This window comes from Pandoraea sp. NPDC087047 (assembly GCF_044745225.1).
GTDB lineage: Bacteria > Pseudomonadota > Gammaproteobacteria > Burkholderiales > Burkholderiaceae > Pandoraea.
Genome location: NZ_JBIUZU010000007.1, coordinates 1 through 113,129, shown reverse-complemented (window position 1 = coordinate 113,129; position 113,129 = coordinate 1). Strand labels below are relative to the sequence as shown.

The window sequence follows — 113,129 nt, the reverse complement described above, 5'->3', positions numbered from 1 at the left end:
GCCAGGCTGTACACGACCAGATCGACCTGACCGAGATCGTTCTTGATCGTCTCGATGGTCTTGGCCTTGATGTCCCTGGAAAAGGCGTCGCCGTTGATGCTCTTCGCGTAGAGTCCTTTTTCGGTCGCGAACTTGTCGAAGGCGGCGGTGTTGTACCAGCCCGGCGTCGCCGGTTTGGTCTCGGTGCCCGCGCGCTCGAAGAACACGCCAAGCGTTGCCGCGTCGCTACCGAAAGCGGCGGTGATACGTGCGGCCAGGCCGTAGCCCGTTGACGCGCCGAGCACCAGCACCTTCTTCGGGCCGTTGGCGATCGGGCCTTGTGCCTTCACGTAATCGATCTGCTGCCTGACGTTGGCTTCGCAACCGGCAGGATGGGTGGTGACGCAGATGAAGCCGCGCACGCGTGGCTTGATGATCATGGAAACCTCGTTCACAAAATTCGGTGACGCCGGCTCACCCGGCAAACACCGCGCATTGTAAACGAGGTCGGGCCCGGCCCGGCATTTTGGGGCGCTTTCGCGCGTCTTCAGGCAGCCCTGTGCTTCGGTTTTCAGCCGTCCGGCAATGCCTTTTCAGACAACGCCGGCCCGCACTCGGATCATTCCGGCGCCGCGACGGCCGAACGGTCGAGCCGCTTGGGAAACTGAATCTGACGGATGCGGCGCACCAGCAACGCCGCGATGATCGCGGCCACGCCCGTGAGCAGCACCCCGGCGTGCACGGCACTCACCAGTGTCTGGCGCGCGGTTTCGACCAGCGGCATGCCGTCGATTCCCATCGCGCGCAAATCGGTCAACAGATCGGCGCGCAGCGCCGGATCGATCAGAATGCGTGGATCCAGTGCGCGGGCGACGGCGTGTGCCGCGGGCGTACCGTCATAGCTCGACACCGCACCGGCCACACCGTTGGCGTACCAATGATTGACGAGCGTGCCCACGATGGTCGTGCCCAGCATGCCGCCGACCATCCGCGTGGATTGCAACAACGCGGTCGTGATGCCGAAACGCTCGCGTCCGGCGATTTCCTGCCCGAACACGTTCATATTGTTCAGAATGAACCCGATGCCGATCCCGGCGCAGGCCATGGCGAGTGCAAGCAGACCATGCGGCGTATCGATATGGGCCAGTCCCACGCCCGCCGACGCCACGGCCAGCAGGCAGAAGCCTAGGATCAGCATGTTCGTCGGCCGCGCCAGACGCACGACGATCGGCGTATTGATGAAGCTGCCCAGGGCAATGCAAGCCGCAATCGGCGTAGCGATAAGCCCCGCCGCCTGCGGACTCAGGCCGAAGCCGCCCTGCAACAGCAGCGGCGCGAAGAAGATCAGCGAATACATCACGAAGCCGATCAGCACTGACAGCGTAAACAGCACCACAAGTTGCGGGTGCCGGAACATGTCGAGCGGCACGATCGGGTGCGTGGCGCGTCGCTCGGTGCGCAGCAGCACCCAGAATCCGACCACGACCGCCACGATCAGCAGCAGATTGCCGAGCGACGCCCCATGCGCAGGCACGTTCTCGATGAACACCTGGAAACCGCCCAGCACCACCGCGATCCACACGGCGCCCCGCCAGTCGACACGAACGTCGCCCTTATGGGCCGGCGGGAATTTCGGCAGATATCGCCAAACGAAATACAGCGCCGCCAGACCGACCGGCAGATTCACGAAGAAGGTCGAGCGCCAGCCGAAATGCTCGGAGAGCAGGCCACCCAGCGACGGGCCCGCGGCCGTGCCGATACCGTATGCCGTTGTGATCACGACCTGCCAACGCACGCGCGAACGGGCGTCGGGGAAAAGGTCCGGCACCGATGCGAAAGCCGTGCCGACCATCATGCCGCCGCCGATCCCCTGCAAACCCCGTGCGAACACGAGGAATGGCATGTTGGGCGCGAGGCCGCACAGCAGCGAGGCAAAGGTGAAGGTCAGCACCGACGCGATCACGAACTGGCGACGGCCGAAGTAATCGCCCAGTCGTCCGAACACCGGCACGGTCACGACGGAGGCCAGCAGATAAATGCTCGCGATCCAGGCGTAATACTCGAAACCCTTGAGTTCGGCGACGATGGAGGGAAGTGCTGTACTGACGACTGTCTGGTCGAGGGCGACCAGCATGTTGACGAGCGCAATGCCAATCATGGCCATCAACGCATCGCGGAAAGGCAGGGGGCGCACGGCGGACTACCTGAAGACTTCATGGAGGGAAGCCGCCATTTTATGCGAAAAATAATGAATATATGAACGTTCATGTGTGGCGCGGGTTTCGGGACAGAAGCGTCGGCAACGCGTTCATCCGTCGATGCTCACTCGCAGATCCCGAAACGACGGTGCATGCAAGACAATCTCAATGGCATCGTGATAGAAATTCAACTCACATCTCGCCAGCTCCCCCCTTTCTCACCTCCCCGCCCAAAACGAGGTGTTGTCCGATACCCCTTTCGGACGCGCCTTGTACCCGCAACTGCCTCTACCGGGCATCATCGAGATGTCGTGGCCGATGCGGATCGAGGCAAATGCGTCAATCCCGAGGCCATTCGCCAAAACCGCGCCATAGCAACGGCCGCACCATCGCTCGACGCTGCGCAAAGCGTCGTCGTGACTTATCCGGAGACACGCCATGAAAAACCGTCCTGTACGCGAAGACTATCAACGCTGGCTGAACACGCAAGCCGTGAAGGCATCGGGCGATGCACGCGGTGATACATGCGATACGGGGCGGGCGGCGCCGGCCGGCGACGTCTTGCCCGACGTGCCCACGGCCTTGCCGTTTGCCGGGTATGTCGTGTGGTTTCACGCGAGCATGACGTATCTGGATATCCGCTTCGATCACAACCGTTTCGAGATCGTCACGCAGCAGGTGCCGAGCGCAGCAGAAGCGTTCTATTTCGATCGGCTCGACGACGCCTACGGACACGCGACAAACGTTAGCGAACCTTGTCTGATCCTGTTTTCCGAAGGCGCTGACGCGCCCGTTCGTGTGGTGGGCTGAGTGGCCGGGCCAATCGCGGGCTGCGGCCCGATAGCCGCGTGCACCACTTTCGGCACGTTCACCCGTACGACCTTCTTCGTTGTCACAGCCATTGTCGCCGTCCCACTCACTAGTGCCCCCCTCACCGCCGCCCTTACCGTCAGGAAGCACCGACCATGCCGTTCCTCGCTTTAATAGCACCCTTTGTGCAATCGAATCCCCTCTCGTATCCCCAGGCAACCGGTACAAGCCGGGACGAAATGGTCATCGACATACAGGAGATCAAGAACCAACTGCACTCGCCGCTCACCACGTCGACCGATGTGAAGCGGCCCAGCGAGCCTTTCCGAAATACCGCGTTCGAATGTCGCCCGGTTCCGGTGAGCACCTATTTCGACAACGTGCTTGCCGAACTGATTACGCCACAGTCCGACTGCGCGGCCCGGCAATACGCCAGCAATGCAGAGCTTCGTGATGCCCTGCGCGAAATGCTGACGCTTCATCCCCAAGGCCGCGAATTCTCTTTGAAATCGCACATCGAGTCGCTGAGCCTGCCGTCGCTGCTGCACGACGAACCAGACTATCTGCCCGGCACCCTCGCCGCCTTGAGCCTGGACATCGGGGCACACGCCGTGAAGATCGGACGAATCCGGTTCCCCGAATTCGAAATACTGGGTGAAGCGGAATTTCTGTTTGCAGGCGAAAGCGAGCTGGCGTTCCTGCATGAGAACAATCTGCACGCACCACGCATTCGTGAAGACCACGCTTCGATACTCGCCTTCCATTACCGGGCGGCCGGCATGAAGGGGCATACGACGCTGCCGCCGGCGGGATATGTCAACGCCGCCCAGGACGAGACGCACCTCTCGGACTTTACCGCCCAACTGGCACGTTGCCGCCATCGAGACAATTCGGGCCGGGTCGAACGCGACAGCAAGATTCTTATGCCACGCCTCTCGGGCGCGAACCGCAACGGCGCCAACAGGCGGGGGACTTCCTGCACGCTGCTATGACGCGGGGCGTCGTGGGTCACGCTGGGTCGCGCCCGAGTGGCCTCGCTCGAAGCCTCGCGCTTCACGACATGGGGGCGCGGTTGCATGGCGCCCGTTCACCGATTGCCGCACCGATCGACAGGCATGCCATTGAACAGAAGGCGTCCGGACGAGTTCGCCGCGCATCTCGAACGGTGCCAGGCATTTTGGCCAATCCGCCCAGAGCGCGACGCAAGGCCTTGGGTCGCGTGCCGGTGTATCCGATGTCGCAACCCCACGACCCGACCTTCAGTTGCTCGATACTTTGAACGACACCCGGACGGTATCGCGCCAGTATCGGGCGGGACCGCCGAGCGCCGCCGACGGGCTAGGCCGATGAACCAGGCCGATGAACTGAGCCATCAACCCAGACCGCCGAATTACGCCGCCGACTTAAGCCGTCGGGCGAACTTCTCGCGGAACTTCTTGAGCTTCGGCGCCACGACATAGGCGCAGTAGCCTTGATCGGGATGCTGGCGGAAGTAGTTCTGGTGGTAGGCCTCGGCGGGCCAGAACGTCTGCGTCGGCACCACCTGCGTGACGATCGGATGCGCATAGGTCATCTCGGCCATGAGTTCGGCGATGAGATGTTCGGCAGCGGTCTTTTGCTGTTCGTTCTGATAGAAGATGGCCGAGCGATATTGCGTGCCGACGTCGTTGCCCTGACGGTTGAGTGTGGTCGGATCGTGGATCTGGAAAAACACGATCAGGATTTCTTCGAAGGTGACGACGTTCGGATCGTAGGTCAACCGCACGACTTCCGCGTGGCCGGTGTCGCCTTCGCAAACCTGCTCGTACGTCGGATTGTCGACGTGTCCGCCTTCATAGCCCGAGACGACGGATTTCACGCCGTCCAGTTGCTGATAGCAGGCTTCGAGACACCAGAAGCAGCCACCGGCCAACGTGGCCACTTCGTTATGGGAATCGCTCGGGGAGTTCGTCTGCTCTGTCATGTTGACCTCGCTTGTCGACTGCGTTTGTGCGGCAGCGCACCAAACAAATAGGGCGGGCGATCGTGTTCCGATCGCCCGCCCTATTGTCGCGCAGAAGTTCGGTAAGCGGCGCAAATACCCCTATGTACAACGCATGCCGCACACAGGTTCGCGACCGTGTGCGTCTTGCCGGGGCGTGCCCTTCAGCCATGCAACTGCGTAATCAACGGATGCAGCAAACGCGCGCCGACACGCGCCGTCAGGCCATCGCGGTCGTACGTCGGGTTGTACTCGGCGATGTCCGCCACGCGCAGTTTGCCCGAGCGGCGTACCACCCCGATCAGCGCTTCGATAACTTCGAGCGCCACACCATGCGCCGCCGGTGCCGACACGCCCGGCGCTTTCTCGCCAGGCAACACGTCCATATCGATGGTCAGATAGACGTGACTCACTTTCGCGAGCATCTTCTCCAACTGTTCGCACATTTCCGGCAGACGGTGCGCAAGCATCGTTTCGTCGAGCCAGTAGTCGACGTTCAGCGCCTCGGCACGCTCGAACAGCGCGTCAGTATTGCTGTAACGGCTCACACCGAGGCAGGCGTAATGGAACGGCGCCTGACGGCCCGCGAGCAACTGCGAGATCTGCCAGAACGGCGTACCGGAGCTTGCGGTCGGCTGCGCACGCAGATCGAAGTGCGCGTCGAAATTGAGGATCAGGATCGGCTCGTCGCGCAGGCGGTCGCCGAAATACTCGGCCACGCCCAGGAATGTGCCGTAAGCGATTTCATGCCCGCCGCCCAGCACCACCGGACGCGCGCCCGCGGCCAGCACTTCGGCCACGCGATGCCCCAGCGCGGCTTGCGCCGCTTCGAGCCGTTCGTCGGCGCACAGGATGTTGCCGCCGTCGAACACGGCGGGCGTGCCCTGCACCGGCAGACTCGCCAATGCGCGACGCAGCATGTCCGGACCCGCGACAGCGCCCTGGCGTCCATGATTGCGACGCACACCCTCGTCGCTGCAAAAACCCAGCACCACGGCCCCGCCCGCGACTTCCGACGCTTCGCAAGCGTCGTAATCACGCAGCACCTGATGCAGACGCAGCGTATGGCCGGTCTCACCGGTATCCACACGGCCTTGCCAGACTGCTCGATCGATTGTCATCCGTTTTCCTGCCTTGCCTTACCTGATTCTTGCCGTATTACCGTGCTTGTCGCGCTTGTCGGCTTATCGCGCAATGACCGCTTGCAGGAATTCACGCGTACGCGCTTCGCGCGGCGCGGTGAAAATCTGCTCCGGCGCACCGGCTTCGATGATCCGGCCCTGATCCATCACGACCACGACGTCCGCCACTTCACGGGCAAAGCCCATTTCGTGCGTGACGACGAGCATCGTCATGCCATCGTTCGCGAGCGCCTTCATCACTTGCAGCACTTCGCCCACCAGTTCCGGGTCGAGTGCCGACGTCGGTTCGTCGAACAGCATGACCTGCGGCTGCATGGCTAGCGCGCGGGCAATCGCCACACGCTGCTTCTGACCGCCCGAGAGCGTGCCTGGGAAGACGTCGGCCTTCGCGGCAAGACCCACCTTGGCGAGCAGTTCGCGAGCGAGCTTCTCAGCGTCGGCGCGCTTCATGCCGCGCAGCTTGCGCGGCGCGAGCGTGACGTTATCGAGCACCGTCAGATGCGGGAACAAGTTGAACGACTGAAACACCATGCCCACTTCCGTGCGCAGGTGATTGAGCGGGTTCTCGCCCATCATCTTGCCGTGATCGACGAGCCTCTTGCCGACGATCTCGATGGTGCCCTGCTCGGCCGTTTCCAGCCCGTTGCAGCAACGCAGGAACGTGCTCTTGCCCGAACCGCTCGGGCCGATGACCACGACGACCTGACGGGCTTGCACTTCGAAATCGATGCCCTTGAGCACCTGATGGCTGCCGTAGGCCTTGCCCAGCCCTTCGATCTTCAGGATCGGGGCGCCGTTGACTTTCTTCACTTCGCTCATTGCACGGCACCTCCGGCACGCAGGGACTTCTCGGCACGCTGCAGCAGCAGCGTGGTGACGCCAGTCAGGATCAGATAGACAAAGGCAATCGCCAGATACACTTCCAGCGACCGATACGACACGCTGATGATCTTCTGGCCTTCGTGCATCACGTCGTGAATCGTGAGCAGCGACACAAGGGCGGAGTTCTTGATCAGCGCGATGAATTCATTGCCCAGCGGCGGGATCATGCGCACCACTGCCTGCGGCAGAATCACCGAGCGCATGGCCTGACCGTAAGGCATGCCGAGCGAGCGGGCGGCTTCCATCTGGCCGCGCTCGATCGACTGGATGGCGCCACGCACGATTTCCGAGACGTAGGCACCGCTATAGATACCCAGACCCAGCACGCCGCACATGAATGCCGGCAGCAGAATGTTGAACTGAGGCAGGCCGAAGAACAGGATGAAGAGTTGCACCAGCAGCGGCGTGCCACGAATGAACGTGACATAAGCGGTGCAGATGCCGTAGCGAATCCGGTGTGCCGGGTTCAGGCGGCCCATGCCGACCAGCAAGCCCAACACGCAGCCCAACGCCAGGGCGCAGGCCGTTACCTCGACGGTAACGAGCGCGCCACGCGCGAGGTCCTGCCAGTTTGCCCACACCGGCGAAAAATCGAGTTCCATGCGTACTCCGTCAGTTGCTCTACTGCGCTAATGCTTTATTGCCTGGGCGGGCAACGTCTCCCCACAAAAGGAGACGGCCAGCCCGCCCGGTATTGCTCAGATAAAACGTTGGTACGACCGTCGCGAAAGACTTACTTCGCGGTACCGAAGTACTTCGTGACCAGCGCGGCGTAGGTGCCATCGGCACGCACCTTTTCCAGCGCCTTGTTCATTTCTTCGGTCAGCGCCTTGTCGTCCTTGCGCAGCGCGAAGCCATAGCGTTCGATGGTCAGGGTTTTGTCGAGCACCTTCACGCTGGGGTTGGCCTTGGCGTACAGCAGCGCGGCCGGCTTGCCGGTCACGGCGGCGTCCGCACGGCCGATCTTCACGAGTTCGAACATCTGATCGTTCTTCTCGACTTCCACGCGGGCAACCTTCGGATAGTTTTCCGTTAGGAACTGCACCGACTTCGTACCCACCTGCACCGACACCTTCTTGCCGTTCAGATCGGCCGGTTCCTTGATGGTGTTGTTGTCCGCCTTGACCATGATGGCCAGGCCGCCGGTGTAGTACGGGTGCGTGAAGTTCACTGCCTTCAGACGCTCGTCGGTGATGTAGATGGCAGATGCCGCCACGTCGACGCGCTTGGACAACACGGCCGGGATCAGGCCCTTGAAGTCGATATCCGTCCACTCGACCTTCTTGCCCATGGCCTTGCCCAGGGCCTCGATCATTTCGACGTCGAAGCCGGTACGCTTACCGTTTTCCACGTATTCGAACGGCGGGAAGGTCGCATCGGTGGCAACGCGCAGCACGTCGTCGGCAGCGAAAACCTTGCTCGAGCAGGTGACGGCCAGCGCCATCGTGAACAGGATGTGACGCAATTTCATCTGGTACTCCTTCGTGTAGTCTCGGTTCGGAAAAACCGGTTAAAAGTACTGCAATCGATTCGAAATACGCTCGGCTGCCGCCACCGTCAGGCGGATCAGCTCTTCGTGGCGCTGCGCCACACGCACGGCCGGCGCCATCAGGGTGATGGTGCCCTCCAGACGTTCCTTCGCGGCAAAGACCGGGGCCGACACGCCCCAGACGCCGAAATCCACTTCGCTTTCGGACACGGCATACCGTTGCTTGCGGATCTCCTCGACCTGCGCGACCAACCGTTCCTGCGCGACCGGCTGGCCAGCCAGTTGACGCCCGATCAGGTTGTCGCGGGTGGTTTGCGGCAAGAAGGAGAGCAAGGCTTTGGCCGATGCGCCATGCACCAGCGGGTGCGCGCGTCCCTTGGCGAACGAGCAGCGCAGCGATTGCTCGCTCTCGTGCATGTCGAGGCAGACGACCTGGCCGTTCGCGGCGACGAGCAGACCGACGGTCTCCCCGGTGCGCTGAACGAGGGCATCGATCTCTTCACGTGCCTGGGTAACAAGATGCGAGTTGTGGTCGAAACCCCACGCCAATTGCACGCCGACCGGACCAGGTTCGTAGAGCGCCTCATGGGCATGCTCCTGCACCAGGCCCCACTTCTTGAGTGGCACGAGGTGGCGGTAAACCGTGGAGAGCGGCAGGCTCGTTTGCGCGGCGATCTCGCGTGCCGCGATCGGTCGTCCATAGCGGGCCACGGTCACAAGAACCTGTAGTACGCGCTCGGAGACCGACTGAGCTTCGGTGGTGTTCATCGTCTTCAAAAACTGTAAAAAGCAAAAAAATCGGCGGGTTGTGCCGCCAATGACGACATGGGCGCTATCTTGCGATGCAAATTCCCAAAGTGAAAAATTCAATTCTCACGTGATGGTAACAAATTGGGAGATTACTCATAGGTATTTTCCCTTACGCATCGCGCAAGCTCACCCAAAAAAAACGCCGAACCCCTTGTTCGACAAGGGATTCGGCGCTTTCAGACCAAAACCGAATAAAGATTCCGATTACCGACTGTCGGTAGATTTTTGTGCCTCCGGAGGATTCGATAGCCAGCGGATGAGAATCGTTTTTTGTACTTTCCCAAGCGCGCTCTTGGGCAAGGTGTCGAGCACGACGACGCGTCGCGGCAATTTGAAGCGCGCGATGCGCGTGCCGAGATAGTCGAGCACAGACGCCTGCGTCGCGGGCGAGTCGAGGGCCGTGACGACCACGGCCACCGGCACTTCGCCCCAGCGCTCGTCGGGCACGCCGACCACCGAAGCCTCCAGCACCCCGGGACAGTCGGCCAGCGCGTTCTCGATTTCCGCAGGATAGATGTTCTCGCCGCCCGAGATGATCATGTCCTTGCTGCGGCCAACGACTTCGAAACAGCCGTCCTCCCGCCACCGTGCCAGATCGCCGGAGTGAAACCAGCCGTCTGCGAACGAGAGGTGACCGGGGGCGCGCCAGTACTCCCGCATGACGTTCGGCGCGCGCACGAGAATCTCCCCGACCTCGCCCATTGCAACGTCCTGCCCGGCGGCATCGGTCAGACGCACCTCCACGCCCGGACACGCGCGGCCCACCGCGCCGGGATGCGCCTTCGCCTCCCCGAAACGCAACGCGATCGACACCGGGCCGGTCTCCGTCGCACCGTAGACCTGCCCCAGCGGAATGCCACGGGCATGGAACGCGTCGATGGCGGACATCGGCACGACGCTGGAGCCAGCCATCACGCCGCGAAGCGACGACAGGTCGGTCGTGGGCCACGCGGGGTGCATCTGCACGGCGCGCATCGTGGCAGGCACCATCAGCGAGAGCGTCGGACGATGCCGGGCGACGTCGGAAAGCCAGGCGGCAGGATCGAAGCGCGGATGCAGCGTGACGCTGGCGCCGCGCAGCAACGCGGGCAGCGTCTGAATGCATAAGCCGCCCACGTGGAACATCGGCAGTGTCGACAGCACGTGATCGTCGGCGCGCATATCGTGCGACCACCAACTGGCTTCGGCATTAGCCAGCAACCCCGCCTGCGTATGCAACGCGCCCTTGGGCTCGCCTGTCGTGCCCGACGTGTAGGCGAGCAGCACTGGGGCATTGGCCGGCACCTCGGGATACACCACCGGCTTGACCGACGGCACGGCGATGAGCCCTTCGATAGGCGCGATGGCGGGTGGCGGGAGGTCAGTGATAGCGTCCTGTTCGAGCGAGTCGCGAATCTGACGCGCCGCGTCGCGATGCATCGCGTCGAACCACAGCACGCGCACGCCCGCGTGGCGCACGATGGCCGCCAGTTCAGGCACGGCGAGGCGGAAGTTCAGCGGCAAGAAGATGGCACCGGCCCGCGCGCAAGCGAAGAGCAGCGCCAGTTGCAGTTCGTCGTTCAGGCCGAGACAGGCGACGCGATCGCCCGGGGCGATGCGCCACGTCTCACGCAGATGACCGCCCACGCGCTCGATACGTCGCCACAAGGCCGCGTAGTCGGTCGTCAGCGCTTCATCGCCAACGCCGCAGCGCAGCGCCAGCCGCTCGGGCGTGGTGCGCGCGTGACGGGCAAGCGCTTCTACAAAAGGCGTCAACTTGTTCTCCGTGACAAGAAAGACGGCACCGCGCGACAGGTTCGATGCCTGTCGGGGCGACGCATCGTGCCGGCCTCGCCCACGCGCGGCTTCGCGCTGGCAATGCGGCGCATGTTCAATTACTCGTCGCGCTCGCCCGGCTCATACAGCGCCTCGCGCCCGATACGATCGAGGCACAGCTCGGCCGTCCACGGCAGCATCAGTGCGCCGCAACGCGAATCGCGATACATGCGCTCGAGCGGCAACGTCTTGAGCATCGACTGCCCGCCGCAGGTGCGAATCGCCAGACGGCACAACTCGTTGGCATTCTCCATGATCGTGTATTGCGCCGCGTAGGCTCGCAGACGCGCCTCCTTGCCCGGATCGGCCCGGCCGTCCTGCAACGCGCGCAAGAACAGCGCACGCGTCTGCTCCAGCATGATGTGCATTTGCGCCACCGCGATCTGCTTGGTCGGATACATGCGGCGCTTGACCGGGGCGCCCATACCCTCGGCTTCGCCACGCAGATAACGCACGGTGAAGTCGTACGCCGCCTGCGCAATCCCCATATATGTCGGGGCCAGCGTCATGAACATGTGCGGCCAGCGGCTTGCGGCCTGATAGTAGACGCCGCGCGGCATCAGTTGCAGCGCGTCGGGCACGAACACGTCCTTGAAGAGCAGCGTGCGCGAGACGGTGCCGCGCATGCCCAGCGGGTCCCAGTCGCCGGTGACGGTCACGCCCGGGGCGTCGCCCGGCACGGCGATGTAGAACGTGTCCTTCATCGACAGCTCGGGTTTGTCTTCCGTACACAGCACGCCGTAATAGTTGGCCGCCCCCGAGAGCGACGCGAAGATCTTGCGGCCGTTGATCCGCCAGCCGCCCTCGACCTTCGTGGCCGTGGTGCCGAACGGCGCCTTGCCCGCGGCGGCCGCGCTGCCTTCGGAGAACGGTTGGGCGTAGATCGCGCCGTCCTGAATCACGCGCGCGAAGTGATGCTTGCGATAGCCCGCGTGCTCGGCGCGCTGCTCGGGCGTCATGTCGAGATCGTCCGCGAGAATGCCGGTCCACATCATCGAGCACGTGTGCATGTTGAACGTGAGCGCCGTCGCGCCGCAGTGGCGGCCGAGTTCGGCGGAGACCATCATGTACGTGGCGAAGTCCGCGCCCAGTCCACCGTCGTCTTCCGGAATGCACAACTTGAGCAGCCCTGCGGCGCGCATGTCGTCGTAGTTCTCGAACGGGAACGCCGCTTCGCGATCCCAGCGGGCGGCGCGCGGCGCGAGCGACTCGCGTCCTACCTGCTCTGCCAGCGTCAGCAGGCGCTGTTGCTTGTCCGTGAGCGGGTAATGCTCGCCGACGATCGAGGGGGGCTGATAGGCCACGGTAGTCTCCTGGTGTGTTCTAGCGTGTTGCGAGGAAGGCGCGCACCTCGGCGTTGAACGCCACCGGGTGCGTCAGATTCATGAGATGCCCGGCACCGGGCAGGCAAACGTAACGGGCATCGGGAATGGATTCGGCCATGCGTGCCATGACCTTCGGCGGCGCGTTGGCGTCGTGCTCGCCGGCGATCAGCAGCACGGGCACGACCAGACGCGCCAGCGCGGCACGCTGCTCGAAGCCGACGAGCGCCTGCAACGCGCTGCGGTAGGCGTTGGGCGTGAGCGCCCCCATCGCCTCGACGGCCAGCGCGCGGGCCCGCTCCCGGGTGGCGGCGTCCGGCTCGCCGAGCATGCCCGGCACAATCGCCTCAGCCATCTCTCGCAGCGTCTTGCCGGCGTCGAGCGGCGCCGTGCGCTGACGCACGAACTCGCGCTGAAAGTCGCCGTCCGGCTTGCCGAAAGCGGGCGACGTACCGCACAACACGAGGCCGGCAATATCGCGCGTGAACGGCTCGCCGCGCGCCATCAGCTCCTGCGCGACCATGCCGCCCATGCTGTGGCCGACCAGCACGAAGCGCTGCGGACTCAAAGGGGAAGAACCCAACGTATCGAGCAAGGCCCGCAGGCTATCGGCAAGCGCCGCCATGGTCGGCGCGGCCGGCATGGCGCTCTCGCCGTAACCGGGCATGTCCCACGCGACGACGCGATGGCCGGCCGCGACGAACGTCTCGAACTGCGCCGGCCAGACGTGACGATTGCCGCCAATGCCGTGCAGCAGCACGAGCGTGAGCGGGCCATCGCCGGCCATGCGATAGCTCGGGCAGACAGGCACCTGTTGCGTCATGAGGCGAACTCGCCTTGCAGTGCGCCGTCGCGCACGACGACATCGCCGTCGAGTGCAATCGTGCATTTGCGCAGCGGCAGATCGAAGTGCCCCAGCGTGTGGCGTCCGGCCACTTCGTTGGCGCCCGTCGAATAGAGGAAGTTGCCCGCGAAGGCGCGCTGCTCCGTGCCGTTGCAATCGCGCTTGTCGTAGCAGGCGAGTGCATCCCAGCGGGCGCGCTGATTCAGGCCGAAGCCGACGTGCGAGACGGCGTACGCCTCGCGATCGCCCCACGCGGCGAAATAATCGCGCATGAGATCGACGTCCACGCCCTCGCCGTCGATGGCGACGACATAATCGTCTTCGACGGTGAGCGCGATACGGTCGCGCAGATATTGTTTGAACGTGAGATTGATGTCGCCGGGTGCGAGCACGAGCTGACCGTTCACGCTGTGTGCGGCGGGAAACGCCAGCGCCAGTCCGCCGGGCCAGTGCGCTACCTGACCGGGCTTGGCGCACCAGCCCCAAACGCCTCCGACGCGCGCGTCGCGAAGTCCGATGCGCAGATCGGTCCCGGCAGCGGACGTGACATGCATTTCTGCTGCACTGCGCAAACGCTTGATCGCGGCGCGCACCTTGGGCTCGAGCGCCGGGTCGGTCGCGCAGCGTTCCAGAATTTCGGGATGTTCGTTGGAGACCATCAGCACGCGGGCGCCGCCGCCCAGAATGTCGGGCAATTCGGGGGCATGCAGCAGGCCTTCGACGGTGCAGTCGACGACGAGCGTCGCAGTCTTGAGCGCGGCGACGACGGGAGCGAGTTGGCCCAGCGCGTCGCTCGCGCCCGTGGAGCGCACGGGCACCGGCGCACCCACGCGCGGACTCGGCACGATCAGCCGGAATGGCCTTGCGCCGAGCGACTCGGCGGCCAATTGCGCCAATTCCACGTTCACAGGCCGGGATTGCGTTTCAGCTACAATCGCCACCACGTCACCGGGTCGTATGTCGCAGCGCCGCAAAGTCTGCGCAAATACATCGATCCACTTATGCTCGATTCGCTCGATCAGCATATCGTCTCCTGAGCGTCTGACCCATTTGCCCCACCGGGGCTTCTCCGGCCATCACGCGTCTTGTCGATCTGTTGTTCGTGCCATAGTATATGAATATTCATACAAATCAACCCGATCAAATTAGCCGGACGGGAGTGCAGGGAAAGTGAACGCCAAACGCGCCGCAGCGCCAGATTTCGACAGCGCAGCTTTTCGCAACGCGCTCGGTCAATTTGCGACCGGAGTCACCGTGATCACCACGCGCGCCGACGACGGCTCGCTCATCGGTATTACTGCCAGCTCGTTCAACTCGGTGTCGCTCACGCCGCCGCTTATTCTGTGGAGTCTCGCCACGCGCGCGGGCAGCATGCCTGTTTTCCGTGAAAACTCCCACTACGCGGTGAATGTACTCGCCGCGGATCAGCTCGACATCTGCAAGCGCTTCGCCACGATGAAGGGCGACCGTTTTGCGGGCGTGCCGTACACGTTGTCGGCCTCGGGCACGCCGGTGCTCGACGGCGCGCTGGCCTGGTTCGAATGCCACAACCGCAGCCGTTACGACGAAGGCGATCACGTCATCTTCGTTGGCGAAGTCGAGCGTTGCGGTGTGCACACGCAAGTGTCGGACCGTATGCCGCTGATCTTCCACGCTGGCGGCTTTCACAAGCCGCAGTCGCTGGGCTGAGGCGCGTCATGAGCGCTGACGGTGCGCCGTTCGTCGACGACTATCTGGCGTACCTGCTCGCCCGCGCGAGCACGCTCGTGTCGGACGAATTCCACCGTGAAGTCGCGGCTGCCGGTCTCGGTGTGCTGGAATGGCGCGTGCTCGCCACCCTGTCAGACGCTCAGGCACGCACCATCAATCAGTTGACGGACATCGTGCTGGCCAAGCAACCGACCGTCACCAAAGTCGTCGACCGGCTCGAAGCGGCGGGCGATGTCGTTCGCGGTGAGAGCGCGACCGACCGGCGGCAGTCGCTTGTACGCCTGACCGACGCGGGCGTCGCTCGCGTCACGCCCTTGCTGGCGAGTGCACGACGTCATGAAGCGCGCGTGCTGGCGCGTTTCGGTCAGACGCAGTCTGCACAGCTCAAGGACTCGTTGCGCGAGCTCATCGAACAGATGACGCATCACCGCTAGGCGTCTCAGGCGTCTCAGGCGTCTCAGGCGTCTCAGGCGTCTCAGGCGTCTCAGGCGTCTCAGGCGTCTCAGGCGTCTCAAGCATGACGAGCATCCTCGGCCCCGTTACCAAGGCGTCATCGAATTGCGTTGAACTCGCATCGAATTCGATCAATTTCGCAAAAATTAAAATAATCCACCGAGAAAACGGCAGAAAGGCCCGTCGGATTGCAATCTGACGTCGTCGGCTGTTCGAATACGCAAGCACCTGCGGCGAGGAATTTCCTACACTATCTGGGATTTCTCCCTTCACAGAACGCCCTCACCTGGCGCTTGCGAATGAACGCTTTGAACGCTGCTGCGTCGCCCTCTTCGAATGACACCGCTGGGACTGCCAACGCGCACGAGCGTCGCGTGTGGGACATCAGCGCGCCACTGAGCGCCGACACTCCCGTATGGCCGGGCGACACGCCGTTCGCCGAAGAAGCCGTCTGGCAGATTGGCCCCGGCTGCCCAGTCAACGTCGGACGCATCACGCTCTCGCCGCACACCGGCGCGCATGCCGATGCGCCGCGGCACTACGACGACGCGGGTGTTTGCATCGGCGAGGTCGATCTTCAAACGTATCTGGGGCCGTGCCGGGTCATCCATTGCATTGGCGCGTCGCCTGTCGTCACGCCGGCAATGGTCGAGCCGCACCTCAAGCGCATTCCGCCGCGCGTGCTCCTGCGCACCTACACGCAGGCCCCCGTCTCCCGTTGGGACAGCGAGTTTTGTGCGGTTGCGCCCGAGACCATCGACCTGTTGGCGTCGCATGGCGTGAAGCTGGTCGGCATCGACACGCCCTCGCTCGACCCGCAGCAGAGCAAGACCATGGACGCTCACCACCGTATTCGCGCGCATCGCATGGCGATTCTCGAAGGGCTCGTGCTCGATGCCATTGCGCCGAACGATTACGAACTCATCGCGTTGCCGCTCAAATTCATGCGGCTCGATGCGAGTCCGGTGCGTGCCGTGCTGCGTTCGCTTTGAGACGCTGACGTCACGACGCTTCACACGAATTCCTTTCTCGATTTTTTACGCTTTTTCCGATTGCCTTCACGCATATATCGCAAACCATGACGTCTTCTCGCAACGATTGTCTGGCCCTCGACTCGGCCGATCCCCTTGCCCCGCTGCGCGCACAGTTCGACCTGCCGCCGGGCGTGATCTATCTCGACGGCAACTCGCTGGGCGCCCGTCCGATTGCCGCGGCCAAGCGCGCACAGGACGTGATTACCCGGGAATGGGGCGAGGGTCTCATTCGCAGTTGGAACGAAGCCGACTGGTTCGCGTTGCCGCGCACGCTGGGCGACGCGCTGGCCCCGATCATTGGTGCGGGCAAAGGCGAAGTCGTGGTCACTGACACCACGTCGAGCAACCTGTTCAAAGTCATGGCCGCCGCGCTCGACGCGCAGCGTACGCGCGCGCCGCAACGCAAAGTCGTCGTCTCCGAGCGCAGCAACTTCCCGACCGATCTGTACATCGTGCAGGGTCTGACCCGTCTGCTCGACGACGGTTACTCGCTGCGTCTGATCGACTCGCCCGACGATCTGCCGGGCGCACTGGGTGACGACGTCGCCGTGGTGTTGCTCACCCACGTGAACTACCGCACGGGCGCCATGTACGACATGGCCGCACGCACGGCCGAGATCCACGCCGCCGGCGCGTTGGCCGTATGGGATCTGTGCCACTCCGCCGGTGCGGTGCCCGTCGACCTGAATGGCGCCCATGCGGACTACGCCGTGGGTTGCACGTACAAATACCTGAACGGCGGCCCGGGCTCGCCCGCTTTCGTGTGGGTCAACAAAAAGCACCAGGACATCTTCTGGCAGCCGCTCTCGGGCTGGTGGGGACACCGCACGCCGTTCGCGATGACGCCGGAATACACGCCGGACGATGGCATCGGACGCTACTTGTGCGGCACCCAGCCGATTGTTTCGCTGTCGCTCGTGCAGTGCGGTCTGGACATCTTTGCGCAGACGTCGATGGACGCCCTGCGCCGCAAGTCGCTCGCGCTGACCGATCTGTTTATCAAGTTGGTGGAAACGCGTTGCGCCGAATTCCCGCTCACGCTGGTGACACCGCGCGATCATGCGTCGCGCGGATCGCAGGTGAGCTTCGAGCATCCGGAAGGGTTTGCGGTCATTCAGGCATTGATTGCGCGCAATGTCATCGGTGACTATCGCGAGCCGCGCATCATGCGCTTCGGCATGACGCCGCTGTACACGAGCTTTGCCGACGTGTGGGATTCCGTCGAAATTCTGCGCGACGTGCTGGCCACGGGATCGTGGGACAAGCCCGAATTCCATCGCCGCGGCGCAGTGACCTGAGCGAGGAACCGTCACCGTATGAACAAGACGCCCCCCACCCCCGCTAACGATCAACACGCATCGTCCGAAGCCACGCCCGCGCAGGGCGGGTGCCCGTTCGGGCATCGGAGCGCCGACGCCCCGGCACAGCAGAGCTCACCGGCCGGCGCAGCGACGCCACCGGCCAATGCGTCAGGCAACGCCACGCAATGGCACGACGCGCAACTCGACTTCTCCAAGAGCATGAGCTACGGCGACTACCTGTCGCTCGATCCCATTCTCAATGCGCAGCATCCGCGCTCGACCGACCATAACGAGATGCTGTTCATCATTCAGCATCAGACGAGCGAGTTGTGGATGAAACTCGCGCTGTACGAACTGCAAGCGGCGCGCACGGCCGTTCACAACGACCAACTACCGCCCGCGTTCAAGATGCTCGCGCGCGTGTCGCGCATTCTCGAGCAACTCGTGCAGGCGTGGAGCGTGCTCGCGACGATGACGCCGTCGGAGTATTCGTCGATGCGTCCGTCGCTGGGCAGTTCGTCCGGCTTTCAGTCCTACCAGTACCGCATTCTGGAGTTCATGCTGGGCAACAAGAATGCGGCAATGCTGGCGCCGCATTCGCATCGTCCCGATCTGTTCCAGCAGGTGGAAGCTGCGCTCAATGCGCCGTCGTTCTACGACGAAGTGGTGCGGCTGCTCGCGCGTCGCGGCTTCGAGATTGCGCCGGGGCGACTGGCGCGTGACTGGACCCAACCGACGCCGCACGACACGACCGTCGAGGCTGCCTGGCTAGAGGTGTATCGCAACCCGTCGCAGCATTGGGAGCTCTACGAGATGGCCGAAGAACTGGTCGATCTCGAAGACGCTTTCCGGCAATGGCGCTTCCGTCACGTGACGACCGTCGAGCGCATCATCGGCTTCAAACAAGGCACCGGCGGAACCAACGGCGCGCCGTACTTGCGCAAGATGCTCGACGTCGTGCTGTTCCCCGAGTTGTGGCACGTGCGGACGTTGCTGTGATGTTTTTGGTTTTTGGCTAAAACCGTCGCATAGATGGCGCTCTCGCCCTTGACCTTTGCCCGGGGCAGCGGCGCTTGCCCGTCCCCTGACTCCGCTCCAATGCTTGTTAAGTCGCTACGCCAGGGGACGGACAATCACCGCCATCGAATGTCCTGTTACCCCAGCGCTTGCGCTGCGATGGGTGCGTCGCATCGGCAACGGTTGCGAATCGGGTTGGGTGTCGCCCGCGGTGCGACTTAAAAGGTAGTGGAGCGCCGCGGGCGACACCCAACCCGATTGACCACGGACCGCTTAAGCTTGTCCGCTGAGCCGCGCGGCCAACTGTTTCAACCGGGGCCCGATGTCGTCGCGAAACACTGAATCCGGAATCGAAGACGACGGCCCGCTGCAACTGATCGCCAGCCACCGATTCTGCCGGACGTCTCGCAGCGGCACGGCGACCGCGTGCACGCCTTCGTGCCACTCGCGAAACGAGTAGCAGCACCCTTCTCGCTTGAAAGACTCGACCCCTTTGTCGACGCTCGACTGCAACGCCTCCCATCCGACATGGCGATAGGCCGCCGGATTCGCGTCGTACACATCGTGCAGATCGGACATCAAGGTCTCGCGCTCGGTCGGCGTCATGGCCGCGAGATAGACGCGCCCCATCGAGCTCGTCAGCATCGACAGACGTGAGCCCGCCGTTAATCCGAGCGTGAGATGTGCAGAGTCGCTCCGAATCGTCTCGAGGTACATCATGTCGAGGCCCTCGCGGCAACCGAGCGAGATCGAGCATCCCATCTCCCTGGCCAGCGCCCGCATGTGCGGACGCGCCAGCGTCAACATGTCGGTGCCGTTCAGGAAGGCGTAACCGAGGGCCAACACGCCCGCATCCAACGCATATTTGCCCAGCTCGGCGTCGTAACGCAGATAGCCGAGTTCGGTGAGCGTGTACGCCAGACGGCTGACGGTCGCCTTCGGCAATCCCGTGCGCGCCGCGAAATCGCGGTTGCCGAGCAGGGTGTCGTCGGGCCCGAAGGCGCGCAACAACTCCAGACCACGCGCGAGCGCCGTGACGAACTTGCGCTCGTCGTGCGACGGCGGCACGCCATGCGCCGGTGCACCGGCGGGGGCAGACAGGGACGTTTTGACCACGACCATCGCACACTCCGAAAAACTTTAGTGTTAAACTAACTTCGATTTCAGAACATTGTTCCGCATTGCGGAACTTTCGTCAAGTTGATCGGAGGAGATGAGTCATGGCAGCCAATGCACAGTTTCACTGGGAAGATCCGCTGTTGCTCGACGCGCAGCTCACCACGGACGAGCGCATGATCCGCGACGCCGCCGCCGCGTATGCGAACGACAAGCTCGCACCGCGCGTGCTGGAAGCGTTCCGTCATGAGCGCACGGACGCCTCGATCTTTCGCGAGATGGGCGAGATCGGCCTGCTCGGCCCGACGATTCCGGAGCAGTACGGCGGCCCCGGCCTGAACTACGTGGCTTATGGTCTGATCGCCCGCGAAGTCGAGCGCGTGGATTCGGGCTATCGCTCGATGATGTCGGTGCAGTCCTCGCTGGTGATGGTGCCGATCTACGAATTCGGTAGCGAAGCGCAGAAGCAGAAGTATTTGCCGAAGCTCGCGAGCGGCGAGTGGATCGGTTGCTTCGGCCTGACCGAACCGAACCACGGGTCGGACCCGGCCGGCATGACCACGCGCGCCAGGAAGGTCGCCGGCGGCTATGAGCTGAGCGGCGGCAAGATGTGGATCACCAACTCGCCGATCGCCGACGTTTTCGTCGTCTGGGGCAAACTTGCCGACGAGAATGGCGACGAGAAGATTCGCGGCTTCATCCTAGAAAAGGGCTGGAAGGGTCTTTCCGCACCCGCGATTCACGGCAAGGTCGGTCTGCGGGCGTCGATCACCGGCGAGATCGTGATGGATCAGGTGTTTGTGCCGGAAGAGAATTTGATGCCGGGCGTTTCCGGTCTGAAGGGTCCGTTCACGTGCCTGAACTCGGCGCGCTACGGCATCGCATGGGGCGCGCTGGGCGCCGCGGAATTCTGCTGGCACATGGCACGTCAGTATGTGCTCGACCGTCAGCAGTTTGGCCGTCCGCTCGCTGCCAACCAGCTGATTCAGAAGAAGCTCGCCGACATGCAGACGGAAATCACGCTGGGCCTGCAAGGCTGCCTGCGTCTGGGCCGCATGAAGGACGAAGGCACGGCCGCGGTCGAGATCACGTCGATCATGAAGCGCAACTCGTGCGGCAAGGCGCTCGACGTTGCGCGACTCGCGCGTGACATGCTCGGCGGCAACGGCATCTCGGACGAGTTCGGTATCGCCCGTCATCTCGTGAACCTCGAAGTGGTCAACACTTACGAAGGCACGCATGACATTCACGCCCTGATCCTCGGCCGCGCACAGACGGGCATTCAGGCGTTCTTCTGATCGCGCGACGCGATGCGCTGAATCGGGCCGCGTCGATACGCGGCGCAGGCATCACACCGATGGGTATCAGTGACGCCTGCGGCACTTGAAACGTCCTCGGCTCGGCGCATCGGGACATTTGTCTGGTACGCGTCGTTTCTCAAGCCGCATGTCGCGGAAACGTCAATCCCCCGGGCAACGGCGCGTACCAAACAAAAATGCCAGCTCATTCGAGCTGGCATTTTTTATCTTCGGCCTTCGCAATGCCTCACGGCATCCACCGAATTACTTGTTCGGTTGCGGCGTCAGACGCAGGTACGGGCGCACCGCCTTGTAGCCCTTCGGGAATTTCTCCTTCAGGACGGCTTCGTCCTTGAGCGACGGCACGATCACGACGTCTTCGCCATCTTTCCAGTTACCCGGCGTGGCGACCGAGTAGTTGTCGGTCAGTTGCAGCGAGTCGATGACACGCAGGATTTCGTCGAAGTTGCGGCCCGTGCTCGCCGGGTACGTGATGATCAGGCGCACCTTCTTTTTCGGATCGATCACAAACAACGAGCGCACCGTCACGGTTTCGCTGGCGTTCGGGTGGATCATGTCATAGAGCTGCGAGACCTTGCGATCGCCGTCGGCCAGGATCGGGAAGTTGACCGTGGCGTTCTGCGTTTCGTTGATGTCCTTGATCCAGCCCTTGTGCGATTCGGCATCGTCCACCGACAGCGCGATGGCTTTTACGTGGCGCTTTTCGAACTCGCCCTTGAGTTTTGCGGTCAGACCCAGTTCTGTCGTGCACACCGGCGTGTAGTCGGCGGGGTGCGAGAAAAGTACGCCCCAGCTGTCGCCGAGGAATTCATGGAACTTGATTTTGCCTTCCGACGAATCCTGTTCGAAATCGGGGGCGATATCACCCAGACGCAATGTCATTTACGGTCTCCTTGAGAACCTTCAACTCAGTGGGGTAAAGACTAAAGGATGCTAAGCTTTGCAAGAACGAATAAAAACTTCGTTGCAAATAATTATTCGAAATATGCCGTCGACCGGGTGTTGTTTTCTGGCAACGACGCATTGAAAGCGGTACGATAAGAACCATATCACCACTATATACCCTGCATTTCCTCCCAGAACCGGGTAACGACTATGTCGCAAGTGCATACCAACAAGGAGAAGTTCATGACCGATATCAAATCCGTACTGGCCGACGCGGAAGATCTGCTCAAGCAAGCTGCCAACACGACCGGTGAGCGCGCTTCCGAACTGAGCGACAAGGCCCTGGCACTGCTCAAGCAAGCCAAGGAAAAAGCCTCCGACGTGCAAGTCGTCGTCGTTGAGAAGAGCAAGCAAGCCGCTCGCGCTACCGACGATTACGTGCACGATCATCCGTGGCAGGCAGTGGGCATCGCCGCCGGTATCGGCGTGGTGATCGGCCTGCTGCTCAACCGCAAGTAAGCTGCATCGACGCAAGTCACTTCCTCGCTACTCTGCCCAAGGCGGAGCCTGCCTGACCGGCGCGACGGGTCGGGCAGGCCGCCCAAGTCCAGCCCATGACCGATAATGACCGCACGACCCCGCCGCGGCCTTCGCTGCGGCGCCTCGCAGGCGCGTTGCTCGAGATCGTTCAGTCGCGCATCGAACTCATCGGCATTGAACTGACCGAGGAAAAGGAACGCCTGATGGGCGTGGCTTTCCTCGGTCTCGCCGCGATGCTCTTCGGCGTTCTCGCCCTCGTGTCGCTGACCGCGCTGGTGATCGTGATTTTCTGGGACACCTATCGCCTCCAGGCCATGACCGGCATCTTCATCGTGTATCTCCTGATCGCGCTCTGGTGTGCCGCTCGCGCGCGCAATATCCTGCGCGATGCGCCGATGCCGTTCGAAGCCACACTGGCCGAGTTCGAAAAGGACCGCGACGCATTGCGTCCGGACTGAAGGAGACCTGCCCGTGCCACTGGAACAGAACCGCCCTCAACGTCCGCGCCGCCCGCGACAGTCGCGACGCTCGCGTCACGAACTCCTCGCCATTCGCAAGGAGCTCGTGCTCACGCGCATTGCCATCGAGCGTGCCGAACTGATTCAGGCGTCGCACGCCACGCGCGAGCGCCTGCGCAACTTCCGCTGGGTTCGTTACCTGCTGCCCGGCGGTTTTGCCAAGCTCTCCGGCCTGGGTGGCATCGCCAACTCGGGGCTGCGCCTCGGCGGCCTGCTCGAACGCTATCCGCTGGTCAGCTCGGTCGCATCACTCGCCCTCACCGGCCTGTCGCATACGCCCGTCGGACGCGTGGTACGACGTGGCCTCAAGTGGGGCAGCCTCGGCCTGCTCGCATGGCAAGGCATCAAGCTCTGGCAGGAATCGACGAAGCCCTCAGCGCCGCAAGCTGACGCTACGGGTGACGCCACTGCCACCGCCGCGCCCTCGTCGTCCTCATCCGCATCAAAAAGCAACGATCGCGATACGCCACCGATGATGTGACGCGGTCGTTCACGTATTGATGCCCGCCTACGCGTCGCAGCGCTTTGCGACGCGGGCACGGCCGTATGCGTTGATGGTGATGCAGATGCGTCGCCCGTGCCCCGCGATTCGCACTGTCCCCGACAACCATTTGCGCGTGTCCGTTCGGATGAAGCCGCTCTCGGCGAACGCGAGCCCCTCCGTGTCATGCAGGCCCCATCGCGCTTCGATGCTCACGCCTTGCGGCAACGGCGCGTGACGCCCCAGCAATTGCTCCCCGGCATCGAAGCGATTGTTTCGATTCTCGTCGACGAACGTTACCCAGCCGCTATTCAGACGCACGCCGTCGTGCGGTGCGATGGCGATCCGCCGATGCCGTCCCAACGCTTCTGCCCGTGCCGACTGCATTGAGGCAAGAAACGCGCGAGCCGTGATGTCTACCGCCACGCGATGCCGCACGGTGTCTATCGACGGCGCGACCGCCATCAACGCAATAGCCAGCACTGTCATCGCAACAAGGCATTCGAGCAATGTGACGCCGCGCATGGCGCTTTCGGGACGTGTCGCCCGCGGTGTTCGTGTCACTCGCTCGACAGCGGGCGTCCGGCGGTCATCACGCATCGCAACGCTCACGGTTCGTTCCCGGCGCAAAGGTCACGGTCGTGTTGTCGTGCCAAGCCACCACCTCGCGCCAGTTCAACTGCCGCGTCTTGAACGATGTCGACGCCACGCCGCTACCCGCTGGCTGCACGCGTAGCGGCCGAACCTCATAGATCGCTTGCAGAAACACACGCGTGCCCGGCAACTCGCCACATCCCATCGCACTGACTCGGTACCGGCGCAACGGTGACTCTCTCGCCTCTCTCGCCGTTTCCGCGTCGGGGACGTATCCGGAGAAAGCAATCCGCTCGATGAAGTAGCGCGCCTTATCGGCCGTCATCACGGCCGTGTTGCCATTCCAGTCGACCTTCAACCATCCGGCCGCCCGGTTAACCTCCGAGCGGTGCCCTCGATAGCTCGCGCCGAGCACGCCGTGCGGCCCTGCCTCGAACTCGGTTGCGGTCGCAATCTCTGCTGCCTGCTCGCCATATGTCAGCCTGTCACGCGCCACCAGCAAGGCACTGTCCGCAGCCGCAAATGCCACCACGCGGTCATTCGCGTACGCCATGAAACGAGTCGCCAACTGACGATGCTGCATACCCGACGCGGCAAGCGACATCAGCGCGGCCAGCCACATCACGATGAAGACCCCAACCATTTCGCCTCCTCGCCAACGCCGCCGTCGTTACGGCGATAGGCCACCGCGTTGAACACGTGCAGATGGACGTCCCCGGCATTGTTCAATCGCTTGTACTCACGACCGCCGGACGCCGCGTCGAAGACTTCGACCACGCGCACAGCCTTCGGCTTGCCACCGCGACGCGGTGCGCCGCGCAGCACCAACGAAAACGCCACCGCCGTCACGCGCTCCCAGCCACCCGAGCCCAGCGGCGCACTCGGGGGTTTGCCCCGCGCGCTCTTGACCGGTGGCATCCAACGCAATGGCCCCGTCCCGCCAGCACGAATTCCCAGGCGAATGTACATCGCCTCGACCCCGATGACCAACACTTGCCCAGGGTGCAAGTCGGTGAAGGAAATCCCACTCTCTCCATAGCGGCAAAATAGCGACGGTATACCGTCCTCCCCCTTGTCGACATAGAAATTGCTGAGATAACGGTTCTCGCCCTCGCCCGCCACACGAACGCTCACGCCGGCGCAGTTCTGTACCGCACCGTTTCCATACAGTTTGTCGTCCCCGATACCCGCGCCGTGGAACTGCACCTCAAGCAACGCGCTGCCCTGCCAGCCGCGCTTCGGACAGGTATCGACCCGGCCGGCACACTCGGCACTGGCGCGCAGCGACGGCCAGTCGCGTTTCGCCTCCGCCCCGCGCCGCCGGATAGGCCCCTCCGACGGATCCCAATTCCGGTAGCCCGCCATGCCGACGGCGCGCGTCAGTTGCGTCAGCGCGAAGATCGCTCGCTCATTCACGTCGTATCGCTCAGCCTGCACACGCCACAACCGAATGCCCTCGAGATAGATCGCCGTAGCGGCCATCACGATCAGCAAGGCCAGCGGCATGGCGATGACCCACTCCAGCAACGTGAAGCCTGTCGCGCGGCGCCTGTGTCCCGGCAACCGAGCGCTTGTCAGTCGGCTCTTTAGTCGACTCGTCAATCGGCGCGTCATCGGGGATGGCGAATCTGTGGCGCATCGCCCGAATCGGTCGATGGCATCGCCATCGAGACTATCCTGGGAGTCGCCGCCAGCTCGGTCGACGTCATGCCACCCACCGCTTGCCAGTGCGCGAAGCCCTGCGCCCCCGCCATGAGCGCCGTCAGCGTGAACATGACGTCGAGCAGCGCCGCCCCGCGCACCGATCGTCGGCAACGCGCGCCGTGCACTTGTCGCTCACACGTCGGCACGTCTCCCCGCTGCGTGGATGGCCGAGTGGATGCGCGCGGCGGCACTCGCCAGGCCCCCAACCCCCGTCTTCGCTGTGCATCGCGAATCGGTTTGTCAGCGCTGTGCCGCGTTGGGGTGCGTGTGCGATTGGCCAACGTGTCGCGCGACGTACGGCGGTCCGTGCGGCGCACCAGGTGTCGTCGATCCTGTTGCATGGTGCAACTCCTCGTCTCGTTGATGACGAGGCCATCGTCGCCCATCGCCAATACCACGCCAATCGGACGACACCGCAAAACCTACCCCGTCATGCGCCACCTCACTCCTCATACGCAATGCATTGCGAGACGGGTATCAACGCGCCCATAAAAAAACGGCGACCGAAGTCACCGTCTTTTGGCTTGTTGTGCCCGCGCGAATCAGCGCCGCGTTGCCACCGCTTTCGCCGTCACTTTATGCCGTCGCCAGACGCATCCGGCGCCAGCGTGCAGCACATCGGCATCACCCTTTGAGCGAGTCGATGAGTTCGACATAGGCCGCTTGCACTTCGTCTTTCGACTTGCCCTTGAGCATTTCCCAGGCGTCGAATTTGGCGCGTGCGACGAAATCCATCGCACCGGGGCGGGAACCGGAAACATCGCCTTCCGTGCCTTGCTTGAACAGCGCGTAGATGCGCAGCAGCGTCAGATTGTCGGGGCGTTCGGGCAGCGTCTTGGATTGGGCTACCGCCTCGTCGAAGCGTGCTTGAAGATCGCTCATGGTGTCTCTCCCTGGAAAAACAGTCAGCTTATCGATGACCCGTGCGGCAACTCGGCCATGTCGCGAAACGCTCGCGTCGACGCTCGGGGTGTTGCGAATACAACGCGCTCAAGGATAGCGACGAAGCCCTACGCAAGGTAGAGGCCAGCGTAGAACCCTGCGTCTAAACCTCTCGGGAACTGAGTCGTTTTTTCAAGCAACATGACGGATGGTCTGCGCGAACACAATGCAAACCCAACGTCCAAAATGCAAAACGCCCAGCGCATTGCCGGGCGTTTTGACTTTCAAGCCTTGCGTCGAAGCAAGACGTTTGGACAAATCACGCCGCCCTCACGTCCCGCCGCACGACCGCTGCGTTCGACGCAATCACGACGCAGCCGCAGCAGGCGCCGACGCGGTCCCGGCATTCGCCGGCGCACTGCGCTCTTCCCAACCGCCGCCGAGCGCCTTGTAGAGCGTGACGAGGTTGGTCCAGCGCGCGAGACGCGTTGCAATCAGTGTCTGCTGCGCCGCGTACAGCGAGCGCTGCGAGACCAGTGCGTTCAGGTAGCTGTCCACGCCATTGCGATAGCGCAGATCCGAGAGCTTGTAGCTCTCGTCGCTCGCCTTCACGAGCGACTCCTGCGCCGAGATCTGATCGTCGAGCGTGCCGCGTGCGGCCAGGCCGTCGGACACTTCGCGGAACGCCGTCTGAATCGCCTTCTCGTAGTTGGCGATTTCGATCCGCTTTTGCACCTTGGCCAAGTCGAGGTTGGCGATGTTCTGCCCGCCCGCGAAGATCGGCAGCGTGATGGTCGGTGCGAACGACCATGCGCCCTGCCCGCCCTTGAACAAATTGCTCAGCGACGCGCTGGCCGTGCCCGCATTCGCCGTCAACGAAATCGACGGGAAGAACGCTGCACGTGCCGCACCGATGTTGGCGTTGGCACCCTTGAGCGTGTGCTCGGCGGCGGTCACGTCCGGGCGGCGCAGCAGCAGATCGGACGGCAGCCCCGACGGCAGATCGGCCAGCAGGCCCTGTCCGTCGAGCGGACGTCCCGGCGGCAGATCGGCCGGCAGCGGCTGGCCGATGAGCAGCGCGAGCGCGTTCTCGTCCTGCGCCACCTGACGCGTGTACTGCGCGAAGTTCGCCCGCGCCGTGTCGACCGGCGTTTGCGCCTGACGCAGGTCCAGCCCGGAGGCCGCCCCCACGTCGAAGCTGCGCTTGGTCAGGTCATACGACGATTGCTGGCTCTTGAGCGTGTCCGACGTGAGCTTGAGCAACTCCTGGTCGGCCAGCAACGTGAGGTACGCCGTCGCCACTTCCGAGACCAGCGTGATATGCGCCGACTTGGCCGTGTCCTCGCTCGCCAGATACGTCTCCAACGCCTGATCCTTCAGGCTCTGGATACGACCGAACAGATCGAGTTCGTACGACGTGAAACCCACGCCGACCTGATAGCTGCGGCTGATCCCCGCACGTCCGGTCGTCGAGAGATCGGCCGGCGCGCGCTGGATCGATGCCTGCCCCGCTGCCCCAACCGAGGGCAGCAGCGCCGAGCGCTGGATCTGGTATTGCGCACGTGCGGCTTCGATGTTGAGCATCGAGACACGCAGATCGCGGTTGTTCTCCAGCGCGATCTCGATGAGCTTTTGCAGACGGGGATCGGCGAAGAAGTCTCGCCAGCCCAGATCGGCCGCCACGACATTGCTGTCATTGGTGCCGTTTTGGTTCGCCGTCCCCGGCGTCTTGTAAGCCGGGCCCGTGGGGAACGAACTGGCAACCGGCGCCTCGGGCCGCTCATAGTGCGGCGCGAGGGTACAGCCTGCCAGTAACGCTGCCGCCAAGGCAATCGGCAATGCTTTTTGCTTCATAGGTCAGTTTCCTTCCTTGGCGGGGCCTTCGGTTGCGTCCGGGGTTTCGTGACGTGCCTCCGGATGCTCCACCGTGTCCAGATCCTCATGCGCGAAGCGCTTGCGCACCAGCACGAAGAAGATCGGCACGTAGTAGATCGCAAGGAACGTCGCCGCCAGCATACCGCCGATCACGCCGGTACCGATAGCGTGCTGCGAAGCCGAACCTGCACCGTTCGAAATCGCGAGCGGCAACACACCGAGAATGAACGCCATCGACGTCATCAGAATCGGGCGCAAACGCAGTCGCACCGCTTCCATGGTCGCTTCCATCAGCGTTCGGCCCTGCTCCTGCAGATCCTTCGCGAATTCCACGATCAGAATGGCGTTCTTCGCCGACAGACCCACCGTTGTGAGCAGACCCACCTGGAAGTACACGTCGTTGGACAACCCGCGCAACGTGGCAGCCAGCAGTGCACCCAACACGCCCAGCGGCACCACCAGAATCACCGAGAACGGGATCGACCAGCTTTCGTACAACGCGGCCAGACACAGGAACACGATCAGAATCGAGATCGCATACAGCGCCGGTGCCTGCGAGCCCGAGATGCGCTCTTCGAACGACAGCCCCGTCCACTCCAGACCGATACCCGGCGGAAGTTCCTTGGCGATTTCCTCGACAGCCTTCATCGCGTCGCCCGACGACTTGCCCGGTGCCGGCATACCCTGAATTTCCACGGCAGGCACACCGTTGTAACGCTCCAGACGCGGCGAGCCGTACGTCCACTTGCCGGTGGCGAAGGCCGAGAACGGCACCATCGCTCCGCTGGCATTGCGCACGTAAAGCTTGTTGATGTCCTGCGGCAACATCCGGTCCTTCGCCTCGGCCATCACATATACCTTCTTCACACGACCACGGTCGATGAAGTCGTTCACGTACGACGAGCCCCACGACGCCGACAACGTGTTGTACACGTCGGCAATCGACAGCCCCAGCGCAGCGGCCTTCTCTTCGTCGACGTCCACCTTGTACTGCGGCGTGTCGTCGAGACCGTTCGGACGCATGTTCGCGAGGTTCGGGTTCTTCGCCGCCAGGCCCAGCAACTGGTTACGGGCAGCCATCAGGGCGTCGTGGCCGAGGCCTGCGCGATCCTGCAACTCGAAGTCGATACCGCCGGCGTTACCCAGCTCAGGCACCGAAGGCGGGTTGATCGCGAAGATCATCGCGTCCTTCACGCTGGCGAATGCCTGGTAGGAGCGCGCGATCACGGCCTGCACCTTCAGGTCGGACGATTGACGCTCATCCCACGGCTTCATCATCGTGAACGCCAGACCCACGTTCTGACCACGGCCGTTGAAGCCGAAGCCCGTCACCGTGAAGATCGAACGCACCGAGTCCTTTTCCTGCTCGAGGTAGTGTTTCTCGACCTGCTTCATGACGTCGAGCGTACGTTCTTGCGTCGCACCCGGCGGCAATTGCACGAGGTTGAAGAAGTAGCCCTGATCTTCGTCCGGCAAGAACGCCGTCGGCATGCGCACGAACAGGAAGCCGACCACTGCCACGATCACCACGTAGACGATCACGAACGGCGTGGTGCGCTTCAGAATGCGCTCCACCTGGCCCTGGTACTTCTTCGAGCCGCTGTCGAACTTGCGGTTGAACCAGCCGAAGAAGCCGCGCTTCTCGTGGATCTCGCCCTTCTTGATCGGCTTGAGGATGGTCGCGCACATGGCCGGCGTGAGCACGATAGCCACGAGCACCGACAGCGCCATGGCCGCCACGATCGTCAGCGAGAACTGACGATAGATGGCGCCGGTCGAGCCGCCGAAGAACGCCATCGGCACAAACACGGCGGAGAGCACGAGTGCCACGCCCACCAGCGCGCCGACGATCTGGTCCATCGCCTTCTTCGTCGCCTCTTTTGGACTTAGCCCTTCCTCGGCCATCACCCGCTCGACGTTTTCGACCACCACAATGGCATCGTCGACGAGCAGACCGATGGCGAGCACAAGCCCGAACATCGACAAGGTGTTGATGGAGAAGCCCGCGGCGCCCATGATGCCGAACGTGCCGAGCAGCACCACCGGCACGGCAATCGTCGGAATGATCGTTGCCCGCAGGTTCTGCAGGAACAGATACATCACGAGGAACACCAGCACGATACCTTCGATGAGGGTCTTGATCACTTCCTCGATCGAGATCTTCACGAACGGCGTGGTGTCGTACGGATAGTCGACCTTCATGCCTTGCGGGAAGTACGGCTCGAGTTCGGTGACCTGCTGCTTGACCAGCGTTGCCGTTTGCAGCGCGTTCGCACCGGTGGCCAGCGTAATCGCCAGACCCGCTGCGGGCTTGCCGTTGTAGCGTGCCACCACCTGATACGACTCGCCGCCGAGTTCGATGCGCGCCACGTCGCCCAGACGCACTTGCGAGCCGTCCTTGTTGACCTTAAGCAGAATCTTGCGGAACTGCTCCGGCGTTTGCAGACGGCTTTGCGCCGTCACGGTGGCGTTGAGCTGCTGGCCCTTGACCGCCGGCGCGCCACCCAGCTCACCGGCTGAGATCTGCACGTTCTGTGCCTGAATGGCGTTCGAGACGTCGATGACGGTCAGGTTGTAGCCGTTGAGCTTCTGCGGATCGACCCAGACACGCATTGCGTACTGCGAGCCGAAGAGCTGGACCTGACCCACGCCGTTCACACGGCTGATCGGATCCTGCACGTTGGCGGCGATGTAGTTCGCAAGGTCGATGTCGGTCATAGTGCCGTCATCGGAATACGCACCGATCACCAGCAGGAAGTTCTTGGTCGCTTTCGCCACCTTGATACCCTGCTGTTGCACCTGCTGCGGCAGCAGCGGCGTGGCAAGTTGCAGCTTGTTCTGCACCTGCACCTGTGCGATGTCCGCGTTCGTGCCTTGCGAGAACGTCAGCGTGATCTGCGCGGTACCCGAGCCGTCAGACGTGGACGACATGTACTCCAGGTTGTCGATACCGTTCATCTGCTGCTCGATCACCTGCGTGACCGTATCCTGCACGGTCTGCGCCGAAGCGCCCGGATAGGTCGCGGTGATCTGCACGGACGGCGGTGCGATCGGCGGGTATTGCGAGACCGGCAGCTTCAGAATCGAAAGCGCACCGGCCAGCATGATGACAATCGCGATCACCCAAGCAAAGATCGGGCGATCGATAAAAAACTTTGCCATGAAAGAGGCTCCGCGTTATTGGGCTTTGGCGCTCGAGGCGGCGTCGGCCTGCGATGCGCTCGCAGCAGCCGGTGCGCTGGCACCGGCAGGCTGCTGCGCCTGAGCACCCGGCAACTGCGCCGGAACTGCCTTCGCGGGTGCGCCCGGGCGCACCTTCTGAAGACCGGCCACGATCACCTGATCGCCCGCCGCAAGACCCGAGCTCACCAGCCACTTGTCGCCGACCGCACGATCGGTGACGAGTTGACGCAGCTCGACCTTGCCTTCCTTGTTCACGATCAGCGCCGTCGGCTGACCCTTCTGGTCACGCGTCACGCCTTGCTGCGGCACCAGCAGACCGCCTTCCTTCACGCCTTCCTGGAGCTTGGCGTGCACGAACATGCCGGGCAACAACTCGCGGTTCGGGTTCGGGAAGATGGCGCGCACGGTCACCGAGCCGGTCGTCTGGTCGACGGTGATGTCCGAGAATTGCAGCTTGCCTTCGAGCGGGTACGGCGTGCCGTCTTCGAGCGTCAGCTCGACCTTGGCGGCGTTCTTGCCGGCGCTTTGCAGCTTGCCGTCGGCCAGTGCTCGGCGCAGACGTAGTCCGTCCGCGGCCGATTGCGTCACGTCCACGTACATCGGATCGATCTGCTGCACGGTCGTCATCAGCGTCGCGGCGCCCGCTTGCACGTACGCGCCTTCGGTCACCTGCGACAGACCGGTGCGGCCCGAGATCGGAGCCGGCACATCGGTGTAGCCGAGGTTGATCTTCGCGGTGTCGACGGCAGCCTTGCCTGCCTGCACGTCGGCATCCGCCTGCAGTGCGGAGGCGACGGCATTGTCGTAATCCTGCTTCGACACGGCTTCGACGGCGACCAGTTGCTTGTAGCGCTCGGCCAGTACTCTGGTCGACGCCTGATTCGCTACGGCCTTCGCGAGCGTTGCCTTGGCGTTCTCGAACGCGGCCTGATACGTTGCCGGATCGATCTTGTACAGACGCTGGCCTGCCTTGACGTCACCGCCTTCGGTGAAATCGCGCTTGAGCACGATGCCGTCGACACGCGCACGCACGTCGGCGACGCGGAAGGGTGCGGTGCGTCCGGGCAGGTCGGTCGTCAGCGTTACGTTCTGGGGTTGCAGTGTCACGACGCCGACTTCCGGCACCATACCCTGCGGCTGCTGCGGCTTCTTGCCGCATGCGGCCAAGGTCAATACCGCGAGTGCTACGGCAGTGACCATCCCCAGTGAACTTCTCTTGACGTGCATATACGCCCCCGATAAATGGAATGCGGTCAAACAAAATGACGAGTACGTTGCGACGATTGCGACGGCGAAGGCCGGTCCGCAATCCCGTCGCACAAAGGCGGGCGGCGAATGCCAAAAGGCCCGTGTGAGCGGGCCATCGGAGACAGGCCCGTCAAGCGGGCCAACAAGACGTCCCCGGGCGCGGCGGATACCGCGCACGCTGGCATTCGTGTGAGATCGTCGAACAGGCTCCGGGACATCAGGCGACCTGGGCTGGCACACCCCGACTCAGGCGGCGTGCCTCGGCCAATTCGCGCTCTCCGGTCAGGGAGTTTTCCCTTAGAGGAGGCAGCTTAAATGGTCCCTGTGCAATAGAGCAAGCGGCTGCTATTATAGATACATTCATGAATGTATGTAAATCACATTGCGTCGCACCATAGCGCGGCCTGGTTTACATCACATTTCGCAATTTCCGCCGCCCCTGTGACACGACGATGGCCCGCAGAACCAAAGAAGAAGCGATCGAGACCCGCAATCTGTTGCTCGACACCGCTGAGACGGTGTTCGCTCAGAAAGGCGTGTCGCGCACATCGCTCGCCGACATCGCCGAAGCCGCCGGGCTGACCCGCGGCGCCATTTACTGGCACTTCAAGAACAAGATCGACCTCTTTAACGCCATGACGGATCGCATTCGTCTGCCGATGGAGCGCATGATCGACGAGGAATGTGCCGAGCCCGAGCACGGCGACCCGGTGCAACGCATGCATGAGATCTGCAAGCTCGTGCTCAAGGAAACCGCCCGCAACGAGCGCCGCCGCCGCGTGCTCGACATTCTGTTCCATAAATGTGAATACACGAACGAGATGCTCTCGGTGCTGGAGCGTCAGCGTGAGGCATGTGCCGACGGCAAGCAGCGCATCATGCGCGACATGGAGCGCGCCATCGAGCATGGCCAGCTCCCGCCGGGACTCGACACGCGCCGCGCCGCCATCATGTTGCACGCGCTGGTGGTCGGCATGATGTCGGACTGGCTCTTCCTGCCCGACTACGATCTCGGTGTGGAGTGCGACGCCGTGGTCGACGGCTTTTTCGACATGCTGCGCACCAGTCCGGCGATGTTGCGCCCGGGCCACAAGCCGGTGCAGGCCGCGACGGCCTGATCGCCGAGAGCGCCTTCGCGGCCCTTCGCTAATTACTACATATATTAATTAGCAGCGCCCCTGGGGTCGACGCCTTGCTCATCGCTTGCTCGTGCATTTCATCATGTATGGCGCATGTGCATGTCGTCCCGAATTCTCCGTTTCACGACGCGGCATTGCCGCGCCGGATCGCATTCGTGTGCAGTGATATGGCATATGTCTGTACAGCGTCGCCTCGTTATATATAATCCTACACAACGCGTTGCGCACTGAGCGCAAGCGGCGGTCCGGCCTCGCTGCCCGACCGTATCCACGAGCCGGCTCACGGCGACTTCCGCCGAACTCCGAGCCAGCCTAGCCACCACACGCTGGAGATCACTTTCGTGAAAGCTGTCGGAACCCCTGTCACTGCAAGCCTCAAGTCTCAAGCCCCGCAACAGACCCGCACGATGCTGCGCCGCGCGCTGGGTGTCGCTGCTGTCGGCGCAAGCCTGTTGTTTGCCGGCCACGCCGCAGGCCAGCAAGTGTTCGCTGCCGCCAGCATGAAAGACGCGCTCGACGATCTGTCCGCGGCCTACACCAAGGAAACGGGCAAGAAGCCGGTGCTCGTGTACGGCGCAAGCTCGACGCTGGCTCGCCAGATCGAGAAAGGCGCACCTGCGGACGTTTTCATCTCGGCCGATCAGGACTGGATGGACTATGCGCAAAAGCACGATCTGATCGACACGGCCACGCGCCGCAATCTGCTGGGCAACGAACTGGTGCTGATCGCACCGGCCACGACCACGGGCGATGTCGACCTCAAGTCGGGCGCCGATCTCGATGCAAAACTTGGCAACGGCAAGCTCGCCATGGGCGATCCGGCGCACGTACCGGCCGGCCTCTACGGCAAGGCAGCGCTCGAGAAGCTGGGCATCTGGTCGAAGGTGCAAGGCAAGGTGGCCGCCGCCGACAACGTGCGTAACGCACTGCTGCTGGTCGCACGCGGCGAAGCGCCGTACGGCATCGTCTACAAGACGGACGCCAACGCCGAGAAGCGCGTTCGCATCGCCGGTACGTTCCCGGCCGACAGCCACGCCCCGATCGTCTACCCGGTCGCCGTGACGAAGCAGGCCAATCGCACCGACGCCGATCCGTTCTACAAATTCCTCCAGACGCCGACGGCACAAGCCACGTTCCAGCGTTTCGGTTTCAGCCGCCCGTAAGCGGACACTGCCGCCATGGGCCTGACCCCGGAAGAATGGGGCATCGTCGAACTCAGCCTGCGCGTAGGTTTGTGGGGCACGCTTTGCAGCCTGCCCCTCGCCTACGCCGCAGCCTGGCTGCTCGCCCGCCGGAGTTTCCCCGGCAAGGCGCTGCTCGATGCCATCCTGCATTTGCCGCTCGTCCTGCCGCCGGTCGTCGTCGGCTTCGCGCTGCTCGTTCTGTTCGGCGCCCAAGGGGCGATCGGCAAGCTGCTGCGTGAGTGGTTCCACTTCACCTTCGCTTTTCGCTGGACGGGTGCCGCACTCGCCGCCGGCGTGATGGGCTTTCCGCTGCTCGTGCGCGCGATCCGGCAGGCACTGGAATCGTCCGACACGAAGCTCGAACAAGCCGCGCAGACGCTCGGCGCGGGCCCCTGGCTCACCTTTTTCACCGTGACGCTGCCACTCACCACGACCGGTGTGCTGCACGGCTTCGTGCTCGCCTTTGCGCGCGCCCTCGGCGAGTTCGGCGCAACGATCACGTTCGTCTCGAACATTCCCGGGCAGACGCAGACGCTGCCGCTGGCGATCTACACGGCCACGCAAGTCCCCGACGGTGACGCGATGGTCTGGCGCCTGTGCGCGATTTCGGTCGTGCTGGCCGTCGCCACACTCATCTTCTCCGAAGTGCTGATTCGCTTCGGGCATCGCAAGGCGCTCGGTTATGACGGTTGAAGTTCGTCTCCAACACCGCTTCGGCGACTTCATGCTCGACGCCGAGTTCGCCGCGGGCATGGGCGTGAGTGCGTTGTTCGGGCCGTCCGGCAGCGGCAAGAGTACCGTGGTCAACGCGGTATCCGGCCTGCTCAAACCCGACGCCGGACGCATCGTCGTGGGCGACGAGGTGCTCTTCGACAGCGCCGCCGGTATCGCGCTGCCGACATGGCGCCGACGCATCGGCTACGTGTTTCAGGACGCGCGTCTGCTGCCGCACCTGAGCGTTCGCCAGAATCTGCTCTTCGGTCGCTGGCTGCGACGTCGCGATGTCGCCGCAGCGGGCACCGGGGCGATTGCGCTGGAACATGTGGTCGACGTTCTGAACCTCGGCCACTTGCTCGGCCGCCGCCCGGGCGCGCTTTCCGGCGGCGAAAAGCAACGCGTGGGCATCGGCCGGGCGCTGCTGTCGTGCCCGCGCATGCTGCTCATGGACGAGCCGCTTGCGTCGCTCGATCACGCACGGCGCCTGGAAGTGCTCGACTACCTGAACCGCATCCGTCACGAATTGAAGTTGCCCGTGCTGTATGTCACGCACTCGCTCGATGAAGTGATGCGACTGGCCGATCAGGTGGTGTTGTTCAAGGAAGGGCGCACGATCTCGCAAGGCGCGCCGGCCGATGTGCTCAACGTGCATCGCGACGCGCTCGACGGTGCCGCCGAATCGCCGGGCACCGTGCTGGAGACACGCATCGTCGCGCATGACGCACAGTACGGGCTGACCGAACTTGCGGTAAACGGCAGCGACACGATTCGTTTGCGCGTGCCGCGCGCCGGTGGCGAAGCGGGCGACGTGTGCCGCATTCTCGTGCGTGAGCGAGACGTCGCCGTGGCCACCTCGCCGCCCGTCGACACCAGCGTGCTGAACGTGCTTCGCGCACGTGTGGCCACGCTGCGCGATCTGGGCGACTCGGTGGAAGTCGGTGCAACGCTTCTGGGCGACGACGCGGGCACGCTCACCAGCACCGCGTTGCGTGCTCGCATTACGCGCTTCTCCGCCGATCAGTTGCAACTCGCACCGGGTCGCGACGTGTATCTGCTCATCAAATCGGTCGCATTGACTCGGTGACGCAGTGACGCGATGACGATGGGTTGAGAGTGCGTCGACCACAGGCTGACGACACGCAACCGCCGCCGCAACAAAACAAGGCGTCGCAACGGAACTCCGCTGCGACGCCTCGCCACTTCCGGACGTCTGAACGTCTGGACTTCGTCGGCGGCTTATTGACCCTTGCTCATCGCATCGCCTTTGGACATGGCGTCGTCCTTGCCCATCTTGCCCATCTTGCCCATGGCGTCGTGCTTGCTCATTGCGCCGCCCTTGGCCATGGCGTCTCCCTTACCCATCGCGTCGCCCTTGGACATCGCCGAGCCTTTGCTCATCGCATCGCCCTTGGACATGGCGTCGCCCTTGGACATCGCATCGCCCTTGCTCATGGCGTCCTGCGCGAAGGCCGCGCCCGTGCCGAAAGCCAGACCTGCCAGACCCATCGTCAATACCGCCAGATAGCGCTTGTTCATTGTCGTTACCTCCAAGTGTGAGAAATTTCCATCGAGGCACTTCCTGTGCCTCTCGTAAGTCGTGCAGTCGTGCGGGCCGGTGCTCCTGCGCAGCGCGGCCCTCGCGTCAACTGCCGCCGAACCAGTTGTAGCCCTGGTCCTCCCAATACCCGCCCGTGTACGTGTTGGCCACGAAAATCGCGCGAATGTGTTTGGGATTCTTGTAGCCGAGCTTCGTGGGAATGCGCAGCTTCATGGGGAAGCCGTACTCCCGCGGCAGCGTCTGGCCGTCATAAGTGAGCGCGAGCAGCGTCTGCGGATGCAGCGCCGTCGGCATATCGATGCTCGTGTAGTAGTCGTCCGCACATTTGAAGCCGACGTAACGCGCGGTAGTGTCGGCACCGATGCGTCGCAGAAAATCCGCGAACGTCACGCCGCCCCAGCGGCCGATGGCGCTCCACCCTTCCACGCATACGTGACGCGTGATCTGCTCTGCGGCGCGCGGCGCGGCGAAGTCGCGCAGCGCGTCGAGCCGCCACGGGGCCTTGTCCGCGATGAGTCCGGACAACTCCAGCCGGTAATCGACTTCGTCCACGACCGGCGCTTCGTCGATCGAATAGAACGCATTGAACGGAAACGGACGCGTGATGGCCGAGGCCGGAAACGTCGGGGCCAGCACGTCCTTGCGGAACAGCGCGGCCTGCACACGATCGTTCCAGCGCGAGATCTTGTTGAGCGCCGATTCCACACTGGCGTTGTCGTCGAGCGAGCAGCCCGAGAGCAAGGCCACGCCGCCGAGCGACAAGGTGCGCGTCAGAAACGCCCGGCGCGAGGGTTCGGCCACGCGGCGCGTCATCAGTGCTCGCGCTTCATGGAGAATGGCTTCGCCATCGCGCACGACCGGGGCGTCAGGCGTCAGAATTCGGGGCTTTCGTTCGAGGCTCATGGCAGGGCTTCCTTATTCCTTATCTCGTCGCCGGTGCGCTCAGCGCCCGGTAATCATGGTGCGCAGCGTGCGGGGCACCAGCGCCACCATCGCCACATGGATGGCCACGAAGGCGACGAGGCCCGCCATCGCAACGAAATGAACCAGACGCGCGCCCTGAAATCCGCCGAAGAGCGTGCACAGCCAGCCGAGTTGCACGGGCTTCCAGATCGCAAGTCCCGAGGCGACGAGCAGCACGAGGTCGAGCACCGCGAACAGATAGGCGGCCCGCTGGACCTGGTTGTAGTGACGGGGATCGTTGTGCGCGAGACGTCCGCGCAGTGCCGCGAAGAGGTCGCGCACCACACCGGCCGGCGTCAGCGGGAAGAAGCGGCGCGAGAGGCGTCCGCTGGCGAGGTTGACCAGCACGTAGATCAACCCGTTGGCGACCAGCAGCCACATCGCGGCGAAATGCCATTGCAGAGCACCGCCGAGCCAGCCGCCGAGCGTGATGTCGTTGGGAAAGCGGAACGGGAAGATCGGCGACGCGTTATAGATGCGCCAGCCGCTCATAACCATCGCGAGCACCGCCAGCACGTTGAGCCAATGCGTCACGCGAAGCCACCCCGGCTGAACCGGCGCACTGCGCACGGGCGGCTTTGCTGCGGGCGGCGCGGACTTCGTCAAAGTGGACATCGGGATCTCCATCGCAGGGGTTGCGTTCGATGGAGTTAGTGTCGCGCGGGGCCGGTGACGAAGTCCTCACGAAAAATTAACGTTTTCGTGATGATCGGGAAAAGCGGGAATAACGGGCGGGAAAGCGGGTTAACCGCGCGCTATGGCGTGGTTGGCCCTTTGAATCGCTGGCGACGACGCCCGGCGCAGCGCTCAGGCGGACTGGGCGGGCTGGGCGGCTGGGCGGCTGGGCGGCTGGGCGGCTGGGCGGCTGGGCGGCTGGGCGGCTGGGCGGCTGGGCGGCTGGGCGGCTGGGCGGCGGGACGGCGGGACGGTGGGCAGGGCGTCTCGCTCGCCGGACTCACTCGTCGTCCGGATCGACCGCCTTGCCGCCCTTGAGATAGGCGTCGAAGGTCGGCACGTGAGCGTCGAGCAGCGAGCGGATCTCCCGCAGGAGCGTGTCGTAATGCGCGACGAGGTTCTGTGCGAACGGCGTCAACTGCGCGCCGCCTCCCGACACCCCGCCGATATGACGCGTGACGAGCGGTTCGCGGAATTCGTGATTCATCGCCTCGACAAGCAGCCATGCACGCCGGTACGACATGTTCATGCGACGCGCCGCTGCGGAGATCGAGCCCGTCGCGTCGATGGACCTCAGCAAAGTCAGACGCCCGGGGCCGAACACCGGTGTTTCGCCATCGCGAATGCGCACGCGCACGTCGTAACCCGCGACACCCACCGGCGCGGGCACTTTGCCGGCAGCTTCCAGCGCCTCGGCCGTCGCCAGCAATTCGCGGGCGAGCGAGTCGTCGCGCTGTGCGGCTTCGGGCGCCGGTGCCCCCGCGCCCGCCGGCACAGGCTTGTCCTGACGACGCTCAGCCGGCATGGTTGCCCCACATCACGATGACGATCAGAACCAGCAAGGCGACCACCCAGGGCCACCAACGCGCCATTTTGCCGCGCGTGGAGGGCATGTCGCGTGTGGCGGCGTCCGTGGCGAGCGCGGCGGCCCCCTCGCCGTCGGCGGCAATCGGATCGAAGGGGCCGATGGGATCGTTCAGTTTGCGATGCGGCGAGAGGGCGGCCGTCAGACGGCTGAAGAATTCGTCGGCGAGCTTGCGGGCCGCATCGTCCACCTGCGGCGCATCGAGCTGTGCGAACTCGCCGCCGAATTGCGCCTTCAGGTCATAGGTCAGCAATGTGTTCATCGGTCCTTGCGGATGCAATGCAACGGCGGCGCGGCCGCGCGTGAGCCCGGCAGACGAGCCCAGTCCGTCGAAATTCAATGTGTACGAGGCCGGTGCGATCACGTCGGCGAGCGTCATGCGGCCGGTCCAGCGACCGGCGACCGGGCCCAGCGCAGCGGCGATGACGATGGTCCAGGTCTTGTCGTCGATGCGCTCGATCGACTCGCACCCCGGAATACACCCTCGCAACACGCCCGGGTCGTTCAGTGCGATCCACACGACGTCCCGTGCGACCGGCAACTGCTGACTGTTCTGCAGTTCCATTGCCCCCTCTCCTTAGCGTCCGCGGCGAGCGAACCCTCGTCGGTATTGCGGCGTTGTCTCGAACATCGAACTATTGTGACATGAGTTACCTCACGTCAGATCGCGGCTTCGACAGTTCGTCCGTGGAACGTGCAAACGCTCGCCCTGGGCGCCGGAGCCCCCCAGGTGGCCCATGCCCTGCCTACCCCGCAAAGGCACGGGAAGGCCGCCAGCCCCCCGGATGACCGGCGTATCGGGGCAAATACAGCGCGCGCCAAGGCGCGATATACTCGCCGCATCACATCGAGCAGCACTTTATCGGCAACCGGCCCCATTTTGTTTGCCGGCGCGCTCGCGTATTGGCGAAGGAAACGTGCTATGGACAGTGTCGATCTCGAAGTGCTGAAGTCTGCCGTGCAGTGGACCCGTGCTGGCTTTTTCGTCACGCTGGGCACCGTTGTGCGCACCTGGGGCTCTGCCCCGCGTCCCGTGGGTTCGATGCTCGCGATCCGTGAAGACGGCCATATGGTCGGCTCCGTGTCGGGCGGTTGCGTCGAAGACGACCTCATCGCCCGCATCCGCGAAGGCGACTGGCCACAGGATCGTCCGCAGGTCACCCGCTATGGCGTGACGGCCGAGGAAGCCCATCGCTTCGGGCTGCCGTGTGGCGGCACGCTGCAACTGGTGCTCGAACCCGTACGCGAGACGTCGCGCATCGCCGAACTGCTCGACACCATCGGGAAATTCCGTCTCGTCGTGCGCGAACTGGACATGAAGACGGGCGCGGTCCGTATGGCGCCGGGCCATCACACGCCGTCGGTCGAATTCGACGGCGAGCGTCTCATCACTTCGCACGGCCCGCGTCACCGGCTCGTGGTGATCGGTGCGGGACAACTCTCGAAGTACGTTGCGAGCATGGCGTGCGCGCTCGACTATCACGTGATCGTGTGCGATCCGCGCAGCGAGTATGCCGACGAATGGCAGGTGCCCGGCACCGAACTCTCGCGCGAGATGCCCGACGACCTCCTCGTGCGCCTGCAACTCGACTCGCACAGCGCCGTGCTCACCCTCACGCACGACCCGAAGCTCGACGACATGGCGTTGCTCGAAGCGCTCAAGTCGCCCGCGTTCTACATCGGCGCCATTGGCTCCCGGGTCAACAACGCGCGACGCCGCGAACGTCTCTCACTGTTCGATCTGAGCACGACGGAGATCGAGCGGCTGCACGGGCCGGTCGGCATGCATCTGGGCGCGCGTACGCCCGCAGAAATCGCCGTGGCGATTCTCGCCGAGATGACGGCGATCAAGAACGGCATCGCTGTCACGCAGACGTTTGCCGTGCGATCGGCCGATGATGCCGATGATGCCGATGACGACGCGCATCACGACGATGCGCCCGCCGCGCAGTGCCATAGTGCATAGCGCATAACGACGCGCGAAAAAAAGCGCCGCCATGGAGAACATGGCGGCGCAACTCGCTCACTCGTTGCAGAGTGGTACTGCCTGGTACTGCCTGGGTTACCTCATCGTCCGTGGTACTTCACTTGCACAAACCGATCGGCACATCAGTCGTGCGGCCACAGAAATGTTGCTACGGCGTGTCCCTTGGCGGAAACCTTCACATCCTTGGTCATGGGCTTGCCGTTGTACGTCGCCTTCACGGTGTAATTGCCTTCGGGCAACTTCACCAGCATGAACGGTCCCTTGGAGCGCGTATCGAGCACCGTGGTGCCGCCATGCATGATCTGGACCTGCGCGTCGGCAACGTACTCGTTCGCGCCGTCGCCCCGTGCAGCCATCTCGATGGACAGCGGCCAGCGCGACGCTTCACGTTTGAAAGCCCCGGACTCGTCGCTGTCGATACCGCCCGAGACATACGTCACATTGCCCTGCTGCATCGACGGCGGCAGCATGCCGCCCTGCGCATGGGCGACGGAAATTCCGCCCAGACTGCCCGCCAATGCTACGGCCGTGGCAGTTGCCATCGACCAGCGTTGCCATTGTTGTCGCCACATGTTCGACCTCCCGTTTCATGACTTCACGATGCCGGATCGTACCGGTGGTGCGGTCACCGGTACCGAAGGTAGTGCGTGGCATCCCGTGGGTGCCTCGCCCGGCGCTTAGCCGAGGTCGACCGGGATGAAAATCTGTTGCCCGTCGCGCTGCACGAGTAACGCGACATTGTTGCCCGCCTTCTTGAGCTTGTCGCTCAGTTGCGAGGCACTCGTCACCGGCGTGCCGTTGAGCGACAGAATGATGTCGCCCGCCTGCACCCCGGCCTGCTCCGCCGGACCTCCGGCACGTGCGACCAGCAAACCGTTCGTGACCTGCGCGGCGCGTTTCTCTTCAGGCGACAGTTCGCGAACCGCCAGCCCCAGCCGGCCGTGAGTGGCCGAATCGTCCGTGCTCGCCACGTCCTTCTTCTCGTCGAGCGCGGCGATCTTCACGCTCACGTCCTGCTTCGCACCGTTACGCCACACCGTGAGCGTGGCCGTCTGGCCCGGACGCATATCCGCAATCTTCTCCGGCAACTGCACCGAATCGTCGATGGTCGCGCCGTTGACTGCCAGAATCACGTCGCCCGGCTTCAGATCCGACTTCGCGGCAGGACCGCTCTTGTCGATGGACGATACCAGCGCCCCCGTGGGCTTGGGCAGACCGAACGACTTCGCCAGCGATTGATTCACTTCCTGAATCGCGACACCGATACGTCCGCGACTCACCTTGCCGTACTGCTGAAGCTGCGTCTTGACCTTCATCGCCATGTCGATCGGAATCGCGAACGACAAGCCCTGGAATCCGCCGGTGCGCGAGTAGATCATCGAGTTGATGCCGATGACCTCGCCGTTCAGGTTAAACAGCGGCCCGCCGGAGTTACCAGGGTTGACCGGCACGTCCGTCTGAATGAACGGCGTGTAATTCTCGTCCGGCAACGCTCGCGCCTTCGCCGAAACGATACCGGCCGTGACCGTGTTGTCGAAGCCATACGGCGAGCCGATCGCCACCACCCACTCACCCGCCTTCGACTTCGACGGATCGCCAATCTTGACTGTCGGCAAGTTCGACGCGGCAATCTTGAGCAACGCCACATCGCTCGCCTTGTCGCTGCCCACAACCTTCGCCTTGTACTCGCGCTTGTCGGTGAGCTTCACCGTCACCTGACTCGCATCGTCGACGACGTGCGCGTTGGTGAGGATGTAGCCGTCCGGGCTCACGATGAAGCCCGACCCGAGGCTGCGCGTGGGCCCGCCGTTGTCGTCACCGTCGTCGCCGCCATCGTTGCCGGGCGCGCCGTAGAAGTGACGGAAGAACTGGAACAGCGGATCGTTCTGATCCATGCCCGGCGGCAACTGATTGGCGGTCGAGCCGTGTTGCGCCGACGGTTTCCCATCGTGCGTCACACTGATGTTGACTACGGCAGGTCCGTATTGTTCCGCCAGTTGCGAGAAGTCCGGCACCAGCATGCGCGGCGCGGTATTTGGGGTGTTCTGCGCATCGGCGACGGGGGTCGCCGCTGCGCTGGCATCGGAAACCATTTCCGAGGCGAGCGGCGCCTGCCAGTGCTGACGGCCGGCAACGTAACCGCCCGTCAACGCAACGAGCACGGCACTGGCAACCAGCGTACGAGTGAGCTTCGAGGTCCGCATGAGTCTCTCCTTACCGACGACCACGTTTGAACATGACTGTGATCGTAGAGAGACTCCCTTAAGACAACCTTAAGACGCCGTTGACGTGCATTGAAGTGCTCAGACGTGCGCGACGGCCCGCCGGGCGGGAAAAGCGCCTGATGTGACTCATCGAATGCCAATGAAAGGTTCGCCGAGTGCTATACGTTACGGCGGCAAGCGTTTGAAGGGGCAACTCGCGTCATTCGCCTTGCGTGTAACGTATCCCGCTGTCTACGGTGGCAAGGTGGTGCAATCCCGCGCCGCATGTTTTCGCCCACAGGAGAATCACGATGCTTACGACCCGTACGCTCCCTATGCTCGATACGCTCGGTACGATGGATATGTCGGATGCACAAGCCGATCGCCAATCTCGCCGGGCGACGCGCTGGATGACTGCCGCTGGCGCCGCGCTGTGTCTGACGTTCGCGGTATCCGCTCACGCGGCTCCCGGCAGTGGCAATGCCATCGGCACGCAGGGCCCGGCCGATTCGACCCCGATGCAAGGGCAGATGTCCGGGCAAACGCAAGGTCAGATGCAGGGCCAGATGCAAGGCAAGAACGAGATGTGCGCGAAGGATGCGGCGTCCGATAAGGCCATTGTCGGCAAGTCGCTCACGGAGGCAAAGGCGATGCTGGAAGGGTGTCAGTGGCGCATCGGTATGCAGGACGGCAAGGCGATGCCGACGACACGCGACTACCGGCCGGATCGTCGCACGCTCACGATTGAAAACGACAAGGTCACGAGCGTGACGCGCGGATGAGCTCCGGCATCCGTCGAAAGCGCGGCGCCGGCGGATTCGCCGGCACCGCGCGGGAGATCAGAGCGCCGGGGGCACCGACGTCGCGCCACCGAAGCTCACGCGTACACGCAGCCCCCGTCCATTGCGTCCATCGAACAACTCCACGCGAGCGCCGTGCGCCTGCGCGATGTTACGCACGATGGCGAGACCCAGTCCGCTTCCCTGCACTCGCGGCGCGGCCGTGTGATCTTCCTGAAGGTCCGGATGTTCCGGACGGCCAGACGCCGACCCATCGGGCGACACCGCGCCGTTCCCCGACGCTGCGCCACCGCGAAAGAAACGGTCGAACACGCGCTCTCGCTCGGCTGGCGCGATGCCCGGCCCCGTGTCCTCGATCTCGACCACCGGCGATGGCGTTGCCGACACCAGACGAACATCCACATGGCCGCCACGCGGCGTGTACTTCAGTGCGTTGTCGACAAGATTGCCAAAGAGCGTCTGCAACGCGTTCGCGTCGCCGCGCACGCGACTGATCGCCGCCAGCGCGTCGGGGGCGTCGAGTCCGAGATCGATGCCGCGTGCCACGGCCAGTGTCGCATGATGCGCCACCACGTCCTGCAACAGCGGCGCCAACGGCATATCGACGAAGGCCGCTGCCGCGCGCGTGACGTCGGGCTCCTGCCGCGCCAGCGTCAACAATTGCGCCACCATATGCGACGAGCGCCGCACGCCGTCGCGCAAATCGCGCATGGCTTCGGCGCGCTCGGCCTCGGTGTGCGCCCGTTCGAGCAACTGCACCTGAAGTTGCAGCGCGGCGAGCGGCGTGCGCAATTCGTGTGCGGCGTCGGCCACGAAAGCCTTCTGCTGCACCAGCGCTTCGTCAAGCCGCCCGAGCAGGCTGTTGAGCGCGCGCACCAACGGACGCACTTCGTCCGGCAATCCCGCCTCGGGAAGCGCGTCCAATGCGCCCGGCGCACGTGCATCGAGCGCCTTCGTCACGCGACGCAACGGCTGCAATCCGCGTCCGACCACGATCCAGACGAGCAACGCGAGCAGCGGCATCGCCACCACGAGCGGCAACAGCGTGCGCAACGCCATCGACACCGCGAGCGAATCGCGAATCACCATCGGCTGCGCGAGCTGCACGACGTTATCGCCCACGAGGGCCGCATACACCCGCCAGTCGCCGGCGGGCGTCTGCACCGTGGTGAAACCCAATTCGGCACGCGGGGGCAATGGCGTGCGCGGATGCGAGTAATACAGCTCCACGCCGTTGCGGCTCCAGATCTGAATCACGAGACCGCCCGTGTCGTTGTGCACGCCCGGCACGCTCGAGAACGGCTCGGCGGGCAGCGACAACGCCATCTGCTGCAACTGGAAATCGAACAGCTCGTTGGCCTCGGTGCGCGCCTGCCGGAAGATGGCAATGCCCGCGAGCACCAGTGCAACCGCCAGCGTAATCAGCAACCCGACGAGCAGGCGACGACGAATCGAGCGCATCAGTTCGCCTCCGATGCCGTGGTGCCCGGCACAGACGGTGGCTCGTTCATCTGTGCCGGCATCATGTAGCCAACGCCACGCACCGTGCGGATGGCATCCGCACCCAGCTTCTTGCGCAGCCCGTGGATGTGGACTTCCACCGCGTTACTCGCGACTTCTTCGCCCCAGCCATAGATACGCTCTTCGAGTTGCGACTTGGACAGCACCGCGCCCGGGCGGTTGAGCAGCGCTTCGAGCACCGCGTATTCCCGCGCGGACAGCACGACGGGGGCGCCGCTGCAGGTCACCTGACGCGTCGCGGGGTCGAGCACGATACCGCCGTGGCGCAGCAAGGGCTCGCTGCGTCCCGCCTGACGCCGCACCAGCGCACGCAGGCGCGCCGCGAGTTCGTCGAGATCGAAGGGTTTGACGAGGTAGTCGTCGGCGCCGGCGTCGAGTCCTTTCACGCGATCGGCCACGGCGTCGCGCGCGGTTGCAATCAGCACCGGCAGTGTCTGGCCGCGCGCGCGCAACGTGCGCAGCACATCGATACCGTCGCGACGCGGCAGGCCGAGATCGAGCAGCAGCGCGTCGTACGACTCCAGCGAGAGCGCATCAAGCGCGCGCTGGCCGTCGCCGACATGGTCGACGGTCCAGCCGTCCTGGCGCAGACCTTTCATGACGGCCGTGGCGATCATCGTATCGTCTTCCACCAACAAAATTCGCATGGATTGAGCACCGGTTGAGGCAATGTCCGGGCATGGCGTGTGCTTCGCACCAACCACGCAAACAACGTAGTCTAGCGTCGTACGATGTTGCCTTCGAGTGACACTTGCCGGAATTCGACTCATTGTAGCGACAGTTCGTTGCATGCCGGACTTACAATGGCACGCATTACGTCGCGCTGTCGGACACACCGTCAGACATGCATTGCGGCCAACACATTACCGCTTCGCCGCCGCGTCCGCATCGCTTTGCCTGTGCATGTTTTGCCTGCCCTGCACTCGGGCCATACGGTTTCGCTGCGCGCAACACTGGAGAACCTCGCCTGTCATGCGCGTCCCCCGCTTGCCCAGCCCCCCTTCGCTTGCCTCACGTCTCAATCCCGGTCCGCTCGGTTTTTTCAGTTCCCCCGCCAGCATCAACAGCATCGCCCGCATCGCCCGCCAGTCCCGCCACGTAACGACGCATGTCTCGCGCGCCTGCGTTGCAGCGCTGGCCGTCGCCATGGTGATGAGCGCGCCCGTGCAGGCCAAGCCGCTCAAGCACGCGAAGACTCCGAAGGTACCGGTGACGGCAGCGCACGCCACGCCGTTGCCCGCGCCGCTCGCGCGCGCCCTGGCCGCGAGCAAGGTGCCGGCGTCGCACGTGAGCGTGATCGTCGCGAAGGTGGACAACCCGCTGCAAACGCGCGGCGCCATTCCTGCGCCGCTGTTGGCCGTCAATCCGAATGTGCCGCGCAATCCCGCGTCGACGATGAAGCTCGTCACCACGATCGCCGCGCTCGACACGCTCGGCCCCGATTACCGCTGGCGCACGCAAGCGTTCACCGATGGTCACGCCGACGGCCACACGCTCAACGGCAATCTGTATTTCAGAGGGACGGGCGATCCGAAGCTCGTGCCGGAGGAGATGGAGAAGTTCGTCGCGGAACTCCGCAACACGGGCGTGACGACCATCAACGGCGACCTCGTGCTCGACCGCTCGGCATACAGCTCGGACATCGGCGCACAAGGCCCCATCGACGGCGACTCCGATCGGCCGTACAACGTGGCGCCGGACCCGTTGCTGTACTCGTTCAAGGCGATGTCGTTCAGCTTCACGGGCAATCCGAATGGCACCGTCGATGTCGGTGTGCTGCCCCCGCTGGCGAATCTGCAAGTGGCCAATGAGATGTCGCTAACCGATGCCGGGAGTTGCGGCGATTGGCTCACGCGGATTCATCCCACGCTCAGCACGACGCCCGACGGCGCTTACGTCGCGCACTTCTCGGGCGCGTACCCCGCGTCTTGCGAAGACAAAGGATGGAACATCGCCGCGCCCGATCGCGACCGCTTCTTCCTCGGCGGCTTCCGTGCCTTGTGGCAAGCGTCCGGCGGACAGTTCAACGGCAATGTGCGCACGGGCGTGGTGCCGCCGAGTGCGCGTCTGCTGGTCACGCATCGCGGTCAGACGCTGGCCGAGGTCGTGCACGATATGAACAAGTTCAGCAACAACGTGATGGCACGCCAGTTGTTCCTCACGCTGGGCCTGGGCAACGACGGCAAGACGCCCGCGAGCATTGCGCGCTCGCGTGAGGTGCTGAGCCGCTGGCTCGACAAGTACGATCTCGCGATGCCGGGGCTCGTGGTGGAAAACGGCTCGGGTCTGTCGCGCGTGGAACGCATCAGTGCGGCCGAGCTGGCCCGCGTGCTGCAACATGGCATCAACAGCCCGACCGCTCAGGTGCTCGTCGAATCGATGCCGACGGTCGGCGTCGACGGCACCATGCGCAACCGTCTGGTGAACCGCGACGTGGCGGGCAACGCGCACATCAAGACCGGCACGCTCGACGACGTCGGCGCCGTGGCGGGCTATGTCGGCACGCGCACGGGCAGCACTTACGTCGTGGTCTCGCTGGTCAACGATCCGCATGCCGGCAACGCTCGCGGATTCAACGATGCCCTCATCTCGTGGGTGTATGAGAATGCGCCGTGAGCGGCTCCTAAGCGGCTCCTAAGCGAGTCCTAAGCCCTAAGTGCCGCATTCGGCGTAGCCGCCGTGTCAGACGGGATATTTGACGTTTCCCTCTAACCACAACGCCGGCGCGCGGCATTGGCATCAGAATAGACGTTCCATCGGTGTCACCTGCGCCCACTCAACGAGACGCGGGGACACCGTCCAGATGACCCAATCGTGAGGAGACGCGAGGTCATGAACGTCGAGTTGATTCTGCTGGCACTCGCCCCCGTGTTCGTGCTGTGCATCGGCATCGAAGCCTGGTACTGGCGGCGGCGTCGCCCCGACATGTACAACCTCAAGGACACGGTGAGCAACGCCACCCTCGCGCTCATGCATCAGGGCGCGGACAAGCTGGCATGGCTGCTCATCGTGCCGTTTTACGCGTGGCTCTACGACCACCACCGCCGCTACACGATGCCCGGCGGATGGGTTGGCTTCGTGCTGCTGTTCGTTGTGCAGGACTTTCTCTACTACGTGTTTCATCGCGCCAGTCATCGCATTCGCTGGCTGTGGGCGGCGCACGTCGTGCATCACTCGTCCGAGCGTCTGAATCTGTCGACGGCCTTCCGGCAGAGTCTGATGTATCCCGTCGCGGGCATGTGGCTGTTCTGGACGCCGATGGCACTCATCGGCTTCACGCCGAGCCAGATCGTCGGGGTGGTGCTGCTCAATCTCGCGTTCCAGTTCTTCGTTCACACGCAGGCGATTCCGAAGCTCGGCTGGCTGGAGTACGTGCTGAACACGCCGTCGATCCATCGGGCGCATCACGCCCGCAATCCGCGTTACATCGACCGCAACTACGCCGGCGTGCTGGTCATCTGGGACCGAATGTTCGGGTCATACGTCGAGGAAAACGACGCCGAACCGTGCGAATTCGGCATCGTCGACCCGATCCACACACACAACCCGATTACGCTGACGTTCCACGAATGGCGGACGATGGCGCACGACGTTTTCACGATGCAGGGCTGGCGCAACAAGGGGATGGCGTTGTTCGGGCCGCCGGAATGGCGGCACGCGTGGCAGACGGCGCAGAGGGTGCAGATCGCGCCAGCGGGGGCGACGCCGGAAAGCGAATTACCGAGCGGTTCGGAGGCGGCGGGGAAGCATGCAGGAACAGTTGGGGCAGCCCGCAAAACGCTTTGACGCTTTGACGCTTTGACGCTTTGACACTTTGACGCTTCAACGCTTCGACGCGCTCGCCCGCATGGCACGGCTCAGCGGGATCAGAGAGATCAGCCTCGGATCACGCGCGCTCGAACGCCGCAGCCGCGCGACCGAGGCGGTCGCCAACGGCGTCCCACTCAGGCGTATGCGGCAGCCGCTCGAAGAGAATATGCGTGACGTTGGCGCGATCGAGGCGGCGCAGCATCGCATAAAGGTCGGTCGCGAGCCCGCCGGGCGTCGCGGGCAGCACGATCCTCACGATATCGGCGGAGGCCGCAACATCGGCCGGCAACGCGGCCAGCGTCGACGCAAACGCCACAACCGCCACACGCTCGCGTGCAGGACGCAAGGCGAGCGCCGCCGCAAACTGCCCGGCGTCGCACAGATACAGCGGCGTGCGCGGCGCGTAATGCGCCTTGAGCGTGCCCGAAGCGCGCGGGGCATCGCTGTCCTGCCCCGGCATGCGCGGCATCTCGCCCAGCACCTCGGCAATCTGCTCCGGCGTGATATGGCCGGGGCGCAGCAGCGCCGGGAACCCGCGCGACAGATCCACAATCGTCGATTCGATACCGACGGCCGCTTCGCCACCGTCGAGCACATGGACGGTGACGCCCGGCAGTCCGGCGAACTCGTCACGCACGTGCTGTGCGGCGGTCGGGCTCACCTGACCGAAACGATTGGCCGACGGGCCGGCGACACCGCCCTGCCCGCCCTTGATGCGCGCAAACTCGCGCAACAACGCCTGCGCCACCGGGTGCGACGGGCTACGCAAGCCCACCGAATCCTGACCGCCGGAGACGGCATCGGGGATATGCGGGGCGCGCTTGAGAATCAGCGTGAGCGGGCCGGGCCAAAACGCGTCCATCAACTGGCGCGCGGCAGGCGTGACGTTATCGCTCCAGTAGCCGGGATCGCCTTCCGGCGAAAAATGCACAATGACCGGGTGATTCGCGGGACGCCCTTTCGCCGCGTAGATCGCCGCAACGGCCGCCGGATTCTCCGCGTCGCCGCCGAGGCCGTAGACCGTTTCCGTCGGGAAAGCGACCAGCTCACCGGCCGCCAACTGCTGTGCGGCTTGCGTGATGGCGTCGGCCGCAGGCATGACGATACGCGGTGCGTCAGGCGTCGTCATCGCTCAGTCTTCCAGCGGGATATCAAGGCTCGCGGCCGCCGTCACGCAGGCATGGCGCGCTTCGTCGAGCGTTGCGCCGGCGAACGTGATGTGGCCCATCTTGCGGCCCACACGCGCGTCTTCCTTACCATACAGATGCACGCGCGCCGACGGCAGCGCCGCCACCTCGGCCCAGGCAGGTGTGCGCGGCTGATCCTTGGCCTCGCCTTCGAACCAGACGTCGCCCAGCACGTTGAGCATCACAGCGGGCGAGTGCTGACGCGTTTCGCCCAGCGGCAATCCGGCCATCGCACGCACCTGCTGCTCGAACTGGCTCGCAGCGCACGCATCGATCGTGTAGTGACCGCTGTTGTGCGGGCGCGGCGCCATTTCGTTGGCGACGAGCGAGCCGTCCTGGAGAATGAAGAACTCCACGCACAGCACGCCCACGTAATCCATTTTCGTCGCGATCGCTGCTGCGGCCGCACGTGCTGCGTCGGCCAGGGCCGGCGCGGCGTCGGGGGCGGGAACCGTCGTGGTCGCAAGAATGCCGTCGATATGCACGTTCTGCGCGAGCGGATACGTCGCTACGGTGCCGTCGGCTCCGCGCGCGCTCAACACCGACACCTCGAAGGCCAGCGCCAGACGCTTTTCCAGCACACACGGCACGCCGCCGAGCGCGGTGTAGGCGTCACGGGCTTCCGCGGGTGTGCTCACGCGCACCTGCCCCTTGCCGTCGTAGCCCAGACGCGCCGTCTTCAGAATGCCGGGCAGCACGCTCGCGATGGCCGCATCGCCGATGGCAGCGAGCGCCTCGTTCGATTCGATCACCAGATGCTGGGCCACTGGCACGCCGCAACTTTCAATGAAACGCTTTTCCGCCACACGATCCTGCGCAATGGCGACACAGCGCCCGGCGGGGCTCACGGTCGTGGTTTGGGCAAGGAAGTCGAGCGACTGGGCCGGCACGTTCTCGAACTCGGTCGACACGGCCGGGCACAGCGCGGCCAGTTCGGCGAGTGCCGTTTCGTCACGATAATCGGCAACGATCAGACGATCGGCCACGGCACCGGCCGGACAGCGCGGGTCCGGGTCCAGCACGCAGACCTTGTAACCCATCGACTGGGCGGCAAAACAGAACATGCGGCCGAGTTGGCCGCCGCCCAGCATGCCCAGCCATTGGCCGGGGAGAACGGGCGCAGCGGAGGCAGAATTCATCTTCGTTGAGGCGCAGACAGTAGCGGGAGACCTTCGTTTCTTTTACAGCGCGGGCAGCGTCATGCCGCGCGCCGCTTCGGTCTGCTTCGCACGGAACGCTTCGAGCTTGTCGGCAAGCGTCTTGTCGTCGGCGGCAAGCATCGAGACGGCGAACAGTGCAGCGTTAGCCGCACCCGCTTCACCGATGGCGAAGGTCGCGACCGGCACGCCCTTGGGCATCTGAACGATGGAGAGCAGCGAATCCTCGCCACGCAGATACTTGCTCGGCACCGGCACACCCAGCACCGGCACGGTGGTCTTCGCCGCGATCATGCCCGGCAAGTGGGCTGCGCCACCGGCACCGGCGATGATCGCCACCAGACCACGCGCGCGCGCGGCTTCGGCGTAGCGGAACATGTCATCCGGCATGCGGTGCGCCGAGACGACCTGCGCCTCGTACGGCACCCCGAACTCGGCCAGAATCGCGGCCGCGTTCTTCATCACGTCCCAGTCCGAATTGGACCCCATTACCACGCCAACGCGCGGGGCCACGGCTTGTTTCTCGCTCATGTCTTCAGTGCCCCGCTCAGGCCAGTTGCTGGCCGGTCAGGCGCTCGAGCGCCTCGCGGTACTTGGCAGCCGTCTTCTCGACGACTTCATCCGGCAGCTTCGGTGCGGGCGGCGTCTTGCCCCACGGCTGGGTTTCCAGCCAGTCGCGCACGAACTGCTTGTCGAACGACGGCGGGTTGCTGCCCACGGCGTACGAATCGGCGGGCCAGAAACGCGACGAATCGGCCGTCAGCGCTTCGTCCATCAGGTGCAGGCGGCCCTCGTCGTCCAGACCGAATTCGAACTTCGTGTCGGCGATGATGATGCCGCGCGTGGCCGCGTAAGCGGCCGCTTCCTTGTACAGACGGATGGAGATCTCGCGGATCTGCTCGGCCAGTTCGCGACCGATGCGGCTCACCATGTCGTCGAAGCTGATGTTCTCGTCGTGCTCGCCCAGTTCGGCCTTGGCCGCCGGGGTGAAGATCGGCTCGGGGAGTTGCTGCGCGTTTTGCAGACCGGCGGGCAGCTTCACGCCGCACACGGCGCCCGTCGCCTGATAGTCCTTCCAGCCGCTGCCGGCCAGATAACCGCGCACTACGGCTTCAACGAGAATCGGCTTGAGACGCTTGACGACGACCCCACGGCCGGCCACTTGCGCGACTTCATCAGCCGAGACGACCGTCTCGGGCGCCACGCCCGTCAGGTGATTCGGCACGACGTGCGCGAGCTTGTCGAACCAGAAGTTGGCCATCTGGTTAAGCACACGGCCCTTGCCCGGAATCGGCTCGCCCATGATCACGTCGAACGCCGAGAGGCGGTCCGTCGTCACGATCAGCAGCTTGTCGTCGCCGACGGCGTAGTTATCGCGCACTTTGCCGCGCGACAGCAGCGGCAGGCTCTTGAGGGAAGATTCGTACAGGGCGTTCAGAGCGGGGGTAGTCACGGCGGGACCCAATGTCAGGAAGGGCAAAGGCGTAATTATACGCGTGTCGAGGGGCGTTTCACGAAGATGTCGGCCCGGCGGGTTGCCGGGTGCCGACATTTGTCGTCCTGTGCGCCACCGTCCGCGACGTCTGTATCGCCTCTGCCCTGAGCGCTTACTCGGACCCGTTGCGGAAGCGGGGTTCGAGTCGCGCCATTTCCGACGTCTTCACCAGCACCGCCACGACCGAGGCGCGCGAGACCGGGTTCGTCATCTCTTCATTGCGTCGACGGCATCGCCGATACCAGTCCGTGACCGACGCCACGTCGTAAAACTTGTTGTCGCACGTCAGCCCGTAATCGTCGAAGGACACCAACCGCACGGCGTCGGGACTCTCCGGATCGATGTCGTCCTGCGAAATCCGGTCGATGTGCCCGCCTACGTAGCTTGGGGTCAGAAAACGTACGCCACGCAGCACGTTGATCTCGTCGCGCAGCCACAGCAGCGCCGTGCCGCTCGGCAAGCCCCCCGAGGCCAGCAACGGCGCGATCCGCTTGAAATTCACTTCGAGAATGTCGGCCAGCTTGCGACGTCCCTTGTCGCTCTGCCAATCGACTTCAACGTCGGCGGTCGCTTCGGGTAACTGCTGCCGGAGCAGGTGCACCTTGCGCTCCCCCCGGGGCGCGCCGCGTCCCGGTGAGCGCAGCATGGTGGTAAGCCGCGAGAGCTCCGCAATGAGATCGAAGCTGCGTGACGACATATTGATGTGGTGATCGCTGACCTCGGCGCGTTGGGCGATGACCTCGGCGCAAAGCAAGCTGCGCAGGCGTACGTCGCCGCCGCCGAGTTGCAGCGCCGCGCTGGCGATCACCGCGCACGGCCGGGCAATGCCGCGCTCCGAGCATACGAGCGCGATCTTGCCCGGATTCTGCCGCATGAACTCGGCCACGCCCCTGCCTGAGCGCCAGAGCGTCTCCCCGTCGATCCGACCGTCGAAACGCTCCATACCGGTGAATTCCATGAACTGGACGTGAGACAAACCACCGTCAAGACGCTCGGGGGCCTTCTGCGCCTGCTGCGCCGACGACTCCCTCGAGCGCACGCCTCGCCGGCTCGCGGCGGTGATGTAGTCACTGATCGGCCGCTCCTGATAGCCCGAACTGTCGGCCGTTTCGCCGGCTTTGCCCGATTGGGGGCCGTGTTGCATCTTCCCCGGCTCGACGCAGAAGACCGCGCCGATCTGCGGATGCGCCTTGAGCAGGCGCGTAAGCACCTGCGCCTCTGCCGCCGAAGCCGTCGGCCCGACGATGAACCGGTGTTCGCCCAGGTTGACAACGCCATAACGCGTGCATTCGCTGCCTAACCGGATCAGTTGCCGGGTGTTGACGCCATAAAAATCGGCCCATTCTTGCGCGGCCACGCCTGGCGGCACCCATTCCGGTTCAGGATCGTCGAACGACCAAAGGCAGAGCGGCGGCGCGGCGTCGGCCTGACGACCGGCCGCAGTGCCCGTGCGGGTGTCGGCGCCACCACGCCAGTCGGCGGCCATCGTGCTCGTGCCCGCTACCGGTACGGGCGGCAAAGCCCGCGACGAGGTCTGACGCGTGGACGTCGTCGAACCGGCAGCAGCAGGGGGAGCGGCCGTGGCCGAAGCCCGGTTGACGGTGCGAGTCATCGTCTCCGTCATCGGATGCGCCCGCGAGAGCGGCGGAGACGATTCGGGGGCACTGGACCGGCCAAAACACCAGGCAAGGGAATTAGGTACGCGATTCGACGGCATAGGCAACTCCAGGGAGCCCACGGACATGGGCTGGGTTTCGAGAGGCACGGAGACTGACACGCCGCGGGGTGCCGGACTTCCGGGAATCGCCCAATCCTTGTCGCTTTGCCCCCGTGTCGGGAGACAACTGCGGGTGGGGGCTGGGATTTCACGCCCTTCCTCCGGCGCGGATGTTGCCTAGAATGGAAACGTTCACCCGACGAAGGGGCTGCCATGACGATCGCATCGACTTCAGTCACAGTCCGGCAGCCACGCGCTGCCAGGCGTGTCATGCAGGCCTCGCGCGCCGCGCTTTCCGCGCTTTCCGCGCTTTCGACGCTCGCCGCGCTGTTGGCGCTCTGCGGCGCACCCGCGCTGGCGCAAACGACGAACCCTCACACCGCGTCACAGCCAGCGGCCTCCGCGCATGCGCCCGTGCATCGGGCGACGGCGCCGCGCGCGGCGTCCGCCAGCGGCGCGTCGGCCACCACCGCCGGGGCCGACGACCGCCCGGTGCTGCCGCGCCTCATCGCCATCGCCACCCCGGAAGACGACGACATCCCTCGCTTCGCCCTCTATGCGGCACGCGACATCGAACAATTGGGATTGCAGTTTCCAGCCCAGGCCGACAATGCGTCGCCGGACTCGGAGGTCGTCATCACGATGAGCCTGCGCGACAGTGCGACCACGCGCATGCGCGACTTCTCACGCCAGCATATGAACGAGCCGATGACACTCGTCGTCGACGGTGTGGATATGCTCACCGCCACGATCCGCTCGGAGCTTGGCGGCAAGTTTCAGTTGCAGATGCCAAAAGAAAAGGCCCGGCTTCTGTTCCAGCGAGTGCTGGCCAAAGCCGGGCCTACGACCTGAGCGGTGGCGGGCTACGACGGAAGATCCGCCAGCGTCACACCGCCCGGGCCGGGCAGCCAGCCATGCGGGACACGCGAAACCTGTCCGGCATGGCGCAGGGGCGCCTGATTACTTCACGATCTGAGCGAGATCGCCGCTTTTGTACTTCTCGGCCATCTTTTCGAGCGAGACCGTCTTGATCTTGCCGGCCTGGCCTTCGCAGCCGAACGACAGATAGCGCGCCTTGCAAACCTGCTTGGCGGCTTCGCGCGCGGGCTTCAGGTAGTCGCGCGGGTCGAACTTGCTCGGGTTTTCGAACAGATAGCGACGAATCGCGCCGGTCATGGCCAGACGGATGTCGGTATCGATGTTGATCTTGCGCACGCCGTGCTTGATGCCTTCGACGATCTCTTCGACCGGCACACCGTACGTTTCCTTCATGTCGCCGCCAAATTCACGGATCTCGGCGAGCAGTTCCTGCGGCACCGACGACGAACCGTGCATCACCAGGTGAGTGTTCGGAATGCGGCGGTGAATTTCCTTGATGCGGTCGATGGCGAGAATGTCGCCCGTCGGCTTGCGGCTGAACTTGTAAGCGCCGTGCGAGGTGCCGATGGCGATGGCCAGCGCGTCGCACTGCGTCTGTTGCACGAAGTCGGCAGCCTGATCCGGGTCGGTCAGCAGTTGCTCGCGGGTCATCGTGCCGTCGGCGCCGTGACCGTCTTCCTTGTCGCCCTTCATCGTCTCGAGCGAACCCAGCACGCCCAGCTCGGCTTCCACCGTCACGCCGATGTAGTGCGAGAACTCGACAACCTTCTTCGACACTTCGACGTTGTATTCGTAGCTGGCAACCGACTTGCCGTCGGCTTCGAGCGAGCCGTCCATCATCACGCTCGAGAAGCCGCTCTTGATGGCGGCCATACACACGGCCGGCGATTGGCCGTGATCCTGGTGCATCACCACCGGGATATGCGGATAGGCTTCCACGGCAGCCGAGATCAGGTGACGCAGGAACGCTTCGCCAGCGTACTTACGGGCACCGGCCGAAGCCTGCATGATGACCGGTGCACCGACTTCGTCGGCGGCGGCCATGATCGCGGAAACCTGCTCCAGATTGTTGACGTTGAAGGCCGGCAGACCATAGCCGTTTTCGGCGGCGTGGTCGAGCAGCTGTCGCATAGAGACTAGGGGCATGATGTTCTCCTTGGAATCACAAAACTAAGCAAATCTTTCCTCGATCCAGAGGCGCCCCTCATGACGACAGCTCGCGCGCGGCGTGGCTTGTGCGCTGTGCACGCCTCGCCGCACTCGCGCGGCCTGCTTCGTCATGCGTGGCCCACCTGGACGATCTTCAACGTATTGGTGCCGCCGGGTTGTCCCATCGGCTCACCCACCGTCAGCACGATCGTGTCGCCGCGCTTGACCACGCCGCGCGAGAGCAGCAGTTGTTCTGCCTGCTTGAGCGCGTGATCGCGGTCGTGCGTCGCATCCGCACGCATCGCATAAACGTTGCGATAAAGCGCCATCTTGCGGTGGCTGCCGAGCTGCGACGTCAGCGCAAAAATCGGCACATGGATCTTGTGACGGGACAGCCACAACGCGGTCGCGCCCGACTCGGTCAGCGCCACGATCGCTTTCGCGCCAAGATGATACGCGGTAAACAGGGCACCGGCGGCAATCGTTTGGTCAATGCGCGTAAAAGTTTGGTCCAGCCAGTCGCGATCGAGTTCCACCTCTTCCGAGCGCTCGGCTTCGACGCAAATCGCCGCCATCGTCTCGATCGTCTCTACCGGGTACTTGCCCGCCGCACTCTCCGCCGAGAGCATCACGGCATCGGTGCCGTCGAGCACCGCGTTGGCGACGTCCGACACTTCGGCGCGGGTCGGCACCGGGTTGTAAATCATCGACTCCATCATCTGCGTGGCCGTGATGGTCGTCTTGTTCATCGCGCGCGCGAGCTTGATCATGCGCTTCTGAAGTGCCGGGACCGCCGCGTTGCCCACTTCGATGGCCAGATCGCCACGAGCGACCATGATGCAGTCCGATGCCGCCAGAATCTCTTCGAGCGCCGGAATCGCTTCCGCGCGTTCGATCTTGGCGATCATCAGCGGCTTGATGCCGTACGGCTCGCCCGCCACGTTCGCCAGACGCCGCGCCATTTCCATGTCGGTGGCGTTCTTCGGGAAAGAGACCGCGACGTAATCGGCGCCCAGCGCCATCGCGGTCTTGATGTCTTCCATGTCCTTGGCGGTCAGCGCCGGCGCCGTCAGCCCGCCGCCCTGGCGGTTGATGCCCTTGTTGTTCGACAGATCGCCGCCGACCTTCACGGTCGTGTGGATCTCGCTGCCGAGCACGCGATCCACGATCAGCACGATCAGGCCGTCGTTGAGCAGCAGCACGTCGCCCGTGCGCACGTCGCGCGGCAGTTCCTTGTAGTCGAGCCCAACGCGCTCGTCGTTACCGACGTCGCACTCGGCGTCCAGAATGAACCTGGCGCCAGCCTGGAGCGTGGTCTTGCCGTTCTCGAACTTGCCGACGCGAATCTTCGGCCCCTGCAAGTCGGCCATGATGGCCACTTCGCGGCCCGCCGCCTTGGCGGCCGCGCGCACCATTTCGGCACGCTCGATGTGATCCTGCGCCTTGCCGTGCGAGAAGTTCAGGCGAACGACGTCGACGCCTGCGGCGATCATGCGCGAGAGCACTTCCGGCGTGCTCGATGCCGGACCGATGGTGGCGACGATCTTGGTGGAGCGGTTCATTACATCCATCTCTTCATCCTCTTTGGGTAGCAGCGCGTTCGACATTGCTGGCGCTTAGAGGGTTGTAACGCAATTAGCCCGCCGCAGGTTAACCAAAAAGTTCGTATTGTCAGTACGAAATCGTTTGATTCGATCTCTGATGTTCGCAATAAGACGATCGAAACCGCTCACTGCGAACCCGATCCGGACCTTACCACCTGCCTGCGAGCCCCACCCCACCTGACTTTGCGCGATCCGCGCGATCAGTTCGACTGGGCGGCGCGTTGTTGCAGCACGTCGACCGCCGGGAGCGTCTTGCCTTCAAGGAATTCGAGGAAAGCGCCACCACCGGTGGAGATATAGCTGACCTGATCGGCGATCCCGTACTTGGCGATGGCCGCGAGCGTATCGCCACCGCCGGCAATCGAGAAGCCCTTGGCAGCGGCGATGGCGCGCGCCAGGGTTTGCGTACCGTGACCGAACTGGTCGAATTCGAACACACCCACCGGGCCGTTCCACACAATGGTGCCGGCGCTGCCCAGTTGCTCGGCCAGCTTGGCGGCCGTTTGCGGGCCGATATCGAGGATCATGTCGTCGGCGGCCACGTCGGCGGCAGCTTTCACGCTCGCTTCGGCGGTGGCGCTGAATGCCTTGGCGCAGACAACATCCGTCGGGATCGGCACCGACGCACCGCGCGCGGCCATGGCGTCGATGATGGCCTTTGCCTCTTCGACCAGATCGGCTTCGGCGAGCGACTTGCCGATCGGCAGGCCGGCGGCCAGCATGAACGTGTTGGCGATGCCACCGCCCACGATCAGTTGGTCGACCTTGTCGGCGAGTGTCTTCAGAATGGTGAGCTTGGTGGACACCTTCGAGCCGGCCACAATCGCCACGAGCGGGCGCGCCGGCGCGTTCAGCGCACGGCCCAGCGCTTCGAGTTCGGCGGCGAGCAGCGGGCCTGCGCAGGCGACCGGCGCGTATTTGGCGATGCCGTGCGTGGTTGCTTCGGCGCGGTGAGCCGTGCCGAACGCGTCGTTCACATAGACGTCGCACAGCCTGGCCATCTTCTGCGCCAGTTCGTCGTTGTCCTTCTTCTCGCCCTTGTTGACGCGGCAGTTCTCCAGCAGCACCACCGAGCCGGGGGCCACGTCGAAGCCGCCGTCGACCCAGTTGGCGACCAGCTTCACGTCGCGGCCGAGCAGTTCCGACAGACGCTGCGCCACCGGAGCGAGCGAGTCGGCGGCCTTGAATTCGCCTTCCGTCGGACGGCCCAGGTGCGAGGTGACCATCACCGCAGCACCGGCGTCGAGCGCCATCTGAATCGCCGGCACCGAGGCGCGGATCCGCGTGTCTTCCGTGATGCGGCCCTCATCGTCTTGCGGCACGTTCAAATCGGCGCGGATGAAGACACGTTTGCCCGCAAGGCGGCCCTGAGCGATCAAATCGGAAAGACGTATGACGGAAGCCATGAGAATCCGGAATAAATGGTGGGAAAAACATACATTTTAACTGATCCGACCGCCCGGATGCCCATTTTGGGGTTCGGGGTTGCGCCTATAGAAAGAGGCGGCCAAGCGTGTAGACGACCATCCCGATCACGATCATCTCGATCATGTTGCGGCGCCAGATGAACCAGCCTGTCGCCGCCAAGGCCGCGGCCAGCTTGTGATTGCCCAGATGCACCGCGAACTGATGGTCGAGCAGCACCACCTCGGGCACCACGATGACGGCGAGCGCCGCCGCCGGGGCGTAGCGCAGGGCGCGTTGCAGGCGCTGAGGCAGCGTCACGCGCTCCCCGGCGAGCATGAAAAATGTCCGGGTGAGAATGGTGATGGCCGTCATTGCCACGAACGCGAACCAGATTTCGAAGGTGCTCATGAACGACGCTCTCCCGAGGTGCAACGTTGCCCGGCGCCCTCGCCCGCTGCGTCGTCCTGCCGGGGGGTGGCAATCGGCACCTCGACCGGATTCTCCAGCGCGAGCCGCTTCGCATGGCGCGCGGCCAGTTCGTCGCACACCATGCCCGCCGCGAGGGCGCCAAGCACGCCCAGCACGAGATTGAGGCGATACGGCAAGTCGAACGCGAGCACGCCAATGAGCGAGGCAAGCGCCACGGCCAGCATCGTCGAGCGGCTGTTGATCGTGTGCACCATCATGGGAATGAGTGCGAGCGTGCCCGCAAATCCGAGGCCCCAGCTATCGGGCACCAGTGCGCCCAGCACGATCCCGAGGATCGACGACACATGCCAGACCGCCCAGTTGCTGAGCGTGATGCCGTAATACGTGCCCTCCTTGCCCGGTACATAGCCGTTCGCAAAGTTCTGGTTCATGAACATCACGAAGCCGAGGTCGCCGTTCACATACCCGAGCGCGATACGCCGCGGCAGCGAAAGGTAGGAAAAATGCGGCTGAAGCCCGGCGCTGAAGATCACGAAGCGCAGATTGACGATGCCCACCGTGAGCAGAATCGTCCACAGCGGCATGCCGGCGGCAAACAAGGGAAGCGACGCGAGCTGTGCCGATCCGGCGTACAGCATCAGACTCATGCCGATGGCCTGCGGCACACTCAGTATCGATTTGCTCATGGCGACCCCGGTCACGAGCCCCCATGAAAAGATGGCAGGTAAAAGCGGCGAAATAATACGAAAACCGGCCGCGAACCCTTCTCGTTCAGCAGCTGGCAGGCGTTGCATTGGCATGGTCGGCTGGGGGGCGAGCGCCGTGAAGAACGACGCGGTGTCTGGCATTGCGGGGCAAAGCGGTCCCGACGGCGCCCGGCACGCCCAGGATGACCGCAGGAGGTCATGACGCCCGCCAGGGTTGCCGGAGTGTCTCTTGAATATATTCATCATTGGCGGCGGACGACAGGCCATTATAGCCACGGTAAATAGTGACTTAGTACGTGGGAAGCCGTCGTCAGCGTGTTTTTTCTGGTGCAACACGCCAGATGTCGCGTACGCACCACGCGGCTCTCGCCCCCGGCGGCCAGCGCCGCGCGTCGTCCGCAAAGGGCGGCGGCTGCTTTACAATAGCGAATTCACCGAATACCCAACACGGTTCGAACCCCATGAGCGAAGTCAAACAAATGCCGGTCGTCGAAGTCGGCGCCGAAGATCTCCCGGTCCACTGTCCGAATCCGAAGATGGAAGCCTGGAGCGCCCATCCGCGCGTGTTCATCGACGTGAGCCATGGCGAAGCGTCTTGCGCCTACTGCGGCACGCGCTACCGCCTGAAGCCCGGCGTCGTGGTCAAGGGTCACTGACCGCCAGCCTCATGACCCGACCGGCTGCGCGCGACACGTCGTTGTGATCCTGCGCGGCCCGGTCGCCTGTCTGTTTCACCGTTACGCTTAACGTTTAGAGTCTCCGCCACGATGCATAAAGCCTTGGTGATCGCCCCCAACTGGATTGGGGACGCGCTGATGGCGCAGCCGTTGTTTACCCTGCTCAAGCGTCTGCATCCGCGTCTGACCATCGACGCGATCGCGCCCAGTTGGGTCGCCCCGGTGCTGGAGCGCATGCCGGAGATTTCGCGCGTCGTCGCCACCGACCTCGCGCACGGCAAATTGCAGCCGCTCGAGCGCTACCGGCTCGCGAGCGTGCTCGCGGACGAGGGTTACGACGCCGCCTATGTGCTGCCGAATTCGCTGAAGTCGTCGCTGATTCCGTGGCTCGCGCGCATTCCGTTGCGCATCGGCTACAAGGGTGAGCAGCGCTACGGCCTGCTCAACGTGCGTCACGCCAATCCGCGCAAGGACGAGCGCCCGCCGATGGTGCGGCACTACGCTGCGCTCGCGTTCGCGCCTGGGGCCAAGTTGCCCGAGACGCTCCCCACACCGCGCATCGAAGCCGATCTGAACGAGTCGGCTCGCGTGTTCGCGCGCTTCGGCCTCGATCTACGCGTGCCGCTCGTGGTGTTCTGCCCGGGCGCCGAGTTCGGCCCGGCCAAGCGCTGGCCGCCGGGACACTTCGCCCAGCTCGCGCAATTGATGCGTCGCTCGTTCCCGTATGCGCAGATCGTGGCGCTCGGTTCGGGCAAGGACGGCGCGCTGGCGCAGCAAATCGCTGCCGACGCCCCGTTCGTGCGCAATCTTTGCGGGCAGACATCGCTCGCCGAGGCATGCGCGCTGCTGGCCCGTGCCAACGCCGTGGTGAGCAACGATTCGGGGCTGATGCACGTGACGGCCGCATTGCGTCGCCCGCAGATCGCCCTGTTCGGTTCGTCAGATCCGCGCCACACCCCGCCGCTGTCGGATCAGGCGCATATCCTGTGGCTACAATTGGAGTGCAGCCCGTGTTTTGCCCGCGAATGTCCGCTGGGTCATACGCGCTGCCTGAATGAGCTGATGCCCGAGCACGTGTTCGCGAACCTTCGCAACATCCTGCTCACGCAGCGCTGAGCCGCGTCAGTTCGATCCTGGTAACACTCAACGGTAAATCCTCATGCCACGTTTTGTCCGTCTGTTCGATGCCGCCAGTGAAACCATTACCGCCTTTTACGACGCGCTGCGCCGTGGTCAGACGGATCGCGCGATGGCGCTCTGGGCGAACGAGGATTTCGTCAGCTACATTCGCGCCGACGGCACCCGCTGGGACGGCCTGGAGCAGATCCGCAGCGGCCTGGTCGCCCAGTTCGCGCAGAGCGTGGTGCTGATCGACTCGCTGGACACGACCGAGTACGACACCGTCGGCACGGTCGTGCACACCGCCACCGAAGCCATCCGCGTCGGCACGGAAGACGCCGGCCAGACTACGGCTCAGCTCATCCACACGACTTACGTGCTGGTGCACGAGCAAGGCGACTGGCGCTTCGCGCACATTCACTCCAGCCCGTTGCCGCCGCAGGCCGTCGAGCAATTCAGTCTGATGATGCACGCGCGCCCGGACGGGCTGCACTGACCGGCACGGTACAACCATGACGGCGCGCCCCGCGACGTTTCTACCTCCGGATTACCGGCCACCCCGGTGGCTGCCCGACGGACATAGCCAGACGATTTACCCGGCGCTGCTGGGCCGCCGCCCGCGGGTCGAATTCCGTCGCGAGACATGGGACACGCCTGACGGCGACTTCGTCGATGTCGACTGGCTGGTCGCGCCACCCGCCGCCGAAAAATCCCCGCCAGCGCCCGGCGGTCTCGTCGAAACGCCGCTCGTCGTGCTGTTTCACGGACTGGAAGGCAGCTCAGGCAGTCACTACGCCCGCACCCTGATGCGTGAAGTCGAAGCGCAGGGCTGGCGCGGCGTGATCCCCCACTTCCGCAGTTGCAGCGGGCGCATGAACCGCGCGCCGCGTTTCTATCACTCGGGCGACAGCACCGAGATCGACTGGATGCTGCAACGGCTGCGCGCGCACACCTCGGGCCCGATCTTCACCGCGGGCGTGTCACTGGGCGGCAATGTGCTGCTGCGCTGGCTCGGGGAGCGCGAGGGGCATGCAACGCAGATCGTGAGCGCGGCCTGCGCGATTTCCGCTCCGCTCGATTTGCGCGCCGGTGGGCTCGCCCTCTCACATGGTTTCAACATGGTGTACACGCGCAACTTTCTGGGCACACTCAAGAAGAAGGCGCTCGCCAAACTCGATCAGTACCCCGGTCTTTACGACCGCAACCTAATGATGGCCGCGCGCGATCTAGGCGAATTCGATCATGTGGTGACGGCCCCGCTGCACGGTTATCACAGCGCGTTCGATTACTACACGCGCGCGTCGAGCAAGCCGATTCTGCCTGGCATCGAAGTCCCGACGCTCGTCATCAACGCTCGCAACGACCCGTTCCAGCCGGCCAGTGCCTTGCCCGGCGAAGACGATGTAGGACGCTTCGTCCAACTGCTGCAGCCGGCGCAAGGCGGCCACGTGGGCTTCATGAGCGGTCCGTTTCCTGGCGGTCTGACGTGGATGCCGCGCACCGTCGTCGATTACTTCCGTCAATTTCTGCCGAACGCGGCATGAGTTCGGCTTACCCCAAGGCTTGCTAATGGATGAAATCGTTCGACAGGCAATGGCCAAGTGGCCCAACGTGCCGCATTGCTACGGCTGGCTTGCGCTCGACCGGCGCGGGCAGTGGCGCATGCGTGACGAGTCGACGCAGGCCGCGGGTACGGCGGGCGATCCGATTCGTCATGCTGCGTTGATCGCGTTCATCGCACGCAATTACGCCAGCGACGCCGCCGGGCGGTGGTATTTCCAGAACGGTCCGCAACGCGTGTACGTCTCGCTCGCTTATGCGCCGTTCGTAGTGCGGCTAACCTGGGATGAGAGCGCGAACGACGGTCGCGGTGCCCCCGTGCTGACGAACCAGTTAGGGAAGCGATTCGTGCCGCAGGCGTGTCTGCTGGACGAAGACGGCAGTGTCGCGTTCGCGGGTGTCGCCGGTGATGCGGATGATGCCGGCGCATCGGGTCAAGCGGCCAGTGCGCAGCTCGCGTTGCTGCACGATCACGACATCGATCTGCTCACACAGGTGTCCGATCTGGCGCAAGCGTTCGAAGTCGGGGAAACCTCCGACGATACCGCCGATGCCAAAGGTGCGGTACGGCTGCATTGGCGCAATGGCACCTCGTTGCCGTTGGCAACCGTCCATGCGGGCACCCTACCGCAAACCTACGGATTCGAACGCGATCCTCAAGCCGACGCTCAAGGGGCATGAGCGGTTACACCGCGACGTGGCGTCGAACCTGTTCGGCCTCATCAAACACGTCGGGATATCCGTCGGTGTAGAAGCGCCCGACACCGTCGCCCGCGCCCTCACCCTGCTCGCTGAGCAAGAATCGGGGGGAAAACGGCAACACCCGCCGTGCCGAAGCGGCCGTGGCAAGTGCGAGGCGAGAATGGGACGAAAAGCGCCCGACGAGATTTCACTTCGCGGCGCAGTCGCCATACTGGCCAAGCGAGGCGATGTTCGCAATGGAGAACGTCGGAAACGCAGCCCCCGACGCTCACCCGAACTGCTTGTTGAAGTCCTTCTCGTCTTCCTTGTCTTCCCGGTAGCGACGCTGGAACTCGTGCAGTCGCGCATCGATGGTCGACATCTCGTAGAAGTCGGCGTCGCCGGCATCGCGGGCGAGTTTCAACTGGCTGACGGCCGCCATCCATTGGCCTTGCAACGCATACTGCTCTGCCAACGCGGCGTGCTGACGCGCGCGCTTGCCGTCCGCCGCCCACGCCCCAGCCAAAGCCCGCCACCAGACCGGCTCGCTACGGTAGCGCTCCACCTGCGCCTTCAGGAATTGGGTTGCCTCGGGAATCCGATGGCTCGCCACCAGCGCATCCGCGTACGCCATATCGGCCGCCTGCGAGAGCGGGAACGCGGCGCGTGCCTGCGTGGCGATGCGTAGCGCCTCATCCGGCTTGCCCTGCATGCGTGCGATATCCGAGGCCAGCACCGCCAGACTCGGCGTGCCCGGCCCGGTACCGCCGAAAGCGGCACGCGACTTCTCCAACGCGTCGCGCGCGGGCTCCCAACGGCGTTGCTTGAATTCCGCCAACGCCACGGCATACCACGCCCCGGCCACACTCGATGCCGTCTGCGAACGAATGGCCGTGCGCTGTGCATCCGCAATCGTCGCGAAATCGCTCGCCGACTTCTGCTGCAAGACGAGCGAACGCGCCCGCGCAAACGCATATTCCGGCGACTGCTCCGGCTGACGATAACCGGCGTTGCGCGAACGATTCAACATGTCCGCGATCCGGTCCGTCGTCAGCGGGTGAGTCCGCACATATTCCGGCACCCCGGCTTCGTTGATGGCGTCCGCACGTTGCAAACGCTCGAAGAAGGTCGGCATCGCATACGTGTCGAAGCCCGCCGCCTGAAGCAACTGGAAGCCGACGCGATCCGCCTCGCGCTCCGCGTCACGCGAAAAACGCAGTTGACGGTCGATGGCGAGCCCCTGCCCGCCCATCGCGATCCCCATGCCGAGGTCCGAGCTGCGTGCGCCGATACCGGCGAGCAATCCGAGCAGCATGCCGCCGAGCGCGATCCACGAGTTCTGCGCCTGCTGGCCGATCATCCGAGCAATGTGATGTTGCAGAACGTGGCCTGTCTCGTGGCCGACGACCGACGCGAGTTCCGACTCCGTGCGCGTAGTGACGATCAGTCCCGTATTGACGCCGATGAAGCCACCCGGCAGCGAGAAGGCATTGATCGCCGGATCGCGTACCACGAAGAATTCGAAGCTCTGGCTGGCGTCCAGCCCGACCTTGCGCGTGGCCGAGACGAGCTTGCTGCCCAGTGCATTGATGTAATCCGAGAGCAACAGATCGGACAGGTAATCGGGATCGGCACGAATCTCGCGCATCACCCGCTCGCCGAGCTTGCGTTCCATCGCGGGCGAAAGGTCGGCCGCCGAACTCTGGCCGAGCGTAGGCAGTCCCTGTGCGGCCGCTTGCGTCGGCACGATGACCGCCGCGATTGTCGTCGCCATCATGACGGGCAACATGACGCCCGCGAGCACACGCCGCCAGCGAGCGACATCGCCCGCACGCGAGAACACGCGATCGGGACGTTGGCGCCCCCACGTCGGCATGGGGGTGATGGCGGTGAAGGTGGTCATGCGCACGAGCTGCGGCATCGCAAAGCGTGCACGCATGGCGATGACAGACACGACGACGGCAACGACGCACGAGGCGGGAGAATCATGCAGAACATGCAGGGTGAGGCGCGGAACGAACGTGACGAACGCGTCATGGAAGTGGGCGCAGCACGGCGCTGATCATTCGGGGCTGCTGCTATGATAGCAGCCAGACGTAGACGTTCCGCAGCGTCGCACGAACGTCGAAAACATCGCCGGGCTTACCTTCACGGCTGGCACAAAGGCCCCACGTCCCCAACCTTTCCCAGCACCTTCTCAGCATCGACTCATGGCAGAACTCACCCACTTCGACACCGCCGGACAGGCTCATATGGTTGACGTCGGCGGCAAAGACAGCACGCATCGCATCGCGGTTGCGCGCGGCACCATCCAGATGAAGCCGGAGACGCTCGCGTTGATTCGCACCGGCACGGCCAAGAAGGGAGACGTGCTGGGCATCGCCCGTATCGCCGCCATCCAGGGGGCGAAGCGCACGGCCGATCTGATTCCGCTGTGTCATCCGCTGGCGCTCACCCGCGTGACGGTAGAGTTTCTGATCGACGACGGCGCGAACGCCGTGCATTGCCGCGCGCAGGTCGAGACCATCGGCCGCACCGGGGTGGAGATGGAAGCGCTCACGGCAGTACAGGTCGGCCTGCTGACGATCTATGACATGTGCAAGGCAGTCGATCGCGGCATGACCATCACCGACGTGCGCGTGCTGGAGAAGCATGGCGGCAAGTCGGGCGACTGGGTCGCGCAGGAATAAGACGAAGCCCCCGGAGGAAAGCGTCAGGCGCGGGACGTGACCTGACGCCGCGACGCCGTCCACTGCACCGCCAGAATGCTCGCGAACACCATCGCGAGCCCGACGAATGCCACGCCCCGGATCGCCTGACCGAGCCACACCCAGCCGAGCACCACGGCCGTCAAAGGACTGAGCAGACCGAGCGACGACACCGCGACCGGCGCCAGTCGCGCGATACCGCGAAACCACAGCGCGTACGCAAGCAACGCACCCGCCATCGACAAATACAGATAGCCTGCCGTTTGCCACATCGTGAGCGACGGCAGCGCCGGGTCGGCGATCCACGCCACAGGCGCCAGCATCCATCCTCCCAGCGTCAGCTGCCAGCCGGTAAGCGCGAGCACCGGCAGGCTCAGGCGCCAGCGGCGCGTCAGATACGTGCCGGTCGCCATACTCGCCGCGCCGCCCAGCGCGGCCAGAATGCCAACGGGCTCGAACACCGTGCCCGGCGACAGCAGCAGAACGCCCATGCCGATCACGCCGGCCACCGCGGCCCACACCGTCGCCGCCAGCGGCCGCCGCTGTTCCACGCCCCACGCCAGTCCCATCACCAATAACGGCTGAATCGCGCCGACGACCGCCGCCAGACCACCCGGCAATCGATACGCCGCCACAAACAGGAGCGCCTGAAACGCACCGATGTTCAGCGCCGAGAGGATCAACAGCCGCGGCCAGTCACTGCGCGCAGGCCGGCGGCGCGCGTAGAGCAACAACAGCAATCCCGACGGCAACACGCGAATCAGCGCCGCCGTGAACGGCCGGTCCGGCGGCAGCACTTGCGTCGTCACGATGTAAGTCGAGCCCCAGATCATCGGTGCCAACGCCGTGAGCAGCACATCGATCCAGCGCACGCGTGAAGGAGATAACGTCGTCATGGCAATTTATCTTCATATCAAGATAAATCGAAGTTTGGTATGATTTTGTCTTGACATCAAGACAAATGGAGTTGGGCATGGCAAATCGGCCAGTGCAGGATGCGGGGATGAAAAAGGGTTCGGATTCGGCGAGCGGCGACGCGGTCGACGCGATCCTCGCGCAATGGCATCGCGAACGTCCCGATCTGGATGTTTCGCCGATGGGCGTGATCGGCCGACTCAAACGCTGCGCAGCGCTCGTGCAGCAGCAGCTCGACGCCACGTTTGCCGAGTTCGACATGAGTGGCTGGGAGTTCGACATGCTGGCGACGTTGCGTCGCGCGGGCGCACCTTACCGGCTCGCGCCGACCGCGTTGTTTTCGACGTTGATGGTGACCTCGGGCACGATGACTCACCGGCTGCAGCGTCTGGAGGCGCGGGGCTGGATCGCGCGCGTGCCGAATCCGGACGACGCCCGCAGCACGCTCGTGCAACTCACCGAAGCGGGATTCGCGTTGATCGAGCGGGCCGTGGAAGCGCACGTCGCCAACGAACATCGCATGCTCGCCCCGCTCACGAAAGCCACGCTCATGAACGTCGAATCCGGTCTGAGCGGCTGGCTGCGTGCGCTTGAAGCGGGAAAATGACACCAGCGACGGCAGCGACGGGCAGCACGAAAAAAGCCCGCAAACGCGGGCCTTTCTCATGACGTCAAGCTATCCAGGTCGTAACGACTACGCGGCGGCAACTTTCCCAGCGCGCTGACGTTGCGGCCAGAAGTACCACACCGCCCCGACGGCTTGCAGCACAACGAGCGCCGTCCATGCCGAGATATGCCCCTGCGCGCTGTGTGCCGCGTAGGCACCGAGCACCGCGCCCACGCCGACCTGGCACAGGAAAATCAGCAGGAAAATGACGAGGGTGAGCGACGTATTGACGCGTCCGATCAGCGTGCCGTGGAAGTGCTCCGCCAGCACCGCGTACGACAGGATGCCCGTACCGCCGAAGATCCCGTAGGCGGCCCACAGCCAGACCGGGGGAATCGGCGCACGCAACATCAACAGCAACTGCACTACAACGAATAACAGCATGCCCACGCCCGAGAACGCGAACACGCTCACGCCGCGTCGTTCCAGCGAGCGGGCGGCTGCGCCGAACACCACACTGCCAGCCATCATCGCAAGCCCCACGACCGAGACGAGCGAAGCTGCCTGCGCTTGCGACAGCCCCTCGACGTCACGCATGAACGGCGCCATCCACAGCGATTGCATCGCGTAGAACACCCCTTGCGTGATGCCCGAGAGCGACGTCACTTTCCAGAACATCGCGCTGCCCAGCACCTGACGAACCCCCTTCAACGCCTCGGACAAACCGCCCTGAGCGTGCGAGCCGGGCTTCTCCGGCGCACCAAACCACAGGGCACCCGACATGAAGACCGTTAGCGCCGCCAGCCCGAAGGACACAACGCGCCAGTCCGTCAGGCCGAGCAACCAGCTCAGTGGCGTGCCAACCACCACGCCGCCCATGCCACCCACGGCCATCACCAGCCCGTTGAGCAACGGCAGACGCGCCACCGGAAACCATTGCGCCAGCGCCTTGAACGCACTGCCCAGACACACCGATACGCCAACGCCAATGAGCAGACGCCCGACCATCAGTGCACCCACGCCCTGCGCCAGACCGAACAGCGCAGCGCCGGCCGCGGCGAGCAGCAGCACAAGCGACGCCACACGGCGCGGACCGAACTTGTCGAGCAACACGCCCGCGGGCAGTTGTGCGCCGGCGAAACCGAGAAAGTAGAGGCTCGTGAGCAGACCGAGGTCGGCCGAGGAGAGGCCAAGATCCCGCGTCATGAACGGCGCGAAACCGATGTTCACGCCGCGATACACGTATGAGACGAAGTATCCGCACGCGAACAGCACGAAGATTCTGAGTGCTTTCGACATGGAGTAAACCCTAGTAAATGGCTTGGGTATCGATTGTCGGCGAAAGCCCGGACCGAAGCCAACGAAACCTTTGCGCTCGCATTGTGAGTAGAATTTGACATCATGTTCCCTCATCTCCCTCCTCTCCAATCCCTGCGTGCGCTTGAAGCCGCTGTCCGTCACCGGAGTTTTACGCGCGCCGCAGAGGAATTGAATTTGACGCACAGTGCCGTAAGCCATCACATGCGCTCGCTGGAGCAGCAATTGGGAACGGCGCTATTCCGCCGCGTAGGGGCGCGGATGATTCCGACGAGCGTTGGCGCGCGTCTGGCGGAGCGCGTTCGCATTGGCATATCCGAGCTTGACGAGGCCATGACCGAAGCCAGGGCGGGTGCCACCCCGGACGCGGCACCCGCCATCGTCCGTCTGGAAATCAGTGTGATGACCGATCTGGCCTCGCAATGGCTGATTCCGCGGCTGTCGCGTTTCAGCGAGCGGCATCCGGGCATCGATCTGGTCGTGCGAATTCACGCGGATATCTCAGCGCCCGATCCCTATTCGGTGGACGTCGGCATCTGGCATCAGCGCGTGGAGGAACCGGGATTCGTCACGCGCAAGCTGCACGACGACTTCGTGATCGCCGTCTGCCATCCCGACCTCATCGCTCGTGTGCCGGACTTCACCGTCGCCGATATCCACAAACTGCCGATGCTGCGCTTTGCCTACCGCTCCTGGCGCGATTGGCAGGTCGCCGCCGGACTGACGCCGCACGAGCCCACACGCGGACCGATCTTCGACGATTCGGGGTTGCACCTGCGGGCGGCGATTACCGGACAGGGGGTCGCCACCACGCGCAGCCTGCTGGTGCGCGATGCGCTCGCCGCCGGCGAACTGGTGCGGATTGGAGACGTGTGCGTTCCGCCGAGCCTGGAATACCACGTGAACTGGCGCGAAAACCACCCGCGCGAGCGCGCGATTCACGTGTTTTGGGAGTGGATGCAGGAGGAGATCGCGGCAATGCCGGCGCTTGCCGGTTCGCCGTTCAAGCTCAGGCGCGACGACGCAGCGGCAGATTCAAGCGCGTTGCCCGACACCGCCAGGGATGACTGAGCGCAGATCCGGTCGACGCAAAAAAACGGCAACGAATTCCGAAGAATGCGTTGCCGTTCTGGGGCTGGGCTTCCACCATCGAATCGTAATTCTCCGGTGAAGCCCGGCGACCCGGCATTCGGGGAGCCTTACGGCGCCCCGTACATGCAGTCTCTTGCGAGACTTACATGCCCATGCCCATGCCGCCCATACCACCCATGTCGCCCATACCGCCAGCCATCGGAGCATCTTCCTTCGGCAGTTCGGCAACGGCGCAGTCGGTCGTGAGCAGCAGGCCCGAAACCGAAGCGGCGTTTTGCAGTGCGGTGCGGGTGACCTTGGTCGGGTCCACAACGCCCATTTCCACCAGATCGCCGTACTCGCCGGTCGATGCGTTGTAGCCGTAGTTGCCCTTGCCGGCAATCACGTTAGCCACAACGACGCTGGCTTCTTCGCCACCGTTGGTGACGATTTGACGCAGCGGCTCTTCCATGGCGCGCAGAACGATCTTGATACCGGCGTTCTGGTCAGCGTTGGCGCCTTCGATGCCGGCAACGGCCACGCGAGCACGCAGCAGGGCAACACCGCCGCCCGGGACGATGCCTTCTTCCACGGCAGCGCGGGTAGCGTGCAGCGCGTCTTCCACGCGTGCCTTCTTTTCCTTCATTTCGACTTCGGTCGCAGCACCGACCTTGATCACGGCAACACCGCCGGCCAGCTTGGCCACGCGCTCTTGCAGCTTTTCACGGTCGTAGTCGCTGGTGGCTTCTTCGATCTGGGCACGGATCTGCTTGACGCGCGCTTCGATGTTCGCGGCTTCACCGGCGCCATCGATGATGATGGTGTTTTCCTTGCCGATTTCGATGCGCTTGGCTTGGCCCAGTTCGTTGAGCGTAGCCTTTTCCAGCGTCAGGCCGATTTCTTCGGCGATGACCTGGCCGCCCGTCAGGATGGCGATGTCTTCCAGCATGGCCTTGCGGCGGTCGCCGAAGCCCGGAGCCTTGACGGCGCAGGTCTTCAGAATGCCACGAATGTTGTTGACCACCAGCGTTGCCAGGGCTTCGCCCTCGACGTCTTCAGCGATGATCAGCAGCGGACGGCCAGCCTTGGCGACTTGCTCGAGCACCGGCAGCAGGTCACGGATGTTCGAAACCTTCTTGTCGAACAGCAGAACGAACGGGTTCTCCAGGATCGCGACTTGCTTTTCCGGGGTGTTGATGAAGTACGGCGAGAGGTAGCCGCGGTCGAACTGCATACCTTCGACGACGTCCAGTTCGTCTTGCAGCGACTTGCCGTCTTCGACGGTGATCACGCCTTCCTTGCCGACCTTGTCCATCGCCTTGGCGATGTAGTCACCGATCGAGGTGTCGCTGTTGGCCGAGATCGAGCCGACTTGAGCGATTTCCTTGTTCGTCGTGCACGGCTTGCTGATCTTGCGCAGTTCTTCGATGGCGGCAGTAACGGCCTTGTCGATACCACGCTTGAGGTCCATCGGGTTCATGCCCGAGGCGACGAACTTCATGCCTTCGCGAACGATCGACTGCGCCAGCACCGTTGCGGTGGTGGTGCCGTCGCCGGCGTTGTCGCTGGTCTTGGAAGCCACTTCCTTGACCATTTGCGCGCCCATGTTCTGGAGCTTGTCCTTGAGTTCGATTTCCTTGGCGACCGACACACCGTCCTTGGTCACGGTCGGGCCGCCGAAGCTGCGCTCGAGCACAACGTTACGGCCCTTCGGGCCCAGGGTCACCTTGACTGCGTTCGCGAGGATGTTGACACCCTCAACCATCTTGGAACGAGCGGCATCGCCGAAAACGACTTCTTTAGCTGCCATTGCATTAACTCCTTGAATACTTTACGTAGATGTCCGGGGGAGACAGACTTAGGCGGCCACGACGGCCATGATGTCTTCTTCGCGCATGACCAGCAGTTCCTGGCCATCGACCTTCACGGCCTGGCCGGCGTACTTGCCGAACAGAACGCGGTCACCCACCTTCACGTCGAGTGCGATCAACTTACCTTGATCATCGCGCTTGCCCGGGCCGACGGCCAGGATCTCGCCCTGGTCCGGCTTTTCGGCAGCAGCGTCCGGAATCACGATGCCCGAAGCGGTCTTCGTTTCGTTATCCAGGCGCTTGACAATAACGCGGTCATGCAAGGGACGAAGGTTCATTACAAGCTCCTCTTTCTCTCAGTGAGATCGTCAAAACTAAATATGCAATCATTTGCATATCTGGTGAATTCATGGCGTTAGCACTCTGCGCCAACGAGTGCTAATTATAGGGACGAGGTTTTACGATTTCAAGACGCGGGGTTTTCCCGTAGTGAAGTCTTTGCCGAGTCCGACCGCCCCCAGATGCACTTCCGAACTCTCTCGACCACGTCCAGCGCCCCGCAAGATAGCATTGGCACCAAATAAATATACTAAGTATAAGTAAATACTTAGTATTTATTTGGGTCAAATCAACTCATGAAAGCCATTCACTTCCATGCCTTTGGGGGGCCGGAAGTTCTGAAGGTCGTGAGTCTTGCCGCCCCGCACCCCGGACCAGGACAGGTTCGGATCGTCGTCCGTGCGGCCGGCGTGAACACAAGCGACTGGAAAAAGCGTCAGGGTCTGATGGATCAGGGGCTTCCCCAGACGCTGGAGTACGAGGCCGCCGGGATCGTCGACGAGCTCGGTGACGGCGTGACCGACGTTGCCCCAGGCGAGCGTGTCGTCGGGTTTTGCACCGACGGCGCCGCCCAGGCCGAGTTGGCCGTGTTGACGTATTACCGACCGATCCCACCCACGCTCAGTTTCGAGGTCGCCGCCTCGCTGCCTGCGGCAATCGAAACCGCGGCGCATGCCCTGGATCAACTGGGCGTCACTCGCGATGCCTGTCTGCTGATCAATGGCGCCACCGGCAACATCGGCGCCGCCGCCGTTCAACTCGCGCTCACGCGAGGGGCTCGCGTCATCGGCATCGCAAGCGCCGCCAGGCGGGGTGACTTGCGCTCGCTCGGCGCCGAGCCGATCGCGTACGGCGAGGGCATGCCCGATAGCGTCCGGGCGCTGGCGCCTGAAGGTGTGGACTTCGTGCTCGATGTCGCCGGGAATGGCATCCTGCCCGAGCTCATCGCCCTGACAAAGGAAACGCGGCCGGAACGCGTGATCACCGTGGCGGATTTCGATGGCGCGATGCGCCACGGTGTGCGTTTTAGCCGAGGTGACGACGGCCGCGCGCTGTACGTGCTCGCCCGGATTGGCGAGTTGGCGACGTCGGGAAAATTCAGGCTCCCTGCCGTCCGGACTGTCCCGTTCGCTGAAGTCGCACAAGCCCATCGCGTCGGTGAGGCCGGTACTGCCACGGGAAAGCGGGTCCTCACCATGAGCACTTGTCCTGCGCGGGATCAAGCCGGGGAATCGAAATGAGCCGCACGCGTCGCCCCGAAAAATTCGACCCGCCGCGCACCTCGAACGTTAGCCGCCATCACGAAAGCCCCACGCGTATCTCCCACGGAAAATGGCGATGGCTGGCACTCGTCGCGCTGAGCCTTGCCCAACTCATGGACGTGCTGGATAACACCATCGTCAACATCGCCCTGCCCTCCGCGCAGAGCGATCTGGCATTCTCCGCAGACAACCGGCAATGGCTCGTGACGCGCCGCCAGTCGCTATCCCCGCCCCCCTGAGACAGCCACGTCACACAGAGCCGGTACAATCGAGGAAAAACTCCCCCGGCAATCCGCTGCGATGATGTCTGCTTCACCTGCCCGAACTGTCCATTCCATGCTTTCATTCCGACCTGTGCGCGGTGCCCTGGCACTCGCTGCGCTAGCTGCGGTGCTGGCCGGTTGCGCCAGCTCCCGTCCGGGGGTTGCCCCGGCAGACCCGCAAGCGCCGATCGCCTCGACGACGGCCCCCGCGAACTCCACCACGCCCGCGCCTTCCGCCGAGGCGCCGCAGGCGGGCGCACCGCTGCCGTGGTGCGTGCAGACCTCCCTGCGCGAAGAAGACGACCTGATGCGCAACTTCGGCGGCATCCCCGCCGGCGTTCGCAAAATCGAGGAAACGCGCTTCATCGCCAGCTATGACCGCAGCACCGGCAAGGTTGGCCCGCTCGATAACGGCAATCGCTTCGTGATGGAGTTCGACGCGCAGGGCCACCTGCTCGCCAGCACCGATCGCGGCCGCTACGCCTACGACCCCGACGGCCGTCTGCACAGCATCAACGGGGCGCCCGTCGACTGGCAGGACGCCGACACCTGGGTCGTGCGCGCGGCCCGGCATCCGGCATGGAAAGAGCAGGTGCGTCAGGAAGACGGCCGCCTCGAATGGACGCGCAGCATGGTGTCGGGCTCGAACAGCCTGCGCCACCGCCGCCCCGGCACGCTGCAAGCGCGCTTGTTCGATGACGAGTGCTTTGCGCTCTCGCGTCAGTGGGAAGCGCCGAACGAAGCGCGTCAGGTGATCACGGCCGACGGTCGGGCGCGTCCGGCGCCGAAAATAGTGTCGTACCGCACGTTCGCGAGCGTCGAGCGCAAGCCCGACGGTGGCCGCATCGTGCGCGATAACGGCGCCGCGGCCTTCATCGACGGCCAATGGCTGCCGCTCGCGTGGGACAACGAAGTCTCGGAATATTCACCGCACCACGAGCTGGTGCGCGTGACTCGGACAGACGCCGCCACCGGCGAGCACCACGTGTCCGAGTATCACTACAAGTACGACAGCCACGGCAATATCATCCGCGTGGTCATCACCTCGCCCGTTGCCTCCGGCGACAAGTCCGGCGACAGGATCGACCCGTTTGCCAACGTCTTCGTGCGCAAGCTCACCTATTTCGAGACGACGACTGCCGCACCCGTCTCGCCGGCAGTCCCCGCAGCCGCTGCCGGCAACACACTCACGTCGGCAAAGTAAAGCGGAACGTCGCGCCCTGCCCTGCCTGACCGGCCGTATCGACCAACGTGATGCGCCGGTCGTGCAGTTGCAGGATGCGATGCACGATCCGCAACCCCAGCCCGCCCTCGCGACGCGCGCCGCCCACCGTAAAGGGCCGCTCGAAGAGGCCTTCGCGCGCGCTCTCGGGAATGCCCGGTCCGGTATCGCTCACCCGCACCTCGATCTCCATGCCCACCGGTGCCACCGCCACCGTAATCTCTCCGCCGCACGGCGTGTAACGCAGCGCGTTTTCCAGCAGATTCGTAAACACCCGCTCGATCAAGCCAAGGTCGGCCCGCGCCGCCGGGATCTGCGGCGCGAGTTGCGCGCGTAGCGCAACGCCGCGCGATTCGGCGCTCAACTCAAACTTCTGGAAGACGTCCTGAATCAGATCCGTCACGGAGAACGGCTCCGCCTCGGGCTGCACGAAACCATGCTCGAGACGCGCCAGTTCGAACAGCGATTGCGCCAGCGCACCGACCTTGCGGCTCTGATCGAGCGCGATGCCCAGATAGCGCCGCCGCTCGTCGGGCGTGAGCGTAGCGTCCTTGAGCGAGAGTGTTTCCAGATAGCCGTGCAGCGACGAGAGCGGCGTACGCAGATCGTGCGAGATATTGGCGATGAGTTCGCGCCGCTCCTGATCCTGACGCGTCAGCGTTCGCCATTGCGTCCCCAACCGCTCGACCATCTGACGGAAAGCACGCTCCAGCACCATAATTTCGTCGTTCGGACGCGCCTGCCGCGACGCCGTCTCTTCGGCCGAGGGCGTCGATGAAATGGATACCGCAGGCAACGGCGTCGGCGCGGCATCGATGTCGAATTCGCGCACGGTATCCGTCAGGTGCCGCAACGGCCGGGTGATGAGCGCGAATGCTGTCAGACCCGCTATCAGGCACAGGGCCGCCACCAATCCGATCGACCACAGCGCGGTGTTGAGCGCGGCACTCGTCGCACCGCGCGCGGCGAACCGGTCGTGCGCCTCGCCCAGCAACACGACATAGATGTAGCCGACCTCGCGGCCATCCACTCGCAGGGGAGCAGCGCTGAAGACTTTGCGGACGTCGGCGTTACGTGGGTCGTCGCCATAGATCGGCAACGCCTCGCCGTCGAGCAACCGATGCACCGGCCCGAGATCGACCTGCATGCGTCGCAGATGCCCCTCCGGTGCGGCGTGACCGGTAATGCGCCCCTGCTCGTCGAGCAGGTACACCTCGACGCTGGGGTTCACGACCATGAGTTGCCCGAACAGACGCCTCACGGCATCGGGCTTCATGCCGTTCGAATCCATGAGTTGGGCATTGGCGGCGATGTGTTCCGCGAGCCCGCGCGAGAGCCCCTGAATCACTTCGGCCTCGTGCATGCGGTTCGCCCGCACCTGCATCCATGCCGACGTGCCGCTGCAGACCAGCAGCAGCACGGCAAAGACGATCGACAGGCGCTGCGTGAGCGTGAGATTCCAGCGGCGCATCATGCGGCTCCTGCATCGGTGCTCTGGCCTTCGGGCGCACCGTCGTTCGCGAACTTGTAGCCACGGCCCCACACCGTCAGGATGCGGGTGGGCTGCGCCGGATCGGCCTCGATCTTGGCACGCAGCCGGTTGATGTGCGTATTGACGGTGTGCTCATACCCCTCGTGCTGATACCCCCACACAGCGTTAAGCAGGTCCATGCGAGAGAACACCTTGCCGGGCTGACGGGCGAAGAAGTACAGCAGATCGAACTCGCGCGGCGTGAGATCGAGCAGCTTGCCGCCCAGCGACGCCTCGCGCGCTATCGGATCGATGAACAACCCGGCAATTGCCAGACTGCCCGCCTCCATGCGCGCGTTGCGCGCGAGTGCATCGACCCGCCGCATGAGCGCCTTGACCCGCGCCACCAGCTCCAGCACCGAGAACGGCTTGGCCAGATAGTCGTCCGCGCCGAGCTCCAGCCCGAGAATCCGGTGGACCTCGCTCGACCGCGCGCTGGTGATGATGATGGGCGTATAGCGGGTCATCTGCCGTGCGCGACGACAAATTTCCAGCCCATCGACGCCGGGCAACATCAGATCGAGAATCAGTGCGTCCCAGCCGCCCTCGGCCAGACGCCGCAGGCCCTCGTTGCCGTCGGCGCAATGCACGACTTCAAAGCGCTCATCGCGCAGATGCAGCGTGAGCAGGTCAGCGATATGCACGTCGTCTTCGACGAGCAGGACACGGCGCGGCGATTCCATCGGAGGGACGACTCCCGGAAAGTCAGTCTTGAAGGCCCCCATTGTGCGCAGTTCACGCCTCGGGAGGTATCACGAATTGTTTAATTTTACGTGAGGACTTTGCCATCGCTGGCGCACTACCCTTGAGTCATCGATCTGGCGCGGATCCCCTCTGTGCCGTACCACCGCCGTGGCGCTCCCCAAGTCTCGCCACGGCGGGGCCAGCCCGCGTCGGATCGTCCTACTGACCGGAGGATGTCATGAGATTGTCCGATTTGTACCCGCCCAAGCCGCCCGGGGCGTCGCAGCCGACGAATTCGGCCCAAGCGGCCCAAACTGCCCGCGCCGTCGCCGCAAGTGAGCGCCCGGCGCCGTCGCGCCGTGTGTTCCTGCTAAGCGCCACGGCGGCCGCCGCCGCCGCGGCCGGGCTGGTGCCCCGCCTGGTGCGCCCCGCGCGAGCCGATGACACCCGCCACGCCAGCGCCCCGGAGCATTTCGAGGTCGCCTACAGCGACGCCGAGTGGCGCAAGCGTCTGACGCCCGCCCAGTACCAGATCCTGCGCGAAGCAGGCACCGAACGCCCGTATTCCAGCCCGCTCAACGACGAACACCGTGCCGGCACGTTCGCTTGCGCCGGTTGTGCCCTGCCGCTCTTCTCGTCGCGCACGAAATTCGACAGCCATACCGGTTGGCCGAGCTTCTGGACGCCGCTCGATAACGCCGTCGGCACGCATACCGACACCACCTTCGGGATGGTGCGCACCGAAGTCCATTGCCGTCGCTGCGGCGGCCACCTGGGCCATGTGTTCGACGACGGCCCCAAGCCCACCGGCCTGCGTTACTGCATGAACGGCCTCGCGATGACATTTCATCCGCAAGCCGCCTGAACAATCTGAATGCACTGAACACCCCGACAGTGCCGGCCCCTCGCGGCGCCGGTTCCGATTCACGACTAGCCTATAAGAACCCGCGACGCCCCGACACCGGACGTCGCCCAAGGAGCGCTTCATGACCTTGCTCATCCTTGCCTACCTCGGTGGGATTCTGACGATCGTCAGCCCGTGCATATTGCCGGTGCTGCCGTTCGTCTTCTCGCGTGCGGGCCAGTCGTTCTCGCGCAGCGTACTGCCCATGCTTGCCGGTATGGTCGTGATGTTCGCGCTCGTCGCCACGCTCGCCGCCGTCGGCGGTAGCTGGGTCGTGCAAGCCAACCAGTACGGTCGCTGGCTGGCGCTCGCCCTTGTGGCGATATTCGGTGCAACGCTGCTTTTCCCGAAGCTGGCCGAACGGCTCACGCATCCGATCGTGTCGTTGGGCAACCGCCTGACGCAATCTGCGCAAGGTGACGGCGCCACTACGGCCGGCGCCGCCAAGGGCACCGGCCCCGGCGCATCGTTCCTGCTCGGCATTGCCACCGGCCTGCTCTGGGCCCCGTGCGCTGGCCCGATCCTTGGTCTGGTGCTCACCGGCGCAGCGCTGCAAGGCGCAAGCGTCGGCACCACGCTGCTGCTGGTCGCCTACGCGGCGGGCGCGGCCACATCGCTTGCTCTGGCGCTGCTCGTCGGCGGACGCGTTTTCGCCACCATGAAACGCTCGCTCGGCGCCGGCGAGTGGATTCGCCGGGTACTCGGCGCACTGATGCTCGCGGGCGTCGGCGCCATCGCTCTGGGTCTCGACACCGGTGTGCTCGCCCGGATTTCGACCGCCTCGACCGGCGGCATCGAGCAACGGCTGGTCGACCAGTTGGGCGCGCGCCGTAACGATGCGGGCAATACGAACAATACCCCCGATACCGCCGATGCCGCCGATGCCGCCGATGCCGCGGCCAACGCACCGGCGCAGCACACCGCGGCCGCCGACGCCAGCAACGCGATGGTGCGCACGACCGAAACCGAACCCGCTCCGCTCCCGGTCGAAGGCCAGTTGCCCTCGCTCGACGGCGCCGTGCAGTGGCTCAATTCCCCGCCGCTCACTGCGCAAGCGCTTCGCGGCAAGGTCGTGCTCGTCGACTTCTGGACGTACTCCTGCATCAACTGCCTGCGCACGCTGCCGTACGTGAAGGCCTGGGCGCAGAAGTACCGCGACCAGGGGCTGGTGGTCATCGGCGTGCATGCCCCCGAGTTCGCCTTCGAGCGCGACATCAATAACGTGAAGAAGGCGGTGCACGATCTGGGCGTCGACTACCCGGTCGCCATCGACAACAACTACGCCATCTGGCGCGGCTTCAACAACCAGTACTGGCCGGCTCACTACTTTATCGACGCACAAGGCCGCGTGCGCTACCACCACTTCGGTGAAGGCAATTACGCCGAATCGGAGCGCGTGATTCAACAGTTGCTGCGCGAAGCCGGCGCCAAACAGGTCGCAAACGGCATTACCGACGTCAAGGCCAGCGGTATTGAGCAAGCGGCCGATATGGGCGACGTTCGCTCGCCGGAAACCTATGTCGGCTACGAGCGCGCGGAAAACTTCGCCTCGCCGGGCGGCGCCGTGCAGGACAAGGCCAGCGACTACCGTGCCCCGTCGATGCCGACGCTCAATCACTGGGGGCTGGCGGGCGGCTGGAAGGTGGGACCGGAGCAGGCCACTGCCACGCAAGCCGGAACCCGCATCATCTACCGCTTCCACGCTCGCGATCTGCACCTCGTGCTCGGCCCGGACGCCAACGGCAAACCCGTGCGCTTTCGCGTGACGCTCGACGGCGAAGCCCCGGGCGACGCCCATGGCACCGACGTTGCCGTCGATGGCAGCGGCACCGTCACGTCGCAACGGCTCTATCAACTGGTTCGCCAGACGGGCGACGTACGCGATCGCACGTTCACCATCGAGTTTCTCGATCCGGGCGTGTCGGCCTACGCGTTCACGTTCGGTTGATCTCCACGTGGGTCACGCCTTGACGACGCCGACAACAAGCCCCTCGATCAACCCTCAGGTCCCCAGCCCTCGCACTCAGCACTCAGCCCTCAGTTCTCATCTCAGTCCTCAATCCTTTAACCAAGCCGCTATTGACTGCCGCAACCAAGGCGTCTCGCGACGCCGGGAGTTTTCAGATGACCAAGCTCGATCCGCATCAACCGCAACACACCCGCAACGAAATGCCGAGCCAATCCGCTTGCCAGTCGCACGACCGCACAGCACCAGCCGCAGTGTTGCCGCAGACATCGAAGACCTCGCGGACCTCACCGATCTCGCGTCTGCGACGCGTGCTGCTCGGCGCCGCCGCCGTCGCCTCCGGTGTCCTCGCATGGCAAGTTGGCGCTTACGCCTTCGGCGGCGCAGAGTCGGCCGTCGTCATCGCTGCGCCCAAGCTCGATGAACCGGCCAGCGGTGCCCGCACCGAAACCGCTGTGTTCGCGGGCGGTTGCTTCTGGGGTGTGCAAGGGGTCTTCCAGCACGTGAAGGGCGTGACGAAGGCCGAGTCCGGTTACGCGGGCGGCGCCGCCAAGACAGCCGACTACGAAACCGTGAGCAGTGGCACAACCGGTCATGCCGAATCGGTTCAGGTGACCTTCGATCCGCAGCAGGTGTCTTACGGCAAGCTGCTTCAGATCTACTTCTCGGTGGCGCACAACCCGACCGAAGTGAATCGTCAGGGCCCAGACAGCGGCACGCAATATCGCTCAGCCGTATTCCCGATGACCAACGCGCAACGTCAGGTCGCCACCGCCTACATCGCGCAGCTCGACGCCTCGCACGTCTACAGCAAGCCCATCGCCACAAAGGTGGAGAAGTACACGGGCTTCTATGCCGCTGAGAGCTACCACCAGGACTTCCTGACCGAACACCCGAACTATCCGTACATCGTGATCAACGATCTGCCCAAGGTGAAAGACCTCAAGCGCGTTTTCCCCGCGCAGTATCGCGACGCCCCGGTGCTAGTGAAAACGGCATCGGTGAAATAAGCGCGGAAGTAGCACGGCGCGTCGGCCATCACGCCGACGAGAACCTCGCCGGCGTAGCACGAGAGCGGCACAAGCAAAGCGCGCGAGAGAGACGATAAAGACGCGCAAACAAAACGTAAGAGAAGCAGCAGCGAGGGGTCGCGGGCGTCGCTTGTACAGGACGCCCGGCAGGCCCGCTCAGTGCTCGTCAGCGCGCCTCAGTGCCTCTCAGTGCCTCGGTGCCCTTGAGTGCCTTTGAGTGCCTTTGAGTGCCTTTGAGTGCCTTTGAGTGCCTTTGAGTGCCCTTGAGTACCTTTGAGCGTCTCCCAACTCGCCACCGCGCTATCGATTCTCGGCAAGTTTGTACACGCGCAGGCGATGGCCGTCCGGATCGGACGCGACGAACGTGCGGCCGAAGTCCATCGTCGTCGGCACCTGAAGGATCGTGATGCCACGCGCGCGCCAGTCCTCCCAGGTCGCATCGACGAGGGCATTCGACGCCACCGGAAGTACGACCTCGCTGCCGCCCGGCGGTGCAATCACCGCGGGTGCAACGGCAAAGCGCGCCCACAACCCCAGCTTCAGTCCCGACGGAAATGCGAACATCGCAAATCCGGGCGACGCTTCGACCGGTTCCAGGTCGAAGAGATCGGCATAAAAGCCCGCACTTTCGGGGGGACTCGCGACGTACAAATTGATCATGTTCGGATGCACTATGACTAGCTCCTGTCGTTTGTTATCGATGGCCTTCTCATTGCCAGCGCGGCGTCGGTCATATGAAAACACATGTGGCCACAGGTACCGCCGCGCGCTGTCATGGATGTCATCGTACGAAGGGATGCTGTCAGTTTTTGTCAGCAGTCGAACGCCTCTTCGGAACGCATTGGACTCACGGGCGGCGCGAGATCATCCGCCGCCGTTCAGCCTTTACCGGTCGTCTCGCGCCACGCTTTGAGCAACGCACGCCGCCCGCGCGGATAGCGCGTTTCGGTCACGCGCATCGCCTCGATGCGATCCGCGCGAAAATGACGGAAATCGTCGCGCAGCTCGCACCAGGCAACGATCATGCGCACGCGCTCGAAGAAGCCCAGCGCGAATGGCCAGACGACGCGCTCGGAGATGCGTCCGGCTTCGTCGCGGTAAGACAGATGGAGTTTGCGTTCGGCACGAATGGCCTCGCGAATGTCGGTCAGCTCGACGAGCATCGGCGGCAACGGATCACCCGGCCCGATAAGCAGGGTCGACGCCTCGAGCGAGGTCCGCAGATCCGTCGGAAGCACCGCCGCAATCTTCGCCAGCGCGTTCGCCGCCGCGTCGGCCAGTGCCCCGTCGGTGCGCTTGGCGACCCAGCGCGAGCCAAGCACGATCGCTTCGATCTCCTCTTCCGAGAACATCAGCGGCGGCAGCATGAAACCCGGCTTGAGGACGTAGCCCAGCCCCGGCGCTCCCTCGATATGCGCACCCTGCGTCTGCAATTCGGCGATGTCCCGATAGAGCGTGCGCAAGCTCACGCCGAGCGAGTCGGCCAGCGCCGCGCCCGCGACCGGATAACGGTGACGGCGCAGCAACTGCATCAATGAGAAGAGACGTTGTGTGCGGGACATGGCGCGTCATTATGCGCCATGTCCTCCCGCGCGGCGTTACCGCGGTGTGATTTTCGACTGACTTCTGACGCCGACTTCTGACGCCGACTTCTGACGCTTATTTCTGACGCAATTGTTTGACGATCTCGGAGTTCACGTCGCCCGCCTGCCCGCCGTAGGCCACGCGCAGGTAATTGGTCAACTCGGAGATCTGCGCATCGGTGAGTCGTTTGTCGAAGCCCGGCATCGCCTGCATTGCCTCCAGTCCCGGGAATTTCTGCGCCTCGACGCCGTCGAGAATCGCGATGATCAGATTGCGCGGATCTTTCTGACGCACCGTCGAATTCCCCAGCATCGATACGGCCACGTGGGGCTTGCCCGTCCCATCCGCCGCGTGACAGCCTGCGCACACCGCGAGATACCTATTGCGGCCCGCCATCAGTTGGCTCGTGTCCGGAGTTTGCGGCAGCGGCTTGGGTGCCGGCGGCGCGTCGCCGAGCAGATACGTCGAGAGCGCATGCAGGTCGTCGGGCGTCAGGTACTGCGTGCTCAGGTGCACCACCGGATACATCTCGCCGAATGCCGAACCTTGCGGCGCAATGCCCGTGCCGAAGAACGTCTGCAAGTCCTTCACGGTCCAGCCGCGGGCGGCCAGCGCTTCGGGCGTCAGATCGGGCGCTGCGATGCGCGCGAGCGCCGCCCCGCCGAGTGGCTTCGCTTTATCGAGCTGGCCGAAGGTGCCGCGCGGCGTATGGCATTCGGCGCAGTGGCCGAGGGCGTTGGCGAGATAGCGTCCGCGCAGCCAGTCGGCCGATTGGCCCTTGGAGGCGTCGGGCAACGTGTCCTTCAGGAACATCCAGTTCCACGCCCGCATCGCGAAGCGCATGTTGTACGGGAACGAGAGGTCGTGCTTGCGATTAGGAACGGCAGCAGGCTTCACCGACATCAGATAGGCGTAAATGGCGTCGCTGTCCGCGCGCGTCATCTGCCGGTAGGACGTGTACGGCATTGCCGGGTACAGCGTCTTGTCCGGCGCTACGCCGTCATGCAACGCGCGGTAGAAGTCGTCCGCCGTCCAGCCGCCGATGCCGTTCGTCTTGTCCGGCGTGATGTTCGTGCCGTAGAACGTGCCGAAGGGCGACTTGAGCGGCACGCCGCCCGCGAACGGTGCCCCCTGCGCACTGGTGTGGCAGGCGGCGCAATCGGCCGCACGCGCGAGGTACTTGCCGCGGGTAATCAGTTCGGACGGTACGCCCTTCGCCTGCGTGGAAGATGCCCCCGCCGCATTCGCGGCATTCGCAACATTCCCGGCATCCGCCGCACCTGCACTGGCGGACGAGGGGGACGCGGGCGATGAGACTGATGAGGCAGCGGCCTGCGCCCCATCGGCTGCCATCGCACTCGTCACGAACGACGGCACCATCGACGTCTTTGGCTTCGGGGGCTGCGTGGGGTCGGGGGGCGTCGGCGCGTTCGCGTCGTTGCACGCGGTGACGAGCAACACGGCAGCAAGGCACGCCGCGCGAGCGCTCCATCGGGTGACGCGAGTCAGGTTCATGGCAGGCCCCTTCATTTCGCGTTCTTCATTTCGCGTCCTTCAAGCAGCCGGGCGTCTTGAGCACGACGTCGCGCACGGCTTCGTAGTAGCGCACATACCCCGTGCACCGGCAGATCTGATCGTTGAGTCCTTCGGTGATCGCCGCTTCGAGGTCCGCCCGAGCAATGGGGTTTCGCTTCAGACGTTCGATCAGCACCGTCGCCGCGTTCACGAAGCCCGGCGTGCAATAGCCGCACTGGAAGCTGAAGTGTTCGAGGAACGCCTGTTGAATCGGGGCGAGCGAGACCTTGCCGTCGGCATCCTGCGTCGCGTGGCCTTCCACCGTGCGTACGGTCTTGCCGTCGAAGTCGTTGGCCCCGGTGATGCAGGTGCGCACGGTTTCGCTGCTGCCGTCGGCATGATCGACGATCACCACACAAGCGTGACAGATACCCTGCCCGCAGCCCAGCCGCGAGCCCGTGAGACCCAACGTCTCGTGCAGGAAGTCGATCATCATCAGGCCGGCGGGTACGTCCATCGGACCGTGCGACACCCCGTTGACTTTCACCGTGACGGGCAGCGTTTCCCACGGCGTCTTCACGTTTGACAACGTGCCCGCTGCCGATGCGGATGCGGCGCTTGCAGCACTTGCCGACGTCGCCGCGTCCGCAGCCCCCGTAGCACTGGCGTTGTTCATCGCTTGCCCGGCGCCTGTCATCGCCGCATTAGCATCCGACGCAGCCAGCGGTGCGCTCGTTGCGTTAGTCGTGTCCGTCATGCCAGTACCTCCTGGATCTTCTCCGGCGTCACCGGCAAATCAGTAAATCGATGGTCGATCGCGTGCGCGAGGCCGTTCACGATCGCCCCCACCACGGGAATCATCACCACTTCGGCAATGCCCTTGGGCACGTCGGTCTCGGTGATCGGCGGCAGCACCTCGCCCGTCTGCGTCCATACGGCCACGTCCACCGCGCGCGGCAGGTGATAGCGGTTGAAGTTCCATGTGCCGTTGCCCGGCCCGTCTTCATACAACGGCAGGTACTCGTGCAACGCGTGGCCGATACCCATCGCGAGACCGCCCTGCAATTGCCCCGAGACGAGCTGCGGCGAAATCTGATTGCCGCACTCCATGATCGAGTGATGCGTGAGCAGTTCGACCTTGCCCGTCGCCTCGTGCACCGATAGCTCGACGAGCGTGGCGACGGCGCTGTAATACGTCACGGCCGCGTTATTGCGCTGCACCGGCGGGTAATACACGCGCTTGCGGTCGACAGTGCGGTAGCCGGTGGCTGGCGCCGGGGCCGCGACCTGCATGCCCGCATTGGGAGAGGGTGCACCGTTCGCGCCATTCGTCACATTCGCCCCCTTTGCCGCCTGCACCGCCGCCGCAAACTTCGCGTGCGCATTCCCGCTGCGATGCGCGCTCTTGGCGGCCGGCGTTTGCACGGCCGGTGCCTGCGCAGCCACCGCGGCCGGATTGGCGCCGCCCTTGCCAAAGCGCAAGGCAATGCCGTCGACCGGCAGGCGCTGCGTCACGCCATCGCCCAGATCCCAATCCGCCTCGGCCCACTGCCAGCGGTTGAACACATGCACCGTCGCACCGGTCACCAGCCCGAGTTCATCAGCGGTCTTGGCAAGCATGCCGAGCGGCAGCGCCTCGAGTCCGGCCGCCGAGAGCTTGCCGTCGACCCAGCGCGCGTCTTGCGCACGCACCACGAGCGGCGCCGCCGGCCCGCCCCCCAGTCCGCGCCGCCAGATCGACAGCGCCGCCGGCCACAGCCCCTGCATGAACAGCAGACGCGCCGCTTCACGCGTACTGTGCGTGAAATAGAACGCAGAGTTCGTTGCGCTCGACGGCGACGCGTAGCCCGGCGACCAACGCGGATTGGCGGCGAGTTTGTCCTGATCGGCTTGCGACATCAGATACGGATCGCCGCTGGTGACGACCGGCAACTCTGGCCAGTCGGTGATGGCGATATGGACGTCGGTCGCGGGCATGCCGAGCCATTTCGCCACGGCCACGGCCTGCGATGTCGACGTCCCCGTGCCGATCTCCGCGGCCGTGTGATGCAACGAAATCCTGCCCGTCTCGTCGATCTCCACGCGCGCGAACGAGGTCTCGGCACCGGTGCCGAAGTCCTTCTGCACACACGCGAAGCCCACGCCGTAGCGGCGTCCCGGATGCGCGGCCTCGTACTCGGCTTTTTTCTTGTCGCGCTGCGTCCACAACGGATGCGCCTTCGCGCGCGCGAGCACTTCGTCCACCCGAATCGCACCGGCAGGAATCGCCCCCTGCGTGTTCTTCATGCCCGAGCGCAACGCATTCTTGAGACGGAAATCGATGGCGTCGACGCCAAGTTGCGCCGCCATTTCATCGATCATCATTTCGGTCGCGGCCATCGATTGCAAAGTGCCGTAGCCGCGCGCCGAGCCCGCATCGATGGCGCGCGACGCCATCGCCACACTCGCCAGATCGCTCTGCGGGAAGTAGTAGATCGACTGCGCAGCCGTCGCGCCGACCATCGCCACGGAGGGCGAGAAGTTCATGCGTCCGCCGCCGTTGCACTCCATATCGGCAGCGAACGCCTGGAGCATGCCGCTCTCTTTGTCGACGCCGATGCGATAGCGCATCGTGAATGCGTGACGCTTGAGCGACGTCTGGAACTGTTCGTAACGATCGTTCGCGAGCCGCACCGGCAAGCCGTCGCCATACATCGCGGCGGCCAGTCCGTAGAACGGCATGTTGTAGTGGTCCTTCGAGCCGTAGCCCACCGTGTAACACGGGTACACGATCAGACGCCTGACCGGGAAGTGCCCCTTCGCGGCCATCGCAGCGGCGTTCTCCGCAACTTCCGAGGGCGATTGGGTAGGCACGACCATGTGCAGCGTCTGCGTTGCAGCGTCGTACCAGCAGTTGGCGTTATCGGGTTCGAGCGCCGACGTGTCGACAGACTGCGTGCGGTACTCGCGCGACATCACGAGCCAGTTCGCGGGCGGATGCGTGAGCGACTCGCCGATCTTGCCGGCATACGCCATGCCCTGCTCGTCGAGCTTGCCGTGGTCGTTGCCGTCGGGCCATACGGGCTGGTGCTTGCGCATCATGCTCGGGAAAATCGGCGCGTCTTTCAGGCTCGAGTAGACGTCGTCGTCATAGGCGGTCTTGCCCCCCACGCGCACGTAGCGGAAGCTGCCCCACGGATCGCGCTCCAGCGGCCCCGTGACGTCGCCATAGCGAATGATTTCGTCGTGGAACTTGAGCTTGTCCTTGGCGAAGCGAAAACGCGTGAAGTCGCGATAGATCAGGATGGCGACCGCGTGCCCCAGATACGCAGGGGTCTTGCCTGCGGGCAGCAGCATGTCGTCGCCATAGAACTCGGGGAAGGCGATGCCGTCGCGCACAAGATCGTCGGCCGTCACGATGCGATCGGGCTGCAAGCCGTCGTCCAGACGCGAGAGATCGAAGCCGAGATAAGGGCGGTCGGCGAGCGTGGCGCGCAGCACGAACGCGTGCGCTTGCTGTGCGGGCCAGCCCGGCATGTCGCGTGCGCGAACGTCGCGCGCGAAGATCTTGCTGCCGGTGACTTTGGCCGTGCCGTCGATACGGAACCGGGCTTGCCCTTTGGCCGCGTCCCACGCCACGGGCGTGAGGTTCTTGTCTTCGAACAACGCGGCAAACGCACGGCCGCTCAGTGAGCCGATCGGTGCGATGTACACGGAAATGCCCGCAATCACCGACGCTTTGAGAAACCCGCGACGCGTTAACGCGAAACCGGCAGCGGCTTCGGGACTCGTGGAGAATGGGGAAATTTCGGGGGTTGCGCACGCAGCATCGTGGCGAGCGTCGTCGCTCGACACAGCCGCAGGGGGACAGTGTTTTCTTGGCAGGCGCGGCATAAGTGTTCCGTCCGTCTTGTTTTGGGGGGACGTATCACGATCACGAAGGCGATCCCGCAACTCCCGAACGACAAAACGGCACTGCAACGATTCACGCGGTCACGACAAGAAGGACAACGTCATGGACCCACGATGCATGTTCACAATGCGTGACATTCGCGCGCCGTGATGCGCTCGTGAAGTTCTATCGGAACACGCTTCATGAGTGACACCGGACGTCTCAAGGCTACACGCCGACTTTGGGAATGACAAGGTTGGACATGACGCACTGCGTGAGAACGCGCGCCCTATGCGACGCATTGCGCACCGCACGACGGGCGTGAGCCGGCGATATTCGCCGCGCGTGATGTTGCCTATGCCCAATGAGAAATGCCGCTATATCCGAATGGACACAGCGGCATCGAGAATTTTGTGCAGTGCGTGTTTTTTCTCGTTGCGCGGCAATCGAATGGGGTCGATGGCTATCGATCGTTACGGGGCGATGCGCAATTCCATGCACGTGAGGTCGAGCCATCGGCCGAACTTCGTGCCGACTTCGCTGAATGTGCCGACCACGCGGAAACCGAGTTTTTCGTGCAAACGAATCGACGGCGCGTTCTGCGCTTCGATGGCGGCGATCATCACGTGAATGTCGAGCGCACGCGCGCGTTCGATGAGCGCTCGCATGAGGGTCTCGCCGATGCCGCCGCCGCGCGCCTGCTTGTCGATGTAGATCGAATGCTCGACGGTGTGACGATAACCGTCGAATGCTCGCCAGTCGCCGAACGATGCATAGCCCACGGTCTTGCCGTCGCGCTCGGCCACGATCACCGGATAGCCACGTTTCACACGGGCTGCCAGCCACTCGCGGCGATTGTCCACGTCGACGAGGATCTCGTTCCAGATCGCTGTCGTGTGCTCGACGGCGTCGTTGTAAATGTCGCGGATGACAGGGAGGTCGGCGTCGGTGGCGTCGCGGACCGTGAGTGCGTTGGGCGAGAGGGGCGAAGAAGTCATGTCGATGATCCGGCAAGCAAGCTGCCGTGCATGAGGGCGTATGGGGGTGAAGGCACGACGGCGTGAACGGTAACGTGAACAGTAACGTCAATGATGACATCCATTTTACTAGAAATAAATTTCCAGTAGACTGGACGCCATGGATATCAACGAACGCGTTGCCCGCCGTGCGCGCGCCTTGCGCAGCGAGCGTGGCTATTCCCTCGATACGCTGGCCGAGCGCAGCGGCGTGAGCCGCTCGAGCATCTCGCTCATCGAGCGGGCGCAGACGAGCGCGACGGCCAATGTGCTCGACAAGCTCGCCACGGCGCTCGGCGTCACGCTCGCGTCGTTCTTCGACGAACAGACACAGCAAGACACGCCGCCCTCCCCACTCTCGCGGCGCGCCGATCAGCCGGTGTGGACGGACCCGGCCTCGGGCTACGTGAGACGCAATCTCTCCCCAGCGCAGCCGTCGCCGCTCCAGCTCGTCGAAGTGCAGTTCCCCGCAGGCGAGCGTGTCGCTTACGACACCGGTGCGCGGGACAACGAAGTCTGGCAACAGATCTGGGTGATCGGCGGCACGATCGAAATCACGCTGGGGAATGCGGGCAACGACACCGCGACCACGTGGCGGCTCGATACCGGCGATTGCCTTGCCATGCGGCTCGATCAACCGATCGGCTTTCACAATCCTACGTCCGCAACGGCGCGCTATCTCCTCGGGCTCGTAACGCTGCCGTTCGTCGCCGCAAGGAGAACCCCCTGATGTCTGGCGCCTCGGTCATCGTGCTGGAACAACTCGACGGCGAGCAGGCCGCCGCCTGACGTCCAGCACCGTCAGGCATGCGCGCCAGGGTCAATGCAGCGCGGCCAGTCCGGCGAGCAGCGCCTTGTGAAACGCGGCGGGATCCTGCACCTGCGGCGCGTGCCCCAGATCCGGGAACTCCACGAGCGTGGAGCCCGCAATGGCGGCGTGCGTCTTCTGGGCCAGTTCAGGGTAGTGGCCAATGCGCGCCTGCACCTCGGGCGGCGAGAAATCCTTGCCGATGGCCGTGGTGTCCTTGTCGCCGATCATCAGCAGCGTCGGCACATGAATGTTACCCAGCTCGTACACCACCGGCTGCGTATAGATCATGTCGTAGAGCAACGCCGAGTTCCACGCCACGATGCGCTTGCCCGGTCCGCGGTACATGCCCGCGAGCATTTGTACCCAAGGCTCGTAGCGCTCGTCCCAGTGCCCGGCGTAATACGTCGACTTCTCATAGTTGCGGATGCTCGTCGCGCTCGTGCGCAACTCCCGATCAAACCACTCGTCCACCGTCTTCGATGGCACACCGAGCGCCTTCCAGTCTTCAAGACCGATCGGATTGACGAGCACCAGTTGCTGAGTTTCGTTCGGATACATCAACGCGTAGCGCGCGGCCAGCATGCCGCCCGTCGAATGGCCGATGATGGTCGCCGTCTTGATACCGAGCGATGCCAGCAGCGCATGCGTGTTGTTCGCCAGTTGCTGGAAGCTGTACTGATACTGTGCGGGCTTGCTGGACATGCAAAAACCGATCTGATCCGGCGCGATCACGCGATAGCCCGCCGCGGAGAGCACACCGATCGTGTCTTCCCACGTGGCCGCGCAGAAATTCTTGCCGTGCAGCAGCACGGCGGTGCGCCCATTGGGCTGCGCAGGCTTCACATCGATATACGCCATATGCAGCGGGGAGCGCTGCGATGTGAAATCGAAGCGACTTACCGGATAGGGATAGTTGAAGCCCTGCAACTCCGGGCCGTAGGCCGGTCCCGCATTGCTCCGGGCATTGTCCGATGCCGCATCGGCAGCACTCGCGGGTGCTGCGACCAACGCAGCATTCAGGGTAACGAGAGAGGTCAGACCGACGAAAGCACCGGCGCGCAGCGTCGCGACGACTTGTTGCGACAGATGGCGGACTTGTTGATAAAACGATGACGTCATAAGAGAAATAAGCGTGCGATGGCACGCGAAGTGGCACAAAAGCAGTGAATTCATTCTGCCACTCAGGATGACTTCCCGTGTCGGAAACCGGGGATTGTCGGTGCAGCGGGAGCCGCCGCACAAAATTTCTCAACAATGGTTTCGATTTTTTCAGATTTGTCGAAATCCATGAACAAGCCCCCGTTTCCCATCTCAAATGCCCCCGATGCATTCCCGCATGGTGAGGAAATTTCACAAACGCGCCCACCTAAACCCCTCATAAATGAGGGGGTATTAAACCCATTCTCTTCACATCTTTACAAATTTTTTACGCGTTTCCCCAGACTATCTGGCGCGGCTTGTTTCGGTACCCGCAACGCTCCGACTGTGGGCACTCACATTAAAAGTAAGTGAGCGCGAACCCCGCCACGACTGGCGTTGTGGTATTTTTTCGTCACTTCAAACGCGCGTATAAGCGAGTCCTCGCTTCGGAAACCGAAAGAATTGCGCAAAATCGGAACCCGGTTCATGCGTGGAACGCATGCCCGCCAGCGCATTGGCACTCGGGGAGTGCTTTTCAGAGCGGCTGGAGAAACTCGGTAGAATCCGCAGCGACATGCGGGTGCGCCAACGGCGCAGCGTGTGTCCGAGAGGCCTGCCAATGGCACGGCATCTCGCCGAGGTCGAAGTCGAAGTACACGGCGCGCGCGCCGCTCAATGGAAGACAAGCATCACATGAAAGCGCCCAGCAATCTGATTACCGGTGAAGTGCGGACGAAAATCCGCAGCATGATTCTCGCCTCGGAACTCAAGCCGGGGCAGCGGCTCATCGAGGAAGATCTGATGACGATACTGGACGCTGGCCGCACACCGGTGCGCGAAGCGCTGCTGATCTTGCAAGGCGAAGGCCTCATTGCCCGCAAACGCGGGTGGGAGGTTCAGGGGGCCGATCATCTGCCCGTGCGCACGATCTTCGAGAGCCGCATGGCCATCGAATCCGAAACGGCCCGGCTCGCGGCAAGCAAGATCACGCCCGAAATCTGCAACGCTCTCGAGGCCCTCATCGAGCAGATGGAGCCGAACGGCCATCTGCCACGTCTGGCCCTGAATCGCCTGAATACGGAATTCCACGATCTGATCGTGAAGGCTGCCGCGAATCCGGTGCTGGCGCAGTTTCACGAGCGTACGCAATTCTATTACTGGGCGCTGCGCGTACCCGTCATGTTCTCCGACGAGCAGCTGCGCGCCACCAACCAGCAACACCGCGAACTGCTCGCCGCCTTGCGCGCACACGACGAGGCGCTTGCCGAGCAGATCGCGCGAACCCACGTCGAGACGACGATGGACATCGTCGAACCCGCACTGCCGCGCTGAGCGCCCCTTTGCGGGCCGGCCGCGGGCAAGCCCCGCGCCGACCGAAGGGCCGGTCTTAACGCACCAGATAGCCGGCCACTCGCCAGCGGCCGTCGAGACCCAGGACCATCGTCAACATTTCATGCGCATCGGCCTTGTTCTCGAACGCCGTGTCGTACTGAATCACCACGTACTCCCCTTCCGGCTGTCCGGGAATATTGCGGGTAAAGACCGCATCTTTGGTCTTGCGCGACTTCACCTTGCCCAGCGGCGAGCGCGCGGCCTGGAGGTTTTGCGCCCAGTCTTCGGCGGGTATTGCGCGCTGAAACACGGGCGCGGCCTGCTCCCAGCTTTGCTGGGCCCGGTTGATATCCGCGAGACCTAGCCACAGGTTGGCGGCTTCGAGCGCCGGACGCACATCGCGATTGATATCCGCCGCCGGGGCCGTGGCATGGCTGGCCGGTGCGGCGAATAGCGGTGGTTGTGCCGAGCGGCGCAACATCGGTTCCTGCTGCGCGTGCACCGGCAAGGTGCTCAGTCCGGCAACGGCCCCCAGTGCGAGCGCGAGCCCACGAAACGGGGTGAAATGACGTGATGACGGACGTGACGGATCGGGTCGGGTCGTCGACATTGACACAAGCTCCTGAAAGCGAAAAAGACGAACCCGGCCATTCTACTGGTGCGGAGTGATGCGGAATGTAACGCGCGTCGCGGCGTACATTACAATGCTCAACACATGTCGGCTTCCCCCCGTTGGTCATCGCTATGTTGACGACGTCCCTCCTCGCGATCACCTCACTGCTCAGCTTCATGATGTTGCTGATCGTGGGCTCTCTTCTACGCTCACGTGTGGCTGGCGTTCGCGAATGGTGTTTCGCCAATGTCGCCGTGCTCATCGCCCTGCCGCTGTTTGCATTGCGCGGCATCGTCCCCGACTTCCTGTCGATCCCGTTCGCCAACCTCACGCTCGCGGGCGGCCTGCTGCTGTACTACGCCGGGTGCGCGCGCTTTCTCGGCCGCTCGCCTCACTGGCACGCGCTGGGGGCATCGTTGGGTGTACTCGCGGCCGCGATCCTGTTCTGGCACTACGGCATCGACAACCCGCAATTGCGCGTCGTCATCGTCTCGGCGTATCACGCGATATTTCTGACGGCGATTGCGTTGCTGATCCTGCGGCACATTCCGCCGCGACGCCATCCCTATAACTATTGGCTGACGGCAGGCCTGGCACTGGCGTTTGCCACCGGTCACGCAGTCCGCGGAATCGTTTTCGGCCTGGCGCCTGCGCCCGGTCCCGCGCTGTTCGCGCCGACCCTGTTCAACACGGTGATGCTGACCATCGGCACGATCGTCATGCCGGCCATGACGATGGGCTGCGTTCTGATGATTCACGACGCCATGCTCGCGACCGCCGAAGAAGCCGCCAATCGCGACTATCTGACCGGTGCGATCTCGCGCAAACATTTCGACTTGCTGGCACGCCAGGAGATGGTGCGCGCCGTGGCACGCGGCTGGCCGCTGTCGATCATCGTCATCGATCTCGATCACTTCAAGCTCATCAACGATACGCACGGTCATGCCGGTGGCGATACGGTGCTGCGTGAATTTGTGAAGCTCGTGCGCGACAGCCTGCGCGAAGGCGACGTCTTCGGCCGGCTCGGGGGCGAGGAATTTGCGGTGCTGCTGCCGGGCACCGACACGCCGGGGGCAATCCGCATTGCGGAGCGTCTGCGCACGCAGGCGAGCCGTCATTTGGTGGCCGGGACGTTCGGGGTTTGTCACTACACGCTCAGCGGCGGCGTGGCGACGTGGCTCGAACACGAAAGCCTCGAATCGTTGTGCATGCGCGCCGACCGGGCGCTGTACGCCGCGAAGATCTCGGGACGCAATCTCGTGCTCTCCGACGTTCTCTCCAGCGACGAGACGGCGCCCGAGGCAGGCTGACGGGGTGGGTCAACGCAATGGCCTAACTCAGTGAAGTCACGCTGTGAGATAACTGAGTCAGCGCTGACTCACCATCACGCCCAGCCGTCCTGCCTTCGGTCACTCAGACGCGCGCGCCGTCGCCCGCGCCGGGAAAGAACTCGCGAAGCATACGCGCCACGTACGCCGTCAGGTTCGGATGATTCTCGATTTCGTCGCGCAACGGCATGCGGAAATCCGGCGTCGCTGCGCCAGCGATGAAAGCGAAGGCCGTGGCATCCGCGCCGCACGGTCGATCCCCGAAGAAATACGGTTTGTCGCCGAGCAACTGGGCGGCCGCCTGCGCGCCGCGCCCGAGCAACTGCACCTGCTCCTCCGGTTTATAGCGACCGGTGCCCTGCCCGTGCAGCGTGCCGCGAATCTTGCGACGAATGAATGCCTCCGCCAGCGCACGCACCGGCCACGGAATCGACTTGAAGAACGATGCCGGTCCCTTGGCGAAGTTCTCTTCGTCGCACCAGCGCGCCTGCACCACGTACCAATAGAAGTGATCCTCCAGCGCTTTCTCGAACATCCACGCCGCGCCTCGCTGCTCGGGGGTGAGACCGGCGTCGAAATCGAAACCGTATTTGCGCTCGATGTGCAAGCGGATCAGCGTCGAGTCCGCCACGATCTGGCCGTCGTCGTCGATGTACGGAAGTTTGCCCTTGGGCGCACGACGAAAGCCGCTGCGATCGGTCCGGTACGGCAGCCCGGCCAGCTTGAGCAACATCTCCGCCTTGATCACGAACGGGCTGGCGTCGGGTAGTCCGAACGCCGGGCCAAAGGTATACAGGGTCAACATACGATGCGCTCCTGCGAGGGAAGGATGGCGCAGAGTATTACATGCGGCACCGCTCGGGGCGACCCGATAGAAAAGCCGTGCACATCGCAGCGCGTACGACACGACGGGTACGTCACTCGCGCACTGTGATTTTATACAGTATCATGTCACCCAATCGAGGAACGTCTCATGGAAACCATCGACTGGGATCAACTGGCGCTGAGCGCCGCCGAACGCGACCTCTCGGGCATCGTGCGCGAGATCGCCGCGCGTTTCGCACTGCATCGTCCGGCTGCCGCTGGCGAAGCGGCTGAACCTGCTGAACCTGATCAAGCGCATCAAGCCAATCAAGGGGCTGAACCGGGCGAAGCTGCGCCGGCATCGATGCTGGACTGGCGCACACTCGTGGCCATCGCCGACGAAGCGGAAGCCGATATCGGCCTCCAGGCACGGCATGAGCCCTGGGTGCTCGCACGCCTGTTGCGTCTGCCCGGCGACGAAGCGTTGCGCCACAGTGGAGAGTTGCCGTCGCTCGACGCTGCGGTCGATCTTGATTGGCCCGACGCCCCCGCCCCCGCGGTGTTCCGCGCCATCGTCGCGGCATTCGCCGGTGACGACCTGTCTGCGGACGTCGCAGCGCCGTTCACCGCCGGACCGTCGGTCCTGTCGTCTGCCTCGCGGGTCGGCGGCGCAGCGTGCCCGGCCTGAGCGCCGGTCGACACACCGGCAAAATACCGCGCAAAGCGCCGCCGCAACGAGATTCACGAAGTGTTCGATACCGTGGTCGAAAACGACGATTCCAGCACCCCGCATACGCCGCACATCCTCCCCGAGGCGATCGATCCGGACGCGCTCGCGCGCGCCCTGCCCGCGCCGATGGTCTTCGTCGATCTGGAGACGACCGGTGGCAATGCGCTCAACGATCGCATCACGGAAATCGGCGTAGTCGAAGTCGGCCCGCATGGCGTGGAGCAGTGGAGCACGCTGCTCGATCCGGCCGAGCCGATTCCACCGTTTATCCAGCAGTTGACGGGTATTACCAACGAGATGGTGCGCGGCCAGCCGTCGTTCGAAACGCTGGCGCAGGGACTCGCCGAGCGTCTGCACGGCAAGCTGTTCGTCGCCCACAACGCCCGCTTCGACTACGGGTTTCTCAAGAACGAATTCCGCCGCGCGGGCATCGCCTTTCAGGCAGACGTGCTGTGCACGGTGCGCCTGTCGCGGCTGCTGTTCCCCTCGGCCGCGCGACATGGGCTGGACGCCCTGATCGCTCGCTTCGGTCTGGCGCCGCTGGGCCGCCACCGGGCGCTCGCCGATGCCGATCTGCTCTGGCAGTTCTGGCAGAAACTCCACACGCTCTATACGCCCGATTTGATCGGGCAGGCGGTGCAACGTGTCACGAAGCGCGCCAGCCAGCCGCCCCAGCTTCCGGACGACGCCATCGACGCGCTGCCGGACAGCCCCGGCGTATATCTCTTCTACGGCGAAGGCGACACATTGCTGTATGTCGGCAAGAGTGTCGACATCCGGGCACGCGTGCGTTCGCACTTCTCCAGCGATCATCAAGTCGCCAAGGATCTGCGCATCTCGCAGGAAATCCGGCGGGTCGAAGCGCGCCGCACGGTCGGCGAATTGGGCGCATTGCTGCTCGAATCGCAACTGGTCAAACAATTGCAGCCCGTGCATAACCGCATGCTGCGCCGGGCCTCCCATCTCTATAGCTGGCAACTGACGCACGACAGCGATACGCCTCGCCTCGTCAACGCGAAGACGGTGGACTTTGCCAGCGCCGAGTCGCTGTACGGCACCTTCACGTCGCGCACGGGGGCGGAAAGCGCGTTGCGGGCATTGGCCGACGAGCATCGGCTGTGCTGTGCGCAACTCGGGCTGGAAAAGGTGGCGAAGGGGCGTCCGTGCTTCGGCTATCAGGTGAAGCGGTGCGACGGTGTTTGTGTGGGCGACGTCCCGCTCGCCCCGCATACCGAGCGCACACGCGAAGCGCTCGCGACACTGCAACTCGATACCTGGCCGTACGACGGGCCTATCGCGATTGAAGAACAGGGCAGACATACGGGCGAGGTCGAGTATCACATCATCGACCGCTGGCAGTATCTGGGCAGCCTGACCCACGTAGCGTCGCGCGACGCGCTGGACTCGCTCGTCGACAGCATGCCCGCCGCGACGGGTTTCGACCCCGACGTCTATCGTTTGCTGAACCGTCGCCTTGCGGCGTCACGGCAGATGGAACAGGTGGAACAAGGGGGACAGGCGGAACCCGCCCAACCGCCGGACGACACCGCGCGCGGCGAGATCGATGCCCCCGGCACCGACGGCACACCGGTCGCAGACGAGGTCGCCACATTACCCGTGCGTCGCTCGCCAGCACCGCTAACCGTTCTGCAACTCACCCGTCCGGCGTTTCGTCTGAGCCACGTCGAGCCGCCCGGCGCCACGGAAAAAAAGCCGCGTAGCGTCGCGTTATTGCGTCGTCGACCACCACGCCCCGAAGATCCGGCGCAGGGTCAGTTGCCGTTCGACGCACACTGAATTCGCTGAGTGAGCCGAGCTCAGCGCACCGCATCGCTCGTTTTGCCAGGCGCCCGCCCCACCGCCCTGCCACCCCCGCGCCGCATTGACGCGGACCGCTGTCAGACGCGCTCCGCCCCCAATCCCCGCCCGACTTCCGCCTCGCTCCCGCCCGCTTGCGCGCCGTCAGCGTCTCACCGAATCTCACTGCGTCTCACCGCGTCTCACCCCGCGAGACGCCCTCGCACGCCCACAATTTATTTCTCCCTTGCGTCACCTAGGCAAAACCCGCCTATCCACTTCGCGTCATGAGCATATAAATATTAAGTATTTGCAAGACGCATGCTAAAGGTCGAAGAATACGCAATCCGAATACAACAGGTATTGCGACATCGACGGCCATGGCGTCGTCGATGACCGGCGGTTTGAGCGCGTAGGGGTACGCGCCAGACCTCCGTCTCCCCACCGAGCCAGATGGAATTACGCCAACTCGAAGCCTTCGCGGCGGTCATGTCGACCGGCAGCATCACCGCTGCCGGGCGTCTGCTCGGGCGCTCGCAGCCAGCGATCACGCGCATGATTCAGGAGCTCGAAGCCGAGATCGGCTACGCCCTGTTTACCCGCAGCGGTCCGCGCGTCACGCCCACGGAACAAGGCTTTCTGCTGTTCGAAGACGTCGAGCACGTGCTCGCCGGTTTGCAGCAGATCCGCGCCCGTGCCGACGAGATCGCGCGCGGGCAGAGCCGCCCCCTGCATGTCGCCGCGACCTCGGCACTGGCCGCCGGTCTGGTGCCCGCAGCCCTGGCGCTACCGGGACTCGCCCGCGACACCCATCAGATCCAGATGCGCAGCACGTCGCCCGAACAGGTCGTGCACGCCGTGCTCACGGGCGCGGCCGACATCGGCGTGACCAGCTTGCCGCTGGAGCATCGCGGCATCGTCGTTCACTGGATCGGTGAAGCGGCGTGCGTTGCCGCCGTGCGCAGCGACGATCCGCTCGCCAGTCACGCGCGACTGCCGCTCGCCGCCTGCGCAGGGCGTCGCATCATCACCATGCAGAACCCGTACCGTCTGCGCCGTCGCCTCGATCAGGCGTTCTCGCAGGCAGGCGTGGCGCCCGCCGGACTGATCGAGACGAATGCGTCGATCAATGCGATGACCGCCGTGCGCGCCGGACTCGGCGTGGCGGTGCTCGAACCGGTGACGGCCTACGGCCTGCCGCTCGCCGATGTTGCCGTGCGTCCCATCGACGCCGATATCCCGTTTTTCTTTGGCGTCATCACGCGCGACGCCCGCGCGCCGTCGCCCGCCGTGCTCGCCTTCGTCGACGCGCTGGCCCAGGCCGCGCGCGACCTGCTGCCCGGCTTCGTGCAGCGCGCCGCCACCGAACACGCTCAAGTTTTGCAGTCGCTCTACGGCGACTTGCCTGCTCCCAAGGAAGCTCTGTCGTCATGACCCAGTCCCCGACATCCGCCACCGGCCTGCCCGCACTCGAAGCACGTCTGCGTCAGGATCTTGCCTGGCTCGAACTGCCCGCCAGACGCTGGGTGCCCGAGCGCACGCATAACGGCCAGCCCGTGCTCGACGTCGCCATCATCGGCGGCGGCATGGCCGGACTGGCAGCAGCGGCGTCGCTCACGCATCTCGGCGTGGGCGCCGTGATCTTCGATCAGTCGCCGCGCGGTTTCGAAGGCCCGTGGGCCACCACGGCGCGCATGGAAACCTTGCGCTCGCCCAAGCAACTCACCGGCCCGGCGCTCGGTCTGCCCGCGCTCACCTTCCGTGCATGGTTCGAAGCGCAGTTCGGCACCGACGCCTGGGACGCCCTCGACAAGATCCCGCGTCTGCAATGGATGGACTATCTGCGCTGGTATCGCGACGTGCTCGCCATCGACGTGCGTAACGACCACCGCATCACCGCCGTCACCCCGCTTGGTAAAGACGGTCTGGTCGAGTTGTCGGCGACCTCGCCCGAAGGCGAGCGCACCGTCTACGCTCGCCACGTGGTGCTGGCCACCGGTCGCGACGGCCTCGGCGGCCCGACCGTACCCGCGTTTGCGCGCGAGTTGCCGCGCCGCTTCTGGGCGCATTCGTCTGATGTGATGGATTACGCGACGCTGCGCGGCAAGCGGGTGGGCGTGATCGGTGCAGGCGCGTCTGCGATGGACAGCGCCGCCACCGCGCTCGAAGCGGGGGCGGCCAGCGTCGACCTGCTGATTCGCCGCGCCGACATTCCGCGCATCAACAAGGGCAAGGGTGCAGGCAATCCGGGCCTCACGCACGGCCACCTCAACCTGCCCGACGAATGGAAGTGGCGCATCCGTCACTACGTCAACGTGCAACAAGTGCCGCCGCCGCGGGGCAGCACCCTGCGCGTCTCGCGTCACGACAATGCGCGCTTCAACCTCGGCGCACCGATTCTCGACGTCACGCCAGTGGGCGACGCCCTGCACGTGCGCACCGCCCGCGGCACCTTCGTGCTCGACTTCCTCGTCTTCGCAACGGGCTTTCGCATCGACATTCAGGGCCGCCCCGAATTTGCCGCGTTCTCGAAGTCCGTGCGCAAGTGGAGCGATCGTTACACGCCCGTCGCAGGCGAAGAAGATATCGAACTGTCGGACTCGCCGGATCTCGGCCCGTTGTTCGAGTTTCAGGAAACGACGCCGGGCATGTGCCCCGGCCTCGAGCGCATTCATTGCTTCTGCTCGCCGGCCACGCTGTCGCACGGCGCCGTGTCCGGCGATATCCCGGCGGTGAGCGAAGGGGCGAAGCGTCTGGCGCAAGGGCTCGCGGGCACGTTCTATCGCGAGGACGTCGCGCATCACTACGCCAACATGGAGGCGTACGCCGAGCCGGAAGTGTATGGCGACGAGTGGACGCCCGCCCCGCCGCCGCCCGCATTGGGCAGCGAGAGCAAGGAGCGCATCGCATCATGACGGCATGGATTCTGCGCCGCATGCTGCAAGCGGTGTTAGTGGTGTGGCTGATGACACTGATCGTGTTCGTCGGCCTACATGCGATCGGCAACCCGGTCGACATCCTCATCGGTCAGGACGTCGATCAGGTCGAGCGCGCCCGCATCATCGCGCAGCTCGGCCTCGATCAGCCGCTGTGGCGTCAATACCTCTCGTTCCTCGGCGGCGCGCTGCATGGCGAACTGGGCAACAGCTTCGTGTACAACGTGCCGGCCATCCAGCTGATTCTGCAACGCCTACCCGCCACGCTGGAACTGGCCTTTGCCGCGCTCATCCTGGCCGTATTCATCGGCATTCCGCTGGGTTTGTTCGCCGGGCTCTATCCGCGCAACCCGATCTCGAAACTGTTGATGACGGGGAGCATCGTCGGCTTCTCGCTGCCGACGTTCTGGGTCGGCCTGATGCTCATCATGTTCTTCTCGGTGCATCTGGGCGTGCTGCCCGCGAGCGGACGCGGCGAGACGGTAAGCGTGTTCGGTATGGAGTGGTCGTTCCTGACGATCGACGGTCTGCGCCACCTGATTCTGCCCGCCCTCAATCTGGCGCTGTTCAAGATTTCGCTGGTGCTGCGTCTGACGCGCGCCGGGGTGTCCGAAGTGCTACCGCAGGACTTCGTGAAGTTCGCGCGCGCCAAGGGGCTTTCGCCGCTGCGTGTCGTGCTCGTGCACGTGCTGCGCAATACGCTGATTCCGCTGGTGACGGTGTTGGGGCTCGAGTTCGGCTCGACCATCGCCTTCGCCGTCGTCACGGAGAGTGTGTTTGCCTGGCCCGGCGCGGGCAAGCTCATTCTCGACAGCATCAACTCGCTCGACCGCCCCGTGATCGTGGCGTATCTCATCGTCGTGGTGTGCCTGTTCGTGTCGCTCAACCTGATCGTGGACGTGCTCTATAAGTGGCTCGATCCGCGTGTGCGCGTGGAGGCCGCTGCCTGATGTCGCTCAATCCGTCTCCCAACGGCACCCCTGCGCTCGCGCCCGAGCCCGTGCCGATGCACCGTGAATCGCCTTGGCAGCAAGGGCTGCGTGAATTCCTGCGCTCGAAGAGTGCCGTGCTGGGCCTCGTCGTGCTGGCGGTGTTGATCGTCGCCGCCATCGCCGCGCCGTGGATCTCGCCGCAAAATCCGTATGACCTGAGTCAGCTCGACGTGATGGATGCGCGTCTGCCACCCGCCACTGCCAACGGCGCCGGTACGTACACGTACTGGCTCGGCACCGACGGCCAGGGGCGCGACCTGCTCTCCGGGATCATCTACGGGCTGCGCATCAGCCTCGGCGTGGGTGTCGGCTCGGCACTCATCGCAGGCATTCTCGGCACGATTCTCGGCCTGGTCGCCGCCTACGCAGGCGGACGCGTCGACGCCCTCATCATGCGTCTCGTCGATCTCCTGCTCTCGTTCCCGTCGATTCTGGTGGCGCTGATGATCCTCGCCTACGTGGGCAAGGGCATCGGCAATGTGGTGCTCACGCTCGTGGTGCTCGAATGGGCGTACTTCGCGCGAACGGCGCGCGGGCAGGCGCTGGTCGAATCGCGTCGCGAGTACGTTGAGGCCGCGCGCTGCCAGGCGCTTCCGAACTGGCGCATCGTGCTGGGCCACATCCTGCCGAACTGCCTGCCGCCGCTCATCGTCGTGGGCTCGTTGCAGGTGGCCCGCGCGATCACGCTCGAAGCCACGCTGTCGTTCCTCGGCCTTGGCGTGCCGGTGACGGAGCCCTCGCTCGGCCTGCTCATCGCCAACGGGTATCAGACGATGCTCTCCGGCGAATACTGGATCAGTGTGTATCCGGGGCTGGCGCTGCTCGTCACGGTCGTCGCCATCAATCTCGTGGGCGACCGCCTGCGCGACGTGTTCAATCCAAGGTTGCAGAAATGAGCGGCGTTCCGTCTTCTTCCTCGTCCACGCCGCTCACGCTGGAAGTGCGCAATCTGCGCACGCAATTCGTCACGCGCGCGGGCACGTTGCCTGCCGTGGACGACGTATCGTTCTCGCTGCCGCCGGGCCACATCATGGGACTGGTCGGCGAGTCCGGTTCGGGCAAATCGGTGACCGGTTTCTCGATCATGGGACTGGTCGATGCGCCCGGCCGCATCGCCAGCGGCGAAGTGCTGTTCCAGGGGCGCGACCTCACGAAGATGTCGCCCGCCGAGTTGCGTCACCTGCAAGGCAATCGCATCGCGATGATCTTTCAAGATCCGATGATGACGCTCAACCCGGTGTTGCGCGTCGATGTGCAGATGATCGAAGCCGTGCGGGCGCACCAGAAGGTGTCGAAGTCGCAGGCGCGTGAGCTCGCGCGCGACACGCTCGGCATGATGGGGATTCCGAGTCCCGACGAGCGTCTGCGCGCCTATCCGCATCAGCTCTCGGGCGGCATGCGTCAACGCATGGCGATTGCGATCGCCATGCTGCATCGTCCCGACCTGATCATTGCGGACGAACCGACCACCGCACTCGACGTCACGATTCAGGCGCAGATCCTCTCGGAAGTGCAGAAGCTCGCGCGCCAGAACGGCACCGCGCTCATCTGGATTACCCACGATCTGTCCGTAGTGGCCGGACTGGCCGACACGCTTGCCGTGATGTACGCGGGCCGCATCGTCGAACAGGGTACCGTCGACGCCGTACTCGACGCACCGCAACACCCGTACACCGCAGGTCTCATTGGTAGCCTGCCCAGCCTGAACAAACGCGGCCAGCGTCTGCGCCAGATTCCCGGCATGACGCCGAATCTGCTGAATATGCCCGCCGGCTGCGCATTCGCCTCGCGCTGCGCCTATGCAACGGCCGTGTGCGGCGAGCGTCCCGAGATGACGCAAACGTCGCCGGGCCGACTCGTGCGCTGCTTCCACCCGGGCGCCGCGCTGCAAAAGGAGATGGTATGAACACGCCGCTGCCGCAAAGTCAGCCGGCCAGCGCCAGCTACGGCAAATCGAACAGTCCGAGCGCGACGCTGCCCGTGCCCATCGTGTCGCTGCGCGGCGTGAGCAAGCGCTTCGGCGAGCGCCACGTCGGCCCGGCGGGACGTCTGCTGGCGCGTGCCGGACTGGCACACCCGCCCGCCGTGGTGCGTGCCGTCGATCACGTCGATCTGATCGTCAAACCGGGCGAGGTGGTCGGTCTCGTGGGCGAGTCGGGCTGCGGCAAGTCCACGCTGGGCCGAATGCTCGCGGGCTTGCTCAAGCCCTCGACGGGCGAGGTTCAGATTCACGGACGTCCTGCCGCATCGCTGTCGTCGGACGAGCAGCGCGACGCACGTCTGAAGATCCAGATGATCTTTCAGGATCCGTACGCGAGTCTGAATCCGCGGCTGCGCATCGACCGCATCGTCGGCGAAGGCGCGCTCGTACATGGACTCACCGATCGTGCCGGCTTCGACGATTACGTGAGCGCGCAATTGCAACGGGCGGGGCTCGATCCCGCGTTGCGTCATCGTTATCCGCACCAGTTCAGCGGCGGTCAGCGTCAGCGTATCGGCATTGCCCGTGCACTCGCAGTGAATCCCGACCTGCTGGTGTGCGACGAGGCGGTGGCCGCACTCGACGTATCGATTCAGGCGCAAATTCTGAATCTGTTCATGGACCTGCGCGAGCAGCTGCGACTGACGTACGTGTTCATCAGCCATGACCTCGGCGTGGTCGAACACCTCTCGGATCGCGTGGTAATCATGTATCTCGGACGCATCGTCGAGAGCGCGCCGGTCGAGGAAGTGTTCCGTCGCCCGAACCATCCGTACACACAGGCGCTGCTGGCCGAGATTCCGCGCATCGACGTGCGTCACAAGACGTTCTCTGCGATTCGCGGTGAAATTCCGAGCCCGATTGCGCCGCCAAGCGGCTGTCACTTTCATCCGCGATGTCCGCACGCCATGTCGCGTTGCCGCACGGAGGTGCCGACGCTGCGCGGTGTGGCGATCAATCACGTGAGTGCCTGTCACCTGAACGACAACTGATATGTCCGCCGATGACGCCGCCCGATGGTGCGGCGGATTCGGCCTCTTCTTCCGAATCACCCACGACCAGGATCGATTGATAATGAAACGCTTCTTGTTGTCCTCTCTGGCGGCTGCCTTGCTCGTGACGAGCGCCGCGGCCTCCGCGCAAACCAACCAGACGCTGCGCATCGCCTTTGCCGACCCGCTGTCGTCGCTGGACCCGCAACTGAACAACCACGCGGGCGACCGCTCCGTCGATCTGCACTTCTGGGATCTGCTCGTCGAGAACAAGTGGAACAAGCTCCAGCCGGGCCTCGCCGTGTCGTGGAAAGCGCTCGACGCGAAGACCTGGGAATTCAAGCTGCGCCCGAACGTGAAGTGGCACGACGGCCAGCCGTTCACCGCGGCCGACGTCATCTATTCGTATCAGCGTGCACGTAACGTGCCGGGCAGCGTGGCGACCTTCGCGGGCTACCTGCGCACCATCGATACGATGAGCGCGCCGGACCCGCTCACGCTCGTCGTCAAGACCAAGATCCCGAATCCGGATCTGCCGCTGAACCTCGCTTCGGTGCACATCGTGAGCAAGCACGTCGGCGAGAAGTCGAACACCGACGATTACAACTCGGGACGCGCCATGATCGGCACCGGCCCGTTCAAGTACGTCTCCTACACGCCGGGCGAGCGCGTGGAGATGGTGCGTAACGACAACTACTGGGGCGGCAAGTCGGAGTGGGAGAAGGTCGACTATCGCTACATCAACAATGGTGCGGCCCGTACGGCGGCACTGCTGGCCGGTGACGTGGACGTGATCGACAAGGTCTCGGCGTCGGACATTCCGCGTTTGAAGAAGGCGCCGAACGTGACGGTGTATCCGTACCCGGGTCTGCGCGTGATGCTGCTCCAGCCGAGCTTCCGCGAAGGCACGAACCAGTACATCACCGATAACGCGGGCAAGCCGCTCGCGAAGAACCCGCTGCTCGACGTGCGTGTGCGTCGCGCGCTGTCGCTCGCCATCAACCGTGAAGCCATCGTCTCGCGCATCATGCAGGGCACGGCCAGTGTGGCCAACCAGTGGATGCCGAAGGACACGTTCGGTTACAACCCCGACGTGAAGGACATTCCGTTCGACGCCGCCCAGGCCAAGAAGCTGCTGGCCGACGCCGGTTTCCCGGAAGGCTTCAAGCTGACGATGCACGTGCCGAACGATCGCTATCCGCAAGGTCCGGAAACGGCGCAGGCCGTGGCGCAGTTCTGGACGCGTATCGGCGTGAAGACGCAAGTGGAAGTGGTGCCCTGGGCCGTCTATTCGAGCCGCGCGAACAAGAACGACTACGCCATGACGATGCTCGCCTGGGGTAACGGCACGGGCGAAGCAAGCTACGCGCTCGTCAACGTGCTCGCGACGGTCGATGCGAAGAAGGGACTCGGCGCTTCGAACTGGGGTCACTACAGCAACCCGGCCATCGACAAGGCGCTCGACGCATCGACCGCGGAGTTCGACGAAGGCAAGCGTGAAGCGATCCTGCGTCAGTCGGTGAAGGTCGAGACGGACGACGTCGGCACGATTCCGCTGTATCACTACCAGAACATCTGGGCCGCACGTAAGGGCCTGAAGGTCACGCCGTTCACGAGCGATCGCACCGTTGCGATGCAAGTGACCAAGGTAGCGAAGTAAGCCGGCCGCCGCGTTATGACGTCCTCGCTCACTTCATCGCTCGCGTCGTCCCTGATGCTGACGGCAACGCCCGCCGACGCGCTGATCGACGTGCCGCGCCACATCGCAGTGCACGGCGCAGCGCCCGGCGCCCACGTGACGCTGACCGCCCGCACCCCGCGGGCGGGAGGCGTCGTCTGGCATTCGCAAGCTACGTTTGTGGCGGACGCCGACGGCACGGTCGACGTGTCGCGCGACGCCCCCGTCAGCGGCAACTATCGGGGCGTGTCCGCAATGGGGCTCGTCTGGTCGCAAGTGCCTGAAGATGGCAAGAGCCGCGATGTGTTCCCACAGCCCGTCATCGCGCCGCTGGTGACGACGATCGTTGCGCAAGCGGGTGCAGGTGAATCGGAGGGGATGGTAGCGGGTTCGGGTTCGGGTTCGGGTTCGGGTTCGGGTTCGGGTTCGGGTTCGGGTTCGGGTTCGGCATCATCGTCGGCCTCGTCGACTTCGACGGTCTCGTTTGTCCAACGGTTGGCCGCCGAGGGCGTCACCCGACGCGACGTGCGTGAAGACGGACTCATCGGCACGCTGTATCTGCCGCCGGGCGACGGCCCGCATCCCGCCGTCATGATCCTCAACGGTTCAGGCGGCGGCATCAATGAACCGCGTGCCGCGCTGTACGCGTCGCACGGTTACGCAGCCTTCGCCCTCGGGTACTTCAAGGGGCACGGGCTGCCCGATTACATCTCGAATACACCGCTTGAATACTTTGCGAAGGGCATGGACTGGCTGCGTCGCACGGTGCGCCCGGCGCATGACTTCGTGGCGCTCTCGGGGCAATCTCGGGGTGGCGAGTTGGTGCTGCTGCTCAGCGCCACGTTCCCGGAGGCGGTTTCGGCAGTCATCGGATACGTGCCGAGCGCGCTGATTCACAGTGCGCAGAATGCGTGTGATCCAGCAATCGGCCGGGAAGGTCCGACATGGTTGCTCGATGGCAAACCGTTGCCGCATATCTGGGAGAACAACCGGACGGCATCGTGGGCACCGTTCGATGAAGGGCCGCCGCCGCATCGGCACGCCAAAGCGATGTTGACCGCGCTGGACGATGCCGACGCCGTGGAGCGCGCACGTATTCCCGTCGAGAAAATTCGCGGGCCGGTGATGTTGCTCTCCGCGGAGGATGACGGTTCATGGCCGTCGAGCCGTTATTCGCGGATGGTGACGGAGCGACTCGCGGCCCACTCGCATCCGCATGCAGTCGAGCATCTCGATTTCGACCGTGCGGGACACGCCATCGTGTTCCCCTACGTGCCGACGACGCAGCTCGTGTACGCACATCCCGTGTCAGGAAAGATCAGCACCGGCGGCGGAGCGCCGGAGGCCAACGCGTTCGCGGACGAGCGTTCGTGGGCCGCTGTGCAGGCATTCCTCGCGCAGGCTGTGGCCGAGCGCGCTCAATCACAAGGACAATCATGACCGTCAATACTCAATACGACATCGCTGGCGATCTCGTCGACCGCGTCGCCGGTCTGACGCCCGGATCGGCTACGCACACGTTGCGTCACGCGCGCGACAAAGTCGCTGTGGCGACGCAAGGTAGCTACGAAGGACTGTTCGATCCGGCGCTGGAGGGCATCTCGCTTGTCGAGCGCTTGCTCGTCGCACTGTATGCGAGCCGTCTGACGCCCTCGCCGTCGCTCGCCGCGCACTATCGCGCTGAGCTGGGCAAGTATGAGGTCGATGCCGCGCAGTTGAAAGCCGTTGAGTCCGGTGAGCCGGATGACGTGGCAGATACGCGTTTGCGCGCGATCCTGACGTTCACGCGGACGCTCATCGAGAACCCCGTCGCGGGGGACAAGGAAGCGTTGCATAAACTGCCGGCGGCCGGACTCACGACACCCGCCGTCGTCGCCCTCGCGCAACTGATTGCTTTCCTGTCGTATCAGACGCGTCTGGTTGCCGGTCTGCAAGCCCTCAAACAACTGACGCCGCAGGAGACGACAGCATGAGCGAGATCATTCGGTCACATGGATTTACCAACGAGTCGCTCGACTGGGACGCATGGCTCGATGTCGTTGAACTCGACAAGGCCACGCCGGAACAGGTCGCCGTGCTGGAGGAAAGTCATCCGAAGGCCAAGACGTCGGATTACTACCTCTTCCTCGTCCATCAGCCCGAGATCCTTCGTCAACGTTCGGCAGCCTTCAACGCGATCATGTACGCACCGGGCGGTATGCCGCGCGCTGAACGCGAGTTGTCGACGACGGTCGTCTCGCGTATCAACGGGTGTGTGTATTGCGCGTCGGTGCATGCACAGCGTTTTGAGCAGTTGGCAAAGCGCAACGATGTGATTCGCGAAGTCTTCGACGAACCGCGCACGGCTGGCACGACGGATCGAGAAAAAGCGATTTCGCAATTCTCGATCGCGCTGACGGAAAAGCCGGGGGATGTGCGTCCTGAGCAGTTGCAGGTGCTGCGCGACGTTGGCCTGACGGATGCGGAGATCCTGGACCTGATTCACTCCATTGCTATCTTCGCGTGGGCAAACCGTCTGATGCTCAATCTCGGCGAGCCGGTGTTTCCGGAGACTGGGCCTGTGGTCTGATGGTCTGTGATGGTCATTGACCTGAAGTCGAGCCGCAGGAATGCGTCGGCACGTGTGTTGAACGTGCCAATGTAGTGCCAAAGAAAAAGCGTTGTCCGTCCGGGCAGCGCTTTTTTGTTGCGCGAGCGGTGTACGCTGGAGTCCTTGTGATCGCTTCGCACTGACATCAGCCAATCAGCCTTCCATCATGACCTCCGCCTTGTTCTCCATCCAGCCAATTGCGGCTGAAGATATCGTTTTCTGGCGCCGGCTCAGACACAGCCTTTGGCCGCAAGCCTCCATAGATGAGCATGAGCGCGAGATTGCGGAAATACTCTCGATGCCTGACCGTTACGCGGCATTCATGGCATTTTCCGAGACAAAGATGGCTGTGGGCTTTGCCGAGGCATCCATACGCCATGACTACGTGAACGGCTGCGACACGTCCCCGGTGTTGTTCCTCGAAGGCATTTACGTGGCACCTGACGCACGTCGTCAAGGTATTGCGAAGGCGTTGTTCAAATCCGTGGAGCAATGGGGAACCTCACACGCATGCGACGAATTCGCCTCCGATACCGATGTGCACAACATTGACGTGCAGGCGTTACACCGAGCACTTGGCTTCGAAGAAACCGAACGCGTCGTCTTCTTCCGAAAGCGCACGGCGAAGGTTGAGTCGACGTGACCCAACGAATCGAACCGGCGATGCAAGAAGGACTCGTCCTCATACGGTGCTACCGAGACGGCGCTTAATTAACCCAAACGACGCGCCATAAAAGCAGCCAACCACTCTGAATCGAGTGCAATCGCAGTCAAATTGGATTAGGGGGAGGCTGGTCGCGGGAGTGGCGGGCACAAGTTTGTGCCGCCCCTCCCAAGATGGTGGCGACGTTTCCAGTGCGCGTTCGACCGGCAAGAGATAGTCATAGGCGTAATTCCTGCGCTCGAAATACACTGCCAGACATTCTTGCCACCCTGCGGTGTGTCACTTCGCATGAATAACTCGTGTGCAGGCGAACCGACGACGATGCAGTAGAACCGAAGACTTGCTAAGCGGGACCGAGTCCCTAAGCACGACTGGAAAGCACCGGCCAGTGACACCTATGCTGCACGGCTAGTGCCGATGCTTCGTGCTGATGCCGGTGCCGCGATGCTGGTACCGATGCTAATGCCGGTGTCGTACTGTTGCTGTTGCTGTTGCGGGTGCGGGTGCGGGTGCGGGTGCGGGTGCGGGTGCGGGTGCGGGTGCGGGTGCGGGTGCGGGTGCTGATACTAGTGCCAGGCCGTGATGCTATTGCCGGAGTGGGTGCTGATTCCCCGCCAGCCGCTGCACCCACCGAGGCGAGTTGCGGCATCATAAATTCTCACTGCAAAAAGCAAAAACCCCTTGCTACGCTATGTAGCAAGGGGTCTTTAGGGGAGCCTGACGATTACCTACTTTCACACGGGTATCCGCACTATCATCGGCGTGGAGTCGTTTCACGGTCCTGTTCGGGATGGGAAGGGG

General features: G+C 64.1%; 105 protein-coding genes and 1 pseudogene (1 of these 106 running past the window's edge). 49 read left to right on the top strand and 57 right to left on the bottom strand.

The annotated features are described in order from the left end of the window. Positions 1-419 carry the beginning of an enoyl-ACP reductase FabV gene (gene fabV / locus ACIPHM_RS14905; protein WP_400329376.1) on the bottom strand. It extends 775 nt beyond the left edge of the window, so 419 of the gene's 1,194 nt are visible here — the first part of the coding sequence; its start codon is at positions 417-419; its stop codon lies beyond the left edge, outside the window. A 179-nt stretch (positions 420-598) separates the two neighbouring features. After that, positions 599-2,137, bottom strand: coding sequence for an MFS transporter (locus ACIPHM_RS14900; protein WP_400330007.1), 1,539 nt, complete (start codon positions 2,135-2,137; stop codon positions 599-601). 478 nt (positions 2,138-2,615) lie between these two features. Between ACIPHM_RS14900 and ACIPHM_RS14895 the strand changes: the two genes are divergently transcribed. Both ACIPHM_RS14895 and ACIPHM_RS14890 read left to right on the top strand, forming a co-directional pair. Then, entirely contained in the window at positions 2,616-2,987 is a 372-nt protein-coding gene (locus ACIPHM_RS14895; RefSeq protein WP_400329374.1) for a hypothetical protein, read from the top strand. 239 nt (positions 2,988-3,226) lie between these two features. Further along, a complete protein-coding gene (locus tag ACIPHM_RS14890) occupies positions 3,227-3,979 on the top strand; it encodes a hypothetical protein (RefSeq protein WP_400329371.1) in 753 nt (250 codons plus the stop codon). A gap of 398 nt (positions 3,980-4,377) precedes the next feature. On the opposite strand, the gene msrA (ACIPHM_RS14885) is transcribed toward ACIPHM_RS14890, so the two are convergent. The 10 genes from msrA (ACIPHM_RS14885) to ACIPHM_RS14840 form a co-directional block, all read right to left on the bottom strand. Beyond that, complete coding sequence (msrA, locus tag ACIPHM_RS14885) at positions 4,378-4,950, bottom strand: peptide-methionine (S)-S-oxide reductase MsrA (RefSeq protein WP_400329368.1); 573 nt, start codon at positions 4,948-4,950, stop codon at positions 4,378-4,380. Between the two features lie 182 nt (positions 4,951-5,132). Next, complete coding sequence (gene hutG / locus ACIPHM_RS14880) at positions 5,133-6,089, bottom strand: formimidoylglutamase (protein ID WP_400329365.1); 957 nt, start codon at positions 6,087-6,089, stop codon at positions 5,133-5,135. Between the two features lie 63 nt (positions 6,090-6,152). Continuing rightward, the gene (locus tag ACIPHM_RS14875) at positions 6,153-6,929 is read right to left on the bottom strand and encodes an amino acid ABC transporter ATP-binding protein (protein ID WP_400329363.1); all 777 of its coding nucleotides are present in this window, start codon (positions 6,927-6,929) and stop codon (positions 6,153-6,155) included. Continuing rightward, complete coding sequence (locus ACIPHM_RS14870) at positions 6,926-7,594, bottom strand: amino acid ABC transporter permease (protein ID WP_039372621.1); 669 nt, start codon at positions 7,592-7,594, stop codon at positions 6,926-6,928. The genes ACIPHM_RS14875 and ACIPHM_RS14870 overlap by 4 nt, the downstream gene beginning before the upstream one ends. 131 nt (positions 7,595-7,725) lie before the next feature. After that, on the bottom strand, positions 7,726-8,463 hold the full coding sequence (locus ACIPHM_RS14865) for a transporter substrate-binding domain-containing protein (protein ID WP_400329360.1): 738 nt from the start codon (positions 8,461-8,463) through the stop codon (positions 7,726-7,728). Positions 8,464-8,502: 39 nt separating this feature from the next. Continuing rightward, entirely contained in the window at positions 8,503-9,249 is a 747-nt protein-coding gene (locus ACIPHM_RS14860) for an IclR family transcriptional regulator (RefSeq protein WP_400330004.1), read from the bottom strand. A gap of 246 nt (positions 9,250-9,495) precedes the next feature. Then, on the bottom strand, positions 9,496-11,046 hold the full coding sequence (locus tag ACIPHM_RS14855) for a class I adenylate-forming enzyme family protein (RefSeq protein ID WP_400329358.1): 1,551 nt from the start codon (positions 11,044-11,046) through the stop codon (positions 9,496-9,498). A gap of 119 nt (positions 11,047-11,165) precedes the next feature. Further along, complete coding sequence (locus ACIPHM_RS14850) at positions 11,166-12,410, bottom strand: acyl-CoA dehydrogenase family protein (protein ID WP_400329355.1); 1,245 nt, start codon at positions 12,408-12,410, stop codon at positions 11,166-11,168. 19 nt (positions 12,411-12,429) lie between these two features. Further along, a complete protein-coding gene (locus ACIPHM_RS14845) occupies positions 12,430-13,251 on the bottom strand; it encodes an alpha/beta fold hydrolase (RefSeq protein ID WP_400329352.1) in 822 nt (273 codons plus the stop codon). Further along, positions 13,248-14,297 carry a peptidase M29 gene (locus ACIPHM_RS14840; protein ID WP_400329349.1) on the bottom strand — a complete coding sequence of 350 codons (1,050 nt, stop codon included), beginning with the start codon at positions 14,295-14,297 and terminating at the stop codon, positions 13,248-13,250. The genes ACIPHM_RS14845 and ACIPHM_RS14840 overlap by 4 nt, the downstream gene beginning before the upstream one ends. A 145-nt stretch (positions 14,298-14,442) precedes the next feature. On the opposite strand from ACIPHM_RS14840, the gene ACIPHM_RS14835 reads away from it, so the two are divergent. From ACIPHM_RS14835 to kynA, 5 genes are all read left to right on the top strand, one after another. Next, entirely contained in the window at positions 14,443-14,961 is a 519-nt protein-coding gene (locus tag ACIPHM_RS14835) for a flavin reductase family protein (RefSeq protein WP_400329346.1), read from the top strand. 8 nt (positions 14,962-14,969) lie between these two features. Next, positions 14,970-15,416 (top strand): MarR family winged helix-turn-helix transcriptional regulator, encoded by a 447-nt coding sequence (locus ACIPHM_RS14830; protein ID WP_400329343.1) that lies wholly within the window; start codon positions 14,970-14,972, stop codon positions 15,414-15,416. A 318-nt stretch (positions 15,417-15,734) separates the two neighbouring features. Then, positions 15,735-16,427 carry an arylformamidase gene (gene kynB, locus ACIPHM_RS14825; RefSeq protein WP_400329341.1) on the top strand — a complete coding sequence of 231 codons (693 nt, stop codon included), beginning with the start codon at positions 15,735-15,737 and terminating at the stop codon, positions 16,425-16,427. Positions 16,428-16,513: 86 nt separating this feature from the next. After that, on the top strand, positions 16,514-17,767 hold the full coding sequence (gene kynU, locus ACIPHM_RS14820; protein WP_400329338.1) for a kynureninase: 1,254 nt from the start codon (positions 16,514-16,516) through the stop codon (positions 17,765-17,767). Positions 17,768-17,785: 18 nt separating this feature from the next. Beyond that, positions 17,786-18,769, top strand: coding sequence for a tryptophan 2,3-dioxygenase (gene kynA / locus ACIPHM_RS14815; RefSeq protein ID WP_400329336.1), 984 nt, complete (start codon positions 17,786-17,788; stop codon positions 18,767-18,769). A 291-nt stretch (positions 18,770-19,060) separates the two neighbouring features. Here kynA and ACIPHM_RS14810 read toward each other — a convergent pair whose 3' ends face one another. Then, on the bottom strand, positions 19,061-19,909 hold the full coding sequence (locus ACIPHM_RS14810; RefSeq protein ID WP_400329334.1) for an IclR family transcriptional regulator: 849 nt from the start codon (positions 19,907-19,909) through the stop codon (positions 19,061-19,063). Between the two features lie 98 nt (positions 19,910-20,007). On the opposite strand from ACIPHM_RS14810, the gene ACIPHM_RS14805 reads away from it, so the two are divergent. Beyond that, positions 20,008-21,201: an acyl-CoA dehydrogenase gene (locus tag ACIPHM_RS14805; protein WP_400329332.1), complete on the top strand. Its 1,194-nt coding sequence runs from the start codon at positions 20,008-20,010 to the stop codon at positions 21,199-21,201. Positions 21,202-21,465: 264 nt separating this feature from the next. Here the strand turns inward: ACIPHM_RS14805 and ACIPHM_RS14800 are convergent, their stop codons facing one another. Then, the gene (locus ACIPHM_RS14800; RefSeq protein ID WP_400329330.1) at positions 21,466-22,104 is read right to left on the bottom strand and encodes a peroxiredoxin; all 639 of its coding nucleotides are present in this window, start codon (positions 22,102-22,104) and stop codon (positions 21,466-21,468) included. 213 nt (positions 22,105-22,317) lie between these two features. On the opposite strand from ACIPHM_RS14800, the gene ACIPHM_RS14795 reads away from it, so the two are divergent. The 3 genes from ACIPHM_RS14795 to ACIPHM_RS14785 all read left to right on the top strand — a co-directional run bounded on the left by ACIPHM_RS14795 (position 22,318) and on the right by ACIPHM_RS14785 (position 23,646). Continuing rightward, on the top strand, positions 22,318-22,626 hold the full coding sequence (locus ACIPHM_RS14795) for a YqjD family protein (protein ID WP_044456631.1): 309 nt from the start codon (positions 22,318-22,320) through the stop codon (positions 22,624-22,626). 95 nt (positions 22,627-22,721) lie between these two features. Further along, the gene (locus ACIPHM_RS14790) at positions 22,722-23,105 is read left to right on the top strand and encodes a phage holin family protein (protein ID WP_400329327.1); all 384 of its coding nucleotides are present in this window, start codon (positions 22,722-22,724) and stop codon (positions 23,103-23,105) included. Between the two features lie 13 nt (positions 23,106-23,118). Further along, positions 23,119-23,646 (top strand): hypothetical protein, encoded by a 528-nt coding sequence (locus ACIPHM_RS14785; RefSeq protein ID WP_400329325.1) that lies wholly within the window; start codon positions 23,119-23,121, stop codon positions 23,644-23,646. 27 nt (positions 23,647-23,673) lie between these two features. On the opposite strand, the gene ACIPHM_RS14780 is transcribed toward ACIPHM_RS14785, so the two are convergent. The 8 genes from ACIPHM_RS14780 to ACIPHM_RS14745 form a co-directional block, all read right to left on the bottom strand. Next, a complete protein-coding gene (locus ACIPHM_RS14780; protein WP_400329322.1) occupies positions 23,674-24,171 on the bottom strand; it encodes a GspH/FimT family pseudopilin in 498 nt (165 codons plus the stop codon). A 67-nt stretch (positions 24,172-24,238) separates the two neighbouring features. Then, on the bottom strand, positions 24,239-24,883 hold the full coding sequence (locus ACIPHM_RS14775; protein ID WP_400329319.1) for a hypothetical protein: 645 nt from the start codon (positions 24,881-24,883) through the stop codon (positions 24,239-24,241). After that, positions 24,862-25,767, bottom strand: a complete 906-nt coding sequence (locus ACIPHM_RS14770) for a PilW family protein (protein WP_400329316.1) — start codon at positions 25,765-25,767, stop codon at positions 24,862-24,864. Before ACIPHM_RS14770 ends, ACIPHM_RS14775 begins: the two co-directional genes overlap by 22 nt. Positions 25,768-25,850: 83 nt before the next feature. Beyond that, positions 25,851-26,285 carry a hypothetical protein gene (locus ACIPHM_RS14765; RefSeq protein ID WP_400329314.1) on the bottom strand — a complete coding sequence of 145 codons (435 nt, stop codon included), beginning with the start codon at positions 26,283-26,285 and terminating at the stop codon, positions 25,851-25,853. A gap of 283 nt (positions 26,286-26,568) precedes the next feature. Next, complete coding sequence (locus tag ACIPHM_RS14760; RefSeq protein WP_400329311.1) at positions 26,569-26,826, bottom strand: acyl-CoA-binding protein; 258 nt, start codon at positions 26,824-26,826, stop codon at positions 26,569-26,571. A 366-nt stretch (positions 26,827-27,192) separates the two neighbouring features. Further along, positions 27,193-28,680 (bottom strand): AdeC/AdeK/OprM family multidrug efflux complex outer membrane factor, encoded by a 1,488-nt coding sequence (gene adeC, locus ACIPHM_RS14755; RefSeq protein WP_400329308.1) that lies wholly within the window; start codon positions 28,678-28,680, stop codon positions 27,193-27,195. Positions 28,681-28,683: 3 nt separating this feature from the next. After that, on the bottom strand, positions 28,684-31,863 hold the full coding sequence (locus ACIPHM_RS14750; protein WP_400329306.1) for an efflux RND transporter permease subunit: 3,180 nt from the start codon (positions 31,861-31,863) through the stop codon (positions 28,684-28,686). A gap of 15 nt (positions 31,864-31,878) precedes the next feature. Next, on the bottom strand, positions 31,879-33,111 hold the full coding sequence (locus ACIPHM_RS14745; RefSeq protein ID WP_400329304.1) for an efflux RND transporter periplasmic adaptor subunit: 1,233 nt from the start codon (positions 33,109-33,111) through the stop codon (positions 31,879-31,881). Between the two features lie 473 nt (positions 33,112-33,584). Between ACIPHM_RS14745 and ACIPHM_RS14740 the strand changes: the two genes are divergently transcribed. From ACIPHM_RS14740 to modC, 4 genes are all read left to right on the top strand, one after another. Then, positions 33,585-34,250: a TetR family transcriptional regulator gene (locus tag ACIPHM_RS14740; RefSeq protein WP_400329302.1), complete on the top strand. Its 666-nt coding sequence runs from the start codon at positions 33,585-33,587 to the stop codon at positions 34,248-34,250. A 362-nt stretch (positions 34,251-34,612) separates the two neighbouring features. After that, positions 34,613-35,434: a molybdate ABC transporter substrate-binding protein gene (modA, locus tag ACIPHM_RS14735; RefSeq protein ID WP_400329299.1), complete on the top strand. Its 822-nt coding sequence runs from the start codon at positions 34,613-34,615 to the stop codon at positions 35,432-35,434. A gap of 15 nt (positions 35,435-35,449) precedes the next feature. Then, positions 35,450-36,148, top strand: a complete 699-nt coding sequence (modB, locus tag ACIPHM_RS14730; protein ID WP_400329296.1) for a molybdate ABC transporter permease subunit — start codon at positions 35,450-35,452, stop codon at positions 36,146-36,148. Beyond that, positions 36,138-37,256 carry a molybdenum ABC transporter ATP-binding protein gene (gene modC, locus ACIPHM_RS14725; protein ID WP_400329293.1) on the top strand — a complete coding sequence of 373 codons (1,119 nt, stop codon included), beginning with the start codon at positions 36,138-36,140 and terminating at the stop codon, positions 37,254-37,256. Before modB ends, modC begins: the two co-directional genes overlap by 11 nt. Before the next feature lie 152 nt (positions 37,257-37,408). Here modC and ACIPHM_RS14720 read toward each other — a convergent pair whose 3' ends face one another. The 5 genes from ACIPHM_RS14720 to ACIPHM_RS14700 all read right to left on the bottom strand — a co-directional run bounded on the left by ACIPHM_RS14720 (position 37,409) and on the right by ACIPHM_RS14700 (position 40,798). Beyond that, the gene (locus tag ACIPHM_RS14720) at positions 37,409-37,708 is read right to left on the bottom strand and encodes a pentapeptide MXKDX repeat protein (protein ID WP_400329290.1); all 300 of its coding nucleotides are present in this window, start codon (positions 37,706-37,708) and stop codon (positions 37,409-37,411) included. Positions 37,709-37,814: 106 nt separating this feature from the next. Continuing rightward, positions 37,815-38,633: a molybdopterin-dependent oxidoreductase gene (locus ACIPHM_RS14715; RefSeq protein ID WP_400329287.1), complete on the bottom strand. Its 819-nt coding sequence runs from the start codon at positions 38,631-38,633 to the stop codon at positions 37,815-37,817. Positions 38,634-38,672: 39 nt separating this feature from the next. Beyond that, positions 38,673-39,308: a cytochrome b/b6 domain-containing protein gene (locus ACIPHM_RS14710; RefSeq protein WP_400329284.1), complete on the bottom strand. Its 636-nt coding sequence runs from the start codon at positions 39,306-39,308 to the stop codon at positions 38,673-38,675. Positions 39,309-39,648: 340 nt separating this feature from the next. After that, on the bottom strand, positions 39,649-40,173 hold the full coding sequence (locus ACIPHM_RS14705; RefSeq protein ID WP_400329281.1) for a winged helix-turn-helix domain-containing protein: 525 nt from the start codon (positions 40,171-40,173) through the stop codon (positions 39,649-39,651). Beyond that, a complete protein-coding gene (locus ACIPHM_RS14700; RefSeq protein ID WP_400329278.1) occupies positions 40,163-40,798 on the bottom strand; it encodes a CoxG family protein in 636 nt (211 codons plus the stop codon). The genes ACIPHM_RS14705 and ACIPHM_RS14700 overlap by 11 nt, the downstream gene beginning before the upstream one ends. A gap of 357 nt (positions 40,799-41,155) precedes the next feature. On the opposite strand from ACIPHM_RS14700, the gene ACIPHM_RS14695 reads away from it, so the two are divergent. After that, positions 41,156-42,199 carry an XdhC family protein gene (locus ACIPHM_RS14695; protein ID WP_400329275.1) on the top strand — a complete coding sequence of 348 codons (1,044 nt, stop codon included), beginning with the start codon at positions 41,156-41,158 and terminating at the stop codon, positions 42,197-42,199. A 143-nt stretch (positions 42,200-42,342) separates the two neighbouring features. On the opposite strand, the gene ACIPHM_RS14690 is transcribed toward ACIPHM_RS14695, so the two are convergent. Both ACIPHM_RS14690 and ACIPHM_RS14685 read right to left on the bottom strand, forming a co-directional pair. After that, on the bottom strand, positions 42,343-42,792 hold the full coding sequence (locus ACIPHM_RS14690; protein WP_400329272.1) for a carboxypeptidase regulatory-like domain-containing protein: 450 nt from the start codon (positions 42,790-42,792) through the stop codon (positions 42,343-42,345). 105 nt (positions 42,793-42,897) lie between these two features. Continuing rightward, positions 42,898-44,424, bottom strand: a complete 1,527-nt coding sequence (locus ACIPHM_RS14685; protein ID WP_400329270.1) for a DegQ family serine endoprotease — start codon at positions 44,422-44,424, stop codon at positions 42,898-42,900. Positions 44,425-44,735: 311 nt separating this feature from the next. On the opposite strand from ACIPHM_RS14685, the gene ACIPHM_RS14680 reads away from it, so the two are divergent. Then, positions 44,736-45,206, top strand: a complete 471-nt coding sequence (locus ACIPHM_RS14680; protein WP_400329267.1) for a hypothetical protein — start codon at positions 44,736-44,738, stop codon at positions 45,204-45,206. 57 nt (positions 45,207-45,263) lie between these two features. On the opposite strand, the gene ACIPHM_RS14675 is transcribed toward ACIPHM_RS14680, so the two are convergent. Together ACIPHM_RS14675 and ACIPHM_RS14670 are read right to left on the bottom strand one after the other, a co-directional pair. Next, positions 45,264-46,685, bottom strand: coding sequence for an ATP-binding protein (locus ACIPHM_RS14675; RefSeq protein WP_400329264.1), 1,422 nt, complete (start codon positions 46,683-46,685; stop codon positions 45,264-45,266). Next, positions 46,685-47,392 (bottom strand): response regulator, encoded by a 708-nt coding sequence (locus tag ACIPHM_RS14670; protein WP_400329262.1) that lies wholly within the window; start codon positions 47,390-47,392, stop codon positions 46,685-46,687. The genes ACIPHM_RS14675 and ACIPHM_RS14670 overlap by 1 nt, the downstream gene beginning before the upstream one ends. Positions 47,393-47,717: 325 nt before the next feature. Between ACIPHM_RS14670 and dacB the strand changes: the two genes are divergently transcribed. Both dacB and ACIPHM_RS14660 read left to right on the top strand, forming a co-directional pair. Beyond that, positions 47,718-49,361 carry a D-alanyl-D-alanine carboxypeptidase/D-alanyl-D-alanine-endopeptidase gene (gene dacB / locus ACIPHM_RS14665; protein WP_400329258.1) on the top strand — a complete coding sequence of 548 codons (1,644 nt, stop codon included), beginning with the start codon at positions 47,718-47,720 and terminating at the stop codon, positions 49,359-49,361. A gap of 216 nt (positions 49,362-49,577) precedes the next feature. Then, a complete protein-coding gene (locus tag ACIPHM_RS14660; protein ID WP_400329255.1) occupies positions 49,578-50,531 on the top strand; it encodes a sterol desaturase family protein in 954 nt (317 codons plus the stop codon). A gap of 100 nt (positions 50,532-50,631) precedes the next feature. Here ACIPHM_RS14660 and ACIPHM_RS14655 read toward each other — a convergent pair whose 3' ends face one another. From ACIPHM_RS14655 to ACIPHM_RS14635, 5 genes are all read right to left on the bottom strand, one after another. Next, complete coding sequence (locus ACIPHM_RS14655) at positions 50,632-51,684, bottom strand: L-threonylcarbamoyladenylate synthase (protein ID WP_400329253.1); 1,053 nt, start codon at positions 51,682-51,684, stop codon at positions 50,632-50,634. Between the two features lie 3 nt (positions 51,685-51,687). Beyond that, complete coding sequence (locus ACIPHM_RS14650; protein WP_400329250.1) at positions 51,688-52,881, bottom strand: 5-(carboxyamino)imidazole ribonucleotide synthase; 1,194 nt, start codon at positions 52,879-52,881, stop codon at positions 51,688-51,690. Positions 52,882-52,923: 42 nt separating this feature from the next. Next, a complete protein-coding gene (gene purE, locus ACIPHM_RS14645) occupies positions 52,924-53,430 on the bottom strand; it encodes a 5-(carboxyamino)imidazole ribonucleotide mutase (protein WP_400329248.1) in 507 nt (168 codons plus the stop codon). Positions 53,431-53,446: 16 nt separating this feature from the next. After that, the gene (locus ACIPHM_RS14640) at positions 53,447-54,337 is read right to left on the bottom strand and encodes a phosphoribosylaminoimidazolesuccinocarboxamide synthase (protein WP_400330001.1); all 891 of its coding nucleotides are present in this window, start codon (positions 54,335-54,337) and stop codon (positions 53,447-53,449) included. 169 nt (positions 54,338-54,506) lie between these two features. Further along, positions 54,507-56,006 (bottom strand): hypothetical protein, encoded by a 1,500-nt coding sequence (locus ACIPHM_RS14635; RefSeq protein WP_400329246.1) that lies wholly within the window; start codon positions 56,004-56,006, stop codon positions 54,507-54,509. Positions 56,007-56,324: 318 nt separating this feature from the next. Here ACIPHM_RS14635 and ACIPHM_RS14630 point away from each other — a divergent pair, with 318 nt between their 5' ends. After that, positions 56,325-56,963: a hypothetical protein gene (locus ACIPHM_RS14630; protein ID WP_400329243.1), complete on the top strand. Its 639-nt coding sequence runs from the start codon at positions 56,325-56,327 to the stop codon at positions 56,961-56,963. Positions 56,964-57,071: 108 nt separating this feature from the next. Here the strand turns inward: ACIPHM_RS14630 and fba are convergent, their stop codons facing one another. From fba to ACIPHM_RS14605, 5 genes are all read right to left on the bottom strand, one after another. Next, on the bottom strand, positions 57,072-58,136 hold the full coding sequence (gene fba, locus ACIPHM_RS14625) for a class II fructose-bisphosphate aldolase (protein ID WP_042112359.1): 1,065 nt from the start codon (positions 58,134-58,136) through the stop codon (positions 57,072-57,074). 131 nt (positions 58,137-58,267) lie between these two features. Further along, positions 58,268-59,701 (bottom strand): pyruvate kinase, encoded by a 1,434-nt coding sequence (gene pyk, locus ACIPHM_RS14620; RefSeq protein WP_400329239.1) that lies wholly within the window; start codon positions 59,699-59,701, stop codon positions 58,268-58,270. A gap of 242 nt (positions 59,702-59,943) precedes the next feature. Further along, a complete protein-coding gene (locus tag ACIPHM_RS14615) occupies positions 59,944-61,149 on the bottom strand; it encodes a phosphoglycerate kinase (protein WP_400329236.1) in 1,206 nt (401 codons plus the stop codon). A gap of 85 nt (positions 61,150-61,234) precedes the next feature. Next, positions 61,235-61,558, bottom strand: coding sequence for an AzlD domain-containing protein (locus tag ACIPHM_RS14610; RefSeq protein WP_400329233.1), 324 nt, complete (start codon positions 61,556-61,558; stop codon positions 61,235-61,237). After that, a complete protein-coding gene (locus ACIPHM_RS14605) occupies positions 61,555-62,373 on the bottom strand; it encodes an AzlC family ABC transporter permease (RefSeq protein ID WP_400329231.1) in 819 nt (272 codons plus the stop codon). Before ACIPHM_RS14605 ends, ACIPHM_RS14610 begins: the two co-directional genes overlap by 4 nt. A 374-nt stretch (positions 62,374-62,747) precedes the next feature. Between ACIPHM_RS14605 and ACIPHM_RS14600 the strand changes: the two genes are divergently transcribed. The 5 genes from ACIPHM_RS14600 to ACIPHM_RS14580 all read left to right on the top strand — a co-directional run bounded on the left by ACIPHM_RS14600 (position 62,748) and on the right by ACIPHM_RS14580 (position 66,323). Next, positions 62,748-62,942 carry a zinc-finger domain-containing protein gene (locus tag ACIPHM_RS14600; RefSeq protein ID WP_400329228.1) on the top strand — a complete coding sequence of 65 codons (195 nt, stop codon included), beginning with the start codon at positions 62,748-62,750 and terminating at the stop codon, positions 62,940-62,942. 111 nt (positions 62,943-63,053) lie between these two features. Next, on the top strand, positions 63,054-64,079 hold the full coding sequence (waaF, locus tag ACIPHM_RS14595) for a lipopolysaccharide heptosyltransferase II (RefSeq protein ID WP_400329225.1): 1,026 nt from the start codon (positions 63,054-63,056) through the stop codon (positions 64,077-64,079). Between the two features lie 43 nt (positions 64,080-64,122). Further along, positions 64,123-64,578: a nuclear transport factor 2 family protein gene (locus ACIPHM_RS14590; protein ID WP_400329223.1), complete on the top strand. Its 456-nt coding sequence runs from the start codon at positions 64,123-64,125 to the stop codon at positions 64,576-64,578. Positions 64,579-64,594: 16 nt separating this feature from the next. Next, on the top strand, positions 64,595-65,626 hold the full coding sequence (locus ACIPHM_RS14585) for a YheT family hydrolase (RefSeq protein ID WP_400329220.1): 1,032 nt from the start codon (positions 64,595-64,597) through the stop codon (positions 65,624-65,626). Between the two features lie 25 nt (positions 65,627-65,651). Next, positions 65,652-66,323: a DUF2946 family protein gene (locus ACIPHM_RS14580; protein WP_400329217.1), complete on the top strand. Its 672-nt coding sequence runs from the start codon at positions 65,652-65,654 to the stop codon at positions 66,321-66,323. 289 nt (positions 66,324-66,612) lie between these two features. On the opposite strand, the gene ACIPHM_RS14575 is transcribed toward ACIPHM_RS14580, so the two are convergent. After that, a complete protein-coding gene (locus ACIPHM_RS14575; protein ID WP_400329214.1) occupies positions 66,613-68,226 on the bottom strand; it encodes a M48 family metalloprotease in 1,614 nt (537 codons plus the stop codon). 307 nt (positions 68,227-68,533) lie between these two features. On the opposite strand from ACIPHM_RS14575, the gene moaC reads away from it, so the two are divergent. Beyond that, entirely contained in the window at positions 68,534-69,013 is a 480-nt protein-coding gene (gene moaC, locus ACIPHM_RS14570) for a cyclic pyranopterin monophosphate synthase MoaC (RefSeq protein WP_400329212.1), read from the top strand. 23 nt (positions 69,014-69,036) lie between these two features. Here moaC and ACIPHM_RS14565 read toward each other — a convergent pair whose 3' ends face one another. Further along, positions 69,037-69,927: an EamA family transporter gene (locus ACIPHM_RS14565; protein ID WP_400329209.1), complete on the bottom strand. Its 891-nt coding sequence runs from the start codon at positions 69,925-69,927 to the stop codon at positions 69,037-69,039. A gap of 77 nt (positions 69,928-70,004) precedes the next feature. On the opposite strand from ACIPHM_RS14565, the gene ACIPHM_RS14560 reads away from it, so the two are divergent. Next, a complete protein-coding gene (locus ACIPHM_RS14560) occupies positions 70,005-70,553 on the top strand; it encodes a MarR family winged helix-turn-helix transcriptional regulator (RefSeq protein ID WP_400329206.1) in 549 nt (182 codons plus the stop codon). Between the two features lie 87 nt (positions 70,554-70,640). On the opposite strand, the gene ACIPHM_RS14555 is transcribed toward ACIPHM_RS14560, so the two are convergent. Further along, on the bottom strand, positions 70,641-71,852 hold the full coding sequence (locus tag ACIPHM_RS14555; protein ID WP_400329203.1) for a nitrate/nitrite transporter: 1,212 nt from the start codon (positions 71,850-71,852) through the stop codon (positions 70,641-70,643). A gap of 102 nt (positions 71,853-71,954) precedes the next feature. Between ACIPHM_RS14555 and ACIPHM_RS14550 the strand changes: the two genes are divergently transcribed. Further along, a complete protein-coding gene (locus ACIPHM_RS14550) occupies positions 71,955-72,941 on the top strand; it encodes a LysR substrate-binding domain-containing protein (protein ID WP_400329200.1) in 987 nt (328 codons plus the stop codon). A gap of 163 nt (positions 72,942-73,104) precedes the next feature. On the opposite strand, the gene groL is transcribed toward ACIPHM_RS14550, so the two are convergent. Beyond that, the gene (gene groL / locus ACIPHM_RS14545) at positions 73,105-74,751 is read right to left on the bottom strand and encodes a chaperonin GroEL (protein ID WP_400329198.1); all 1,647 of its coding nucleotides are present in this window, start codon (positions 74,749-74,751) and stop codon (positions 73,105-73,107) included. A 48-nt stretch (positions 74,752-74,799) separates the two neighbouring features. Next, positions 74,800-75,090 carry a co-chaperone GroES gene (gene groES / locus ACIPHM_RS14540; RefSeq protein WP_010808449.1) on the bottom strand — a complete coding sequence of 97 codons (291 nt, stop codon included), beginning with the start codon at positions 75,088-75,090 and terminating at the stop codon, positions 74,800-74,802. 297 nt (positions 75,091-75,387) lie between these two features. Between groES and ACIPHM_RS14535 the strand changes: the two genes are divergently transcribed. The 3 genes from ACIPHM_RS14535 to ACIPHM_RS14525 all read left to right on the top strand — a co-directional run bounded on the left by ACIPHM_RS14535 (position 75,388) and on the right by ACIPHM_RS14525 (position 77,820). Beyond that, a complete protein-coding gene (locus tag ACIPHM_RS14535) occupies positions 75,388-76,332 on the top strand; it encodes an NADP-dependent oxidoreductase (protein WP_400329193.1) in 945 nt (314 codons plus the stop codon). After that, the gene (locus ACIPHM_RS14530; protein WP_400329190.1) at positions 76,329-76,592 is read left to right on the top strand and encodes an MFS transporter; all 264 of its coding nucleotides are present in this window, start codon (positions 76,329-76,331) and stop codon (positions 76,590-76,592) included. Before ACIPHM_RS14535 ends, ACIPHM_RS14530 begins: the two co-directional genes overlap by 4 nt. 97 nt (positions 76,593-76,689) lie before the next feature. Further along, a complete protein-coding gene (locus tag ACIPHM_RS14525) occupies positions 76,690-77,820 on the top strand; it encodes a hypothetical protein (protein WP_400329187.1) in 1,131 nt (376 codons plus the stop codon). Here ACIPHM_RS14525 and ACIPHM_RS14520 read toward each other — a convergent pair. Further along, the gene (locus ACIPHM_RS14520; RefSeq protein ID WP_400329185.1) at positions 77,804-79,312 is read right to left on the bottom strand and encodes a sensor histidine kinase; all 1,509 of its coding nucleotides are present in this window, start codon (positions 79,310-79,312) and stop codon (positions 77,804-77,806) included. The genes ACIPHM_RS14525 and ACIPHM_RS14520 overlap by 17 nt on opposite strands. Beyond that, positions 79,309-80,052, bottom strand: coding sequence for a response regulator transcription factor (locus tag ACIPHM_RS14515; protein WP_400329183.1), 744 nt, complete (start codon positions 80,050-80,052; stop codon positions 79,309-79,311). Before ACIPHM_RS14515 ends, ACIPHM_RS14520 begins: the two co-directional genes overlap by 4 nt. 239 nt (positions 80,053-80,291) lie before the next feature. On the opposite strand from ACIPHM_RS14515, the gene msrB reads away from it, so the two are divergent. From msrB to msrA (ACIPHM_RS14500), 3 genes are all read left to right on the top strand, one after another. Further along, on the top strand, positions 80,292-80,918 hold the full coding sequence (gene msrB / locus ACIPHM_RS14510) for a peptide-methionine (R)-S-oxide reductase MsrB (protein ID WP_400329180.1): 627 nt from the start codon (positions 80,292-80,294) through the stop codon (positions 80,916-80,918). Positions 80,919-81,039: 121 nt separating this feature from the next. Further along, positions 81,040-82,905 (top strand): cytochrome c biogenesis protein DipZ, encoded by a 1,866-nt coding sequence (locus ACIPHM_RS14505; protein ID WP_400329177.1) that lies wholly within the window; start codon positions 81,040-81,042, stop codon positions 82,903-82,905. A gap of 176 nt (positions 82,906-83,081) precedes the next feature. After that, positions 83,082-83,933 (top strand): peptide-methionine (S)-S-oxide reductase MsrA, encoded by an 852-nt coding sequence (gene msrA, locus ACIPHM_RS14500; RefSeq protein WP_400329174.1) that lies wholly within the window; start codon positions 83,082-83,084, stop codon positions 83,931-83,933. A 321-nt stretch (positions 83,934-84,254) separates the two neighbouring features. On the opposite strand, the gene ACIPHM_RS14495 is transcribed toward msrA (ACIPHM_RS14500), so the two are convergent. The 6 genes from ACIPHM_RS14495 to ACIPHM_RS14470 form a co-directional block, all read right to left on the bottom strand. Beyond that, positions 84,255-84,614, bottom strand: a complete 360-nt coding sequence (locus ACIPHM_RS14495; RefSeq protein WP_400329171.1) for a VOC family protein — start codon at positions 84,612-84,614, stop codon at positions 84,255-84,257. Positions 84,615-84,832: 218 nt separating this feature from the next. Next, the gene (locus tag ACIPHM_RS14490; RefSeq protein ID WP_400329168.1) at positions 84,833-85,516 is read right to left on the bottom strand and encodes a helix-turn-helix transcriptional regulator; all 684 of its coding nucleotides are present in this window, start codon (positions 85,514-85,516) and stop codon (positions 84,833-84,835) included. A 97-nt stretch (positions 85,517-85,613) separates the two neighbouring features. Next, positions 85,614-86,891, bottom strand: a complete 1,278-nt coding sequence (locus ACIPHM_RS14485) for a c-type cytochrome (RefSeq protein WP_400329998.1) — start codon at positions 86,889-86,891, stop codon at positions 85,614-85,616. Between the two features lie 187 nt (positions 86,892-87,078). Beyond that, positions 87,079-87,750, bottom strand: a complete 672-nt coding sequence (locus ACIPHM_RS14480) for a (2Fe-2S)-binding protein (RefSeq protein WP_400329995.1) — start codon at positions 87,748-87,750, stop codon at positions 87,079-87,081. A gap of 56 nt (positions 87,751-87,806) precedes the next feature. Beyond that, positions 87,807-90,839, bottom strand: coding sequence for a xanthine dehydrogenase family protein molybdopterin-binding subunit (locus tag ACIPHM_RS14475; protein ID WP_400329992.1), 3,033 nt, complete (start codon positions 90,837-90,839; stop codon positions 87,807-87,809). 558 nt (positions 90,840-91,397) lie between these two features. Next, positions 91,398-91,922 (bottom strand): GNAT family N-acetyltransferase, encoded by a 525-nt coding sequence (locus tag ACIPHM_RS14470; protein WP_400329166.1) that lies wholly within the window; start codon positions 91,920-91,922, stop codon positions 91,398-91,400. Positions 91,923-92,061: 139 nt separating this feature from the next. Here ACIPHM_RS14470 and ACIPHM_RS14465 point away from each other — a divergent pair, with 139 nt between their 5' ends. Further along, positions 92,062-92,670 (top strand): helix-turn-helix domain-containing protein, encoded by a 609-nt coding sequence (locus tag ACIPHM_RS14465; protein ID WP_400329163.1) that lies wholly within the window; start codon positions 92,062-92,064, stop codon positions 92,668-92,670. A 90-nt stretch (positions 92,671-92,760) separates the two neighbouring features. Here ACIPHM_RS14465 and ACIPHM_RS14460 read toward each other — a convergent pair whose 3' ends face one another. After that, positions 92,761-93,870: an alpha/beta fold hydrolase gene (locus tag ACIPHM_RS14460; protein ID WP_400329160.1), complete on the bottom strand. Its 1,110-nt coding sequence runs from the start codon at positions 93,868-93,870 to the stop codon at positions 92,761-92,763. A 714-nt stretch (positions 93,871-94,584) separates the two neighbouring features. Between ACIPHM_RS14460 and ACIPHM_RS14455 the strand changes: the two genes are divergently transcribed. After that, positions 94,585-95,223 (top strand): GntR family transcriptional regulator, encoded by a 639-nt coding sequence (locus ACIPHM_RS14455; protein WP_400329158.1) that lies wholly within the window; start codon positions 94,585-94,587, stop codon positions 95,221-95,223. Between the two features lie 55 nt (positions 95,224-95,278). On the opposite strand, the gene ACIPHM_RS14450 is transcribed toward ACIPHM_RS14455, so the two are convergent. Next, positions 95,279-95,833: a DUF4019 domain-containing protein gene (locus ACIPHM_RS14450; RefSeq protein ID WP_400329155.1), complete on the bottom strand. Its 555-nt coding sequence runs from the start codon at positions 95,831-95,833 to the stop codon at positions 95,279-95,281. Positions 95,834-95,967: 134 nt separating this feature from the next. Between ACIPHM_RS14450 and ACIPHM_RS14445 the strand changes: the two genes are divergently transcribed. Further along, positions 95,968-97,146, top strand: a complete 1,179-nt coding sequence (locus ACIPHM_RS14445; RefSeq protein ID WP_400329152.1) for a diguanylate cyclase — start codon at positions 95,968-95,970, stop codon at positions 97,144-97,146. A 103-nt stretch (positions 97,147-97,249) separates the two neighbouring features. Here the strand turns inward: ACIPHM_RS14445 and ACIPHM_RS14440 are convergent, their stop codons facing one another. Then, positions 97,250-97,969: a glutathione S-transferase C-terminal domain-containing protein gene (locus ACIPHM_RS14440; protein WP_400329149.1), complete on the bottom strand. Its 720-nt coding sequence runs from the start codon at positions 97,967-97,969 to the stop codon at positions 97,250-97,252. A gap of 168 nt (positions 97,970-98,137) precedes the next feature. Here ACIPHM_RS14440 and ACIPHM_RS14435 point away from each other — a divergent pair, with 168 nt between their 5' ends. The 12 genes and pseudogenes from ACIPHM_RS14435 (at position 98,138) to aac(6') (ending at position 112,307) form a co-directional block, all read left to right on the top strand. Beyond that, positions 98,138-98,656 (top strand): hypothetical protein, encoded by a 519-nt coding sequence (locus ACIPHM_RS14435; RefSeq protein ID WP_400329146.1) that lies wholly within the window; start codon positions 98,138-98,140, stop codon positions 98,654-98,656. Between the two features lie 60 nt (positions 98,657-98,716). Then, positions 98,717-100,495, top strand: coding sequence for an exonuclease domain-containing protein (locus tag ACIPHM_RS14430; RefSeq protein WP_400329143.1), 1,779 nt, complete (start codon positions 98,717-98,719; stop codon positions 100,493-100,495). 453 nt (positions 100,496-100,948) lie between these two features. Further along, positions 100,949-101,929, top strand: a complete 981-nt coding sequence (locus tag ACIPHM_RS14425; protein WP_400329140.1) for a LysR substrate-binding domain-containing protein — start codon at positions 100,949-100,951, stop codon at positions 101,927-101,929. Continuing rightward, complete coding sequence (locus ACIPHM_RS14420; RefSeq protein ID WP_400329138.1) at positions 101,926-103,410, top strand: NAD(P)-binding domain-containing protein; 1,485 nt, start codon at positions 101,926-101,928, stop codon at positions 103,408-103,410. Before ACIPHM_RS14425 ends, ACIPHM_RS14420 begins: the two co-directional genes overlap by 4 nt. Then, complete coding sequence (locus tag ACIPHM_RS14415; RefSeq protein ID WP_400329135.1) at positions 103,407-104,381, top strand: ABC transporter permease; 975 nt, start codon at positions 103,407-103,409, stop codon at positions 104,379-104,381. The genes ACIPHM_RS14420 and ACIPHM_RS14415 overlap by 4 nt, the downstream gene beginning before the upstream one ends. Then, complete coding sequence (locus ACIPHM_RS14410; RefSeq protein ID WP_400329132.1) at positions 104,381-105,319, top strand: ABC transporter permease; 939 nt, start codon at positions 104,381-104,383, stop codon at positions 105,317-105,319. The genes ACIPHM_RS14415 and ACIPHM_RS14410 overlap by 1 nt, the downstream gene beginning before the upstream one ends. Then, on the top strand, positions 105,316-106,329 hold the full coding sequence (locus ACIPHM_RS14405) for an ABC transporter ATP-binding protein (RefSeq protein ID WP_400329129.1): 1,014 nt from the start codon (positions 105,316-105,318) through the stop codon (positions 106,327-106,329). Before ACIPHM_RS14410 ends, ACIPHM_RS14405 begins: the two co-directional genes overlap by 4 nt. Next, on the top strand, positions 106,326-107,396 hold the full coding sequence (locus ACIPHM_RS14400) for an ABC transporter ATP-binding protein (RefSeq protein WP_400329126.1): 1,071 nt from the start codon (positions 106,326-106,328) through the stop codon (positions 107,394-107,396). Before ACIPHM_RS14405 ends, ACIPHM_RS14400 begins: the two co-directional genes overlap by 4 nt. A gap of 82 nt (positions 107,397-107,478) precedes the next feature. After that, positions 107,479-109,056, top strand: a complete 1,578-nt coding sequence (locus tag ACIPHM_RS14395) for an ABC transporter substrate-binding protein (RefSeq protein ID WP_400329123.1) — start codon at positions 107,479-107,481, stop codon at positions 109,054-109,056. A gap of 15 nt (positions 109,057-109,071) precedes the next feature. Then, a pseudogene (locus ACIPHM_RS14390) lies at positions 109,072-111,047 on the top strand (acyl-CoA thioester hydrolase/BAAT C-terminal domain-containing protein). Beyond that, positions 111,044-111,643: a peroxidase-related enzyme gene (locus ACIPHM_RS14385; protein ID WP_400329120.1), complete on the top strand. Its 600-nt coding sequence runs from the start codon at positions 111,044-111,046 to the stop codon at positions 111,641-111,643. Before ACIPHM_RS14390 ends, ACIPHM_RS14385 begins: the two are co-directional and overlap by 4 nt. 187 nt (positions 111,644-111,830) lie before the next feature. Then, positions 111,831-112,307 (top strand): aminoglycoside 6'-N-acetyltransferase, encoded by a 477-nt coding sequence (aac(6'), locus tag ACIPHM_RS14380; RefSeq protein ID WP_400329117.1) that lies wholly within the window; start codon positions 111,831-111,833, stop codon positions 112,305-112,307. The last annotated feature ends 822 nt before the right edge of the window (positions 112,308-113,129 follow it).

Bases quoted from the DNA above. Each gene is read 5' to 3' on its own strand.
- ACIPHM_RS14765 (WP_400329314.1), bottom strand. From the start codon at position 26,285: ATGCAACAGGATCGACGACACCTGGTGCGCCGCACGGACCGCCGTACG.
- ACIPHM_RS14425 (WP_400329140.1), top strand. From the start codon at position 100,949: ATGGAATTACGCCAACTCGAAGCCTTCGCGGCGGTCATGTCGACCGGC.
- ACIPHM_RS14830 (WP_400329343.1), top strand. From the start codon at position 14,970: ATGAGCGCTGACGGTGCGCCGTTCGTCGACGACTATCTGGCGTACCTG.
- moaC (WP_400329212.1), top strand. From the start codon at position 68,534: ATGGCAGAACTCACCCACTTCGACACCGCCGGACAGGCTCATATGGTT.
- modB (WP_400329296.1), top strand. From the start codon at position 35,450: ATGGGCCTGACCCCGGAAGAATGGGGCATCGTCGAACTCAGCCTGCGC.
- ACIPHM_RS14515 (WP_400329183.1), bottom strand. From the start codon at position 80,052: ATGGAATCGCCGCGCCGTGTCCTGCTCGTCGAAGACGACGTGCATATC.
- ACIPHM_RS14460 (WP_400329160.1), bottom strand. From the start codon at position 93,870: ATGACGTCATCGTTTTATCAACAAGTCCGCCATCTGTCGCAACAAGTC.
- ACIPHM_RS14520 (WP_400329185.1), bottom strand. From the start codon at position 79,312: ATGATGCGCCGCTGGAATCTCACGCTCACGCAGCGCCTGTCGATCGTC.
- msrB (WP_400329180.1), top strand. From the start codon at position 80,292: ATGAGATTGTCCGATTTGTACCCGCCCAAGCCGCCCGGGGCGTCGCAG.
- ACIPHM_RS14795 (WP_044456631.1), top strand. From the start codon at position 22,318: ATGTCGCAAGTGCATACCAACAAGGAGAAGTTCATGACCGATATCAAA.
- ACIPHM_RS14715 (WP_400329287.1), bottom strand. From the start codon at position 38,633: ATGAGCCTCGAACGAAAGCCCCGAATTCTGACGCCTGACGCCCCGGTC.
- ACIPHM_RS14470 (WP_400329166.1), bottom strand. From the start codon at position 91,922: ATGACTTCTTCGCCCCTCTCGCCCAACGCACTCACGGTCCGCGACGCC.
- ACIPHM_RS14750 (WP_400329306.1), bottom strand. From the start codon at position 31,863: ATGGCAAAGTTTTTTATCGATCGCCCGATCTTTGCTTGGGTGATCGCG.
- ACIPHM_RS14700 (WP_400329278.1), bottom strand. From the start codon at position 40,798: ATGGAACTGCAGAACAGTCAGCAGTTGCCGGTCGCACGGGACGTCGTG.
- ACIPHM_RS14675 (WP_400329264.1), bottom strand. From the start codon at position 46,685: ATGCGCTCGATTCGTCGTCGCCTGCTCGTCGGGTTGCTGATTACGCTG.
- ACIPHM_RS14420 (WP_400329138.1), top strand. From the start codon at position 101,926: ATGACCCAGTCCCCGACATCCGCCACCGGCCTGCCCGCACTCGAAGCA.
- ACIPHM_RS14440 (WP_400329149.1), bottom strand. From the start codon at position 97,969: ATGTTGACCCTGTATACCTTTGGCCCGGCGTTCGGACTACCCGACGCC.
- ACIPHM_RS14550 (WP_400329200.1), top strand. From the start codon at position 71,955: ATGTTCCCTCATCTCCCTCCTCTCCAATCCCTGCGTGCGCTTGAAGCC.
- ACIPHM_RS14485 (WP_400329998.1), bottom strand. From the start codon at position 86,891: ATGGCAGCCGATGGGGCGCAGGCCGCTGCCTCATCAGTCTCATCGCCC.
- ACIPHM_RS14610 (WP_400329233.1), bottom strand. From the start codon at position 61,558: ATGAGCACCTTCGAAATCTGGTTCGCGTTCGTGGCAATGACGGCCATC.
- ACIPHM_RS14870 (WP_039372621.1), bottom strand. From the start codon at position 7,594: ATGGAACTCGATTTTTCGCCGGTGTGGGCAAACTGGCAGGACCTCGCG.
- ACIPHM_RS14385 (WP_400329120.1), top strand. From the start codon at position 111,044: ATGAGCGAGATCATTCGGTCACATGGATTTACCAACGAGTCGCTCGAC.
- ACIPHM_RS14875 (WP_400329363.1), bottom strand. From the start codon at position 6,929: ATGAGCGAAGTGAAGAAAGTCAACGGCGCCCCGATCCTGAAGATCGAA.
- ACIPHM_RS14480 (WP_400329995.1), bottom strand. From the start codon at position 87,750: ATGACAGGCGCCGGGCAAGCGATGAACAACGCCAGTGCTACGGGGGCT.
- ACIPHM_RS14670 (WP_400329262.1), bottom strand. From the start codon at position 47,392: ATGCGAATTTTGTTGGTGGAAGACGATACGATGATCGCCACGGCCGTC.
- dacB (WP_400329258.1), top strand. From the start codon at position 47,718: ATGCGCGTCCCCCGCTTGCCCAGCCCCCCTTCGCTTGCCTCACGTCTC.
- msrA (WP_400329368.1), bottom strand. From the start codon at position 4,950: ATGACAGAGCAGACGAACTCCCCGAGCGATTCCCATAACGAAGTGGCC.
- ACIPHM_RS14555 (WP_400329203.1), bottom strand. From the start codon at position 71,852: ATGTCGAAAGCACTCAGAATCTTCGTGCTGTTCGCGTGCGGATACTTC.
- ACIPHM_RS14580 (WP_400329217.1), top strand. From the start codon at position 65,652: ATGGATGAAATCGTTCGACAGGCAATGGCCAAGTGGCCCAACGTGCCG.
- ACIPHM_RS14695 (WP_400329275.1), top strand. From the start codon at position 41,156: ATGGACAGTGTCGATCTCGAAGTGCTGAAGTCTGCCGTGCAGTGGACC.
- ACIPHM_RS14800 (WP_400329330.1), bottom strand. From the start codon at position 22,104: ATGACATTGCGTCTGGGTGATATCGCCCCCGATTTCGAACAGGATTCG.
- adeC (WP_400329308.1), bottom strand. From the start codon at position 28,680: ATGAAGCAAAAAGCATTGCCGATTGCCTTGGCGGCAGCGTTACTGGCA.
- kynA (WP_400329336.1), top strand. From the start codon at position 17,786: ATGAACAAGACGCCCCCCACCCCCGCTAACGATCAACACGCATCGTCC.
- pyk (WP_400329239.1), bottom strand. From the start codon at position 59,701: ATGAACCGCTCCACCAAGATCGTCGCCACCATCGGTCCGGCATCGAGC.
- ACIPHM_RS14585 (WP_400329220.1), top strand. From the start codon at position 64,595: ATGACGGCGCGCCCCGCGACGTTTCTACCTCCGGATTACCGGCCACCC.
- ACIPHM_RS14660 (WP_400329255.1), top strand. From the start codon at position 49,578: ATGAACGTCGAGTTGATTCTGCTGGCACTCGCCCCCGTGTTCGTGCTG.
- ACIPHM_RS14655 (WP_400329253.1), bottom strand. From the start codon at position 51,684: ATGACGACGCCTGACGCACCGCGTATCGTCATGCCTGCGGCCGACGCC.
- ACIPHM_RS14810 (WP_400329334.1), bottom strand. From the start codon at position 19,909: ATGGTCGTGGTCAAAACGTCCCTGTCTGCCCCCGCCGGTGCACCGGCG.
- ACIPHM_RS14900 (WP_400330007.1), bottom strand. From the start codon at position 2,137: ATGATTGGCATTGCGCTCGTCAACATGCTGGTCGCCCTCGACCAGACA.
- ACIPHM_RS14445 (WP_400329152.1), top strand. From the start codon at position 95,968: ATGTTGACGACGTCCCTCCTCGCGATCACCTCACTGCTCAGCTTCATG.
- ACIPHM_RS14410 (WP_400329132.1), top strand. From the start codon at position 104,381: ATGTCGCTCAATCCGTCTCCCAACGGCACCCCTGCGCTCGCGCCCGAG.
- ACIPHM_RS14400 (WP_400329126.1), top strand. From the start codon at position 106,326: ATGAACACGCCGCTGCCGCAAAGTCAGCCGGCCAGCGCCAGCTACGGC.
- ACIPHM_RS14560 (WP_400329206.1), top strand. From the start codon at position 70,005: ATGGCAAATCGGCCAGTGCAGGATGCGGGGATGAAAAAGGGTTCGGAT.
- ACIPHM_RS14450 (WP_400329155.1), bottom strand. From the start codon at position 95,833: ATGTCGACGACCCGACCCGATCCGTCACGTCCGTCATCACGTCATTTC.
- msrA (WP_400329174.1), top strand. From the start codon at position 83,082: ATGACCAAGCTCGATCCGCATCAACCGCAACACACCCGCAACGAAATG.
- ACIPHM_RS14490 (WP_400329168.1), bottom strand. From the start codon at position 85,516: ATGTCCCGCACACAACGTCTCTTCTCATTGATGCAGTTGCTGCGCCGT.
- ACIPHM_RS14845 (WP_400329352.1), bottom strand. From the start codon at position 13,251: ATGACGCAACAGGTGCCTGTCTGCCCGAGCTATCGCATGGCCGGCGAT.
- ACIPHM_RS14525 (WP_400329187.1), top strand. From the start codon at position 76,690: ATGCTTTCATTCCGACCTGTGCGCGGTGCCCTGGCACTCGCTGCGCTA.
- ACIPHM_RS14505 (WP_400329177.1), top strand. From the start codon at position 81,040: ATGACCTTGCTCATCCTTGCCTACCTCGGTGGGATTCTGACGATCGTC.
- ACIPHM_RS14775 (WP_400329319.1), bottom strand. From the start codon at position 24,883: ATGGTTGGGGTCTTCATCGTGATGTGGCTGGCCGCGCTGATGTCGCTT.
- ACIPHM_RS14415 (WP_400329135.1), top strand. From the start codon at position 103,407: ATGACGGCATGGATTCTGCGCCGCATGCTGCAAGCGGTGTTAGTGGTG.
- ACIPHM_RS14630 (WP_400329243.1), top strand. From the start codon at position 56,325: ATGACGATCGCATCGACTTCAGTCACAGTCCGGCAGCCACGCGCTGCC.
- ACIPHM_RS14740 (WP_400329302.1), top strand. From the start codon at position 33,585: ATGGCCCGCAGAACCAAAGAAGAAGCGATCGAGACCCGCAATCTGTTG.
- ACIPHM_RS14535 (WP_400329193.1), top strand. From the start codon at position 75,388: ATGAAAGCCATTCACTTCCATGCCTTTGGGGGGCCGGAAGTTCTGAAG.
- ACIPHM_RS14465 (WP_400329163.1), top strand. From the start codon at position 92,062: ATGGATATCAACGAACGCGTTGCCCGCCGTGCGCGCGCCTTGCGCAGC.
- ACIPHM_RS14760 (WP_400329311.1), bottom strand. From the start codon at position 26,826: ATGAGCGATCTTCAAGCACGCTTCGACGAGGCGGTAGCCCAATCCAAG.
- ACIPHM_RS14495 (WP_400329171.1), bottom strand. From the start codon at position 84,614: ATGATCAATTTGTACGTCGCGAGTCCCCCCGAAAGTGCGGGCTTTTAT.
- ACIPHM_RS14780 (WP_400329322.1), bottom strand. From the start codon at position 24,171: ATGCGCGGCGTCACATTGCTCGAATGCCTTGTTGCGATGACAGTGCTG.
- ACIPHM_RS14650 (WP_400329250.1), bottom strand. From the start codon at position 52,881: ATGAATTCTGCCTCCGCTGCGCCCGTTCTCCCCGGCCAATGGCTGGGC.
- waaF (WP_400329225.1), top strand. From the start codon at position 63,054: ATGCATAAAGCCTTGGTGATCGCCCCCAACTGGATTGGGGACGCGCTG.
- ACIPHM_RS14615 (WP_400329236.1), bottom strand. From the start codon at position 61,149: ATGGCTTCCGTCATACGTCTTTCCGATTTGATCGCTCAGGGCCGCCTT.
- ACIPHM_RS14575 (WP_400329214.1), bottom strand. From the start codon at position 68,226: ATGACCACCTTCACCGCCATCACCCCCATGCCGACGTGGGGGCGCCAA.
- ACIPHM_RS14605 (WP_400329231.1), bottom strand. From the start codon at position 62,373: ATGCAACGCCTGCCAGCTGCTGAACGAGAAGGGTTCGCGGCCGGTTTT.
- ACIPHM_RS14890 (WP_400329371.1), top strand. From the start codon at position 3,227: ATGGTCATCGACATACAGGAGATCAAGAACCAACTGCACTCGCCGCTC.
- ACIPHM_RS14635 (WP_400329246.1), bottom strand. From the start codon at position 56,006: ATGACTCGCACCGTCAACCGGGCTTCGGCCACGGCCGCTCCCCCTGCT.
- ACIPHM_RS14895 (WP_400329374.1), top strand. From the start codon at position 2,616: ATGAAAAACCGTCCTGTACGCGAAGACTATCAACGCTGGCTGAACACG.
- ACIPHM_RS14685 (WP_400329270.1), bottom strand. From the start codon at position 44,424: ATGCGGACCTCGAAGCTCACTCGTACGCTGGTTGCCAGTGCCGTGCTC.
- ACIPHM_RS14790 (WP_400329327.1), top strand. From the start codon at position 22,722: ATGACCGATAATGACCGCACGACCCCGCCGCGGCCTTCGCTGCGGCGC.
- kynU (WP_400329338.1), top strand. From the start codon at position 16,514: ATGACGTCTTCTCGCAACGATTGTCTGGCCCTCGACTCGGCCGATCCC.
- ACIPHM_RS14455 (WP_400329158.1), top strand. From the start codon at position 94,585: ATGAAAGCGCCCAGCAATCTGATTACCGGTGAAGTGCGGACGAAAATC.
- ACIPHM_RS14530 (WP_400329190.1), top strand. From the start codon at position 76,329: ATGAGCCGCACGCGTCGCCCCGAAAAATTCGACCCGCCGCGCACCTCG.
- ACIPHM_RS14720 (WP_400329290.1), bottom strand. From the start codon at position 37,708: ATGAACAAGCGCTATCTGGCGGTATTGACGATGGGTCTGGCAGGTCTG.
- ACIPHM_RS14805 (WP_400329332.1), top strand. From the start codon at position 20,008: ATGGCAGCCAATGCACAGTTTCACTGGGAAGATCCGCTGTTGCTCGAC.
- ACIPHM_RS14565 (WP_400329209.1), bottom strand. From the start codon at position 69,927: ATGACGACGTTATCTCCTTCACGCGTGCGCTGGATCGATGTGCTGCTC.
- ACIPHM_RS14435 (WP_400329146.1), top strand. From the start codon at position 98,138: ATGGAAACCATCGACTGGGATCAACTGGCGCTGAGCGCCGCCGAACGC.
- modC (WP_400329293.1), top strand. From the start codon at position 36,138: ATGACGGTTGAAGTTCGTCTCCAACACCGCTTCGGCGACTTCATGCTC.
- ACIPHM_RS14865 (WP_400329360.1), bottom strand. From the start codon at position 8,463: ATGAAATTGCGTCACATCCTGTTCACGATGGCGCTGGCCGTCACCTGC.
- ACIPHM_RS14690 (WP_400329272.1), bottom strand. From the start codon at position 42,792: ATGTGGCGACAACAATGGCAACGCTGGTCGATGGCAACTGCCACGGCC.
- ACIPHM_RS14405 (WP_400329129.1), top strand. From the start codon at position 105,316: ATGAGCGGCGTTCCGTCTTCTTCCTCGTCCACGCCGCTCACGCTGGAA.
- ACIPHM_RS14680 (WP_400329267.1), top strand. From the start codon at position 44,736: ATGCTTACGACCCGTACGCTCCCTATGCTCGATACGCTCGGTACGATG.
- purE (WP_400329248.1), bottom strand. From the start codon at position 53,430: ATGAGCGAGAAACAAGCCGTGGCCCCGCGCGTTGGCGTGGTAATGGGG.
- ACIPHM_RS14710 (WP_400329284.1), bottom strand. From the start codon at position 39,308: ATGTCCACTTTGACGAAGTCCGCGCCGCCCGCAGCAAAGCCGCCCGTG.
- ACIPHM_RS14840 (WP_400329349.1), bottom strand. From the start codon at position 14,297: ATGCTGATCGAGCGAATCGAGCATAAGTGGATCGATGTATTTGCGCAG.
- kynB (WP_400329341.1), top strand. From the start codon at position 15,735: ATGAACGCTTTGAACGCTGCTGCGTCGCCCTCTTCGAATGACACCGCT.
- ACIPHM_RS14600 (WP_400329228.1), top strand. From the start codon at position 62,748: ATGAGCGAAGTCAAACAAATGCCGGTCGTCGAAGTCGGCGCCGAAGAT.
- groES (WP_010808449.1), bottom strand. From the start codon at position 75,090: ATGAACCTTCGTCCCTTGCATGACCGCGTTATTGTCAAGCGCCTGGAT.
- ACIPHM_RS14590 (WP_400329223.1), top strand. From the start codon at position 64,123: ATGCCACGTTTTGTCCGTCTGTTCGATGCCGCCAGTGAAACCATTACC.
- ACIPHM_RS14705 (WP_400329281.1), bottom strand. From the start codon at position 40,173: ATGCCGGCTGAGCGTCGTCAGGACAAGCCTGTGCCGGCGGGCGCGGGG.
- ACIPHM_RS14745 (WP_400329304.1), bottom strand. From the start codon at position 33,111: ATGCACGTCAAGAGAAGTTCACTGGGGATGGTCACTGCCGTAGCACTC.
- groL (WP_400329198.1), bottom strand. From the start codon at position 74,751: ATGGCAGCTAAAGAAGTCGTTTTCGGCGATGCCGCTCGTTCCAAGATG.
- hutG (WP_400329365.1), bottom strand. From the start codon at position 6,089: ATGACAATCGATCGAGCAGTCTGGCAAGGCCGTGTGGATACCGGTGAG.
- fba (WP_042112359.1), bottom strand. From the start codon at position 58,136: ATGCCCCTAGTCTCTATGCGACAGCTGCTCGACCACGCCGCCGAAAAC.
- ACIPHM_RS14395 (WP_400329123.1), top strand. From the start codon at position 107,479: ATGAAACGCTTCTTGTTGTCCTCTCTGGCGGCTGCCTTGCTCGTGACG.
- ACIPHM_RS14860 (WP_400330004.1), bottom strand. From the start codon at position 9,249: ATGAACACCACCGAAGCTCAGTCGGTCTCCGAGCGCGTACTACAGGTT.